Source organism: Rhizobium sp. HT1-10 (genome assembly GCF_049472505.1).
GTDB lineage: Bacteria > Pseudomonadota > Alphaproteobacteria > Rhizobiales > Rhizobiaceae > Rhizobium.
This window is the reverse complement of sequence record NZ_JBCEBQ010000014.1, coordinates 1-84,088: the sequence shown is the minus strand read 5'-3', so window position 1 is coordinate 84,088 and position 84,088 is coordinate 1. Positions and strand designations below refer to the sequence as shown.

Below are 84,088 nucleotides of genomic sequence, written 5' to 3'. Positions count from 1 at the left end.
CAAAATGCCGATGATCTGTTCGTCTGTAAAACGGTTGCGCTTCATCCTCTGGTCCTCTCAATGGGCCAGAGCTTACTTCAAAATGGATTAATTCGGCGGGGCAAGGTCACGGCGTTAAAATTTGGATTTTTGCTCAAGCTGTATTTCAGCCGCGCTTACGATAACGAAGTTCGGGAAAGAATGATTCGTCTGGTCGAAGATTATGGTGTGATCTTCTCTGACAAGATTACCCATTATATGCCCTATGACGGCAAGCGTTTGAAACCTACCAGTGACTTTGACTATATCAGATACTTCACGGACCGTATGAATAGCATTTCGCCCGACGAACTATCCGAAGGTTTCGATGCCGAACTCTATGGCTTTCCCGACGCCTTGGACAAGGATGAACCTACTCCATATCACATCGGTGTAGTGGCTCGACCCTCGATTTCGGAAAGGCGATTGGCGCATAAAAGCAATGCGCTTGGGCGCCTCGAAGCTTACATTCCGGCGGACTGGCCTCAGGGTGACTATACAAAGTTGGCAACTCTTGTGAATCGATGGGCGGAGATCGGGCAACCTATTCATGGTACATTCGGTTTTGGCCTAATCATGGAAGAGGGCGGGGGACGCGGACCGTTCCTTGATCTCGCCTTTCCATTCCTGAAGCGATTTCCCGGTTTGGACTATCCAGATCTAAGCCTTTGGAGAGTGAGGAGTGAACCGGCGACCCGACCAGTCATACGCTCGATCAATTGGTTGACGTTGATCGATGAAGAGCGTCTCCAACTGATTGGAGGGCTTGAGAAAATGCGTGAGGCACTTGGTTCGTCCTGCCCTGTGTACCCTTATAGGGGTGGCGTCATTATTCAGGCTGGACCGGAACCGAAAATCGGAGACGCCAACCGAGGAGAGTTCTCCGAGAACTACCAAAAGGTATCACAATTGCTGAAACCGATCCGCTTCGAAGATTTTGGCCGTCGCGGGATCTTCGAGGGTCTACCATTGCCTCTGGATGACAGAGATGAGACGTTGGCTTGGCTACGGCGTTTTGATTGAAGAAGGCCGCTGTCCTGAGATGGACCTCAAAAGTTGTTATTCTGCGGATTCGCAAAGATTTCGATGGAGATGATGGCTTGAACTGAAACGGCCCGGAAGATTTATGCCCGCATGGCATCCCGTTATGCAAGCGACCAGACTGACGGGAGTGGGAATTGATCACAGTTCATTTGCCTTTGCCGCGTCGGCGGCTCTGTTGCAAATTTTTGCAAGGTCTGCAGAAAGAGCTATCGCTGGACACAGTTATGCAGCGAGCGCCGCGAATTGTTGAAATGCGGATTGGCCACTGGTTGAGAATTGCCGCTTGCGGACACTCGCCCATGAGCTTTCGATGCGATGGGATGCTTATGGCTACGGGCGGTCGTTGGGTGACGCTTTTGTGTCGGAAGGACTAGCTGACAAATTTTCGGAGAGTGTCACCGGCGCGCTCGATGCACCATGGACACATGCCCTGGTCGACAGCGATTGGCGAAGTCTTCTCGATCAAGCCGAACGCGAAATACATCGCGAGGATTACGATCACGCGGCCCGGTTCTTCGGCACTGGCAACTTGCCACGATGGGCAGGCTACACCATCGGCTATCGCCTCGTCAGCCTTTACAGCCGGGCAAACCCGGAGTGGCCATGACTGGCATGATCGACGCCTCTCCGTCTGCGATTCTCACATTCTGGACCAGGCTCCGATGACTTTCAGCGAATGATTTTAGCCAGCACCCGATGGTCTATGATGCATGGTCTTGCCATACTCATCATCGATGGTCACCTTGGTGCTAATACAAAAGAGGTCTTGGATGCCGATCTTGAGACCACTTTCAAGAAAGTGTTTGAGCTCGAGCTTGCCGACAATTCGTGAGGGATGGAAATGACAACAGCCGCTTCGACCCCGATTTCGGGCGTGATGTTTCAAAGGCCCATTCCAATTTTGCGGATGTTCGACGTCGCAAAGGCGCGCGAGTTCTACTGTGATTTCTTGGGCTTCACGGTCACTATGGAGCATCGTTTCGAGCCGGGGCTCCCGCTTTACATGGCTGTGGAGCGAGGAGGGCTCGAGTTCCATCTGTCCGAGCATCATGGCGATGCAAGTCCAGGCTCCACCACTTTCGTATGGACGATCGGCATCGCCGCCTACCATGCCGAGTTGACATCGAAGAAATACCGCTACGGGCGCCCCGGCATTGATCACCTGCCTTGGGGCGAACAACTCGAAGTCCACGATCCTTTTGGAAATCGCATCCGCTTCTGCGAGAAGAGGGGATAGCCATGTCAATCTCGGACATAATCTATCGTCCGTTTGAAAATTTGATCCGCCCCTTAGATATTCCCTATAGGCCTCTTCCACCCACAGGGCCTGTCGCGGTTCTCTTGCATTTCATATCAATGTTTCGCGGCGTCCTGATGCTACTAGCATTTTCCGCGATGGCTATGGAAGCGATCAACTTGTCGATCGTTTGGGGGTTGTCGGTCATCGTCGATGGCGTAACCAGGCAGGGTGCTTCCGTCTTCCTGGCCGATGAGTGGCCGTTGCTCACCTTTTTGGGGCTCCTGATCTTCCCCGCAATGCCGATCGCCTCGTTCTTACTCAACACGCTTCAGTCGCATACACTTGGTATCGGCATGCCTGCGGCGATCCAATGGCAGGGCCACAAGGCGGTCGAGGGGCAGGATCTGGCTTTCTTCCACGAGCTATTTGCCGGACAGGTCGCCTCACGTCTGCAGCAGGTATCTTCCGCAGTTCAGCAGCAGATCATTGCTGCCTTCCAGACTGTTCCACGCTTCTTGCTGCAGATGGTCGGTTCCGTGGTCTTGCTCAGCGCTCTGTCTTGGCAACTTGCCCTGCCTGTTGTCATATGGATCGCGCTCAACGTGGCATACACCGTCAAAACAGTCCCCACTTTTGCAGAGCGCTCTCGCCGCACTGCAAAGCAGCGAAGCCTGGTTGCTGGCGCCCTGACCGATCTCTACACCAATATGCAGATGATCAAGCAGTTTGCGGCCGAAGACAGCGAGGCAGGCGCGATCCGTCGCACCATTCAGAAGTCCGTCCAAACGCAACAGAGCGAACAGCGCATTTACCGCACCTCCGAACTCGCTGTGGTTATTCTCAACACGCTATTGTGGCTAAGCATGCTGTCGATCGGATTTTCCGGGCTGGTCAAGGGCTTCCTCTCGGTCGGCCAGTTTGTCGGCGCGGTCTATATTCTTCAGCGACTCTCCACGCAGATCTTCGTCTTCTTGCAAATGGGCCAGCAGATCTTCCAGGCAGTTGGCACAATCAAGGACGCGATGCCGGTCATGACTACGCCACCCACAATCGTTGATCCGCTCAACGCTGCCGACCTGATAGTTCGTCGCGGCGAAATTCGGTTTCAAAACGTGGGTTTTACCTACAAGTCTGGAAAACCCGTGATCGACAGTCTTTCGCTGACTATCCAGGCTGGTGAAAAGATTGGCCTGGTTGGCCTTTCCGGCGCCGGCAAGACGACACTAGTAAGCCTTTTGCTGCGGTTTTATGACATCCAGAATGGCGCAATCCTGATCGACGGACAGGACATCAGCGAGGTCACCCAAGGAAGCCTTCGCCGCAACATCGGTGTGATAGCGCAGGATGTCGCGCTATTGCACCGCCGACCAGAGGCGACGCAGCAACAGATTGAACAAGTGGCTAAGACAGCGCGGGCTGACATGTTCATAGCCGATCTCACAGATGGCGAAGGGCGCAAGGGCTACGAGGCATTCGTCGGCGACCGCGGCATCAAACTTTCCGGCGGTCAACGGCAACGCGTGGCCATCGCCAGGGTATTGCTAAAGGACGCGCCCATCCTTGTGCTGGATGAGGCAACATCCGCCCTCTACAGTGAATCGGAGGCGGCCATCCAGGAAAAGCTCGAACTGCTGATGGCGGGAAAGACGGTCATTGCCATCGCACATAGGCTATCGACAATTGCGATGATGGACAGGATCGTCGTTCTCGACCATGGCCGTATCGTGGAGGAGGGCAGGCCCGAGGAGCTGATAATGAGCGATGGCTTGTTTGCCCGTCTGTGGAGGCGGCAGACAGGTGGCTTCATTCCAGAGGATGAATAGTTAACCCAGTCGATTGCAAAATCTCGCCGCAAAAAGACTGCATTGACGGCCATACCGCCATATGGCAACAGGAACCCCACCGCAAAATTGGGTCGGTGTCTTATGCGGCCTTTGCAATCTCTTGGCGAGCGCATTGTTGTTCTCAGACCCTCGAACGCAGGTAAGTCAACTCTTGCGGTTGCCCTTTCGAAGAAACTGGGGTTTCCGGCCATTCACCTTGACCAGCTTCATCACCTACCCGACACCGACTGGCAGCAGCGTCCGGAGGTGGAATTTGCCGCACTTCACGATACGGCAATTCTCGGAGAGACATGGATAATGGAAGGCAACTACTCGCGCATCATGCCGCAGCGTTTTGCGCGAGCGACAGGTGCGATCCTCGTAACCTCCAACCACTGGCTCCGGTTTGCTCGATATCTGAAGCGCACGTTGAGCAATCGCGCGGAGCGAGCCGGCCACCTTGAAGGTGCCAAGGACAGCATCAAATGGGAAATGATCCATTGGATTCTTGTGAAGACCAGAAATAGTGGCTTGAAATATTCCCGGGCAATTCAAGAGTCGGGCCTGCCGGCCGTTGAATGTCGCACAGCTGAGGAGTTGAACGAATTATATCGGGCTTGGGAGCTACTGCAAAAGTGATCCGTGCCCATTCTCCGGTGGTCGCGCCCTTGCGCCTGCGACACAGCTCCCGTGCTATTCAACTATCTGCATCGCATTAAGAGATTTCGCCAATCGCAGGTTTATATAGTCGCGCATCTGCGCCAATGCCGTTTCTCGCGAAAGACCTTCAGATTGAAGACCGCCACGAAGCCACAGGCCGTCAATCAACGTGGTGATCGTTAGGGCGACAGCATCACACTCGTCTCGCGGTAAGATGGCCGTAAGCGCCGACATCAGGTTGGAGCGCATTCGCGAGTGGATGACCTTTTGAATGCGTGCAAGTTGGGGCTCCCGCGGGACTTCCGCGCAGAGAGATAGCCACGCATGGCAGACGGACGGGCGGAAGAACCGCTCCTCGAAGTTCCCTTGGATGATCGCATCTAGCCGCTCGAACGGCGTTCTCGCGGCCTTCAGTCTCTCGCTGACCGCCTCGCTGAGCGAGGCGTTGGCCTCACGCATCGCATGCTCGAAGAGCTCCTGCTTGTTCTTAAAGTAGTGGAGGACAATCCCTTTTGAGGCGCCAGCGTGGGCGGCGACCTTCTCTAGGGTTGCGCCGGCCATTCCCTCCTGCTGGAGCACCTCGAACGCCGCTTTGCGGAGTTCCCTGCGTCGAACCGTGCTTATTGAAGTGAGCTTCATCGAATTTGCCTTGCTGCTATCCATGCACCATTGACAATTCCCACCTCAAAGATCAAATCTTGTCCCGCTGGTCAATAATATGACCACCAGGTCAAAAGGGGAATTCGAATGCAGAAAATGCTCAAAACCGGAATGCTCTCCCTTCTTCTCTGTGGCGCCGCGCTTCCGGCGTTGGCCGGCGACCCGGAAAGTTGCAAGCTCGTTCGTATGGCCGAGCCGGGCTGGAACGATCTGGCCTTCACTACGGGTGTGGGAGCAACCTTGCTGAATGCGCTCGGCTATCAGGCCCAGAGCTCGGTCTTGGGCATCGGTGTGATCTACACAAGCCTGAAGAACAAGCAGCTGGACGCGTTTCTCGGCTATTGGGACCCGGCGATGGTCAATTATTACAAGCCATTCCAGGCCGATGGTTCTGTCGAGAATGTCGTTACCAACCTCACCGGCGCCAAATACACTTTCGCGGTGCCGACCTATGTCTGGGATTCAGGTGTCAGGGATTTCGCGGACCTTCACAAGTTTGCCGACCGCTTCAACAAGAAGCTCTATGGCATCGAACCCGGATCGAACCAACTGATGCTGGATGCGATCGCCGACCCGTCGCTGGATCTGGCGGGCTGGAACGTTGTCGAGTCCAGCGAACAGGGCATGCTGTCGGAGGTCAAGCGGCATGTGACAAGGAAGGACTTCGTCGTCTTCCAGGCCTGGGCGCCCCACCCGATGAACACGGCCTTCGACATCAAATATCTGACGGGCGGCGACAAGTTCTATGGGCCGAATTTCGGCTCAGCGACGGTCTCGACACAGGTTCGCAAAGGCTACCTGGAAGAATGCCCGAACGTGGCAAAGCTACTCCACAATCTGACCTTCGATATCGACTTCGAGAACAAGGGGATGGGATATCTGATGAATGACAGCCTTTCGCCGGAGAAAGCGGCGCTGAAAGCAATTTCCTCGGAGCCCGATCGCATGAAGGGCTGGCTCGAAGGCGTGACGTCGCTTGACGGCAAGCCCGGCCTTGAAACAGTCAAGGCGAAGCTGGGCCTGTGACCGGATCGATTGATCATGGTGCCTGGGCTAGCCGTAAGTCGTACTTCCGGCTGCCCGATGGGCGGTCTCTCGCCTATGTTGATACCGGCGGCACAACGGCGGCACTCATCTTCATCCATGGCTATTCGGACTCAAGCCGCAGTTTCTCGCTCATGGAGCCGTTTTTGCGGAACTTTCGGCTAGTCATTCCGGATCTACCGGGGCACGGCGTATCAGATGCACGAGATCGATGGACGGTCGAAGGCCTGGCGAGCGATATTGCAGCGCTGATCGACTCGCTGGATAGCGTTCCCGTGGCGGTCATCGGACATTCCTTAGGCGCGATGATTGCGATAAAGCTTGCTTCGATGGATCGCCCGCCTATGAAAACACTGGTGACAATTGCCGGAACGGTACGCCCCGCGCTCTTAGCCGATGCGTCGCTCTGCGCTCGCATTCTCGATCTGTCAGACCCGATCGACCCGCGCGACCCCTTCTTCGAATACTGGCATGCCTGTCCACAGCCGGTGAACCAGGGTTTTCTGGATCATCTGCGCGGGGAGGCGGCAGCCATACCCGCCTCCGTCTGGCATGGGATTTTTTTCGAACTGTGCGATCTTGATTTGTCCTTTGAAGCAGCCAGGATCAATATCCCGAGCCTGGGCATATCAGGAGGGCAAGACGAACTTTTCGATGGGAAACATCGGACGGCATTAAATAATACGGTATCAGATTCTCAGTCGATCGTTATGGACGGCCATGGGCACAATCCGCATTGGGAAAATCCTGAGCTTGTTGCGGCGCATATTAGGCGCTTTCTAGCCGTGTAGTGAGTTTGTGGCGTGATCTCGTTGCGGGCAGATTGCCACAGGACCTTGATTAGATCATCCTTTCGCCCCCGGAAGCAGAAGGCGTCGCCGCCATGAGGATCGCGGCCAGGACCTTGCTGCACTTTCAGCGCCAGGCTGTTCGTGCCGCAACGAATGTCCGTAGCCCCGCCCGCGATCGAAGCCTTCACTCCAGCCAGAAACGCGATCATGCCGCATCCAGGACAGGTTACGGGCGCGCACGAATGGTGGGATGAAGTGAGGCAGGGATCGTCAGCCGTCGGCCATTCGGCAGGTCGATCTCGATCCCGTTGTCATCTTCCGGCCGGAGTGGCGAAGCCTTTTCGCCAGGTGCCGCCGGCGGCGAAATCGCAACCAGCGTGAAGCTTGATTGGCGCGGAAACGCTCAGAAGTCCGCCCCGGTATCGACGACGCCAGATCTTTAATGAGGACCGCGACAAACAATACCGCCGCGCCGTCGCCTGCCGAAAGACCGCAGGAACAAACGGGTCCAGCGCAATTGTTTCCTGGACCAAAAACGCAAACCTATTGATCCCGCGCGGAAGTCGATCGGTTCACGATGCAGGCAGGCCTTGAGGTCAGCGCCCAGTCAAGGTTGCGAAGTTCATGTTGCAGTTCGTCAATCCGTCGATCAAACAGACAAGGCGTGAGGCTTCGAATTGCCGCCGCTTGGGTGGGTCGTGGAGCGCACATTTGTCTGGCTGGGTCTGCGCTGACGACTGACCTCGGATTGAGAAAAATCAACCGTCTCCGCCGAAGACTGGATGCTTACTGCCCACATCCGCATTTTTACACCGAGGCTCGCAAGGCACCATGGTCATTGAGTTCCTTCGGAGACAGGTTCTATAATTTTGTCGTAAACTTAAATTAGATAAAGAGAATTTTAATACAACTAATAATAAACAACTCAAATAGGGATTATTCTTAGCAATTGTCAATTTCGTGTTGGCCCATGCTCCGGAGACTAAAATGCGTATTTCTCTTGGCCAACTCCTAACATCGCTCTTTGCACTAATTTTGACCGTTGTTGTCGCTCAAGGGGGGTATGCTGTTTTCTCTTTGGGCACAATCCGCGAAGGAACGACTCAAATCGTTGAAAAACGCGTTCCATCGTTCATCACAATGGGCCAACTTAACGCTGACGTCGGCGATGTTCGAGTTGCTCAGGCAGCTTATCTAGACGCCAAGGGCGATCAAAAACAAAAATTCGCCGAAGCCGTCGACAGAGCCAACCAGACGCTGGCAAAGAACCGCAAAATCTACGAGCCTCTTATGGTGGATCAAGGCGATCGCGATTTATACGCGGCCTTCGCGACCGATTGGCAGAAGGCCGAAAACCTATGGCAGAAGGTAAAATCTGCTGCCGACGGTCAGAAAAAGGAGGAAGCAATGAACCTTTTTCTTGGCGAAGCTTATGATCTTTACAGTAAATCTGGTGACGATATTCAAGCCGCGGTTGATGACTTGGCTAGCAATGTCAAAGATGAAGGAACGGGCGTCCTGACGTCGGTTGCCGATGCAACATCTATAACCCATATCGCTCTGGCTATAGCCGTTCTCATCGGCATTGGAGCTACGCTGACCAGCGGCATGCGGGTTGTGCGCCCGCTGAAGAAGATCACTGACAATATGCGGGCCCTTGCTGGCGGTGACACCGACGGCGAAGTGTCCTATAAACGTCGGGCTGACGAAATTGGCGCAATGGCTGCAGCACTGCAAGTGTTCAAGGATGGTATCTTGCAAAACCGCGCCTTGGAAGCTGAAGCGGAAACGGCCCGGCAAAGAGCTGGATCCGATCGACAGCAGCTTCAGCAAGAGGCCGAGGCCGTTGCCCAGAGGAAGTTGCAGGAAGCGACGGTCGGTATTGCAGGCGCCCTCAAGCGTTTAGCTGCTGGCGACTTGGCTTTTGAATTGACGGAGCCATTTGCCCCAGAGTTCGAGGCCCTGCGCAATGACTTGAACGCCGCAGTCGCACAATTGGGAAACACCATTGCAACAGTGGCGCATTCCGCAAGCACCATCAGCGATGGTTCCCGTGAGGTCAGCCAGAGCGCAGACGACCTTTCCAGGCGCACAGAACAACAAGCGGCATCACTGGAGGAAACGGCGGCCGCCCTTGATGAGATCACAGTAAATGTTACCAATTCTTCGCAGCGCGTTGAAGAAGCACGTAGCGTTGCCAACGAAGCCAACAGCAGCGCTGCTCTCTCCGGCCAGGTTGTGAGTGAAGCAATCAAGGCCATGCAACGCATCGAGCATTCCTCCAACCAGATCTCCAATATAATTAGCGTAATTGATGAAATCGCCTTCCAAACCAATCTTCTCGCTTTAAATGCCGGTGTGGAAGCCGCCCGTGCGGGGGACGCAGGCCGTGGTTTTGCAGTTGTCGCTACGGAAGTGCGTGAACTAGCCCAGCGGTCCGCCAAGGCAGCCCGCGAGATCAAGGATTTGATCAACAACTCCACGAAGGAAGTTGAGAATGGCGTGCGGCAGGTGCAGGAAACTGGCAATGTGCTCAAGGGCATCGAGCATCATGTGACCACCATCAACGGTCTGATGGATGCCATTGCGACATCATCGCGGGAACAGTCCGTTGGTTTGTCGGAGGTCAATATCGCCGTAAACCAGATGGATCAGGTGACACAGCAAAATGCTGCGATGGTGGAAGAAACCAGCGCTGCCAGCGCCAGCCTTGCATCTGAAAGCCAGCGTCTCCAACAACTGGTGTCAAGCTTTACCATTTCACGCCAGTACAGGAGATCCTTCGAAAGCCGCCATGCTGCTTGACCGATAACATCCACAAAGAAAGCCCCGCATGGATAGTGCGGCGCTTTCATGATGGGACTTCTGAAGGTTCTATCGCCAAAAGGATGACCGCCCTTCATGTCGCTCTCATCAGGACGCTATCGATACATTTTGCCCTGAGCAAAAACAGGCCGCGGAGCCTTGCTGGCTTGATCACGGGTTGGCCCCATTTCGCACGATGAAACTGTGTCACAAGGACATTTGACGTGTGCGATATGAAGGCCCGGCAAATGTGTCAGACGACCCAACAATCCATAAGCTCCAGTTGAGTGTAAAACCGGCGCCGATCTGATGAGCGGCGGGACATCTTGCACAAATTGAACCTGCAGAAACAGGTCGAGTCCGGCGTGTCTCCACGTGGGAAATATTCTTACCCACGCCTACGGTATCGCTGTTTTTGGGCTGAGACCAACGAGGGAGTGTCAGTCACAGAGTGCCTTTCCGAAGAATTCCACCAGTTTCGGCAGGCTTTCAGATGTCTCGTGATAGAAATCGATGTGTTTGCGCCCCTGTACGACGAAAAGCTCCTTTGGATCGCAGGCATTCTCGTAGGCCGTTTTGCTGAAGGGGATTGTATCGAACGCTTTCATCGGCTCCGTGCCGACAATCAAGAGCAGAGGCCGTGGTGCCAGCCATTTGATGAAGGCGAAGGAGTCATAATTCAGGAGGAGTTCAAAGCTGCGAGCAAGCTGCTTGTTGGTGCATCGTGGATGATAGCCCAAGGGCGTAGAATAATATTCGCCTGCTCCACCATAATCCAAAATGCTGATTGTCATTCCCTCAGCGCCATTTGCTTCTGCAATGCGAGCTTGGCCCATTGGAGCAAGCGACGCGTGAAGAGCCTCAGGGCTTATGTTGCCAGATTCATCCTTCAATGCTGCACGAGCCATCGCCCCGGTGCACATCAGGGCGACACCAGCAACAGCTTTGATACGTACATCTGTTTGGGCGGCAAAGATCCCGTATCCGCCGGAAGCGCAGATGCCCGTCAGCCCGATTCGCTGCGCATCTACACCTTCTCCAAGTGCGGAAAGGTAGGTGACGGCGCATTTGAAATCCTCGACGCGTTGGTAAGGATCTTCAATATCGCGGGGTTCTCCACCGCTCTCACCCTGATAAGCTGCATCGAAAGCAAGTGTCGTGAAACCGGCCTCGGCCAGAAGACGTGCATAAAGGCCTGACGCCTGTTCCTTGATACCGGTGCCTGGATGGCCAACAATGATTGCCGCCCCCTTGCGATCAGGGCTGCTCTTTGAAGGCAGATAGAGATCCCCGACAATATCGATACCCCGGCTTTTGAACGTTACTTTGCGCATTTCAGTCATTGTGGAACAAACCTTTCAACAGCGGTATTGCTAATGTCGGCACTTACGCAGTGGCCGTCTTGCCGACGGACATTCGTCAGGCGACGGCGCGCGTAGCCTGCTTGATAAATTCGTGACGCTCGCAGACCTGCGGGACAACTCGCCCTCAGGGTCCAACGGTAAGTCACTCTCCCGGTTCGGGTGACGTCGCCCCTCACTCTTCATCGAAGGGGCAGGTCGTCAGCAGCGATCAGCGCGTAACGCAGAAAGCCGCATCTATGGGTCAGGTTTCGTCAGAGAGACTACGTCCTGTTGTATGATTGCTAGGGCATCGTATTTCTCTCTGAGGATATCGAGGAGAGATTGTCTTCCGTTGCCATCCACCCAAGCGCTTGCTGCGACCCGGAATACGCCAACCGCTATCGCCGCGGCGACCGGTGCTAGCCGCGCCGCGTTGGGCGTCGGATCAGCTCGACTTAAGAGAGCAGCACAGAGACGCTCTTCCCAAAGTAAGTACTTCTCTGCACTTCTTGCCCTAAGGCTCGGAGTGGCCGCAATCAGCCGAGCGATCGCAAGTGCGGAAGGAAGTTGGTCGGCGTTGTTGGCTACGTGTTCCAGCAAAACAGAGCACAAACAGGCAAGCCCCGGCTCTGCAGGATCCCTCTGACGAACGGCCGCGGCGAGATCTTCTGATGCGACACTGCTCCAAGCAATGACGATATCGTCTTTTGAGGGGAAATGACGAAAGACCGTTCGCCTTGAAACTCCAGCTTTCTCGGCGATGTCGTCAACACTGGTTTCATCAAAGCCATTTTCCAGAAACAGCTCGATACCGGCCTTGATGACTGCTGCACGAACATCGTGTCTCTGGCGATCACGTAACGTCGAAGGGCTTTGAGGTTCAAACTCTGGAATCAATGTCATGAAGTCTTATTATGTGGCACTCAGTGTCATGTCAACACGCAGTGCCATTATTTGTGGCCATATCAGAAATTGCGCGTAGCCTTGGCGTGACCGCTCGACGAGCTGCCGCGAACTGCGCCGGAATTTCTGGCACGACCGAGAGTTTCCGGCAGCTGAGGGTTACTGGCATGTGACGGCTCACACTATGGCTACAACGCGTCCATTGAGAGCGACCATTTCCGTGTGAAGAAGAACATGCCGAAGATTGGCGGCTTCCAATCGTTCAATACCGCGCGGCGATTGCCGGTTTCGATGCGATGCTATGGCTGAGGAAAGGCTTCGGTTTTCCGGCGGATGGACAGTCAACGATCAGAATGATTTGGTTGCGCGCCTCTTCGGACTTACAAAGGTTAACAAACATGAAAATGGCGCCGTTCAAGGGATAACCGCAGCCTCTGTGGAAGTTTGCGATATGCCCGAGACGGGTCAACCAGCCGCTGGGCGAACATTTAGTCTCGGCATCATGAGGCGCCAAGATGGTGATAGGCACGCTTGTAATAGACCAGCGCCTTTTCGGCGGGGTTTTCGCGGATCGCCTTCACCGCGCAGAACAAGACGCGGTGCGTTCCGACATCCGTCATCTCGGTGAGCAGGCAGTCGAACGACACCATGGCATCCTCCAGCACTGGGGCGCCGGTTACGCCGTAGTGCCAGTCGGCGGCTGCAAAGCGTTCTTCCACTGGCGTCTTGCCGCCAAATAGCGTTGAGAGGCTTTCGTGGCCGGCGGCAAGGACATTGACGCAGAGGGCCTTGTTGCCCATCACAGCATCGAAAACCGAGGCTGTCCGATTGAGGCAGACGAGCAGGGTCGCAGGACTATCGGTAACGCTGCAGACGGCCGTTGCGGCAAAGCCTGCTTTTCCGCCCGGACCATCCGTCGTGATGATGGTAACGGCCGCGCCCATGTTCGCCATGGCGTTCCGAAACACCTGCTGGCTGACATCTGGAATGGCATCGATAAGGGCGTTGTTATTCATCGGGGAGGTCCTTCCTAATTTCATCCATGGGCGACGTCGGTCCCGGTCAGGCCGCTGTGCGCGCCAGGGGAGGGTTGGTGAATGCGGTCAGGCCGAGCGCCTGTTCCAGTTTTTGAGCCACGCTGGCAGCGAGATCCTCGCGCCAGGGGCGCGCAACGATCTGCAAAGCAACGGGCAGGCCGCCTGGGGACGTCGACACCGGCACGGTGACGACCGGTAGGCCGAGGTAGCTGAACGGCCGGGTGAAGGACGTCATCGCGCTCACCACGGCATTCATGGTAGGGCTCGCGCCGATGTCGACGTCGGCAGACAGGGGCGGGATAAACGGCATCGTCGGCGTCATTAGCACATCGACATCAGCAAAGGCCGTCTCCAGAAACTCCTTCAGCATCACCGAGCGCATCTGCAGCGCGCGCAGATAGATCGGTGCGGGGATCGCCAGGGACTGCGAAAGCCGCATGCTAATCTGCGGGCCGTAATCGTCCGGGCGCTCGCGCATCCAGTCGAAATGTACTGTTCCCGCCTCCGCCATGGCCACGGCATTTGCGAGTTCGGCGATGGCGGAAAGATCGGGCAGGGTAGCTAAAGAGATCCCGGCCACCTCTGGCGACAGAGCCGCGACGGCGGTCTCCATGCCGCGTGCGACATCGCTGTCCAATCCCTCGGCAAAGGGACCGCCGGCAATGCCGATCCGCAGTGACGAGATATCCGAGAGCAGCGGACCGGGTTCCTTCACATTCATGCAGGTCATGTCGTGCCCATCCGGGCCAGAGATCAGCTGCAACAGGAGGTAGGCGTCCGCGACGGAGCGCGCCAGCGGACCGACGCAGTCCTGCGAGAAGGACAGCGGCATCGCACCGTGGCGGCTCACCCGGCCCTGGGTCGGCTTGATCCCGACCGTACCGCAGCACGCCGCCGGCAGGCGGATGGAGCCGCCCGTATCTGAGCCGAGCGCCGCCAGCACGACGCCACCGCCAACGGCAGATCCAGACCCGGAGGAGGAGCCGCCGGTGATCCGCGCCGCCTCGATCGGGTTCATCGCTCTCCCGTGGTGAAAGTTGTGTCCCGTCGGCCCCATGGCAAATTCGCTCATGTTCAGCCGGCCGATGGCGAGTGCACCCGCTGCCTGCAGGCGTTCGATGACGGTGGAGGTCGATGCCGCAACATGATCCTTGCGGATCCTTGAGCCGCAACCGGTCACGAAGCCGGCGCGGTCATACATGTCCTTGTGCGCGAGGGGGACGCCATGCAGCGGCCCCACCGTCCGGCCGGAGGCAAGCGCCATGTCTGCGGCGCGCGCGGCCTGAAGCGCTGGCTCTTCTTCGATTTCGATAAAGGCGTTCAGCCGCGCATGGCTGGACTTCGCACGGGCAATCGCGGCTGTTGTCATCTCGACCGAGGTTATGCGGCCGGCGCGGATAGCGTCGCCCGCTTCTTTCAGCGATGTCGGATTGTCGAGGCTCATCGTTTGGCCTCTGCAAGCAGCAGCGCCTCGAAATGGGCCGGCTCGGTGTCGAACAGGAACCCCGATTTGCCGCCAAACGGTGGGGCAATCCTGGCCTTGTCGCGCATGGCCTCGCCGATCATGGCCACGAGTTCCGCCTCGTTTACCGGACGGTCCCAATAGGTCTCGGCAAGGGCGGCCATGATGTTCGTCATATCCATCAGCTGAAATCCTGCGGTTGGCGATTGCGGACGAGCTGGCTGAGCGACACGGCGATGACCAGGGCTCCCCCATAGAACAGGTTCTGCACATAGGCATCGGCGCCGAGCATCGTCAGGCCGGTGATGCCGGTCACCAGGAAGTAGACGCTGATTACGGCGCCGAAGGCATTGAAGCGGCCGGGCGAGATTGTTGTTGCGCCGAGAAAGGCCGCAGCGAACGCTGGAAGCAGAAGGTTAAGGCCGGATAGCGGATCTGCCGACCCGGTCATGCCGGCGTAGAGCATTCCGGCAAAAGCCGAGATCAGACCGGATAGAACGAAGGACGTCGCGCGCACTCTATCGACATTGATGCCGTTCAGCCGGGACACCTCGCGGCCGCGGCCGACGAACAGCAGCTTGCGGCCGGCAATGGTGAATTCCAGCGCGTACCAGAGCAGAACGGCCAGGATCAGCGCATAGAAGAAGGCCAGCGGAATGCCGAACAGCCGATTGATGATCACCCATTTGACCAGGTCCATGGATACGCCCGAGATCGTCTGCGAGTTGCTGACCCAGAGGATGAGCCCGTTGACGAAGGTGCCTACGCCCAGCGTCACGATCAGCGAATGGATGCGGAAATAGAGCACGAAGAAGGCGTTGACCGCGCCGATGACGATCCCGCTGAGGAGAGCGATCAGGATGACGGGCACGATCGGCCAGCCGAATTTCACGTTGAGCACGGCGATCAGCATGGTGCTCATGGTCAGGGTCGATGCCCCCGACAGGTCGAAATCGCCTGATGTCAGGGGAATGATGATGGCCAGCGTCAGCACCACGAGGACGGCCTGCGAACCGAACAGCGTGGAGAAGCTTCGCCAGCTCAGGAAGGAATCCGGCATCAGCGTCCCGAAGATCACGATCAGCAGCAGCCAGGCGCCTACCAGCGCGAAGCGCTCGGCCTCTGTCTTCAGCGTGAAGCGGCTTCTGGCCGGCATCATGGTCTTGGTTGTCGGCATATCCAGCGTCGTCATTCTGCGGCCTCCGCGTCATGGCTGTGGAAACAGGCTTCGGTGATGGCCTTGCGGCTGATCTCCCCGCCCTTGAGTTCGATCACCGGGCGGCCGCGGGAAAACACGATGATGCGGTCGCAGATCTGCTCGAGTTGCTCATTGTCGGTCGAGGCGCAGAGGATGGCGGTGCCCTCCGCCGCCGCCCGGTCCAGGGCCCGGAAAATCTGCTGGCGGGCACCGAAATCGACGCCTTGGGTCGGTTCGTCGAGCATCAGCAGCTTCGGCTTGGTCTGCAGCCACTTGGCCAGCAATACCTTTTGCTGGTTGCCGCCGGACAGCGAACCCAGCGGCAAATGCGGATTGGCGGGCCGGACGTCGTAGCTATGGACAAGCGCTGCCGCCGCGCGTGTCATCCGGGGACGATCGAGCCCATAGGGCTTCGTCAGGCCGTCCAGCATGGGAAGCGTGATATTGTCTGTCACCGACAAGGTTCCAATTCCGGCTGCGCCCAGGCGATCGCCGGGCAGGAAGGCGATGCCAAGCTTCTGGGCGGCAAGCGGCGTCATGCCGCCGACCCTGGCGGTATTTTCGCCCACCGTGATTTCGCCGGTACCCCGTCTTGCGCCGTAGAGGAAATAGGGAAGAGCCGCGAAGCCAGAGCCGATCAGGCCCGTCACGCCGAGCGTCTCTCCCTCCCGGATCTCGAAGTTGAAGGGGGCGCTGAGGCCATCCGACATACCGCGCACGCTGACGGCAGTCGGCACGCCGGTTTTGGCCATGCGCCTTTTCTCGAAGGCATCGATGCGGGAGCCGACGATGGTGTCGAGGATCGACTGGCGTTGCGATGTGCGTGTGTCGAGGATGTCGACAAGCTCGCCGTCGCGCAGCACCGCGACACGATCGGTGATATCGCGCACCTCGTCGATATCATGGGTGACGATGACGACGGAGGCGCCGGTCTTGACGATCGAGCGGATCAGCGCGAAGAGCCGCAGCACGTCTTCGGCCGGCAGAAACGGCGTGGGTTCGTCGAGAACGAGGATGCCTTCGCCGCCATAGCCGGCATCGGATGCGCGCAAGTCCTCGAAGGCGCGGATGATCGCAACGAAGGCCCGCTCGACCGGCGAAAGATTGGCAACCGTCTGGAACGGATCAATCGACAGGTCGAATTCGGCAAACAGCTTGGCAATCGCCGCTGCTTGCCTCTTCCAGTTGACGAACCACGGCGTCCTGTTGCCGAGCGCGGTCACCCGCATGTTCTCCAGCACCGTGAGAGACGGTATGAGGCCGAGGTGCTGGTGGACGAAAGCGACGCCCCGCTTCTTGATTTCCATGGGGTCGAGCGGCAGCGCCATCTTCTGCCCCCACAGGATGACCTCGCTGCCCTCTTCCGGCTGGTGAAAGCCCGCGAGCACCTTGATCATCGTCGATTTGCCGGAGCCGTTCTGGCCGAGGAGGCCGAACACCTCGCCGCGTCGGATCGACAGCGACACACCCTTGAGCGCGTAGTAGCTGCCGAAGCGCATGCGGATATTGTTCATGGTGAGCACGGCATTATCGACCACGATGCGGCTCCTCGGTCAGGCGCGGTTGACTTACTTCATCATCCAGAGTTTGCGGAACCCATCGAGATGGGCGTCGCCATAGCCGTCGTTGAAATTGGCAGGCGTACCGGCGGTCTGGATGTTGGTGTCGTCGAAGACCAGCAGCGGCACGTTGAGCTTGGCCACCTCAGGCTTGCCGCACAGCATGCGCATGATGTTGTCGATGGCCGCATAGCCGGCCCAGCCGAGGCTCTCGCCGACGTCCATCTGCACCTGGCCGCCACGCACCATGTCGAGAACGAAGGGCGTGCCGTTGAAGCTGGCAAGTTTGACGCTGCCTTCCGCACCGGTGATGCGGAGCGCCGGGATGACGAACTGCGACATGGAGTCGTAGATCGGCAGGATATAGTTGATCGAAGGATCGGCCAGCAGGGCCGATTGCGTGCCCGACTGGATCTTCGTCGCCCATTCGGAAACCGGCACGTCGAGATGCTTCATCTTGCAGTTCGGGCAAAGCGCCTTCAGCTCATCCTGGATCGATTTGACGAAAGGGATGGAGGGCAGGACGTCGGAGGAGCCGATGATCAGGACATTGGGCTTTCCCTCGGTCTGGACATACGCCCAGGCGGCCAGCAGCTTGCCGGCGCCTGTGAAGTCGATCTTGCCCGAATAGTCGACAGTGTCGATGGCTGGCTGCGTGACGTCGTAGAAATGGGTCGTGGATATCTTCAGTCCGGCGGCGCGCGCTTCGCCCAGTTGCGGCCCAAGGACTTGCGGGTTGAGGCCGCCGGCAAGGTCGACAACGTCGTATTTCTGGCTGATCGCCTGGGAGATGCCCTGCACCCACTGGTCGATCTTCAGCTGATTGTCCCAGGTCGTATAGGTAAATCCGACTTCCTTGGCCGCAGACGCCATGGCCTTCTGCAATTCGACATTGAACGGGATGGTCATCGAGATCGGGATCGACAGGACCTTCTTGCCGGCCATGCAGGCTTTGGCATCGAACGGCTCGCCCGGCGGCGCAAAGACCGGCATGGCGCGGTGCTCAGCGATAACAGCTTTTGCATCGGTCATCGGATCGGCCGTCGCGGCGGTGGAGAAGCCCGCAAGAGCGGAGACTGCGAACAATGTACGCACGAAAAGCAGGCGCATGATCAATTCCCCTGTGCGATCCCGGTTTGCCCGGTGTCTTGGGGCGTCGCTTCCGCGCGGCCCTCTGAACTTAATGTACGTACATACGCAAGAGGACGTCAACCGCATTTTGCCTATTTTTTTTCACTGCACATTAAAGCGGCGATTGCTGAAAACGCTGCTGCGAAACCGCTTGAATCCTGTTCAATCGTGCTCCCTCAGGCGATGCTGAGCGCCTGCAGCAAAGCTCCACTCCGGCACTTTAGGTGCAGTATGTCAGTACATATGAAATTGCTGCAGCTTAGCGGCCCGCGCGGTGGGCTCGCCAGGCGATGAGCATGCCACCGAAGCCAAACAGCGAAAAGGCCAGGAAGCTCGCACCGTAGTGCCCGGTCAGCGCATAGAGGCTGCCGAAGGAGGAGGGGCCGACGATGACGCCAATGAAGGTGTAGACGAGGACGCCACCGGTGATGGCGCCGACCTTGCCCTCGGGGGCGTTGTGGGCGACTTCGGCCAGCAGCACGCCGTTCCAGCCGATGGTAACGCCGCCCATGCAAATGAAGAGAGCCACCTGGGCAAGAGGAGGCAGATCCGGCAGCCAGAAGAGCAGCGCGTAGCCCAGGCCGCCCAAGAGGCCGAGCAGCGACAGCGTGATGAAGCCACCACCGATGCGGTCGGCAACAACACCCCAGAAAATGCGCCCGAAGGCGCCGGCGAACTGCATCGCAGCGGCAACGGAGCCTGCGGCCAGCAGCGACCAGCCGGCATCGTGTACGAGCGTGACAACGGCGAAGGCGGAAACCGACAGCTGCATGGCCGAGTAGGCAAAGCCGAGGCCGCTCAAGGTCAGCAGGCGCGGGTTGCGCCAGATCGTCGACTGTTCCTCGATCAGTCCGCCCAGCAGCGAGCGGCGTTTGCTGGCAATGATGGGTTCGGCTGCATGGGTCATCGCCAGCATTGCCATGGTGAGGAGCGGCGCGGCGACGCCGATCAACAACGCCATTTTCCAGCCAACGAAGCGCGACAGGAAGGGAAAGGCGAAGCTTGCCAGGATGCCGCCAAGCGGCACGCCAGACTGCTTAAGCGAGAAGACGATGTTGCGTTTGTTCTGCGGCGTAACCCGGCTCAGCATCTCGGAGGAGGCCGGATTGTTCAATCCATAGCCGATGCCGATGAAAAGCGATGCGACGACGATCAAAGGGATATTGGCGGTTGCGATGCCGGCAAAGCCGATGACGCAGCAGACCAGCGCAGCCTGTTCGATCCGGATCGGCCCGAAACGCTGGACCAGCGTGCCGGCGACGGCCGAGGAAAACATGCCGGAGGCATAGATCAAGCTGATCTGATAGCCGATCCAGTAGGCGCCAATGTCGAGATCGGCGGCGACCATGGGTGCGATGGCCGTCAGGGCAAGGACACTCGCTGTCGCCACGATCTGAATAAGCGTCGCCGCCGCAAGCGTTTGCATCAACGAGGAGGCGCGGCGCGTTTGCGAGTGCTCTCCGGCAATCAGGTCCGACATGCGTATCACTGTCCTGGGAAATTATGATCTAGGATATGTACGTACTAATAGATCCGCTTTGCCAGCACAAGCGGGGCAGGGTGGCTTAGTGGCGACGGCGGAAATCGATTGCCTTTCGCCGGGAAAGGAGATTTGAAGCTTTGATAACAGGGATGCGACAGCGGCTTGTGCTGGCGGGAGTGGGTGCTTGGATCAGAAACGCCATGATTGGAAGCCGGAGCTCGATACGGCGCCGCTCTATCTGCAGGTTGCCCATCACCTGGAGGCGCGGATCAAAAACGGCGATTATCCTGTAGGTTCTCTGCTGCCGACCGAAAACGAGATCGCCGCTGCCCTTGGCGTCAGTCGTCAGACCGTACGCCAGGCGATTGGGACGCTGCGCAACAAGGGGCGCCTTTCGGCGCGCAAGGGGGTCGGTACCCGTGTCGAGGCTGGCTTCGACCCCGAACGGAATCGGTTCATCGCCCACTCGCGTTCAGAGCTCTTCGAGATTGCCGCAGAGACGGAGTTCGTCATCGACACGAAGGAGGAAATCTCGGCGCAAGGGAAGCTTGCGAAGGAGCTGGGCTGCCGCCCCGGCCGGAAATTTTTCCACATGGCGGGCATCCGCTATCCCGGCAATCGCAGCCGCCCCTTTTCCTGGAACGAGGTCTATGTGGATTCGCGGCTGGCCGGCGCGGTCAAGGATATCACCGTCGCCCGGAGCGCCATCTTTCATTACATCGAGCAGTTTACGGGCGAGAAAATTCAGGAAATTCAGCAGGAAATCAAGCCCATCATGCTGGATGAGGTGATCGCCGGCAAGCTCGGCGTCACGGCGGGCGACCTCGCCCTGGTCGTCACGCGCCGTTACTATGGCTCCGGTCGGCGCCTTCTTGAATATGCTTTCCAGGTGCTCCCCGCCGAGCGCTTCACCTTCACGACGACCCTGCGCGCCGAGGGCTGACGCCATCCCCTTTGGTCGCTGCTCCCCGGCGGGCGCTATAGCGACACGTCGCATCCCGCTCTTGCAGGCGGTGCCGCTCCCCTGGGCGGTTGCCCAGCCATTCACCGCATGACGTTGTCAGCGATCGCACTCCCCTGCGCGCGAAATGCTCGTTTGCCCAATAAATAGGCACGCCTAAACTTAAGCCATTTTTGGCTGGACAGCCCCAAGAAAATTTGCATTAGTTCGTACATACTGCCTAGCGCGTCCATCCAGATAAAGGGGAACCACATGGATATCGGTGTTTTCATTCCGATCGGAAACAATGGCTGGCTGATCTCCACGAAATCGCCGCAGTACATGCCGAGCTTCGAACTCAACAAGCAGATCGTCCAGAAAGCCGAGCGCCACGGGCTGGAATTCGCGCTGTCGATGATCAAGCTCAAAGGCTTCGGCGGCAAGACGGAATTCTGGGACTACAATCTCGAAAGCTTCACGCTGATGGCGAGCCTGGCGGCGGTCACGGAGCGGATCAAGCTGTTCGCCTCGACAGCGGTGCTGACGCTGCCGCCGGCCATTGTCGCGCGTATGGCAACCACGATCGATAGCGTTGCGCCGGGTCGTTTCGGCGTCAACATCGTGTCCGGATGGCAGATGGCCGAATATGACCAGATGGGCATGTGGCCGGGCAACGACTACTTCGGCTATCGCTATGACTACTCGACAGAATATGTCCACGTCATGAAAGAGCTCTGGAGCAAGGGCGAATGCACCTTCGAAGGCAAGCACTTCACCATGAAGGACTGCATGATGAAGCCGATGCCGGCGAACAAGATCGAGATCGTCGCCGCCGGACAAAGCCCGCGCGGTATGGAGTTCGCTGCGGAATATGCCGACTACAACTTCGTCATGGGGTCGGGCATCAACACGCCGACAGCCTATGCGCCGAACAACGTCAAGCTGCTCGAGGCGGCCGCCAAGACCGGCCGCGATGTCGGCGCCTACGTGCTCTTCATGGTCATTGCCGAGGAAACCGACGAGTTGGCGCAGGCGAAGTGGGAGAGCTACCGTGCAGGCGCGGATGTCGATGCGCTGGCATGGATGGCCGATCAGGGCAGCAAGGATGCGACCGCCGACAGCAACTCGACCGCCAAGCACATCAACCTCCCCGAAGGTGCGGTCAACTTCAACATGGGAACCCTAGTCGGCTCCTATGCCAGTGTGGCCCGAATGCTGGAGGAGGCCGGCAGCGTTCCCGGCACCAAGGGCATCATGCTGACCTTCGACGACTTCCTGGTCGGTCTCGACAAGTTCGGGGAGCGCATCCAGCCGCTGATGGCGTCGCGTACACCGCGCCAGATGGCGGCCGAGTAAGGTGCATCGCATTCTACCTAGCGCCGGGGCGGGAACGCCTGTTCTCGGTGATCACGAAATCCTGGATCCACTGACGCTGGTGGACCCGGGTCTCGCAGATCGTCCCTATGCCACCATCGCCGCATCCGGCATATCGCTCTCGGGCTCGCCTATTCAGCCGGTGGTCGAGAACTTGCGCGTCCGGACTGCGAGCGTCGAAACTCTTCTTTCCGCCTATGCCGGCCGCAGCCTGTTGCCTTCAGAGGCTTTGGCCGTCTTCAGCAATGCCTCGCGGTCGACAAGTGCCGGTTGCAAGGCGGTCCTGCGCTTCGTGCCGGAGGCCGAACAGTCCGCGCGCGAAAGCGACGAGCGTTGGCGAAACGGAACGGCGCGACCGCTGGAGGGCATACCCTTCGGCATCAAGGACATCATAGATGTCGGGGGCACTGTTACCACATCCGGGTCTCATTTTACCGGCAATCGTATCGCGCCGGCCGATGCGGATGCCGTCGCCGCCCTGCGTGCCGCCGGCGCCATTCCCTTTGCCATGACGGCGACCACCGAGTTTGCCACGGGTTCGCCGCACAATCCGCGCTTCGGTACGGTATCCAATCCCTGGGATCGCAGCCGCTGGACGGGCGGATCGTCGACAGGCTCGGCTGCCGGGCTGGCCGCGCGGCTGATGCCGCTTGCGCTCGGCACGGACACGGGTGGATCAATCCGCGTCCCCTCCTGCTGGTGCGGCACGACGGGTCTGAAGCCCAGCCGGGACCGCGTTTCCAGACGTGGTGTCGCGCCCCTGTCCTGGACGCTCGATCACGTCGGTCCGATGGGCCGCTCGGCCAAGGATATTGCGCGCGTCCTGCCCTTCATGACCGCACAGGCGGAGCCCGGGCTCGCCTCGCAATGCACTGAGATTCTGGCGGACAGGCCATGCGAAGGCCTTCGGATCGGCGTGCCCGTCAACTGGTTCATGGATCTTGTCGATGATGCCGTTCTCGCCAACTGGGAGAATGCGCTTGAGATCATGGAGGGGCTCGGGTGCGTCCGCGTTCCGCTGGATGCCATCGATATCGCCCCTTGGCACGACGCCGGCTGGGTCATCCTCCAGAGCGAATTGGCGACACTGCATTCTTCACGGCTTGATAGGGCAGAGATGTTCGATGCGGGTCTGGTCCACAGGCTGAAGAACGGCCTAGCCTATTCCGCAGTCGATTACGGGCGAGCGCTGCAGATGCGCGCTGAAGCCCAAACCGGCTTCCTTGCCGCCATGGCCGATGTCGATCTGGTTGTGACGCCCGGCATTGGCGGCGAGGCGGGCCGGCTCGACGATCTCACCGTGGATGTGAATGGCGTCGCCCATACGTTCCAGTCGATGACTTCCCGAAATACCATGATCTTCGATCTTACCGGCCTGCCGGCGCTCATGCTGCCATCCGGCATCGGCCGGGCGGGTCTGCCAACCGGCATCCAGATTGTCGGACGCCCTCAGGCCGATGCGCTATGCCTGTCGCTGGGTGCCGCCTTCCAGCGAGCCACCGATTTTCATGAGCTGGTGCCACCGGGCTTGGCGCCATGAGCCTTGCAGCGTCCTCGCCTAACCAGCTGACTGCCTCTGAGATGCTGGCGATGCTGGCCGATGACCGGATAAGCGCCCGCGACCTGGTTGCCGCGTGCCTCGAGCGTATCGAGGCCCGGGACGGCGATGTGCGGGCATGGCTCGCCGTCAATCCGCAAGCGCTGGCGGAGGCTGAGCGCCTCGACGCCCTGCCGCGGCAGAGGCGAGGGCGGCTGCATGGCCTGCCGATCGCCGTCAAGGATGTGTTTGACACCCACGACATGCCGACGACCTATAACTCGCCGCTTTACGGTGGCTTCCAGCCTGCCGCAGATGCGGCGGCCGTCGACCTCCTGCGCGCTGAGGGTGCGATCGTTCTCGGCAAGACAGACACGACGGAATTTGCCGCCGCCGGTCAGGACGCCAGAACCGGAAACCCGCACGATCTCACCCGCACCTCCGGCGGCTCGTCGGCAGGCTCTGCGGCGGCCGTTGCCGATTTCCATGTGCCGTTGGCGCTCGCCACCCAGACTGGTGGTTCGACCATTCGCCCGGCTTCCTTTTGCGGCGTCTATGCCTTCAAGCCCAGCTTCGGCCGCGTCAGTCGCGAGGGCATGAAGCTCTACGCCGTCAGCTTCGACACGGTCGGCTGGTATGGCCGCTCGGTTGCAGATCTGGCATTGCTCGCATCCGTCTTCGGCCTCGATGAACCTCTTCTGTTGGCCGGCAGTCAGGACGCCCTCAAAATAGCAGTCACCACCGGGCCTTTTCACGACCGCCTTGAAGACGCGAGCCTGGAGGCGCTGGCAACAGCCGCCGGCCGCCTGCGCGAGGCCGGTCATCAGGTGCATTCGCTCGACCTGCCGGCCGACTTCGACGCGCTCGATCGCCATCATCGGGTCATTCTCCACCGCGAGGGCCAGGCGGCGTTCCGCAATCTGGCGCGTCGACATGGCACGCTATTGCATGACGATTTCCATCACCGCGTCGACAATCGGGACCGCACGACGCTCACAGACCTCAGAGAAGCCTATGACGGCATGGCGCTCGCCCGGATCGCCTTCGACGAGATCGCTACCAACTACGATGTCGTGATCGCGCCGAGCGCAGCCGGTGTTGCGCCCGTCGGCCGCAAGCCCGGCGATCCGGTGTTCAACGCGTCCTGGACGCTGCTCGGCGTGCCCTGCCTGAATGTTCCCATCGATCTTGAGGCCTCCGGCGATCAACCGCTACCCATCGGGGTGACCCTGATAGCCCCACGTTTTGCCGACAGCCATCTCTTGGCGCACGCCAGCCGCATTGCAGAAGTCCTCAATGCGAAAGCCCCGGGAATTAAAAACGTCCGTGAATGCCGAGGGAGCCGCCCGTGAGCCAAGCAGACCTGCATGCCAACTACGTGAAGGCCTATAATAACCGCATCGGTTTTGGCAGGAAGCCGGCACTGGTGCTGGTCGATTTCGTACAGGCTTACTTCGAGCCGGATAGCCCGCTCTTTGCCGGGGTCGAAGCAGCACTCGAAAGTGCCCTGCGGATCCGCGCCGCAGCGCGCGAAAAGAAGATCCCCGTCATCCTCACCGGCGTCGTTTTGCATCCAAGCGGTCTGGATGGCGGCCGCTTCTTCCAGAAGGCCAAGCCCTTGGCAAGTTTCACTGCCGGCAATCCGCTCGGTGCCTGGCCGAAGGGGCTTGAGCCCTTTGCCGACGAGTTCGTCGTGACGAAGCAATATCCGAGCGCCTTTTTCGGGACGTCGCTCGCCTCGATGCTGACAGCGACGGGGGTCGACAACGTCATCCTTACCGGCCTCACCACCAGCGGCTGCGTGCGCGCCTCCTGCGTCGACGCGATGTCGCACGGCTTCATCACCACGGTGGTGCGTGACGCCTGCGGCGATCGCCATCCGGCTCCCCATGAAGCCAACCTTTTCGATATGAACGCCAAATATGCCGATGTCGTCTCTGAGGCGGAGATTCTGGCGTTCATCGAAGGCCTTGGCTGACCCTACCTTCGCAACAGACATCCTTGGCCACCAAACGGCCGCTGACGTTTAGTCGCTCATCGTCTCGTCCTGGACCAGCCCAAGCAGTGAGAGTGGTCCCCATCGAGGTCTACCCACCCGACACATAGCAGTGTGCGCCCGAGACGCCTATTCGCAGACGGCGTGAGTCGCATCATATATATTCGCCTCTAGTTCCATAAATGGGCGTTACGCATTTTTTGATTGTTAGAATTTGGGTACATACGCAGGCTATGCGAACCGGCGTGTCATATCATGGCTTTGGAGGATATCCTTCTGCGCCCATGCAGGACACGGACGATTTCAATAGCACTGCCGCTGAGCCGATAAAGGGTTAGATACTCACCTGAGACGAGATGCCGAATGCCAGGCGCGATATCGTCGCGCGCAACTCCAGAGTAGGGGTGTCGGGCGAGATTGTCCCAGCGTGCTTCGATCGCGTCGAGAACACGGTCAGCTGCAGATATGTTGTCAGCGGCTATATAAGACCATATCTCGATCAGGTCCTCGTCCGCGCGATCGGTTCTGATAATTGAATGCACGGCTAGCGTTCATCTCGTGAAGATTCTAATCGTTCGCGCGCTGCAGCTTTTACCTCTGCTATTGTCGAGCGCGAACTTGGCCCACTTTCAATACCTTCCTGCACAAGCACTCGGAGATCTTCGACTGTATACCCAAGCAAATCCCGGCGCTCCTTCCATTCTCGGACGGCGTCACGGATAGCTTCACTCGTCGATGCATATTCTCCAGCATCGACTGCGCTCCGCACAAACCCCGCCATTTCGGATGTCAATGCAATGGTAATCTTCTCGACCGTCGCCATACTTCTTTATCCTCCGACTTACCCAAGAAACGGTATGCGATTAGCGTACCGCACGCAAGGGGTGACTGTTGTATTCGAGCCGAAGCCACCCCCCTGAACCGATTGATCTTCCATCCCGCCCCAGCCGGTCCAACCAGTGGCCGTAGGTTCACATCCCTTCAAGGCGGAGACGACCGGCAGTGCCCATGCAGATGCGCCGATTGCTTCCGTGTCTGCATGGGCGATGTGGATCAGCTATTCATCCGACCGGTTATGCAGCTTCCCAAACCTGATTAGGGATTTTCGCCGCGAGCGCCGCCTTATCCTGCGGCAGGAAGCGACCGTAGTGTTGCTGAACGACATCCGGTGGGTCCTGGATGGCATAACTGGCCTGCTCGTATGACCCGGTCTGCTTGAGGATATGCGTTGCCAGAATATCGCGAAGATTATGCGGTCCGTGCGGCAGCAACCCCTTGATGGCACCGCGGCCTGTATAGGGTTGTAACTCCCATAACGTTGGATAACGCTTCGCCAAGCCTCGCAGGAATGGCCAGACACTTTACCCGCGAGCTAGACTTTGTTCTCGGTGCTGAGAAACACCGGGGCGGTGGTTCGAACTGGTTCAAGGCGCAAAAAACACATTGTTGAAGCGATAAGCGGAAATAATTTCCGCTGTATCGGTGACGGGGGCCGACACCTGATCCAAAGCGCCGCCCTCAGAAGCCCTATTGTAACAACCAAAAGTCACCTACAGTTTGATTTGCTTCGGAATGAGCAAACGCGTGGTCAGCGCACACAACAGCACGGTGAACAATAGTATCAGGGCGACCAGAGCGTTGATATCGGGCGAAAAGCCAAGCCGCATCATCGCCCAAAGCCGGACTGGCAAGGTGCTTTGCGGCCCTGTCACGAGAATCGTAATCATGGTTTCGTCGAAGGACAAGGCAAAAGCCAGAACCCCGCCGCCGATCATCGCGGTCGACAGGTTGGGCAGCAAGACGCGCCAGAATGTTTGCCAGCCATTGGCCCCCAGATCATATGAGGCCTCTACAAGGGCCGGACTCATCGATTGCAAGCGCGTCAATATCGTCCGATAGACGATCGCAAGCACAAAGACGGTATGGCCGATGACGATCGTGATCAGTGAACGGTCAAAGTTGATCTCACGAAAGAAAATCAAAAGGGCGAGGCCACTGATCACGGGTGGCATCAGAAACGGCAGGAAGACGATGAACTGCAGCGCCCCGCGGCCGGCCCGGTGGCCATGGTAGTAGAGCGCCAGCAGGATGCCGCAGACGACCGAAAGAACGACGGTGCTAATGCCGACGATCAGTGTCGCCCGCAGCGCCGACAGCACGTCCTCATTGTCCATCAGGTCGACATAGGCCGACAGCGTCGGCATCGACCAGTCGACTTTGCCGTGATTGACGGTGAAGAAAGACGACAGGATGGGCACGAAAAGCGGACTGTAAAGCACAATGGCGACAACGGCTGTTATCGAAGCCAGAGTGAGCGTCGACAGGCGTATCGGGCCGTTCATTCGGGAAGCCCCCGCTGCCGGCCAAACCGTTCGCCGATCAGGATGGCGACGATCACCACCACCGCCAAGGCGACCGACAGGGCTGCACCGAACGGCCAATTGAATGCTGTGCCGAACTGACTGTAGAGAATGCGGCCGAAGGTGAAGCCATCAACGCCGCCGACCATCTGCGGCGTCAGGAAATCACCTATGGCGAGAATGAACACGAAGCTTGCCGCCGAGGCGATGCCGGGGACGCTCAGCGGCAGCGTCACGCGCAGGAAGGTCTGAAGCCCTGTGGCGCCGAGATCGGCCGAGGCGCTCATCAGCACTGGCGGGATGCGTTCCAGCGTCAGGAAGATCGGCAAGATTGCAAAAGGGATCAGCAGCATGGTCAGCGTCAGAAGGATGGCGTTCATGTTGAAGACGAAGAAGGACGATGGCTTGTCCAGCAGGCCGATGCCGACCAGCATGGTGTTCAGGAAACCGCTCTGGCCGAGAATGCTGCGGATCGCATAGATCTTGATGACGTAGCTCATCAGCAACGGCACCAGCATCATCATCAGCATGACGTAGCGCCAGCGTCCGCGCAGCGTCGTCAGGAAATAGGCGGTGGGATATCCGAGCAGGACGCAGATCAGGGCAACGGTCAGGCAGAGCAGGCAGGTGTTCCAGAACACCGACAGAAAAATTGGATCGGTAAAGAACCGCACATAGTTTGCAACCGTCAGAGTATATTTGATCTGCCCGTGGTCGACGCTGAAAAAGCTGTATCCGACAAAGATCGCCAGCGGCACGAGGATGAAGAACACCGGCAGCGCAAATGCCAGCAGTGGAACGAGGATGGAAAACCGTGCGCTTTTCCCGGTCATGACAGGACCATGTGCGATTCCCCCGGTGCGAATGCGAGATCGATCGTTTCGCCGTGGCGCAGATGGCTTCCTTCGAACCGGCTTGGCAGCCGCAGACGCAGCTTTTGTCCGCCGGCGTCGATATGCGCGACCGTCGATGATCCGCCAAAGGCTAGCTCCGTCACAACCCCGGAGAAGCGATTGGCACCGTCGCTCGCCTCGGCCAGACGAAGGGCTTCCGGCCGAAAGACGGCAAAGGCAGAAACTCCCGAGGCAGCGGCGCTCAAATCCGGCTGCCCTTGGGTAGAGCAAAGCAGGGTGCCAAGCGACGTTTCGATCGCCCGAAACGCACCGTCCGTCGCGCCCAGCGTCCCTGGCACGAGATTATTGTCTCCGAAGAAGCGGGCGACGAATTCGCAATTGGGCTTGTAATAAAGCTGATGCGGCGTTCCAAGTTGGCGGATGCGGCCGGCCTGCATTACGCAGATGCGGTCCGCCATGCCGATCGCCTCCTCCTGGTCATGGGTGACGAACAGGAAGGTAGTCTTGATCTCGCGCTGGATCGATTTCAGGAACTCCTGCATCTGGCGGCGCAATTCCAGATCGAGGGCTGCCAGCGGCTCGTCGAGCAGAATGAGACGCGGCTGGCAGATCAGCGCCCGCGCCAACGCCACCCGCTGACGCTGGCCGCCGGACAGCTGAACCGGGTAACGACCGGCGAATTTCCCGAGCTGAACCAGGTCGAGCGCTTCGCCGACCCGCCGCTTGATCTCGGCTTTCGGCCTATGCCGGATGGACAGGCCATAGCCAATATTGCCGGCAACGGTCATATGTGGGAAAAGTGCGTAATCCTGGAAAACGGTGTTGAACGGCCGCCGGTTGATCGGCATGCGGCTGATATCCTGCCCGTCCAGTTTTATCGTCCCTGACGTGACCGTTTCCAGTCCGCCGATCAGACGCAACACCGTCGTCTTGCCGGATCCGGAGGGACCGAGCACCGTCAAAAACTCGCCGTCGCGGATGGCAAGATCAATCTCGTGCAGGACCGGCACGGGTCCATAGGATTTGGAGACGGACTGCAGGTTAAGCAGATCCAGCGCTTGGGTCATGTTGTTCTCGGCATGTTGGGAAGGCGGTCCGGAGTTTCATCCAGACCGCCGCGTCAGAAGGGACAATGACAACTGGGATCAAGGCGTCGCCTTGACCTCGTTCCAGATATCCGAGCGCTTGAGCGGATCTTCGACATTGTCGAGCCAGATCAGTTTGTCGTTGCCGCCGGCACTGGCGGTTTCGGTTACCGTATTACCGAAGCCGGTGCGCTCCGAGAGCTGTGAGCTGACTTTCTTGGAGATCATGAAGTTGATCCACTTTTCGGCGGCCACCTTGTCATGCACGCCCTTCGAGACGACCCAGTTGTCAAGCCAGGCAAGCGCGCCTTCACTCGGATTGACGTAGGCGACGTGGGCACCGATGGCCTGCAGGGCTTTCAGCTGCTGCTGTCCGTAGTTCGCCCAGATGAGCGCCACGTCGTTGTCCTTGTAGATCTGCTGGGCTTCGTCGGCGGTCGTGTAGAAGCTTAGGACATTGTGCTTGAGGTCGACGAGCTTGGTCTTGACCGCCGCGATCTGATCGTCGCTGAGGTGGAAGGGGTCCTGGTAGCCGAGCGTCAGGGCTGTGAAGGAGACATTGTGCTCGCCGTTGTCATAGGCCAGCACCTTGCCCTTGTAGGCAGGGTCCCAGAGGATTGACATCGATGTCGGTGCCGGCTTCACCTTGTCGGTGTCGTAGATCAAGCCGATCGAATCGAAACAGAAGGGAATGCCGTAGACCTTGCCATCCTTGGTGACGCCGCGCACCGTCGTCAGATCCCGAAAGCGCGGCAGCACTTCCTTCTGGTTCGGCATGTCAGCCACATCGATCGGCGTCGCCAGGTCGGCGGCGATATAGCGCTGCAGCTGGGCGGTGTTGACGGCGTAGATGTCGAAATCTTTGCCTTCGCTGCCCTTGATCTTTGCCCAGGCTTCGTCGTCGCTGCCGATGAAGACGACGTCGACGCCGATCCCTGTTGTCGCCGTGAATTCTTTGACCCAGTCCTTGTCGGCATAGCCGTCCCAGGCGAGAATCCGAAGGTTTTCGGCAAAGGCCGTCGAGGCCATCAGCGACAGCACGAAGCCGGCGGTCGCCATTCCAATGATACGTGTCTTCAATCCCATATCCGTTCCCCTTATTGTTGGTATTACGAATGCGATCGATGCGCAAAAATGACTAGAGCTGCGTGACTGTCACCAAACCTTCGTCGGCTGACAACTCCACCCGGTTGCGCAGCGGCTTGCCGAAAATTTCCGCCTCGATTTCATACTCATCCCCCGGACCCGTCTGGACACCGAAGGCATAACTCATCACCGCGGCCCCGAAGAAATAGGCATGCAGGTCTCCCGGTCTGCGATGCATCGGATAGCGGAAATGATAGTGCTCGAGATTGGCGATCGAGTGCGACATGTGGGTCTCGCCCGACAGGAATTCCTCTTCCCAGATAACCGCGCCATCGCGCCGTATGCGCGAATGTCCCCGCACTTCGGCGGGCAGATCGCCGACCAGCAGCTCCGGCCCGATCGAGCAGGAGCGCAGCTTGGAATGCGCCAAATAGAGGTAGTTTTCGGCCTCGGTGATGTGGTCGGAATATTCATTTCCGAGCGCATAGCCTATCCGGTACGGACTGCCGTCGGGGCCGACAATGTAGAGGCCGACGATCTCGGCTTCTTCCGCACCGGCGCGGGCGAAGGCTGGCATCGGCAAGGCCGCCCCGGGCGCAACGACACAGGTGCCGACACCTTTGAAGAACCACTCCGGCTGAACACCCAGCTCACCCTCCGCAGGCTTGCCGCCCGTCAGGCCCATGCGAAAAATCTTCAGCGAATCCGATTCCTCAGCATCCTCGCCGTGGGTCAGGATGTGCATCTTGTCGCGCGCGTTGGCACTGCCCGTATGGGTCAGGCCCGTTCCTGTGATCAGGAAGCGGGCCGGCTCGTCATGATCAAGCGGAGACAGCACACGTCCTTCGCGCAGCAACTGTTCGTAATCGACGGTGCCTTCCGTCGCGTGGCTTTCGACAAGGGCCACAAGCTGGACGCCGGAAGCAATTGCCTCTTCCGCAAGCTCCCGCACCGAGGCGGTCTCTGCAAGCACCTGCAGATGGTTTCCATCGGCGGAGACGCGGCCGACCTTGCGGTCACCTTCCGCCGTTTTGAACTGGACGAGACGCATGAATGAACCTTTCTTGTCGATGGCAGGATGCATCACACCCAACCACCGTCGACGATAAATTGCTGGCTTGTGCACATGGCGCTGTCATCGGCTGCGAGGAACAGTGCCATGCGTGCGATATCGGATGGCTGTAAGCGGCTTGGCAGGCATTGGCGCTCTTCGATCTGGCGTTCGCCAGCCGGTGTCAACCAAAGACGCATTTGCCGCTCCGTCATCACCCAGCCGGGCACCATGCAGTTGACGCGGATGTGCTCGGGGCCGAATTCCCGGGCGAGCGCGCGGGTCATCCCGTAGATGGCCGCCTTTGCCGTGACATAAGCCGGACAATCTGGATCGCCGACCATCCAGGTGATCGACCCGAAATTGATGATCGAACCGCCGCCCTGGGCTTTCATGTAGGGCCGAGCCGCCTGGGCGGCGAAAAACTGTGGGCGCAGATTGACCGCCATGCGGTCGTCCCAATAGGCGACCGTCACGTCCTCGGTTTGGTGCCGGTCATCGCTGCCGGCATTGTTGCAAAGAATTTGAATGGGGCCATTCTGGTCGGCAGCGCTCGCGATCGCGGCCCGCAGGGCTTCGATGTCGCGCAGGTCGCATGAAAGATAAAGCGGTGGCTCGCATCCCTCCGTCGCAACCGACGATACCAACTGGCGCGACGCCTCCTCGGCAATGTCGACAAAGGCCACGCGACTGCCCTGCGCGGAAAAATGCCGGACTAGACTTTCTCCGATGCCGCTGCCGCCGCCGGTGATGAAAACACTTTTGCCCTTCAGGCTTGGGTACGTGGCAAAGTTATCGGAGCCGATCGTCATGCAAGATCACCTGAGCCGTTCTACAGCATCCATCAGCGGGCGCCGTCTTCCATTGTAAACTCACTAAAAGTTCGGCTATACAGAACTCGGTTCCGTTATGCAGATGATAGTTACAGGCGCGCGATTGTCAACCGACCTTTTTGCAATGGTGGAAACGCTGTTTGGTCAAACGTAGCCCGCGTGACTGCTCTTAGGCGCCAAGCAGTTTGCTGATCTTGTCTGCGTAGGCGCGTACGACATGGCCGAGAGCGTGCATGTCCTCGATTGTCCGGCCGCCCTTCATGCTGGTGACGCTTATCGCCGCCAAGCCGTCGCCGCTGCGATCTGTAACCGCCGCGGCGACGCAGATTACTCCAAGATTGTCTTCTTCGTCGTCGAATGCATATCCGCGAACAGCCACATCGACGAGGTTCCTGACGAGGTCTGCGGCGTCGGTGATCGTATGCTCCGTGCGACGCGGCATCCCAATTCTTTTCAGGATCTGCAGGACGCGGGCAGGCGGCAACAATGCCAGCAGGGCTTTGCCGACACCCGAACAATGCGGCAACTCGCGGGTTCCCAACGACCCAGCTAATCGAAACAGGCCCGGCGCATCGACACGGCTGATCGCGACCGCATAGCCTTCGTCAAGCACGGCAAGCCGGGATGTTAGCCCCGTATCCTGCGTCAGCTGCTGTAGCATGGGCAACGCCAACTGTGTAATGCCGGTGTTGGCGGCGGCGCGATCCCCCAGATGGACCAGCGCTAGTCCAAGCCGGTAGCGACGCGAGCCGCCGAGCCGCTCGTCAGCAACAAAGCCACGACTGAGAAGGGTCTGAAGCAGTGTGAAAGCCGTACTCTTTGAAACGTTGATACTCTCCGCCAATTCCGCCACGGTCATGCCATCGGAGTTCTGTTCGCCTAACGCTTGCAGGATATCCACGGCGCGGCTAACGCTTCGCAAAGCGTATTTTTCTTCGGATTTGGACACGTTTGGCTCTTCAGTCACGACTCTCTCTTGAGGCACTATAATCAGACAGAGAGTTTACTGCCGAACCGCGTTCGGCACAACAGAACTTAGCGACAACCCGGCGGTTTGCTATATTCGACTTGGAGTCAGTTGTTCGTATTCCATCAAGCGCGAAGGAGGTAGCACTCGTTCACCAAGGTCACGATCAAAGGCCTTTGTTGTTGGGTTTGCACGACAAGTTCTCAATGAAAGCTCGCATACCGCTTCTACGCATGCGGCCTTCATCAGCTCTTGCCCCGCCATGGAACCAGCTTCCGCTCCAGCCATCGCATGGCGAATTCAAAGATAATTGCGAATCCGCCGATGACGAAGATGCCCATCATGACGATGTCGGTGCGCAGGAAATTCGATGCGTTCAGCACCATCTGGCCGATACCGGTGGAGGCGGCCACCATTTCGGCGGCCACCAGCGTTGTCCAGCCGACACCCATGCCGATCCTGAGGCCGACAAGGATATCAGGAAGGGCTGCGGGAAAGACCACAAAGCGAAGAAGCTGCAAATGGCTGGCGCCGAGTGCCCGGGCTGCGTTGATCTGGTCCGAGGATGCCGAGAGAACGCCGGCGCGTGCCGCAAGTGCGACGGGCGCAAAGCAGGCGAGGAAGATCAGCAGGATCTTCGATGTCTCGCCGATGCCGAACCAGATGATGACCAGCGGCAGATAGGCAAGCGGCGGCAGCGGCCGGTAGAATTCGATGAACGGGTCCAATATTGCGCGGATTGCCGGGCTCAACCCCATGGCAAGGCCAATTGGAATGCCGATGAGCGCCGCCAGCAAAAAAGCCGAGATGACGCGGAAGAGGCTCATCGCCACATGCTCGGTCAGCGGCGCCCCATCAATCTTGCCTTCAATGGCATCGGCGAATGCCTGCCACACGGTTTCCAGCTTGGGTAGAAACAGCGGTTTGACCAGACCAAGGTGCGTAACGAGGGCCCAGACCACCAGCACTAACACCACAGTTATTGAGCTGATTAGACCTGTCTGCATGCCGGTCAGGGGACCGGTTTTCCCTGGCTGACTGGCAACGCCTCTCTTTCCAGCGGCGGCATCGGTGGCCGCCGCGTTGTTTGGCGTGGCTTTGCTCATGCTGCGACCCCTTCAGAGATCTTGTTACCCTGGTGGATGGTCGAGAGAACCTCCTCGCGAATTGCAATGAAGTCTGGAGAGGATTTCACCGCCCGCGCGTCGCCGCACTCCAGGAAACGGCGGCTGAAATCGAGCCGCATTTCCCTGGCAATACGGCCGGGCCTCGGTGTCATGATGATCAGCTTGGTGGCAAGAAAAATTGCCTCCTCAACGTCATGGGTGATGAAGAAAGCCATCTTGTTGGTCTTGGACCAGATCGAAAGGATCAGTTCCTGCACTTGCTCACGGGTGAACGCATCAAGAGCGCCGAGAGGCTCGTCCATAAGCAACATGCGCGGGTCTGCGGCAAGCGCTCTGGCGATGCCGACGCGCTGCTGCATGCCGCCGGAAAGCTCGTAGATTTTCTTGTCGGCAAAGCCGTCGAGGCTGACAAGGTCCAGCATGTGGCGGGCGCGCTGCAGCCGCTCGGCTTTCGGCATACCCTGCATGCGCAGGCCGAAGGCGACGTTATCCACGACGGACAGCCACGGCATCAGCGCATGGCGCTGAAAGACGACGCCACGATCCGCGCCCGGTTTGGTAACCGACTGGCCATCAATCACGATCGAGCCGTCGGTGATCGCTTGGAAGCCGGCGATGCAGGACAGAAGCGTCGTTTTTCCGCATCCGGAAGCGCCCAGTGCCACCACGAATTCGCCGGGCTCGATATCGAGATTGATCCGGGAAAGCGCGACGATGCCACTTTCGCCTTCGCCATAGTGGACGCTCACATTACGTATCTGCAGCATCTGTCTTTCTCCGCCGAATGTGGGTGCGGACCGGACGAACCGGCCCGCACCACGAGACTTTTGTTACTTGGCTGCCTTGACGTATTCGTCTGTGACGAAGGCGGCATAGTCAGGCGCCACTTCGCTGACGCGCCCCTGTTCCTTGAGGAACTCCGCAGTCGACTGCAGGGCCTTGGCGGCTCCGCCTCCGAGCCAGGCGGCGGATGCCTGTTCGGTCAGCGTCGGGAACTTGTAGGCCGCCATGCCGGCCGGAACGTCGGCAGCATTCGCCCCCGTCCACTTGGCAACGGCCTTGACTTCCGGCGAGTCTGGTGTCCAAGAAGCGCCGTTCTTTGCGTAATCGGCATCGGCTGCAGCCAGCAATGTGACGAACTTCGTCATGAACTCCTTGTTCGCACCGGCAAACTTGTCGGTGGCGATGATGCCGTCGAAGGTCGCTTTGCCTTTGGCTGCGAAATCTCCGGCGCTGGCGATGACCGTGCCGCTTTTCTTGGCAACATCAAGGACGGGCGCCCAGATGAACGTCGCATCGATATCACCACGCTCCCAGGCGGCAGCGATTTCCGGCGGACGCATGTTGAGCAGCTTGACATCCTTGCTGGACAGTCCGGCCTCGGAGAGCGCGTACATCAATTGGTAGTGGGAGGTCGACACGAAGGGAACGGCGACCGTCTTGCCCTTCAGGTCGGCGATTGTCTTGATGCCGCTGTCCTTGCGCACGACAAGCTGCTCGGCATTGGCGATGTCGTCGAGGATCCAGAAGAGCTTGATGGGCAGCCCCTGCGAGGCAGCGGCGGCGACAGGCGAGGAACCGGCTTCGCCGACATCGACATCGCCGGACGACATCGCGCGGATGACATCGCCGCCACCGCCGAACTTGAGCCATTTGATCTTGTAGCCGGTCTCCGACTCCAGCTTGCCGGATTCCATCAGCACGCGGATGGGGGTCATCATGTCCTGATAGGCGAAGGTTACGGTCTTGTCGGCCGCCGATGCACCGAACGACAGACCGAAGACGGCGCCGCAGGTCACGGCAAGGGACACAATTACTTTGTTCAGGCAAATCATCGGCGTTCGCTCCTTGAAGGGGACCATTAAGACACTCGCATTAAGCGTGAAGCAAGCGCCATGCCGAAAGAGCCAGTTGCTGTCAATTCTTCGGCCATCTGGCCCAATGGCGGCGGGCAAACCTCACTGGTTCCATCGATGCCCGGCTCTGGCTCTGTCTTGCTTCAGCTTTTCCCGTCTAGAACCTCGATAGCGCATATTTGCGTCACGGGGATATTGATGGAGACTTTGGCCATAGCTGCGGTGACGATCGGCGCGGGCGCATTTCGCGGCCTGACCGGTTTTGGCTATGCGATGGTCGCGGCGCTGGGTCTTTCCGCGGCATTCATGCTGCCGGCCGTCAGCGTTCCCTTCATCCTGTTCAACGACCTGATGCTGACGGGCTTCACATTGCTCGACCGTAAACATGGCGCAGTGGACTGGGCTGCTGCCCGCATCCTGCTCCTGTCGGGTCTCATCGGCGCAATTTGTGGAGGATGGGTCGCCTCCCATCTCGACCAGAATGCGGCGCGTATTCTGGTCGCGGGTTTTGTCATGCTGGCGGCCTGCGTCGCACTCATCCGGAACCCACCGCGATGGCTGGCGCGCCGGACGTTCGGCCTGGGTTTCGGCTTTGCCGTTGGGCTCTTGCTCTCGGCCTTCGCCGTCGGTGGGCCCTTGGCCGCGGCCTGGCTATTGGCAGGCGGCACGCAGCGTTCCCATGTCCGCGGCACGCTCGCCGTCTTCTTCGGCGCGATCGATTTCATAAGCCTGGTCAGCAGGGTCATCTTCGGCACCATCGATACCCGGCTGCCGGAATTGCTGATCTTCTACTGTCCGCTGACGGTGATCGGCTTCGGTGTCGGTTATCTGGTATCGCGGCGCGTCACGTCGTCCGCCTGGCACAGGATCTCTTCCGGCGGGCTGGTTCTCATTGCTGTCGTCGGCCTGTGTCAGGCGCTATTTGCCATCGCATTCGTTTGATGGCTCGAAAGGAAAACCAATGTCAAAAATCGCTCTCATCACCGGAGCAACTTCGGGATTCGGCACGGCGATCGCGCGACGGTTCGTTGCAGAAGGATGGAATGTCGTCATCACGGGCCGGCGGAAGGATCGTCTCGACGCGCTGGCTGACGAACTGGGCGGAAGCGAACGCGTCCTCTGCCTGTGCTTCGATATCCGCGACGAGACGGCCATGCGCATGGCGCTCGAGTCTCTTCCGCCGCAGTTCCGGCAGATTGATGCGCTGGTCAACAATGCCGGGCTTGCGCTCGGCACCGGTCCGGCCGATGCCTGCGATCTCGACGAATGGAAGACGATGATCGATACGAACGTCACCGGTCTTGTCACGATCACACGACTTATGCTTGAGACGCTGATCGCGCAGCGCGGACTGGTCGTCAACCTCGCATCGATCGCTGCAAGCTGGCCCTATCCGGGCGGCAATGTCTATGGCGCGACAAAATCCTTCGTCCGCCAGTTCTCTCTTGGCCTGCGCAGCGATCTATCCAGCCGCGGCGTTCGCGTGACATCCATCGAGCCCGGCCTTTCGGAAAGTGAGTTCACTCTCGTGCGTAACGGCGGCGACCAGGCGGCCTATGACAGGCTCTATAAGGGCTCCAACCCGCTTCAACCGGAAGATATCGCCGAAACGGTCTATTGGGTCGCGTCCCTTCCGCCGCACGTCAACATCAACAGTGTCGAGATCATGCCGGTAAGCCAGTCCTGGGCACCGTTCCAGGTGCATCGCGACTAGACGGCTTGGACTTTTGCCGACCAAGGCCCCCGCAATGCCGGCGCCTTGGTCTCTTGAAGACTAAGGTCAGCCGAAGACCTTGGTCAGCGCCCTATCGACCGCACCCGTGATGGCATCGATATCGGCTGCCGTGGCAATCAAGGCGGGGCTGAAGCAAAGCGTATTGTTCTTTCCCGGCACCGATCGGTTCGTCGCCCCGATGATGACGCCATCCGCCATGCAGGCCGCGATCACGGCCTGAACCTGCTTTTCCTCGACGGGCGTCTTGGCCTGCCGGTCGCTGACCAGCTCGGCGCCGCAGAACAGGCCCATGCCGCGGACATCGCCGATGACGGCATGGCGTTCCTGCAAAGCCCGCAGATTGGCCATCAGCCGTTCGCCCATGCGGATTGTGTTCTCCAGGAGATTTTCGTCCTCGATGATCCGCATGTTTTCGAGCGCTGCGGCCGGGCCGGCGACGCAGCCGCCGAAGGTCGAGATATCGCGGAAATAGGACATCGAATCGCTTGGATCGTCCTTGAACAGATTGAAGATCTTCTCATTGGTGACGGTGCAGGAAATGGCGGCATAGCCGGAGGCAAGCCCCTTGGCCATCGTCACGAAATCAGGCTCGACGCCGAAATTCTGGTATCCGAACCACTTGCCCGTGCGACCGACGCCGCACACCACTTCGTCGATATGCAGGAGGATATCGTAGCGCCGGCAGATGGCCTGTACCTTCTCCCAGTAGCCGGGCGGCGGCACGATAACCCCGCCGCCGGCGGTGATCGGCTCGAGGCACAGCGCGCCGATGGTTTCCGGTCCTTCCCGTAGGATGACCGCCTCGATAGCCTCGGCGGCACGTTCGCCGTAATTGGCGATCTCGCCATACTGGCTCCGATATTCCAGGCAGTGCGGCACTTCGACGAAGCCAGGTGGCAGCGGGCCATACTGTTCGCGACGCTCCTGCTGCCCGGCGGCGGCAAGCGTTCCGAGCGTCGTGCCATGGTAATCGCGATCGCGGTAGAGGATCTTGTACTTGCGCCCGCCGTGATGACGGTGCGAGATCTGGCGCACCATCTTGAAGACCTTCTCGTTGGCTTCCGATCCGGAATTCGAATAGTAGACGCGGCTCATGCCGGGCATTTTCTCGATGAGCTTCTGCGCAAAGAGCGCACCGGGGATGGAGCCGGCGGAATTGGCGAAATAGTTGAGCTTGACGAGCTGGTCGCGGACGGCATCGGCTATGCTGGTGCGACCGAAGCCAACATTGACGGTCCACACGCCGCCCGAAAGGCCATCCAAATATTCCCGGCCTGTCGCGTCCCAGACCCGCATGCCGCGGCCCTCGACGAAGATGCGCGGATCGACGGTTTCGAAAGACTTATGCTGTGTCAGGTGATGCCAGACATGGGCGCGATCGGCTTCAATCACATCCTGGATATCGTTGGGTTGGATAGCCGAGTTCATGGGTGCCTCCTTTGACCGGTATGCTTCCGCATAGCACGGGCGGCACGGCTTGTGGTCGGCGAACGGCGTCTGGTCCTATGGATTGTCCGTTCTGGACCCGCCGCGCTATAAGGCGGTCATTGCCGCAACGCGTGCGGACCCGGCGAAATGCCGCGCCGGCGCGGTCGGGCGACAGGCGAAGGCCTTGACAACGGGAGCAAGGCGCAGAAGGCCGGCCTCGATGCGGTGCGTGGCGATGGAGCCGAAGCCGAGGCGAAAATGGCGATGGCCCTCTGCCGGGTCGGCGAAGAATATCTCGCCGGCTTCGACAAGGACACCGGCCTCACGCGCTGCCTCGGCCATTCGCCGGCAATCGAAGCCGGGCGGGCCCTCGATCCAGAAGCTCGTGGCGCCTTCGCCGCGCAGCACCTTGCAGGAGGGGATGAGATCGGGGAGAAGACTGGCGATCAGCCGCGCTCTCTCCAGCATGACCGTGCCGGTGCGGCTCAGATGCTGACGGTAGTGCCCGAGTGCGATGAAATTTGCCAGCGCCCGCTGGTTGTTGGTCGGCGGGTGGCGTAGCATCAACCGGCGCAGGACGCGCAACTCGTCGATGACTGGTGGCGGCGCGACGATGTAGCCAACCCTCAATCCAGGTGCCAGGACTTTCGAGAAGCTACCGACATAGATGACGCGCCCTTGCGTATCGAGGCTTTTCAGCGAAGGTATGTCACCGTCGCTCTCAACCGAGAGGTCGGCCTCGTAGTCATCTTCGACGATCAGCACGTCGCTGCGCCGGGCTGTTTCCAACAGCAGACGACGACGGTCTACAGGCATGACCGCCGTTGTCGGGCATTGATGGCTGACAGTCAGGAAGGCGACATCACGGCTTTCAAAACGTTCATCGGGGACGACGCCATGCTTGTCGAGCGTGAGGCCGAGAATGTCCGACGTTGCGAGACGCATCATGTTGCGAACGTCGGGATAGCCAGGGTCCTCGACGCCGGCAGCCGTCTTCGGTCCGACGAGCAGCTGGACAAGCATCGACAGCGCCTGCTGCGATCCAATTGTGACGATGATCTCGCCTGAGCCTGCGAAAATACCCCGGCGCGGCAGGACCTGCGCTCGCAGCTGTTCCACCAGATCCGGATCGTCGTCATCGATCATGTCGCCAGCCCAGCCCTGAATCTCCTTCACGCTGGATGCGGCCCTTACGGCCTCGCGCCAGTTGTTGGTTGGAAACAGTGCGGGATCATATTGCCCGAAGAGGAAAGGATAGGGATAATCGAGCCAATCCCGCGGCTTGGAGATATGGGCCATTGCGGATGGCTTGATGGCAAAGCGCGACTGCCAGTCGCCAAGCGCATCTGTGTGCTCCTTTCCTGTGGCATGCCCCACGCCGCAGGCCGCCACGAAGATGCCGCTCCGCTCTTTGGCTACCAGAAACCCTTCGTCGATGAGCAATTGATAGGCAGCCGTGACTGTATTGCGTGCAATACCGAGGAGGCCGGCAAGCTGCCTGGTCGAGGGCAGGCGGGTGTTTCTGTTGAGCACGCCCGTCTCGATCGCATGCACGATCATCCTGCGAATCTGAAGGTTTAGAGCCTGTCCATCCTTGTCCAGGGCACCAAACAGCCGCCGCCATGTGACATCGGTCAGCGAGTTCGGGCTGGTGGGCTTGGAGGCTTTCATGCCGTCACAGATGCAACGATCGGGCCAGTTGGCTCCCGTCGTCTTTAGCCTCAAGCCGGCGGCGGCCACTCGGCGGCATTTCACGCCCACAAAAGAGACAATCGGACATCAGCCACGTCTCGATCCCTTGTGGCGAAGTAGGCTTCGGGTGATACAGGCGTCTTATGACGTTGATTAGGGAGACAAAAGCAATCCTATATTGGGCCTCAAGTTCCATGGATTAGCCTTACGCTTCAATCCGTTGGTCGCTGGTTCAGCTTCTACCAAGACCTTAGGGAGAACCGCCAAAAAGACTTACCGCACTGTCGTCGTGGGGCGTTGAAGTGTGCTCGCTGACGTTGAGTGTTGTGGACCGCTCCGGGTTTGCCGGAGGCCATTTCGTTTAAGTTATGCGGCCATGGCTGGTTCGTCCAGCATGGCGTAGTACCGCTCTTCGGCTTCGGCTGGCGGTATGTTTCCGATGGGCTCCAGGAGGCGTCGGTGGTTGAACCAATCGACCATTCCAAAGTGGCGAATTCGACCGCTTCGAAGTTTTTCCATGGCCCGCGCCACAACGCTGTTTATGGTGCCTACCTTTGGATTGACTCATTGGTCCCCTGTTCGCGTCAACAGGTAGCTACGACGGTCTTGGCCTGAACGTCTGTCACAGCTCTTTCAGCAGCCCAGGCCAGTTCTCGTTGTCGATTATGGAGCGCGCTCGCAGATGCTTCCATAGGCCGTATTTGCTGAAGTCGAAGTCCAGTGCGGAGATCTTGTTTTGCAGGACTGACCAAAGGGTCCATTTAATATCCGCCAAAGCCCTGTAAATCGTCACACGGTTCATCAGTTGCACATCGAACGAGCCGAAATAGTCTTCGATCATGGCAGCGTCCATGGAGCGATCGAAAAACATCTCCGTACTCCAGGCGCCTAGATCGTAGCAACGATCGTTGTTGGAGGAATATTCGTAGTCGATCAGGACCAGATGGTCATCCTGACTGAGGAGGAAATTTCCCGGCATGGGATCGTTAAAACACGGAACGAGATCAAGACCGGAAGCCTCCAGCGACTGGCGAGCCTGGCGATAGGCGGCAATCAGCCCGGTCGTTGCTGCCGGCATCGATGCAGAGACGGCAGCGATCTGCGCGAGATGCTCCTCGATCATGTCGAAGACCGTCTTGGTTTGAGACAGCGGTTTGGAGGCATGCAGCTTGCGATAGGCGTCGATCACGACACTTCGTACGTTTCCACGCAGAAAATCCCGGTTTGAAGCGGTGCGGTAGCCTTCAACGAACTCAACGATTTCGACGCCTTCGGGTGCTTCCAGTCGATGAACCCGCGGTCCAATCCCCGCAGCCTCGGCGTTCAGGCTGGCCTCGAGAGCCACCGCCCGATTGATAAACATTTCCGTTCCCCGGCCGGGAATCTTGACGAAAAAGCTCGTCGCTTCGCCCGTTATCCAAACGCGCCAGTTGGAATTGCTGATCCCGCCACCCACCGATGCGAACCGGCCGATGCGGCCTTGCCAGGCGGGAATCCGGCCAAGGACGCTCTCGATGGTCAGGGGTTCTTCACTGATCTGGCTGTGCTTACACATGGCGGACCAACTCCTGCTGGTTCATCCCAGCGGCGGCCATCTGGCAGCGTAGCCATCGCCATTGTCCGTATTTCAGAAACTCCAGATGCCGGCGTGGCGAGGATGCGTCCATGAACAGCCCCCAGAGAGCCCATTTCAAGTCATCGGCAAAGGCATAGGCGGCAATCCGGGCGCGCGATGACCTGCTGACCTGCCCTTCGACAGCCTCGAGCACTTGCAGCTGACGGGTTTCGTCCAGGGGGAAAAGCTCGTTCAGCACCACGGCGAGATCAAACAACGGATCAACGTTGCCTGCCTCGTCGAAATCGATCAGTTGCAGTGCCCCGTCCTGTCGCAACATCACATTGGAGGATACCCCGTCAGCGTGGCCGGGCACGTGGTCGATGCCGGAGGCGGCCACCGCCTGTTCCAATTGAGAGGCAAAAACGAGCATTTGTTCGGCCTCCTGCGGCCAGTGGGCAGCAATGGGCCGCGCCTTGACTGCCAGATCTCGAATGTCCGCGAAGACATTGCGATCGATGGGGAAGGGGGCAAGCGTGTGAAGGGCGCGTTTGGCGCATAGCAACCTGTCGAGGCTGTCTTCTGTGCTGAGTTGATGCAGTCGCGCGGGCATCCAGCCGTCACCAATATGATCCATGACGAAGCCGCGACCGCCGCTCAGCAACAGCCGGGGAGCCGGTGTGATGCCAAGGCTCGATGCCGCTTGCGTCATGGCGAAGACCGCATGGCCATCGGTACGCTGAGGAAGATCGTCATGCCAGACCTTGAGCACAAAGCGCTGCTCTTCATCGGCCGGGCGCAGCACGCGCGTCTCGGCATCGACGGCATGATGCAGAGGCGATGCAGTGGCCGCAAAGGGCGGAGAGGCAACCGAAGGTTTCCCGAGCCACGCGGCAACCTCGGAGTAATCAGCAGAACTGTCAGAACATGCGATCATCATGCAGGACCTCGTGTTTTATGGCCCATGGAACCCGGCGTTTCGCCACCGCAGAGGCGGAAGGCCGCTTCCAGCAAGACGCTGGTTCCGGCATCGATATCCATATCTCCGGTTGCCTCGGCTTCGTTATGGGCAATACCGCCGATGCTGGGGACGAAAACCAATGCGGTCTGGCAAAGCCCAATCAGGCTCAGGGCATCATGTCCCGCGACGGTATCAATGGACATGGTCTGCTTGCCAAGTGCCGCACTACAGCCAGCCAGAAAGTCGACCATGGTTTCCGGCATGGCGCGGGCCAGTCTTATCGACCGCGACGGGCGGTGCAGGACAACGCCTGTGCTCTTTGCCAATTCCTCCAATTGCAACTGGATGGTGGCTTCCGCCTCCATTAGAATGTCATCGTCTGGCGAGCGTATTTCGGCCGTGAACTCAACGCGATCCGGCACGACATTGGAGGAGTTGGGCGAGACGACAAGCCGCCCGACAGACGTGTGAATGACCGCTTTTGTATTATCAGCCAAGCGCCGGACAGCATCGATGGCGCGGGATGCGGCGAGCAAGGCGTCGCGTCTTTCTGCCATTGGCGTCGGGCCCGTATGGGCCTGCTCGCCTTCACAAACGAGATCCAGTTTGACAGCGCCCCAGTTGCGCGTCACAAGTCCGATCTGGTGACCGGCAGCCTCCAGCCGAGCACCTTGCTCCGCGTGGAGTTCAACGTAAAATTCGGGCATTGGGGGAGCTTTATCTTTGCCGCGATAGCCGATGGCGACAAGCGCGTCCTCCAGCGTCTCGCCAGCATCATCCCGACAGGCCAGCGCAAACGCTTCCGTATAGTGTCCAGCAAACACGCCGCTGCCCAACAGGCTGGGACGAAAGCGTGCGCCTTCCTCATTGGTCCAGTTGACGACACAAAAATTCCGTTGAAACCGATGGCCGGCATGCTTTGCTGCCAGCAGCAATCGCCCGATTTCAAGCGCTGCCATCACGCCCATTGTGCCGTCAATCCGACCGCCGCGCGGCTGGCTGTCGAGATGGGAGCCAATCATGATGGGCGGCGCAACAGAAAGCCGATCGTCCAGGAGCCGGAACAGGCCGAACTGATTGCCGACGGCGTCAACCGATATTTCGGCCCCCGCTCCTTGCAAAAGTTCGCCCAGCCGGTCGCGTGCTCTCCCATCGGCAAGCGAGGCGCACAGCCGCGAGACACCGCCTCCGGGTAAAGCACCAAATTGTGCAAACTCCCGAACCAGATCGGCAACGCGACCCGGGGATACGGTGAAACCCTCAGGGGTGCAGGATGTCCACTTCATGCAGGGCGAACTCCTGCTGAAAGTGCTGCGGTGGCGGCCTGTCGCACACCACAGTCAGGGGCTCTTCCAAACCGAAAGTCTTGAGATAGGCTTGCCGGTCGAATTTGCCGAAATCCGCCAGCATCACCCGCCGCCGGGCGCGGCCGCGCATCGCCTGCCGAAGGGTCGATTCGTGCTCTTCGTAATCCATCCAGCCCAGAGAAATATCGCAGCCGCCAATGCCCATGAACGCCATGTCGTAGAAGTAGCGACCGACATAGGCGATGGTCTCGTAACCCACCAAAGCGTTGTCCTTGGTGCGAAGCGCGCCCGGCGTGAGGTTGATCCTCGCAAGGCTCTGCCCCAGCAGAAGGGCAATATCGATCGAATTGGTGGTGACGGTGATGTTTTTGCCGACCAACCGCCGGGCAAAGGCCAATGTCGTCGTGCCCGTATCGAGAAAGATAGACATCCCCTCGCTCAGCAACGTTTCGGCCAGTTCGCCGACACGCGCCTTGCTGCGCATGTTGTGCTTGCCACGCTCGATCAGGGGTTGCTCCTGATCCAGCCGTGGTGGAACTGCTCCCCCATGCACCCGACGCAGCAAACTGCGCCGTTCCAACTCTGCCAGGTCGCGCCGGATCGTCTCTTCCGAAACGCTCAATGTCGTGGCAAGTTTTGCGACGGCAACCCTGCCTTCGCTCCGCAAGGAGTGCAGAATTTCCCCAAGACGATGCTCTCCCATTTCTGTTCCTTGCCTCCCATCCAAAAAGGCGAGTATCGCCTCCGGCTCCAGGAAACACTATAGATTGCAGCGAAATCATTAGTGGTTGTCCCCGACGGAAATCAGATCAGGTGTTTTGCGATGGCGGGTGGCTTGCTCGTAGTCGGCGGCGAGAGACAAGAGCCTTGCCTCGGACCACAGAGGCCCAACGAAGACCAGATTGAAGGGCGAGCCGCCCTCATCATAACCGGCCGGAATGGTCAGGGCAGGGAGACCTGCAATGTTGATCTCGCACACGACAGTCTCGTGGATGCTTTCCTCTCCCAGACGCGGGGGTAATGGATCACGCATTTGCGGGAAGACCAGGGCATCAAGCGCATGCTTGGCCATGACCGCATCGAAAATCGCCAGGTACTGCTCGCGGACCGTCAGAAAAGCCTCCATGGACGGCGGCGTTTCCGGATCCGCAAGGCAGTCCAGCAGATCTGGCATATTGCTCATGAAAGCCAGCACCCCATCCGGGGCAAATGGGTCTTCGGCGCTCACGGCTGCGGAAAAGTCCTCAAACGTCGCAAAGGGATTGCCAGAGCCGAGCCGTCGTAGATACAGCATCATGTCATAGGGAACGCATTCCATGCCGCGTGCATCGTAATGGTCAAGCTCTGGGACCGGTTTGCCAAGTTCAGCAAAGCCGCTGCCTGCAAAGGGATCCGGCACGCACGTCGCGCCAAGGCCTTCAATTTCACCTTGCGCGTCAGCATAGAGGGCTTTTATCTCTTCGGACAGTGGACGATTTCGCCAGCCCGGACCGTAAAGTCCCAGTCGAGCGCCTTTTAGAGCCTGAGGGACGATCGAGGCTGCATAGCCACCCGGCGCACGCTTGCCGATGCCGGCAACGGTCTTGGGGTCCTCGACGCAATAGCCCGCAATGGCATCGAGAACCAATGCAGCATCTCTGACGCACCGGGCGATCGGGCCAACCACGTCGCGTGTGCTTCCTGCCAGCGGCATCACGCCGGCGTTGGGCACCAGGGCAAAGGTCGGCTTAAGGCCGACAAGACCTTGCGCAGAGGCCGGGTTCTGGATGGAGCCGCCGGTTTCTTCTGCCAGGCCCAATATGGCCATGCTGGTGCCGACAGCGGTTGCCGTGCCGGCGCTGCTGCCGCCAGGCATCCGATCCGGCGCCGCGGAATTCAGTGTCGGGCCGGCCCAGCTGTCGTTGGCATGGCTGCCGGTAGCGCTGAGCACCGGCACATTGGTTTTGCCCAGAATGATGCACCCCGCGGCCCGCATCCTGGCAACCACCGGAGAATCCCGGTCTGGCATCAAATCCGTACCGCCGGTGCCACTGTACAGGAGGCGCCAGCCGCCGGTGGTGGGAAAGCCCGCCATATCCATGGTGTCCTTGACCACAATCGGAATCCCCGCCAGTGGCCCCATAACGTCGCCAGCAGCACGACGCCGGTCAATTTCGCGAGCGTCGTCCAACGCCTGGGAGTTCGGAAAGATGATGGCATTATAAGCCGGGTTATAGGTCTCGATGCGTTGCAGGAAGGCGCCGGTCAGCTCTTCTGCAGTAAATGCGCCACTGGCGAGGCCGGCTGCCGCCTGTTCAACGGTCATCTCAATCAGATCAATGGCGGTTGTGCTTACATGCTCATTCACGAGAGTTCTCCTCTTGGGCAATAGGGGTCAGGCGAGCTCGGCAAAAGCTTCCAAACGCTCAATGTCGTGCATGGCCTCCTGCGGCACCGCACGGGTGATTTCGCCGCGCTGCAGGATCAGCACCCGCTCGCTGACGGCTGCGATGAAACCGAGATTTTGCTCGACAAGCAGGATGGCAAGGCCACGGCTGAGCGCGGCGACCTTGAGCGTATCGGCAATTTCCTCGATGATCGAAGGCTGGATGCCCTCCGTCGGCTCATCCAGCAGGACGAGGCGGGGATCGCCGCACAGGCAACGCGCCAGGGCGAGCAACTGCTGCTCCCCGCCGGACAATGCGCCGCCGCGGCGATCGAGGTACGCTTTGAGCCGTGGAAACAGCTCCAGAATGTCGGCCAAAACATCGCTCTCGGGTCGCTTGGACAGGCGGCAGCCAACCCGCAAATTATCGAGTACTGTCAATGCTGAGAAAATCTCGCGGCCTTGTGGCACATAGCCGATACCGGCCCTGGCAATTGCCGTTGGGCTCGAGCCGGTGACGGACCTGCCGTCGAGTGACACATTTCCACCGGTGGTTGGCAGGTGGCCGGAAATAGTCCGCAGCAGTGTGGATTTCCCCATGCCGTTATGGCCGAGAATGCCAACCCTTTCGCCTGGAAAAACGCTGAGGCTCAAGCCTTGCAAGATCGGAATGCGCCCATAGCCGGAGCGAAGATCCTTGACGTCGAGCAGGGGGGACGTGTTGCTTGCGTTCATGCCGCCGTCCTCCCCAGATAAACGTCGCGTACCCGCTGATCGGACAAAACGGCATCGACATTGCCTTCCACCAGGACGGCGCCTTGCGCAAATACCGTGACTGTCTTGGCAATCATGCGGATAAAGGCCATGTCATGCTCGACGACGATGACGGCCTGTGTCTTGTTAATTTCCTTGATCAATTCTGCGGTGCGGCGGACTTCCTCGTTGTTCATGCCGGCGGCGGGTTCATCCAGCAAAATCAGGTCTGGTTCTTGCGATAGCACCGTCGCTATTTCGACCCATTGCCGTTGCCCGTGCGCCAGTTGGCCAACGAGCCGGCTGGCAATGCCTGTCAGGCGAACACGCTGCAGAACTTCCTCGACAATTCTGCGGGCGGTGGGGCCGGTGCGTTTGCGCTGGGCCGCAACCAGTACATTTTCAAACACAGTAAGACCATCGAACACGTTCGGGACTTGCGTTTTGATGCCGACGCCAAGGCGGGCGATCTCATGGGGCTCGGCGCGTGTCGTATCCGTCCCCCGAAAGGTCACGCGACCCTCGGTGGGGTGGAGTTGACCCGTGAGTATTTTGAAAAATGTGCTTTTTCCTGCCCCGTTCGGGCCAATCAGGCACCGCAATTCGGATTCGGCGAGGGTGAAATTGACGTCGCGAACCGCGGTCACGCCACCAAATCTCATGGTGATACTCTTCGCGTCAATCAGAGGAACAAGGGTCATGGCTTTACCTCCTGTGTTTCGTGACCCAACCGCTGCGGAGCCAGTTGTTTCGGCTTCAGTTTCGACACGAGAGCCGAGATCGACGGCAGGAGACCCTGCGGCACCAGAATAACGAAGACGACAAGGATGATGCCGATGCCGAGGCTGGGGTCGATGATGGACTGCGTGCCGGACAGATTGATCAGCGCCTGAATGATTACCGCGCCCGCAATGGCCCCGACCAACGTGCCGATGCCGCCGACCAGCACCGACACGATGGCTTGCGCCGACATGGACAATGCAAAGACGGAGGGGTTCACGAAACCGCCCCATGCCGCATAGATACAGCCTCCAAGCCCGGCTATGCCGCCGCTGATGGAAAAGGCAACCAGCTTGTAAAATCGCACATCGTAGCCAACCAGCATGGCGCGCGTCTCATTTTCGCGAATGGCCACGACGACGCGGCCGAACCATGTCGAAAGCAGGCCGCGCAGCAGGATGTAGATCAGCAACAGGGCGCCCATGGCCACATACCAGGTACCCTTTTCGTCCAGCCATTGATCCGGCTGGCCCGGTAGGTTGAAGGGGGCGAGGCCTGGCATGCCGTTGAAGCCGCCCAGTTGCGCGGATCCTATGCGATACTGGTCGCCGGACGTGCTGTTGGAGAGTTCGTAGAGGATGGTCGTGACGGTCAGCGTAATCACCCCGACATAGGCATCGCTGATCCTGCCGTAGAACATGAAATAGCCAAGCAGGGCTGCCACAGCCGCCGGAATGACCATCGATAGTGCAATGGCCCCCGTTGAATCGCCGAAATTGATGACGCCGACGGCGTAGGTATATCCACCGATGCCAAAAAAGGCGGCCTGACCGAATGACAGGATGCCGGCATAGCCCCAGAGGAAAGCCTGGCTGAGCGCCAGAATGGCGACGGCGACGAACAGAGTGGCCTGAAGCAGGCTGAAACTGTCGAGAAACATCGGCATGATCAGCAGCGCCGCGAGGCCGAGCGCTGTGACAACAAGAAAGCTGATGAGGCGTGGAGAAATGGGCAACGTCATAGGCTGCTCCTGAAAAATCGACCGGTAATGCCGTTTGGCAGATTGCGGATCAGCACAATGGCGGCGACCAATAGCGCCACTTCGCCGAGAACCGGCGTGGAGAGGAATGAAACGATTTCGTTGATCAGTCCAAAGAGGCCAGAAGCAAGGCCGGTCCCCATGATGACCGCCGGACCGCCGCCCAGCACAGTGATAAAGGCCCGCGCGACATAAGCCGCTCCCATGGAGGGCGAAACGCCGGAGATGGGAGAGAGAAGCCCGCCGGCAAAGCCGGCAAGGCCCGCTCCCAGCGCAAACGTGGACATGAAAACGGTCGGCGGATGAATGCCGAGTGATGCTGCCATGCGCGGGTTCTGCATGGTTGCCCGCAGGATCAGCCCAAAATCGGTTCGCCGCATCAGGAGATACAGGCCACCGAGGGCGATGACGCTGGCGGCGACAAGCACCAGGCTGTAACCGCTGGCCCCATAGCCACCAATGTTGAAACCTCCGACCGGGGTCGGCACGGAATGGATGACATTGCCGAAGATGCTGGTAATCAGACCCACGAGTCCAAGGCTGATGCCCCATGTCGCCAGCATGGTGTCGATCATTCGGCCATAGAGAAAGCGAATGACGCAGCGCTCCAGAATAAGCCCTATCAGGGCCACGACAATGGGCGGCAGGATGAGTAGCGCGATCCAGATGTTGACGCCATGCTCGACCGCCGTGGCGGCCGTATACGCACCCAGCATCATGAACTCGCCATGAGCCAGATTGATAATCCGCATCATGCCGTAAATCACCGCGAGCCCAATAGTAATCAGTACCAGCGTGGCGATGCCCGTAACGATATTGAAGGCGATTAGCCCCGAAATTTCCATGCGTCGGTCCTCAGGCAATTGAACGTGGTAACGCCCGGCGGACTGGGAGAAGCCCGCCGGGCAGTCCGTTAAAACTGAGGTGTGAACTGGGTCTTGGTGTTCGGATTGGCGACGAGATCGCAACGCCCACCCGTATCTGCCGGATATTGATCCGCGAACGTGGCAAGAATTTCCCACTTGCGGTTTTTCGGCTCCGCCAGATAGGTTGGTCTGATCGTGGCATGGGTTTTGGCATCCATTGTCACCTTGCCTCCAGGCGCATCGATGGAAATGCCGCTTTCCAGGGCGGAAATGACCTTTGCAGCCTCAACCGAACCTGCTTTTTCCACTGCCTTTGCCCAAAGCATGACACCATCGTAGGTAGCGGTTGCGAGCTCGGAAATGTCCTTCGCGTCCTCCCCGATGAATTTCTGAAGCCCGGAAACAAATCCCTTCGCAGCCGGGGTGTCGAGATCAGGGTAGAAGCCGTAGCATGTGACGATGCCGTCAGTGGTGGAGACATCCATTGCCTGCAATTCATCGCCGAGACCGAAAACAGTCGAGCCAACGGGGATCTTCGCCTTCATCCCGGTCGCGTCCCATTGACGATAAAAACCAAGGTGATTGGCGCCGACCAAAGCCGAGAGCACGAACTCCGGGGCTGCCTGCTGGATGCGACTGATGGTCGAGGAGAAGTTGGTCACGTCGAGAGGGAGAAAGTCAACGCCCGCAACCGTCCCGCCATTGGCCGTGACGAATTTCTTCATCCAGTCGGCAGTGATGTGGCCGTAATTGTAGTCGGCCGCGACAATGTAGGTCTTCTTGCCCCAGTTCTTAGTGGCGTAGTCCACGAGATGGTTGACTGTCTGTGCCGGGGTGGTGCCGGTGCAGAACACATTGTGGTCGCAGACACCGCCCTCATACTGGGTGTTATAGAAGTAGAGCGTCTTGGTGCGGTCGAAAATAGGACGGATAGCCTCGCGGGACGAGGAGGTGATGCCGCCTTGGATAACATCCACCTTGTCACGCATGGCAAGCTGCTGTGCATATTGCGTGTAGAGCTTGATGTCGCTTTGGGTGTCGAAGGCTTTCAGTTCGATTTTGCGACCAAGCAGTCCGCCCTTTTCGTTCAGCTGGCTGACGGCGTACTCGGTTGCCTTGATCATTCGACGACCCTCGAGGCCCAGCGGCCCGGTGGCGTCCAGGAGGCTACCCATCTTGATGGGTGCCTCCGCAGAAAAGCCTTGGCGCACAAATGCCGGAGCGGCCAACAGGCCCACACTCAGACCGCCAAGTTTCAAAGCCTTACGTCTCGTTATCAGAAAATCAGCCTTAGTCATTGCTTTCCCCGATCATTTGCGTGCCTGTATTGACTGAATCAGTCTTGCAATTTTAGGAAAGCACAGATCATGCCAAATAAAATTCGTCAATAAAATCAACAATATAAAAAATATTGTGATGATTGCTAATTTTGAATGCATAATTGCTAAGCGCAAAAACAACAAAATAGGCAACTTGGTCATTGCGAAATATTTCGCTGTTGGTGCTTCTTGTGCGTGCCGGAAAGAGGAGAGCATCACCAAGCGAGACAATGGGTTCGGAAGAGTTTGCGATCAACCGCATGACGGCCCGGCGTGCCCTGGCAGAGCTGGAGAAGGACGGGCTTCTTCGCATCCTTCATGGCAACGGCACCTTCGTTGCCGATGCGCCGATACCGTATGCCATTGGAACTAGGGTAAGGTTTCCTACGGTTTCGCCTCACTAGCCAAGCCACATCAAGCCAGTTAACGGACACGGCATTGCCAATCGCCTTCGGTCGTTTCCTACGCGGACTCTTGCCGTTGAAATATCAAAAGACTGATTTTCGACCCCCGGTTGGTTCAAAATCTGAGGGAGGGCAGGCATAAGAGCTTCGCAAATCCACGGATTGAAGGTTGGGGCATTTTCAGCAAAGAATTGGGAATATCTACTCTGAGGCTCAGATTATCGCCGGATTGTTATTATGCGCGGACGGTCTTAACGCAGTGAAATGCTGCGATATAGGCATAAGTTCCAGCCAGGACATGAGGAGTTCCGTCGTGGGTGATCAAAATATCGAGATTCAACTTAGTGCCTATCGGCAGTCAATTGATAATATTGATGCGGCGCTTGTGCACATGCTGGCCGAACGCTTCAGCACAACGAAAGCTGTGGGCGTGCTGAAGGCCCGTTATGACCTGCCACCTGCCGATCCTGCGCGCGAAGAATTCCAAATCGATCGTCTGCGGAAGCTTGCCAAATATGCCAATCTGGATCCCGATTTTGCAGAGAGATTTTTGAACTTCATCATCGAAGAAGTTATCCGCCACCACGAAAGGATTGCTGCAGATCTAAAAGGGGAAATTTTCACAGCATTAAAAAGACCGGCATAAGCCACTAAGTCTCGCAAAGAGGATCGGATCTAGCGGGCACCCAAATGGGCTCACTCAATCGTCCAACTCGTTACAAGATCTAGTCTAGAGAATTGAGGAAAGCGGATGCCATCTACCGACCGAACCATCCTTGAACCCCAACACTACAACGCGTTGTTCCGTCCGCTGGTCGACAGTTACCGGCGCCTTGTCGGCAAGCCGCTGGTGCCGGATGACGCCGATGCGCATTGGCTCTATCATCACGCCCCATTCGCTGTGGTCGCTCACAACACAGATCCCGACCCGATCTTCATCTACGCTAATATGTCAGCCCAACGCTGTTTTGAATATGATTGGGAAGAATTCACGTCTTTACCATCCCGCCTTTCCGCCGAACTTCCCAATCGTGCCGACAGACAACTGCTTTTGGAGAAAGTGACACGCGACGGGTATGCAACCGGGTACAGGGGTGCTCGCATCGCAAGGTCTGGCCGCCGGTTCTGGATCGAGGATGGTTGCGTGTGGCAGTTGACGGGGCAAGATGGTCAAAGCTACGGGCAAGCCGCAACATTTCGGCTCATTGATTAGGGATTCCACAGCCTATTCATGTTGAAAAAGCAGGAGTTTACTCTGCTATGACTGGCCCAATGTTGAGTATCTCGCTGTCAAATACTGGCTGCTTTGAATGCGATAGCGAAACTGCAGGTCATGAAAAACGAAGAAAATACCCAGTTCCCGGCAATGATTCCTGCAGCGGGTCCTCTACACAAGCTATGCGCCACCTATCATGCAGGGGGTTGGAGATAGGGTTCCCCTCTTGGCCGAAGCGAGGTGCGTGATAGGGCTGGACTGGCGACTGGGTCATCGAACAATTCTACGCCTTTCGGATCAAGTTTCTATCCGCTTTAGCGGTTTAACGGAGGAATCTACGATATGAGCCGAGCGCTGCTGCTGGATCTTGGAGGGTCCTCACTCAAGGCCGCAGTCTATGAACTCAGTGGCATACCCCTGGCGACCGCACGGATCTCCAACGCCTTTGTCGAGGATGAGCTCGACAAGGCGGAACAAGATCCGGAAGTCTGGTGGCAAGCGCTACAGTCCGCTGCCGACCGGTTGGACGAGCAAATGCCCGGCGGACTGGCCGGGGTCGAGTCAGTCGCCATTTGTGGCTTCACTCGCACTCAGGTCTTCCTGGATAGAAATGGCGAGCCGGTACGCCCGGCAATCGCCTTCCGAGACTCGCGAGCCCAAGGCACTGTTGAAGAAGTGCTATTACGCCCCAAAGTCAGAAACCATCCACTCGCTCGGCATCTAAATGCCTTCCATCCGCTGGCGCGCCTTCTATGGTTGAAGCATAACGAGCAGGCGGCCTGGCAAAATACTCAGACCGTAATCGAGCCCAAGGACTATCTCAATTTCAAGCTCACCGGCTCAATAGCCTCGGATCCTGTATCGCAGTACTGGCTTGTCAGCGCGATGGAGGGCGGCGTCGGCGCGCTTGCAGAACTTGCTGGCTTGGACAAAGCCGTGCTGCCTACGATCCGTAGGCCGCATGAGGTTGTCGGAACCGTTCTGGCGAACATGCCGGGATCGCTCAGCAAGATTGCGGGTGCAGCGGTATTTTGCGGGTCCAACGACACATGGACGGCGGCGGCCGGAATTGGCGCCCTCACGTCTTCAAGGGGATACTGCATTTCTGGCTCGTCGGAAGTGTTCGGCATCATGTCCGATAAGAAGGCCGAAGCGCCTGGTTTGGTCACGATCCCGTGGGGCGACGCCATCTGGCAACTCGGCGGCCCCGGACTGAACGGCGCGAACGTCCTGACCTGGATGGTCAATAGCCTTATCCCGGATGAGCGTCCGTTCGAAGAACGGTTGGCGATCCTGCTATCTCAGCAGACGGGCTTGCCGCTTCTTTTTCATCCCTACCTTCATGGCGAACGCACGCCGCTGTGGGACCGGGATATCCGTGCAAGCTTCATGGGACTTATGGCGGCGCACCAGCCAGGCGATCTGGTACGCGCTACCATGGAAGGCATCTGTTTCGTGAACCGCATGGTCCTCGAGCGAGCCGAGGTCGCTGCAGGGATGAAAGCGCAGGAGATTCGACTGGCCGGAGGTGGAGCCCGCAACGCTTACTGGAACCAGATCCGGGCGGACATCCTCAAAAGGCCCGTGGTGGTCTCCGACACCGAGGAGGTCGGACTGTTGGGCTGTCTTGCTGTCGCCCGGCTCGGGCTTTCACTGGCAAATGACATCGGGGCGGCGGCCGACGGGATATCAACATGCTTTCTGCGCTATGAGCCGCAACTGGCTGAAAGCTGCGTATACGACGACCTGTATGCTATTTTTAAGGACACAGTGGAAACCGTTGGGCACGTGTCCCATCGCCTGGCCGCCCTGTCGAGAAATGCGCGGCTGTAGGTAGGAACCCAAAGCAGAGAAAGGCATCGCAAACTTAGTAGATGTCAACGTCACTGGGCTCTATGGTGGGCTTCAGCAGCCGAGCGTTGCGATTCCTTCCGATAGCGCCGCCTCCGACGCAGATAACAGCAATCTGCGGCGTCTAGGCGCTCCTTCCGAGTGATGGCGTTGGCGTTAGTTTCATCGCGTCAGGCGTCCCAGCGCCGGAATAGCGCGCTGGCGTTCACCCCGCCGAAGCCGAAGCCATTGCTGATTGCGAATTCCATTGGGAGTGACCTTGCTGTGTTGGCGACGAAATCTATCCCACTGCTGGCTGGATCGGGAGAGTTAAGATTCAAGGTGGGCGGCGCGACCTGATCGCGCAGCGCGAGGATGGTGAAGATCGCTTCGAGGCCGCCGGCTGCACCGAGAAGGTGGCCCGTCGCGGACTTGGTGCCGCTGACCGCCATCCCTGAATTCGACCCGAACACGGACTTGATCGCTTCCATTTCACCACGATCCCCAAGCTGGGTTGATGTCGCATGGGCATTGAGATGCTGGATCCGGGAAGGGGCGATACCCGCTTGTCTGATCGCGATCTGCATTGCTCTGGCAGCCCCGGATCCATCTTCCGGACCAGACGTGACATGGTGGGCATCAGCCGTGGTGCCATAGCCGACCAGTTCCGCCAGTGGTTTCGCCCCACGCGCCAGGGCATGACTGAGGGCCTCGATTACCAGGATGCCCGCACCTTCCCCCATCACGAAGCCGTCACGCAGCATGTCGAAAGGTCGCGATGCGGCAGCCGGGGTCTCGGCAAAGCCGGTTGACAGCGCCCGCGCCGCCGCGAACGCCCCAAGGCTGACGATGTTCATGCAGGCTTCCGTTCCACCGCACACGGCAATATCGACTTCGTTCGCCCGGATCATGCGAGCCGCGTCACCGATCGCCTGGACGCCCGCCGCGCAGGCCGTCACCGGCGCCCCGAGCGGACCCTTCAGCCCGTGGCGGATGGACACCTGACCGGCCGCGAGGTTGACCAGGAAGGACGGAATTGTGAACGGCGACAGGCGGCGAGGGCCCTTCTCATCGACGATACGAACCGCCTCGGTGATCGCCGGAAAGCCGCCAATCCCCGATGCGATGATTGTCGCCGTGCGCTGCCGATCGTCCTCTGAGACGGGCCTCCAACCGGCTTGTGTCAGGGCTTCGTCTGCTGCCGCGAGTGCAAACATGATGAAGCGATCCACCTTCCGCTGATCCTTGGGCGGTAGGACACTGTCGGGATCGAATCCTGCTTCGGCATCCTCTTCCAGGGACGGCACAACGCCTCCGACTTTTGCGGGGAGATCGCCAACGACATCGTCGGAGAGACGGCGAAGGCCCGACTGACCTGCCAGAAGGCGGCTCCACGAGCTCTGGACATTGGCGCCGAGCGGGCTGACCGCTCCCATTCCTGTTACGACGATACGACGCATGATGACTCCAAGAAAACGACCTTTGGGGAACGCGGATGCTGAACTGATGGAAACCTTGTTGTTTCGCAGTTACTCGGCCAGTTCCGAAGTTGCTAAGCGCTTTGCTTCAGTCGCGGCTGCATCGAGCAGGCGGTCGGCAAGCGTCTTGTCGGTCACGATCCGCGACAGTGTGACCGCGCCAACCATGAGGGCCAGCATGACCTCGGCCTTTTGCGTCCTGGTCTCCCTGCTGTCCGAAGCGGACAACAGTTCCTCCAGGATCTGTAGGTGAGCCTTGATCCCGTCCTCAAACGGCCTACGAACATCTTCACTTTGGCGGGCGGCATCGGAGCCGAGCGCGACCAGAGGGCAGCCATCGCCCGTTTCGCCGCGATGGCCTGCCGAGAGATAGAGCTCGATCACGCCTTGAATCGGGTCAGCACTCGACGCAGCGACCGAGGACCATCGACGGGTGGCGCTTTCCATCGCTCGCCGCGACGCCAGCGCTGCGAGATCATCCTTGGATTCGAACTGTTTGTAGAAGCCGCCTTGGGTGAGGCCTGCTCCTTTCATCAAATCCTTGAGGCCGATTCCGTCGAAGCCATGCTCGCGAAAGAGTCTGCTTGCGACGTTGATGACTGTCTCGCGATTGGCTTCGGCCTGGGCGCGGCTCACTCTCATGACTGCCTCCTTTAGATTTCATTTGACATCTATATGCGCTTTAGAGTTAGGATGCAATCTATGAATTAGGATGCTCCCGTCAAGAAGGTTGGTGTCATGAAACGAAAACTCCTATTCGCGACGGCCGCGATCGTGTTATCCGGCGGCGTGGCTGCTGCCGTCTTCCTCCTCCCAGCAGCGCACGAGGCGGAAGCATCCGATCCCCGTACGCTCGCGCCCCTTGTCAAACTTGCCAGCGTACAGATTCCCAACGCGGTGGAGAGAGCCTTCACTGGCACTGTCGCAGCAAGAGTTCAAAGTGATCTTGGGTTTCGGGTTCCCGGAAAGATTGTGGAGCGGCTGGCGGGGGTCGGAGACCAGGTAAGGGTCGGACAGCCCCTGCTGCGCATCGACAGCAACGACCTTAACCTGTCCCTGACCGCTAAGCGGAATGCTGTGATTGCTGCCCAGGCAACCTTCGTGCAGGCGCAGGCAGACGAGAAACGCTTTGCGGTTCTCGTGAAATCCAACGCGGCGTCTACCCAGCAATACGAGCGTGCGAAGCTTTCTCTGGATACCGCGGCGGCGCAACTGGCCGCTGCCGAAGCAGACGCGACGGTTGCCGAGAACGAGGTGGCCTACACAGTTCTGCTGGCGGACGCCGATGGTACGATCGTCGAAACCCTTGCTGAACCGGGCCAAGTCGTATCGGCAGGTCAGCCTGTCGTCCGGCTGGCGAAGGCCGGGCCACGTGAGGCACTGATCTGGATGCCGGAGAATCTGAGACCCGCGATCGGCGCAAAGGCGCGCGCCACGATCTATGGCCGGACCGGGGCTGAGACTGCACTGCTCAGACAGATTTCAGATGCCGCAGAACAGCAAACGCGAACTTTTGAGACGCGTTGGGTGCTGCAGGGCTCCGCCGCCACCGCGCCATTGGGTGCAACGGTGACCATCAGTGTTGAAAGTGGCGCCCACGCCGCCTCCGTAGAGATTCCAATCGGAGCGATCCTCGACGACGGCTCCCAAACCGGGGTCTTTGTCTTCAATGATACCACCTCAACCGTTCAGTTTCGTGCCGTGAAGATCGAGAAGCTGGGCGAAGAGACAGCCATCGTGACCGACGTGAAGCCTGGGGAGCAGGTGATCGCTCTCGGCGCTCACCTGCTCCAGGACGGCGCGAGCGTGCGCACAGGGCAAAAAACTGCAGAGGCGGTGAACTGATGAGCTTCAATCTTTCAGCGCTCGCAGTGCGCGAGCGCGCCGTCACCCTGTTCTTCATCGTTCTACTAGCTGCAGCCGGAGCATACGCGTTCATCAAGCTGGGGCGAGCGGAGGATCCGTCCTTTACGATCAAGACCCTCACAGTCACCACGGTGTGGCCTGGAGCCACGGCCCGCGAGATGCAGGATCTCGTAGCCGAACCGCTCGAAAAGCGCATACAGGAACTGACCTGGTATGATCGTGTGGAGACCACCACGCGCCCAGGCTTCGCCTACATGACTGTGACACTGAAGGACAGCACCCCACCTTCCATTGTTGAAGACGAATTCTATCAGGCGCGCAAGAAGCTGGGGGATGAGGCCCGCAATCTGCCTCAGGGCGTCTTCGGTCCCTTCATCAATGACGAATACTCCGATGTCAGTTTTGCGCTCTATGCTCTCAAGGCACAGGGCATGCCGAAGCGTGAACTCGTACGTCAGGCGGAGACGATCCGCCAGGATTTGCTCCATGTGCAGGGCGTCAAGAAGATCAACATTCTTGGCGAACAGCCTGAGCAGATTTTCGTCGAGTTCTCTTACCCGAAGCTGGCAACGCTTGGCATTTCTCCGCAGGATGTCGCGTCCGCGCTACAGCGCCGCAACACCGTGACCCCGGCCGGCACGATCGACACCCGCGGCCCGCAGGTCTTCATGCGCTTCGATGGCGCCTATGACAGCGTTCAGGCGGTTGCGGATACGCCGATCGTTGCCAATGGCCGCAGCATCAAGCTGTCGGATTTCGCGGAGGTTCGCCACGGCTATCAGGATCCGGAAACCTTTGTCATCCGGCACAATGGCGAACCGGCCATCATGCTGGGCGTCGTCATGCAGCAGGGCTGGAACGGCCTCGATTTGGGCAAGGCCTTGGAAGAACGCTCTTCGCAGATCGCGGAGACGCTGCCACTCGGTATCACCCTTGCGAAAGTCAGCGATCAGGCCGTCAACATTCAGGAAGCCGTCGGCGAGTTCATGTTGAAGTTTGCGATGGCGCTCGGCGTGGTGCTGTTCGTCAGTCTTGTCAGCCTCGGCTGGCGTGTCGGGATTGTGGTGGCGCTCGCCGTGCCTCTCACGCTCGGTGTCGTGTTCATTATCATGCTCGATACCGGCCGGTTCTTTGACCGCATAACGCTTGGCGCACTTATTCTGGCACTGGGATTGCTGGTCGATGATGCCATCATTGCGATCGAGGTGATGGTCGTCAAAATGGAAGAGGGTATGGACCGGATCAAGGCGGCTGCCTATGCCTGGAGCCATACGGCGGCTCCCATGTTGTCTGGGACGCTCGTCACGATCATCGGCCTTATGCCGGTCGGTTTCGCGCGTTCAGCCGCTGGAGAATATGCAGGCAACATTTTCTGGATCGTCGGCTTTGCCCTGATCGTCTCCTGGCTCGTGGCGGTGATCTTCACTCCCTATCTGGGCGTCAAGATGCTGCCAAACATCAAGCCTGTAGAAGGCGGACACCACGCGATCTATAACACTCCTAACTATCGCAGGCTGCGTGGCATGATCGAATTCGTGATCCGTCACAAGTTCATGACCTGCGCCGTCGTCGTCGTAATGATGGGGGCGTCTGTCGTCGGCATGGGCGCAGTCAAGCAACAGTTCTTCCCGACGTCGGACCGGCCTGAAGTGCTTGTCGAAGTCCGTCTGCCGGAAGGAACGAGCATCAAGACGACAACTGCAACCGTCGCAAAGCTCGAAGATTGGCTTCAGAAGCAGCCGGAGACGAAGATCGTCACCAGCTATGTAGGGCAGGGTGCGCCACGCTTCTTCTTCGCAATGTCCCCCGAGTTCCCAGATCCGGCGTTTGCAAAACTCGTCGTGCTAACCCCAAATGCTGAAGCTCGCGAAGAGCTGAAGGAACGCCTGCGAGAAGCTGTCTCGGCTGGCTTGGCTCCCGAAGCCTTCGTTCGGGTCACACAGCTTGTATTCGGGCCCTTCACGCCGTTTCCTGTCGAGTTTCGGATCATGGGTCCGGACCCCGAAAAGCTCTACGAAATCTCCGAGGAAGCAATTTCTCTGATGCAGACAGTTCAGGACGTGCGGCACGCCAATCGTGACTGGGGCAATCGTACGCCTGTTCTTCGATTTGTTCCGGATCAGGAGCGTCTCAACTTGATCGGGCTGTCGCCTGCCGAAGCTGGTCAGCAGCTCCAGCTCCTATTGACGGGCGTCCCGATTACCCAGGTTCGTGAGGATATCCGGAACGTTGCGGTCGTCGCACGAAGCGGTGGTGACACGCGCCTAGACCCGGCCAAGTTGTCGAACTTTTCTCTGATTGGCAGAGAGGGACGAGCCGTGCCGCTTGACCAGATCGGCCATGCTGAAGTGCGGTTCGAAGAGCCGATCATGAAGCGTCGTGACCGGACATCGGTGATTACAGTCCGGTCCGATATCAACGAAGCCAGCCAACCTCCGGAAGTTTCCATGCAGGTCATGAAGGCGCTTCAGCCGCTCATCGCGTCACTGCCGGTGGGATACCGTATCGAGATGGGGGGCAATATCGAGGAGTCCTTGAAGGCGAATACCGCTCTCGTCCAGGTCTTTCCCTTGATGATCGCCGCGATGTTGATCGTGATCATTCTGCAGGTCCGAAGCTTGTCTACAATGACGATGGTGATGCTCACGGGTCCGCTTGGACTGGCCGGCGTCGTTCCTGTCCTGCTCATCTTCAACCAGCCATTCGGATTCAATGCCATTCTCGGCCTGATCGGATTGGCAGGGATCCTGATGCGCAACACGCTGATCCTGACAGAGCAGATCAAGGAAAACAAGGCGGCGGGGCTGGACGACTACCATGCGGTCATTGAGGCGACGGTGCAGCGAACCCGGCCCGTCATCCTGACGGCGCTTGCCGCCGTGCTCGCCTTCATCCCGCTGACGCACTCCGTCTTCTGGGGCTCCATGGCCTATACGCTGATTGGTGGCACGGCTGTCGGCACGGTCTTGATCCTACTGTTCCTGCCCGCGCTTTACGCGACTTGGTTCAGGATCAAGCCGCCCAAGCAGGAAGCTGACCATCAGAACGATGAGCAGCCCGCAAGACCCGCACTGGCGCTTGCTGCGGAGTGACATCATGAGACATCAGGAGCAGTTCGAGGCCAAGCTATTTGGATCATCCAACATGATATGGGACGCGCTTGCCTACAAGCGTTCTTGCATCGCGCGAACCCGTGGCGACGAAAGATCGCAACGGGTTGCCGCCGCAACGCTAAACGATATTGACGAGGGTCGAGAGGACCTTGTCGCAAATTTCAAGGTTACCTGTAGGTTGACCGTCAGCATGTGATCACTGCGCTATTGCCGCCGCCATTAAGGTGTGGCCAGTGAGCTCGCCAACAGTGCGGCGTGATCCACCTCGCCGATGATGCGCCCCTTCTCCATCGTCGCGGCCCGGTCGCACATATGGCCGATGACGCCGGGATCATGGCTGACCAGCACCATCGTCATGTCGTGCGATGCCTTGAGATCGTTGAGCAGATTGAGGATGCCGGCCTGGACGGAGACATCCAGCGCCGAGGTCGGCTCGTCGAGCAGCAGCAGTCGTGGCTTCAGCAGAAGGGCCCGGGCGATCGCCACTCGCTGGCGCTGGCCGCCGGAGAGCTGATGCGGATAGCGATCGGCGATCGCTGCCGAAAGACCGACCCGCTCCAACGCCAAAGCAACCTCCGCCTCGACGTCGGCGAGGCCGGCGATCGTGAGCGGCTCGCCGAGCACGCGGCGGATGCGGTGGCGGGGGTGCAGCGACGAATAGGGATCCTGGAATACCATCTGGATGTCGCGCCGCAAGGGACCGGTGATCTTCCGGTGGAGCTGCAGGTTTTGGCCAAAGACGGAGATCGATCCGCCCCATCCCAAGTTCAGGCCGGCGATGCTGCGCAGCACTGTGGTCTTGCCGCAGCCGGACGGTCCGATGAGGCCAAAGGTCTCGCCTTTGGCAATTGACAGATTGACGTCATCGACGGCCTTAAACGGAGCGGTTGCACCCTGAAAAGTGACCGAAAGATGCTCTACTACGATCCCAGTCACGTCGCGTCCTCGTCATCGATCACCGGCAGGCGTGTTCCGTAAGTGGTTGCGGACGGTCGTGCCGCCCAGAGGCCTCTGGTATAGGGCGACTTCGCTTCGGCGAGGCTGGCGGCCGGGAGACGGTCGACGATCTCGCCCTGGCGCATGACAATGACGCGATCGGCATAGCGCGCTACCTGCTGGAGGTCGTGGCTGATCAGCATCATGGCCATGCCGAACTCTTCGACCAGAGAACGTAGCAGCAGCAAAATCTGCTCCTGCAAATCATGGTCGAGCGCCGAGGTCGGTTCGTCGGCGATGATCAGTTTCGGGCGATTGATCAGCATCGCGGCGATCATCACCCGCTGGCCCATGCCGCCGGACAGGGCGGCCGGATAGCTGTCGTAGACGCGCTTCGGATCGGCAAGCCCAACCTTGTCAATCATCTCCAGCGCCCTGTCGCGACGCTCGCCAACGGACAGCTTGGTGTGCAAGAGCAATGTTTCCTCAATCTGACGGCCGATACGATGGGCCGGATTGAGCGAGAATTTCGGGTCTTGCAGGATCAGGCCAATGCTATCGCCGCGCAGACGATTCCACTGCGCAGGTCGCAATGTCTGCAGATCCACCCCGTCGAACCTCATCGTCTCAGCGCGCACCTTGGCGTGCGGTGGCAGCAGCCCCATGATGGCGCGACCGGTCATCGATTTCCCCGAGCCGGATTCGCCGACGACGGCGACGATCTCGCGGCCAACGCTGAACGAGATAGATTTGACCACATCGATCGGACCGCGGTCGGACGGGAAGGCAATCGTCAGGTTCTTGACGTCGAGCAAGGGTTCAGCCATGACGCGGATCCAGGATGTCGCGCAGCCCATCGGCGACGAGGTTGAAGCCCAGCGAGATGATCAGGATGGCAAAGCCGGGAGCGGCGGCTATCCACCATTGGTCGAAAATCACCTGCGTGCCCTCGGCGACCATCGAGCCCCATTCGGCCGTCGGCGGACGGACGCCCAGGCCGAGAAAGCCGAGACCGGCCGCGGCGAGGATGATGCCGGACAGGTCGAGCGCCAGGCGGATGATGGCAGATGGCATCACCAGCGGCAGAACATGGCCGATCAGCAGACGCGGTCCACGAATGCCGACCATCTCGGCGGCGGCTAGATAATCACTGCGGCGCAACGCCACCGTCTCGACGCGCGCCTGTCGTGCATAGGCCGGCCAGCTGGTGAGCGCCAGCGCCAGGGCACCGTTGAGGAGCCCGGGGCCCATGATGGCGACGAAGGCGAAGGCCAGCAGCAGCCGCGGAAAGGACATGACGATGTCGGTGATCCGCATCAGGATAGGCTCAGCGATGCCGCCGAAATAACCGGCGAGCACGCCGATGACAATACCGGTGGGTGCCATCAGCAGCACGACGAACAGCACCAGCAACAGGGTCGGGCGGGCGCCATAGAGCAAGCGTGACAGCAGGTCTCGGCCGAAGGCATCGGTGCCGATCCAATGCGCGGCACTCGGCACGGCGAGCCGGTTGGCCGTCTCTTGCAGGTTCGGATCGTAGGGTGCGATTAGCGGTGCGAAGAGTGCCGCGAACAGCATCACCAAGAGGATCGTCGTGCCGATGGCGGCCGAAGGCGATCGCAGCACGCGCCGCAGCAGGGAGCTGGAGAGAACCACGGGTTCGACCATAAGGCTCATCGGGCGCGGTCCCTTTGGACAAAACCGACGGCAAGGTCGGTCAGGGCGTTGAGCAGCACGAAGGTGCTACCCACGACCAACGTCGCGCCGAGAATGGCCGGGGTGTCACCGGCAAACATGGCTGTCGTCAGGTATCGGCCGATGCCGGGCCAAGCAAACACGGTTTCTGTCAGCACAGCGCCTTCGAGCAGGCTGGCATAGGCCAGCGCCACGATGGTCAGCAGAGTGCCAAAAATGTTCGGGAGGATGTGGACGAAGACGATGCGGGTCAGGCTGGCGCCCTTGGCCCGCGCCGTCAGCACATATTCCTGGCCGAGCTCGGTCAGCACCGCGCCACGCGTCAGTCGGGAAATGCCGGCCAGCGCATAGAGTGCCAGCACGGTGGCGGGGAGGGCGAGATGGGCGAGTACGTCGGCCACTGCACCCGGCTTACCGGACAGCCAGGCGTCGACGATCGCAAATCCGGTGACGGGTTTGACTGTATATTGGAAGACGATCCCTAGCCGTCCGGGACCCGGCGCCCAATGCAGGCGGGCATAAAACAGCAGTAGCATCAGCAGGCCGAGCCAGAAGATCGGCACGGAATAGCCGAACAGCGAAACGATCCGGGCGATGGCATCGACCCAGCTTCCCGGCCGCATGGCGGCAAGGATACCAAGCGCCAGGCCAATGATGGCGCCGGCGATGATGGCGGTCGTTGCCAGTTCAATCGTTGCCGGGAAGGTGCGTGCGATGTCGCTCGCGACCGGTTGCCCGGTCGAGATGGACTGGCCGAGATTGCCGGAAAAAGCGGCCTGCAGATAGCGCAAAAACTGTATGGGAAGCGGGCGGTCGAGACCGAGCGCCAGGCGTGCTGCGTCGTAACTTGACTGGCTGGCGTGATCGCCGACCATCTGTAGGGCGGGATCGGCCGGGGCCAGCCGTGTCATCAGAAAGGTGACGAGCGCCAGGCCAAGCAACGTCAGCGCAAAGGACCACAGCCAGCGCAACAGGCGCCCCAGCATGACAAACCCCCGCCAGCGTTTCGGCTGACGAGAGTTTTGGTTATTCAAAGATACCGCGAGCGTCGCAGGCTGCACTTATTTTTCCACTTGGTCGTAATAGACCTGATCGGCATTCAGGCCCTGCACATAGTTCTTGACCTTGTCGCTTAACACGACCTGATCGCTGCCTTGAAGCAGGAAAACGAAGGGCGACGACTTCTGCAGCTTCTTTTGCAGGTCCTGGTAAAGCCCGATGCGCTTGGCGGCATCCTGCTCCTTGACGGCGGCCAGTGTTTCGTTGGTCAGATCCGGAATGACCCAGCCGGCCTGCCTGGCAACCGTGTTGGCGGAATTGTCCTTGTTGATGGCAAAGGCACTGGCATTCGAATGCGGGTCGAAGTAGTCCGGAATCCAATAGCGCAGGGTGATCTGGTACTGGCCGGAACGGCCCTTGGCGTAGATTTCGCTGGCAACGCCCGGCTGGATGTCGAGCTCGATGCCAGCCTTGCCGAAGCTCGATTGAAGCGACTGGGCGATCGACAGGAAGGGCTGGTCGTTGAAGACCGGGAACTCGATCTTGAACGGCGTCTTGATGCCGCCGTCGGCCAAGATCTTCTTGGCCTTGTCGACGTCGAGCTTGAATGGCGTGTCCGTCAGCGCGCCGGGAAAGCCGACCGGCAGAAAAGCCTGGTGGATCTGACTCTGGCCGCGCAGCAGATCCTTGGCGATGCCATTGTAGTCAACGAGATAGCGTGCGGCTTCCCAGAAGGCAGGGTTGCCGAGCGTCGCATTGGCCTTGGTGTTGATCAGCAGGTAATCGGTGCGGGCCGACGGCACGGCGAGAACCTTGACACCGGCCTTCGACTTCAGTGCCTCGATCTGGTCAGCGGACAGGCCGCGGGCGATATCAGCATCGCCCTGCTCGACCAGCAGACGGCGCGCAGACACGTCAGGCACGTTGCGGATGATGACGCTGTCGAGCTTTGGCTTGTCCGATGATGTCGGATTGGACTGCAGAACCAGCGCCTCATGCGGCGCGTAGCTGGCGATCGTGAAAGAACCGCTGCCGGCGGAATTGGTCTTTAGCCAGGCATTGCCGAAATCGCCCTCCTTGGTCTGGGGCGAGACGGAGGCTTCGTCGACGATCGAGGCAATCGGCGCTGTCAGCAGTGACAGTGCAAAGGCCGGCCCCACATCGGCCGTCCAAGTGAGCTTCACCATTTCAGCATCGACCTTCTCGATCGCCTTGTCGACGTTGTCGGCTTTCCATCCGAGTTCGTTGAGGATAAAGGCCGGCGCCTTGTTGAGCTTGACGGCGCGCGACAGCGAGAAAATCACGTCTTCGGGGCGAACCGGATTGCCGGAGGCGAACTTGGCGGCCGGGTCAAGCTTGAAGGTCAGGCTCTTGCCGTCGGCGCCGGGCTTCCAGGAGAGCGCCAGAGCCGGGTCGATCTTGGTGCCGTCCTTGCGGTCGGACTGGATCAGTCGCTGATAGACATTGTTGAACGCCTGGACGGTGGTCAGCTCAAACCCTTCAGCCGGATCAAAGCTTACGGCATCGTCGATCGACTGGGCAACGACGAGGACGTTGGCTGGCGTTTCAGCCTTGGCGAGGCCGGCGGAAAAGGCGAGCGCGACGCCAAGGGCCGTGCCGAGCAGCCGCGACCGTGTGAGAAGGATGGTCATGATGTCTCCGAAATAAGAGGTGCGTCGATATCGTTAAAAAGATCAAAAATCCCTTGAGATGCTTTAAGCCTAAACTGCAGAAACGCGATGCGGAAGGCGTTCGGTCCGTGACGTCTGCCTCCGCAGTGAAAGATCTTCGCTATTTTGGCGGTTTCTCTGCAAAAAATATCTCCCACCTTCGGTGAAGGCACCCGCGCTCGGAAAAATAACCCTTTTTTTCGAACATCTCCCCACAAACTGCAAAGCGGAGCGTCGAGATGATGTGGGCGATGGACACCAACAGTTCCTGCATCTGCTCGCGCGTCAGGCTGTCCAGCGCACCAAACGGTTCGTCCATCAGCAGGATGTCGGGCTCGGTCGCCAGCGCCCGGGCAATCCCGACGCGTTGGCGCATGCCGCCGGAAACCGCACCATCCTTCTCAAAGTCATCGCGATTAAGGATGATCTCCAAGCTTATGACCTGGCTCGAGAAACTCAAAGTCCATTCGAAATTCGGTTTCAGCCGACTCTCACTTCAATTTCATTTGTGACGGCGCATCGAGGCTGACCCTCCGCCTCTAAGGAGACCTATTCCAGGAGCTCATAGCGAGTACAATAAAAATCAAAGTCCCGGTTCCAACCTGTTGCCAATAGAAATTCAAGCCGCTGAGCAGCAGACCGTTGGCGACAGCAGATAGCAATAACGCACCGAGCACAGTGCCGACGATATTCGGGCGGCGGAGGGGACTGAATGTCGCGCCGATGAAGGTGGCGCCGATGGCGTTGAGCAAGAAGGCATTTCCCGAGGAGGGGATGTAAACGTTGACGGTCGCTGTCAGGATCAGGCCGGCCGCCGCCGATACCACCCCGACGACGACGAAGACAATAGCGATATGGCTACGGATGGATAGGCCGGAATATCGGACAACGCTTGCCTGGATGCCGGATGCCGTAATGACGCGTCCAAAGCGGCTGCGTGAAAGCACAACGGCCGCCAGGACGATAATGCCGACTGCGACGATAAGAGGTGTCGGCACGCCAAATATGGTGCCGTGGCCGAGGAAGCGGAAGGAGGAGGGCACGCCGTTCGGCGGCAGATAGACAGGGTTACCGCCATTTGTCAGCATCTGCTGGATGCTGCGACCGATGAACAGAGTTCCGAGCGTCGCCAGAAACGGCGAAATGCCGATGCCGGAAATCAACACTGCATTGAATGCCCCGACCAGACCTCCGGCGACAAGCCCGGCCAGCGCTGCGATCGCTACGGGCTCCCCGGCAAGCACCATCGAGACAAAGGCAAAGCACGCCATATCGACAGCGGTGCCGATCGAGAGATCGATGCCCCCTGAGGACACGGCAAATGTCATTGCTACGGAAACAATGGCCAGCAGTGTGAAATTGTTAACAAGGAGGCTCTGCAGATTAGCCAGCGTCAGAAATGTCGGCGCAACAGCGGTGAAGGTTGCGAATACAGCAAAGAGCGCCAGGACCAGGCCAAAGCGACCGACATTGCGGGCAAGGCCGTGCGCCAGGCCGGCATCGATCGTGGATAATGACGGTGAGTGGGCCATAGGTTCAGTTCTCCTGCCGGCGCAACAGCGTCGTGGCGGATACCACAACGAGTATGAGCACGCCTTGCACGCCACTCACGAGCATGCTTGAAATATTGAGCAATTGAAAACCGTTGACAAGAAATCCGACCAGCAGTGCCGACAGCAGTGTTCCCGGAATGGTCGGCACCAGCCTGCGGGAAAAGACCGATCCGAGTAGTGCGGTGACAACGACCGGGAGCAGCATCTCGCCAGCACCCGTCGTGCTGCCACTGAGATAGGAGACGGACAATATGCCGCCAATACCGCCGCAGATACCGCTGGCCACGAAAGCCCCCGCCACAAGCCGCTTTATTGGCAGCCCCGCAGCGCGTGCCGCCTCCGGAAACTCGCCGACGGCATAGAGCCGCAATCCGAGCGGCGTGTATTGCACGATCACCGTCACGAGCAACGTAAAGGCGAGAAGAACATAGGCTAGGACTGGAATGCCGAGCGTGTCATTGGCCGAGAGAAGCGAGAGAAAGGGCGTTGTCGCCGGCACGACGGTGTTTTCCGTCAGCACGAGTTCCAGTCCTCCGACGATATTCATAACCGCGAGCGTCGCCAGCAACGGCACGATGCCGGCAAAGACAACGGCGGCGGCATTGACTGCGCCGATCACAGCGCCGGTTGCGATCGCTGCCGGAACGGCCGCTGCATCACCAAAGCCAAGCTGCACCAGGCTGGCGTAGACTGCAGCGCTAAGGCCCATATTCGCGGCTAGCGACAAATCTATGCCACCCGTTACCACATTCGAGCCGCCAACGACGAGTACGATGGTCAGCCCGATTGCAAGAACTCCCGCGATCGCCGACTGGCCGAGGACATTTCCGATATTGCCGATGCTGAGGAAGTAGGGTGCCGTTAGCGAAAAGATCAAGAGAATCCCGGCGAAGGCAATCAGTGACCCAAAGCGCAAGGAGGCGATAGCAAGATCCCGGCCCAGCCTGCGGCGCACCGCTTCGGCCGGTCTGAAGTCATTGAGAGTCGATTGCATCTCAGCCGACATGGCGCAAGTCCTCCAGCGATCCGGTGGTTTGTGTCAGCACCTCATCCGGGGTGGTCTCGCTCGAAACAAATTCACGCAAGACCCGGCCACGGAAGAACACCAGGATGCGATCTGTGATCCCGATCAGCTCTGGCAAATCGGAGGAGAGAACAATGACTCCGGCACCCCGCGCGGCGAGTTCGCCGATCAGGTTGTAAATTTCGACTTTCGAGCCGATGTCGACTCCGACGGTCGGTTCATCGAGCAGGTAGATCTTGGAGTGCCGGCTCAGCCATTTGGCAATTGCGACTTTCTGCTGGTTTCCGCCTGACAGCGTCCGAACCAGGGCGTTGCGCCCGGACGTCTTGATCTCCAACCTTCGCATCAGCTCCTCCGTCTCGCTTGCCTCTTTCGCGCGATCGAGGAATCCGAGTTTGGTGAACCGGCGCAGCGACGCCAAGCTGATGTTCTCGCCGACGCTGAGATCCAGCGCCACACCATTGATGCGCCTATCCTCAGGCACGAGTGCGATCCCACGACCGGCGGCGCCTGAAGGGTTGGCCAGTCGTGCTGTCTTGCCGCCCACCTCGATCCGTCCGCTTGCAGCTGTTTCGAGGCCGAACAGCGTTCGGATCAGCTCCTTGGCACCCGAGCCAAGGAGGCCCGTCAGTCCCAGCACCTCACCACGTCGCAGGATCAGCGACACATCGGCATATTTGCCAGGCGACGTGATCTTGTCCAGCCTCAGAAGCTCTTCGCCCAGCGCCACAGCGCGTTTCGGGAACATCTCACCGATATTGCGTTCGATCATCAGGCGAGCGATGGCATTGGCCGAGGTCGCCGCCATCGGCAGCGAGGCAACGGTGCGCCCGTTGCGCAATACCGTGACATCGTCGCAGAGGGATTCGATCTCATTAAGGTAATGCGAAATGTAGATGATCGTCACGTTTTCAGCGCTGAGGCGACGGATCAAGCGGAAGAGGATGTCGGCTTCGCGGCGAACAAGAGCGGCTGTCGGCTCGTCGAAGACCAGGACCTTCGGCTGGTTGAGCAGCGCCCTTGTGATCTGGACGATTTGCTTTTCGGCCGTGGACAACTCGCTAATCAATGCATTCTTCGACAGCTGGACGCCAAAGTAGTCGCCAAGTATGGCACTAGCTCGACGCTGCATTGCATTTCGGTCAAGAAACGGCGTTCCTTTGATGCGCGGCTCGCGACCGAGGAAAAGTGCTTCGCCGACGGTGAAGGTCGGGACCAGCAGGCGGTCCTGGTGGATGAAATGAATACCGAGCTCTTCGGCAAGATGGGGCGTGAGCCTGTCGAACTGGCGGCCATCGATGGCGATCGTGCCACGATCAGGATGGTGCAATCCGGCAAGCAGCTTGATCAGCGTCGACTTGCCGGCGCCGTTCTGTCCGACAAGACCATGCACCGAGCCGCGGCGAACGACGAGCGAGGCGTCTGACAATGCCTGCGCTCCGCCAAAATGCTTGTCGATGCCTTGGAAGCTTATGATGTCGCCGTTGCCTGGCGCGGAAATGGGAGCAGCCGTCACGGACGCCTCGTTCAGCTCGTCTGATCGGAGATGATCCGCAGCATCTGCTGCGGATCAAAAATGCTTGTCTCAGCCGATGCCAAGTTTTTTGGTAACTTCGTTGATGTTGACCTTGTTGGCGAGCAACGCTGGTACGTAGGTTTCACGCGGAAGGGTGCCACCTGCGAGCAATTTTGCGACGTTGCGGATCGCCGTGCGGCCGATCTCGGCCGGCTGCTGTGCTACGTCGGCGCCGGCTGGCGAATTGGCGTCGGCCACCAGCTGCAACACTTCCGGGCTGCCGTCGACGCCGTAAGTCCTGATTTCTGTGCGACCGGCGGCGACAAGTGCCTGGGTGGCGCCGAGCTGAGGGATATCCCACGCCGACCAGATCGCCTTGATCGAGCCCTTTTCAGGGAATTTGTTGAGCAAGGCTGTAATCTGGGTGAAGGCATCCTGGACAGTATTCGGGATCACATCGCGCAGTTCAGGCTGCAGGATCTTCACCTTGGGGAAATATTTGACGACATTGACGAGTTGGTCGTAGCGGATAGCGCAGGGCGTGACGCCGTAAAAGCCGTTGAAGGCGACGATATTCCCCTCGCCACCAATGTCGGAAACGAGTTGCAGCGCCAGGTCCTTGCCAATTCCCCAGTTGTCCGAGGTGGTGTTGTTCAGCGAATTGGTGGAACCGACATCGATGGTCAGCACCGGAATTCCGGCATCGCGTGCCTTCTTCAGCCAGGGATCGATGACGCTGAGAGTCCCGAGGATCTGCACGATCGCATCAGGCTTCTGGGCGATCAGCGTCTGCAGCTGCGACACCAGCTTTCCGTCATTACGACCGGCATCGACGGCAATAGGCTCGCCTCCCAGACGCTTCACTTCCGCGATTTGCGCGTTGTAAGCCTGCAGGTCGAAGAAGTGGTCGGTGCCCGTGGCACTGATGGCGATGCGCTTGCCCTTCAGCGACAGTTCGCCATCTGCCGCCGCCGCAGGCCCTCGCCCGACAAGCGTCGCGCCCACCGCCGCAACACCGGCGATGGCAGAGATTTTTAAGAGGTCCCGTCGGCCAAGGCCACCCTTTGAATGCTCATAGTCCATGTTCAACTCCCCAAATAATAATGTCTATAGAATAGGTCTTCTATTGCGCGGGACGAGGAACAGAATTTCAAATTTGGGTGGAACTGGGCAAAGTCCGCAATGCTTCAGTCCTGAACCATAGTTCTCGCGCAAGTGACCGACGGTTAGCCGTGGCCTCTCAAGCGCTGCTGGTCTCTCCAAAGATCGCGATAACCGGCGCCTGGATGGGGAGCGGTGAGGCGTGGCCCATGGCCGATCAGCTTTTCGCGCAATGTGCCCGCCTTGTAGTCCGTCTTGTAGACACCACGCTTCTGCAGTTCCGGTACCAAGAGATCGACCGCGTCCTCAAAACTTTCCGGCGTGACCGCATAGGCGAGGTTGAAGCCATCGACATCGGTGTCCTCGACCCATTCCTGTAGCAGGTCGGCAACCGTCTGCGGCGAGCCGACGAAGACGGGGCCGAAACCACCGATGCCGACCCAGTCGGCCATTTCGCGCACTGTCCACACCTTGTCGGGATCGATGGTGGTAAAAGTTTCGACCGCCGACTGCACGGCGTTGGTGTAGCGATGGCGCAACGGTTCGTCGGGGCTAAACTGGCTGAAATCGATGCCGGTCCAGCCGGAGATCAGCGTCAGCGCGCCTTCGTAGGAGACGTATTTGCGATACTCGTCGAACTTCTTTTTGGCTTCGGCATCGGTTTCGCCGAGGATGACAGTCTGGAGGTTGAAGGCCAAGATCTCCCGTGGATTGCGACCGACGCGCTCAGCCGCCTCGCGGACGTTGGCGACGTAGCGCTTCAGCACCGGTTTCGACGGGGCTGCGACGAAAATGCACTCGGCGTGGGCCCCGGCAAAATCCTTGCCGCGGCTGGAGGCGCCGGCCTGGTACAGAACCGGCGTGCGCTGCGGCGACGGCTCGCTCAGATGGATGCCAGGGACGGTGAAGTGTTTGCCGGAATGATCGATCGGATGGACTTTTTCCGGATGGGTGAAAATGCCGGTGGCGCGGTCGCGCACCACGGCGCCATCCTCCCAGCTGCCTTCCCAGAGCTTGTAGCACACCTCCAGATATTCCTCGGCCAGGTCATACCGATCGTCATGCTTCGATTGGGCCTGTTGGCCAATATTGAGAGCCCCGCTGTTGAGATAGGAGGTCACGATGTTCCAACCCACGCGACCCTTGGTCAGATGGTCGAGGGTCGAGATGCGCCGCGCAAAGGTGTAGGGATGCTCGAAGGACAGCGACGCCGTCAGGCCGAAGCCGAGATTTTCGGTGGCATGGGCCATGGTCGGGATGAGCTGCAGCGGATCATTGACCGGCACCTGGGCCGAATGCCGCAACGCCGCATCGACATTGCCATTCAGCACATCATACACGCCGAGCACGTCGGCAATGAACAATCCGTCGAATTTCCCCCGCTCCAGCGTCTTTGCCAGATGGACCCAGTAATCCAGGTCCTTGTACTTCCAGGACTGGTCGCGCGGATGGGTCCACAGGCCGGGCGACTGGTGGCCCACGCAGTTCATGTCAAATGCATTCAGCCTGATTTCGCGGCTCATCTTGGTCTTCCTTTCGTCGTATAGGCGTTGCAGCCGCCGGCAGCCTCAGGTGTTGCTGCGGTTGAGGCCATAGGTGAGGGCAAGGGCTCCGACGAGAACGGCTCCCTTGACGAAATCCTGGGTGTAATAGGGCGCGTTCAGCATGGTCAGGCCATTGAGCAGCACGCCAACGAAGACCGCGCCAGCGATGGTGCCGAGCACGTTCGGTCGACGCAGGCCAAGCACTGCATATCCGATCAGCGCGGCGGCGACGGCATCCATCAGCAACGAGCCACCTGACGACACATCGCCACGCCCGACCCGGGCGGCAATGACGATACCGCCGAGCGAAGCCAGCGTGCCGGATATCACATAGGCAAGCGTCTTCAACCGCACCGTCGAAGCGCCCGCCAACCGCGTCGCCACTTCGTTGCCACCCGTGGCAAACAAAAGCCGACCGACGCGCGTCCGCTCGGTGAGCACGAAAAGCAGCAAGGCCACCAGCGCCATCAGGATGACCGAAACCGGCACCGTGGCAAACAGGCTGTACCGGCCGATCAGCAGGAACAACGGATCGTAGGCGCCAGATGCCTTCGTGCCGTCCGGCAAAATCAGCCCTGCTGAAATCGAGCGGCCGGCGGTCGGAATCAATTGCAATCCGGACAACAGAAACATCATCGCCAAAGTCGCCAGAAGATCCGGCACCTTCAGCCGGACGATCAGAAGCGCGTTCACGAGGCCCACCACGGCACCGAAAGCCAGAACCAGCAGCACGGTCTCAAAACCATTCAATCGCCAGACAATCATCGCATAGCTTGCGGCCATGACGCTCGATGCCGCTACCGCGCCAATGGACAGATCGAAGCCGCCGACGGCCAGCGTTACGGTGACGCCGGCGCCGAGAATGGCAACGACGGAGACCGCTTGCAGAATGCTCATGAGATTGCTGAGATTGATGAAGGCCGGCTGGGCGGTGGTGAAAATCATTATGAGTGCAGCCAAGAGAATGAACACGGCGCCGGAACGTACGAAGCCCAGCACCCCGGCTAACCATGTCACTTGGCCATCGCCGCTCAGTGCGGTTACCGGCTTCTCGGGACCGACATCCTGTCTTCCAGGGGCACGGCTTTGATCGGAGGCGTACGGCGCATCTTCCTCGCCAAAAATATCGCTGTCGGTGGCAGTCATGCTGGAAGTCCTTCTGGGGCGAATGCCAGTCGGTCTGGCGTCGCGGCGACAAGACCGTGCCGGTCCATGACGAAAATTCGGTCAGCGACTTCGATCGCTTCCTCGGGATCGGAAGTGGCGATCAGCGTTGCCCGGTCGGAGCGGCTGCGGATGGCCTGAATGATATCCTGGCGGGCACCGACATCGACGCCCTGGAACGGCTCGTCGAGCAACAGCAGCCGGCTCGGCTCTGCTTCCCAGCGAGCTAGCACCACCTTCTGCTGGTTGCCGCCCGACAGCGTCCATATGGAGGCCAATGGACCAGACGCCTTGATGTGCAACCGGTCGATTGCCTTGTCAGCCTCACGCTTCTCACGATCGCCGAAGAGAAAGCCGTGGCGATACCATCTGGCCAGATGCGGCAGGCTTATGGTGGCGGCGATCGAATTGCCCGGCCATGAGGGTGGCATCAACGACGAGCGTTGCCGATCCTCCGCAGCCATGGCAACGCCGGCGACGATCGCATCGGCTGCGGTCTTTGGCGCGTATCGCCAGCCGTCGAGAACCATCTCGCCCTGCGCAAGCGGCTGGGTGCCGAATATCGACGACAGCAAACTGCTCTTGCCGGCACCGAGCACGCCTGTGATCGCCACCACCTCGCCTGCATGCAGGGACAGATCGAAAGCCGGACTGTCCGGCAGCAGTCGGGCATCCCGCAACGTGAACACAGCCTCGCCACGCGCTGTTCGCTCGCCGGGACGCGCCGATTCCAGCGAGCGGCCGATCATCGTCTCGATTGCGCGGTCGAAGTCGATGGGTCGCGCAAAGGCGCCGACGACCACACCGCCGCGCATCACCAGCGCCCGGTCGGCAATGGCTGCCAGATCAGCGGTGCGATGCGAGATATAGAGAATGGCAAGGCCTGTCCGACGCAGACGCAGCAAAATTTCGAACAGCCGGTCGCTTTCGCTCGCCGACAGACTGGCCGTCGGCTCATCAAGGATCAGCAGATCGGCCCGATTGCCGAGCGCTCTAGCGATGCCCACGAGCTGTCGGTCGGCGGCTGAGAGATCGCCAAAATCGCGATCGAGCGGCAGATCGAAGCCGGCGATCGCGAGCATCGCCTGCGCCTGCTTGCGAATGCCCGCACGCGACACGAAGAACGGCAGGCTGCGGTTGGCGAAACGATTGAGCAACAGCGCATCCGCCACTGTCTGACCGGCCGCAGCAACCAGATCTGTCGACTGGTGCACGGTAACAATTCCCGCCCGGGCCGCTTCGGCCGGGCTACGCGGCGCAAAACTATGGCCCTTCATCTGAACCGTGCCGCTATCAGCCGCCAGCACGCCGGACAGTATTTTGACCAGCGTCGACTTGCCGGCACCATTGGCTCCCATCAAGGCAACGATTTCGCCGCGTTGGATCGTCAGAGAAACGCCATTCAAGGCCTTCGTCTGGGCGAAGCTGCGACGGAGCTGATCGACACGAAGAAGCGGCACGGCAGACCTTTCGTTATTTCTGCCATTTTGCCAGCTGTTCCGAAGACGAGACAGGCAAAGCCTACCTGTGCAATGGCCGCCGGAGAAACAAACAATCTCCGCTGGCGGAAAACAACGCACGAAACAATCTACAAATCTTATGGGGAATTATGTCTACTCAATGTGCGTCGCCAGGGCAGTGACCCGGTCAATCGGCAGACGCGCCAGATGGCCATAAAAAAGGAACGCGACCATGAGATATGACCTGCGGCTGGCCGCCAGTGCCGCCATCCTTCCGCTTCTCTTCAGCCAGGCTACGCTTGCCGATGGCATTGCCGGCGCGCCTGCTCCCTTCGACAAAGGCGGCGTCAAGCTGGCACTGATCAGCTACATTTCTGCCGGTGATTTCTTCCAGGCCTATCAAGCCGGCGCAGTTGCCCAGGCCAAGGCGCTCGGCATCGATCTGCGCGTTTTCCCCGGTCGCCAGGATGCCTCTGAGGAACGCGAGCAGATCTCGCAAGCGATCAATCTCGGCGTTCAGGGGATCGTCATCGATCACGGGCTGCCTGAATCGATCAGTGACGTCGCGGAGCAGGCGCTCGACAAGGGTATCAAGGTGGTCGCCTTCGACGTCAACCTTAACAACCCGAATATCCCCCAGGTCGAGCAGAGCGATCACGCACTTGCGAGCCAGGCTCTCGAGCAGGTGGTCAAGGACAACGGTACAAGTTTCAACGCCGCCTATGTCTATGTTGCCGGCTTTGCCCCCCTCGACCGCCGCAATGAGGTCTGGGAGAAGTTCAAGACCGACAATGCCGGCGTCGTCGAAAAAGCCCATTTCGGCAATGTCAGCGATACCACGGCAACCAGTACCGCCGACCAAGCCAAGGCAGCGCTGGCGGCAAATCCAGACATCAAAGTCGTCTTTGCCCCCTATGACGAGTTTGCCCGCGGCGTCAAGCTTGCAGCCGGGGACCTCAACATCAAGGACAAGATCAAGATCTATTCGGCTGATGTCTCGACCGCGGATATCCAGGAGATCACCGAGGAGGGCAGTCCCTGGGTTGCCACTGTCGCCACCAATCCTGCTGTGGTTGGGGCGGTATCGATCCGCACTGCAGCACTGCAGATCGCCGGCCAGCCAGTGCCGCACCAGATAACCGTCGAGCCAACGCTTTTGACCCAAGCGGCGCTGCGCTCGGCCGGCGTCAAGACCATAGAGGATCTTGCGGCCAAGCTACCAGCCTTCAACCACAGCGATGCGGTTAGCGCCAGCTGGATCCCACAGAAACTGTACTGATGACAGGCTGGCGCGGCGAGGGGCAATGGCCACCAGCCGTGGCACGCTTTTGATGAAATCGGAGTTTTGAGATGAGCAAATCGAATGTCGTCCTCGCTGCCAGCCACGGTATTGGCCGCGACGCGCTATTTTCCAAGGCAACGGAGATCTCTGCCGATTTTGCCCGTCGCGGCGCCGAGCTTGATCGCAACGGTCTGGCGCCCGTGCGGGAAATCATACAGTTGAAGAACACGGGCCTTCTCAATGCGTTGCATCCGCCTGACATCGGTGGCGGCGGCCTCGACTGGGTCGATGCGCTCAAACTGGTAAGGATCATTGCGCGCGGCGAAAGCTCACTCGGACAACTGCTCGGTTATCACTATGTGAATAGCCAGTCGATCTACTGGTCTTTCACTGACCAGGCCCGCGCAGCCTCGCTGGGAGCAGAGACGGTGTCGCGCAATCTCTACTGGGGCGCCGCCGTCAATCCTCGCGATCCAGGGCTGAGTTTGACCCGGCGCGGCAACGTCTATGTGCTCAACGGCAGAAAGTCCTTTTCGACCGCGGCCCGGGTCTCCGACTATATCAATGCCAATGCGCTGCTGGATGGAAAAAACGTCAATTTCGCCGTGCCCACCGATCGGCCTGGCTATATTGCCAATGATGATTGGGACAATTTCGGACAGCGATTGTCGGACAGCGGCAGCGTCGATTTCAAAGATTTCCCGGTTTATGAGACGGATTTCGCGGCTCCTCCAGCGAACATCGACACGCCCCCGCCGCCACTCGCAACCTTCAACACGCCGCTCATCCAGCTCGTCTTCGTGAATTTCTATCTCGGCACGGCCGAGGGCGCGCTTGCTGCCGCCCTCGACTATGTCCGTTCGACGACGCGCCCTTGGATCAGCTCGGGCGTCGGCCGGGCTGCCGACGACCCCTATATCCTCGAACGCGTCGGCGAATGGACGGCGTCGCTAAAAGCGTCGGTGGCGCTGGCCGATCAGGCGGCAGCCATCGTCCAGGCTGGTCTCTCACGCGGTCAAGACGTAACACCACGAGAACGCGGCGAGGCGGCGGCCGAAGCCTATGCCGCCAAGGTCCATGCCACGCATGTGTCGCTGGACATCACTGCGCGTGTCTTCGAAATTATCGGTGCCCGCGCCACCGCTGCTAAATACGGTTTCGACCGCTACTGGCGCAATGTCCGAACCCACACGCTTCATGACCCTGTGTTTTACAAAGCCAAAGAAGTCGGCGAATACGCGCTGAACGATAGAATTCCAGAGGTCAGTTTATATAGCTAGCATTCTGAAAGTCGGAAAACACTCGCCTTATCAGATTGTTCTCATCTGCAGAACGGCGAGTGCGCCCCCCGTTAACCCGCCACAGCAATAAGCGCTTGGATCGGTAACCCGTCCAACGAGGGCCAATCAGTTTTCTGCTTCGTGCCGTCTGCGTAGCAGCGTTTGAAACTCTTTTGAAAGAGGAAGGAGTGCTGACCGCTCAATCACTCAGGTCGTCGCCACCGTCGCGGTGTCAAAGCGCGCCGCTCTTCGGTGGCTTTATGCCGTTGAGGTGGTAGTTGCCGACGACGTGGTACTTCCAGCGAACGGGATCGTGGAGTGTATGTGTCCTGGCGTTGCGCCAGTGCCGGTCGAGATTAAGGCCTATACGGGTCGCGCCGGTGCCAGCGAGTTCGAACAGAGTGCTCGACGCCTCCAGCGCGATCTCCGTCGTCAGGACTTTGGACGCTGCTACGGCCAATGTTGCGTCAATTACATTAGCTTCGGTGGGTTCGATCTGCGCCAGATCGATCTGATGACCCGCCCGTTCAACCATTGCTGCCGCCGCCTCGATCCGAATGGCAATCTTGCCAATCTTCGCAATCGTCAGCGGATCGTCGCTGGCACGCTCAACACCACTGTCGGTCCAGGGTCGAGACTGGGTATTGACAAAACCGACCGTCGCCTTGAAAGCGGCGCGGGCGATGCCAAGGTCGACCCCGGCATGAATGATCTGGCCCACAGAGCCGATCGTTGTCGGCCTTTCGAAACCCTTATGGTGCGAGACGACTGCATCGGCTTGTACGTAGACGTTGTTCAGAAGGGTTGTCCCGCTGCCAGTCGTCCGCTGGCCAAAACCATCCCAGTCATCGATGATTTCGATTCCGTCACTGCCCTTTGCGACGAACGACATGGTCAATCGATCTGCTTCGTCGAGCGCGAAAATGACCACCCAGTCGGCAAACAACACTCCAGTCGAATAAAATTTGCGCCCATTGATGCGGTAACCCAATCCATCGCGGCTAATGCGCGTGTGGTAGTGGCCAACAGTTTTGGTTCCCTTTTCCGACAGCGCGTTACCAAATCGATCGCCTGCTAGCGCCCGGCCAAAAAAGAAGCGCTTCTGTTCGTGACTTCCATCGATCCGTAGAGCCTCGAGGATGTAGAAATGGTTCTGCGGAATTTGACCAATCGAAGCATCTGCCTCTGCCAAAATTGCAGTGATCTCTGCGAGGACGGCGTTCGAAACATCTAGGCCTCCAAATTCCGCAGGTACGGTAATGGCCAGCAATCCGGACTGCGCCAAGGCATCCATTTCGCCAAAGGGCATCGACCGGTCGGCGTCACGGTTTATCGCTGTTTCAGCGAAATCTGCGGCGAGCCGCCTGGCCACCGAGATCGCCTCTTCGTCACTACGAATGACTGATGCAGGTCGTCCAATTTCATCTGGGTGCGAAGGGTTATGCATTTTATCGTCCGCCACTGTTATGCGTGTCACGCTATGGCGTGTGTGGCGACGTTAAAAGTTATGAGCGTCTATTTTGACAGGCGAAGATGGAATTCCATACCATTTACTTGGATCACACCTGACCCATGAAGCCTGCAGCACCAATGAGACCGGATTTTGAAGATAGCGTCGCGATGGCTATACGTGTTGAAACCTCTTCTACTCTAGCTGCACCCCGAAACCATCTGTACGGTCTGTTCTCGTCCGGAGGATTGCAACCGACCTCTAAACTCCGCATCGCCGTCAGGACCGCTTGAACTTGCCTTACCAGCCATAGCTGACGGTCGCACCACTACCGTCATCCCCGTCCTGAATGACGTCACTTCTCGTATTTCGGCCAAACTGGAAAATGCCATAGGCATTGCGGTTTCCAGTCTGCCGCAAGCTTGCGGAGTGACCGTTACCCCGCTGCTGAATGAAGCCGATATTGTCACTGCCAGCCTGGGCGATACCCGCCGCGTTACCGTTGCCAAATTGCCTGATATCGGCACTTTTCAAATTACGATAGAGCGAGTAGACGCGCATCCCTGTCGAGAACAGGTCGGCATCGCCAGAATTCTGGGGCGCGAGGTTGAGCGAGATTTGTCCACCGGCATAGGCTGGGAAAGACAATGCCGCTTGCCCCATGCTCCCAACAAGAAGACTGACGGCGAGGATCTTGAATTTGCTGCAGGTCATCCTGATCTCCATTTTCCGGCTATCTGAGCCGATGATCAAGCTTCGCACCTTGCAGCTGAACCCAGTTGGAATCGGCCGTTCAACTGCCGTTCAGTCATTTTGCTCTACCCAAGAAGAAAGGCGCCGGAAGCCGACGCCTTTCCATGATATTTCCGAGTTTTTTGGCCGGTCAGTCGCGACCAATCTGCTTCGTGCACCGGACGCTTTTCTCTCCGCTCACGATATCCAGCATGACCGTGTATGCGCTTCCTCCAGCGTCGAGGGTCACGGAGGAGAGCAGTTGAGGACGCCCCTCGCGCGCATCGAAGTCACCGTTCTGATTGATCGTGGAGCGTCCGCTTTTTCCTGAATTTTCGACCTGCAAGGAATAGGTGCCGCCGAGATGTCCGTCGGCATGTGCAAAGGCCTCCATTCTTATCATACTTCCCACCGGCGTCGCCTTGATCTCGCAAAGCAGCACTTCGCCGGACGGACTTGCAGTTGACATTGTCGCAAAAGTGCCGAGGGGAAGCAGCAGGGCGGAAATTGCCAGCACGCTGCGTGGATGTTTAACGCTGTTTAGCATCGATCGGCTCCCTTAATTATCTGCTGCCGCCTGTAAACCAGTTTTACCTCATCGCCCGTGATCGCTCATGGGCAGGCCTGGACAAAGGCTGCGACATTGCCGTTGCCGCCCTGGCTGACATTGGCGCTGCAACCACGACCGACCTGAACGCCCGCCGCGATGTTGCCATTGCCGTCCTGGGTGAGGATGGTTGTGTGGTTCGAACCAAACTGGCCAATGCCGGCCACGTTGCGGTCGCCAGTCTGGTAGGTGGCGCCATAGTTATCATTGCCTTCCTGGCCGACTGCCGAAAGGCTATTACGACCATATTGGTGGCCGACAATCCGGTTGTGGCTGCCGTTTTGATAGGTTCTGATACGGTGTCCATATCCTTCCTGAGCGCCACCGGCAGAGTTAGACCACCCGTACTGTTCGATCCGCACATCATTGGCCATGGCTGGCGCGGTGATACCAACGAGAGCGGCGAGGGCGATTGCAACGAAAGACGTACGGATCATGACAGTGTCTCCTGAGGCGGATATGACCGCGATTGAACGTCTTTCTTTTAGGCGTTTGGTATGGAACGCATGCTGAAGATGCTATTCAGTCGGCGTTCATTTGCGCAAAGCCGTGCCGCAAGGGAACTTATGACGACATGCGCCGCTTTCGGCATGGAAACGTCCCGGCAACGCCGCTGCTGTGCGATGGCGTGCCTGAGGCGCTTCCCAGGCACGAGCAGAGGATCTCTACGTCCGCTCTGATCCAGCGCGCTGGTGGAGCGATGTATCTTTAACCAAAGCAAAGGCAAGCACCATAAATCACCTTTACATATCAATCGTCTGATATTGTTATAAAAACGTGCGTTCACCAATGGGGTCTGCGGTTCAGATCGCCTTTAAGGCGATGACATCTTTTCAGCAACGGAAAAGAAAAACTATTTAAGGATTTCCTGTCGAGCCCCGATGCCAATGCCCGACGCGTTCAATATGCTTCGGGTAAGGTCTAGGGCGCTTTAAACGCCGACGTGCTTTATGATGATCTACTTTGAAGCAAGATCCGGCCTGATCGATGCGGTCGCGGCTACAGCAGTATCTGTGGCCTATCTTGCCTGGATAATCACTGCACAAATGTCCAGTGCCGTGGAGGCTGTCTCGTACTACATGGTTTTTGGGGCCATCTTCATGATGAGCGTGAACCTGTTTTTCAGCTTTCGGTTTCCCCTTGCGCTCACGGCCTCGACAG

At 59.1% G+C, this 84,088-nt stretch carries 76 protein-coding genes and 6 pseudogenes; 26 read left to right on the top strand and 56 right to left on the bottom strand.

Features of this window, described 5'->3' with window-relative positions:
• From VH564_RS23775 to VH564_RS23755, 5 genes are all read left to right on the top strand, one after another.
• A partial coding sequence (locus tag VH564_RS23775) for a type VI immunity family protein (protein ID WP_423342320.1) occupies window positions 1–1,041 on the top strand: 1,041 nt, incomplete at its 5' end.
• A gap of 331 nt (window positions 1,042–1,372) precedes the next feature.
• Window positions 1,373–1,669, top strand: coding sequence for a DUF2268 domain-containing putative Zn-dependent protease (locus VH564_RS23770; protein WP_423342324.1), 297 nt, complete (start codon window positions 1,373–1,375; stop codon window positions 1,667–1,669).
• A 234-nt stretch (window positions 1,670–1,903) separates the two neighbouring features.
• A complete protein-coding gene (locus VH564_RS23765) occupies window positions 1,904–2,299 on the top strand; it encodes a glyoxalase superfamily protein (protein WP_423342319.1) in 396 nt (131 codons plus the stop codon).
• Between the two features lie 2 nt (window positions 2,300–2,301).
• Window positions 2,302–4,125, top strand: coding sequence for an ABC transporter ATP-binding protein (locus VH564_RS23760; protein ID WP_423342318.1), 1,824 nt, complete (start codon window positions 2,302–2,304; stop codon window positions 4,123–4,125).
• Window positions 4,126–4,227: 102 nt separating this feature from the next.
• Window positions 4,228–4,764 carry an AAA family ATPase gene (locus tag VH564_RS23755; protein WP_423342317.1) on the top strand — a complete coding sequence of 179 codons (537 nt, stop codon included), beginning with the start codon at window positions 4,228–4,230 and terminating at the stop codon, window positions 4,762–4,764.
• A gap of 54 nt (window positions 4,765–4,818) precedes the next feature.
• On the opposite strand, the gene betI is transcribed toward VH564_RS23755, so the two are convergent.
• Window positions 4,819–5,424 (bottom strand): choline-binding transcriptional repressor BetI, encoded by a 606-nt coding sequence (gene betI, locus VH564_RS23750; RefSeq protein ID WP_423342323.1) that lies wholly within the window; start codon window positions 5,422–5,424, stop codon window positions 4,819–4,821.
• A gap of 108 nt (window positions 5,425–5,532) precedes the next feature.
• Here betI and choX point away from each other — a divergent pair, with 108 nt between their 5' ends.
• Together choX and VH564_RS23740 are read left to right on the top strand one after the other, a co-directional pair.
• Window positions 5,533–6,471: a choline ABC transporter substrate-binding protein gene (gene choX / locus VH564_RS23745; RefSeq protein WP_423342316.1), complete on the top strand. Its 939-nt coding sequence runs from the start codon at window positions 5,533–5,535 to the stop codon at window positions 6,469–6,471.
• The gene (locus VH564_RS23740) at window positions 6,468–7,280 is read left to right on the top strand and encodes an alpha/beta fold hydrolase (protein ID WP_423342315.1); all 813 of its coding nucleotides are present in this window, start codon (window positions 6,468–6,470) and stop codon (window positions 7,278–7,280) included. The genes choX and VH564_RS23740 overlap by 4 nt, the downstream gene beginning before the upstream one ends.
• Here the strand turns inward: VH564_RS23740 and tnpB are convergent.
• A complete protein-coding gene (gene tnpB, locus VH564_RS23735) occupies window positions 7,187–7,489 on the bottom strand; it encodes an IS66 family insertion sequence element accessory protein TnpB (RefSeq protein WP_423342314.1) in 303 nt (100 codons plus the stop codon). The two genes, VH564_RS23740 and tnpB, sit on opposite strands and share 94 nt — an antisense overlap.
• A 778-nt stretch (window positions 7,490–8,267) precedes the next feature.
• On the opposite strand from tnpB, the gene VH564_RS23730 reads away from it, so the two are divergent.
• Window positions 8,268–10,085 carry a HAMP domain-containing methyl-accepting chemotaxis protein gene (locus VH564_RS23730; RefSeq protein WP_423342313.1) on the top strand — a complete coding sequence of 606 codons (1,818 nt, stop codon included), beginning with the start codon at window positions 8,268–8,270 and terminating at the stop codon, window positions 10,083–10,085.
• A 440-nt stretch (window positions 10,086–10,525) separates the two neighbouring features.
• Here VH564_RS23730 and VH564_RS23725 read toward each other — a convergent pair whose 3' ends face one another.
• Window positions 10,526–11,428, bottom strand: a complete 903-nt coding sequence (locus VH564_RS23725; protein ID WP_423342312.1) for an alpha/beta hydrolase — start codon at window positions 11,426–11,428, stop codon at window positions 10,526–10,528.
• Window positions 11,429–11,683: 255 nt separating this feature from the next.
• Window positions 11,684–12,331, bottom strand: coding sequence for a TetR family transcriptional regulator (locus VH564_RS23720; protein WP_423342311.1), 648 nt, complete (start codon window positions 12,329–12,331; stop codon window positions 11,684–11,686).
• Window positions 12,332–12,416: 85 nt separating this feature from the next.
• On the opposite strand from VH564_RS23720, the pseudogene VH564_RS23715 reads away from it, so the two are divergent.
• Window positions 12,417–12,530 (top strand): annotated as a pseudogene (locus tag VH564_RS23715) (IS30 family transposase); the annotation flags it as partial.
• Window positions 12,488–12,728: pseudogene (locus VH564_RS23710) on the top strand (DDE-type integrase/transposase/recombinase); the annotation flags it as partial. The pseudogenes VH564_RS23715 and VH564_RS23710, both read left to right, overlap by 43 nt.
• 103 nt (window positions 12,729–12,831) lie before the next feature.
• On the opposite strand, the gene VH564_RS23705 reads toward VH564_RS23710, so the two are convergent.
• The 7 genes from VH564_RS23705 to VH564_RS23675 all read right to left on the bottom strand — a co-directional run bounded on the left by VH564_RS23705 (window position 12,832) and on the right by VH564_RS23675 (window position 20,198).
• Window positions 12,832–13,347: a flavin reductase gene (locus VH564_RS23705; RefSeq protein WP_423342310.1), complete on the bottom strand. Its 516-nt coding sequence runs from the start codon at window positions 13,345–13,347 to the stop codon at window positions 12,832–12,834.
• A gap of 46 nt (window positions 13,348–13,393) precedes the next feature.
• Window positions 13,394–14,812 (bottom strand): amidase, encoded by a 1,419-nt coding sequence (locus VH564_RS23700; protein WP_423342309.1) that lies wholly within the window; start codon window positions 14,810–14,812, stop codon window positions 13,394–13,396.
• A complete protein-coding gene (locus tag VH564_RS23695) occupies window positions 14,809–15,012 on the bottom strand; it encodes a hypothetical protein (RefSeq protein WP_423342308.1) in 204 nt (67 codons plus the stop codon). The genes VH564_RS23700 and VH564_RS23695 overlap by 4 nt, the downstream gene beginning before the upstream one ends.
• A complete protein-coding gene (locus VH564_RS23690; RefSeq protein WP_423342307.1) occupies window positions 15,012–16,022 on the bottom strand; it encodes an ABC transporter permease in 1,011 nt (336 codons plus the stop codon). Before VH564_RS23690 ends, VH564_RS23695 begins: the two co-directional genes overlap by 1 nt.
• The gene (locus tag VH564_RS23685; protein WP_423342306.1) at window positions 16,019–17,566 is read right to left on the bottom strand and encodes a sugar ABC transporter ATP-binding protein; all 1,548 of its coding nucleotides are present in this window, start codon (window positions 17,564–17,566) and stop codon (window positions 16,019–16,021) included. The genes VH564_RS23690 and VH564_RS23685 overlap by 4 nt, the downstream gene beginning before the upstream one ends.
• 30 nt (window positions 17,567–17,596) lie before the next feature.
• Entirely contained in the window at window positions 17,597–18,697 is a 1,101-nt protein-coding gene (locus VH564_RS23680) for a sugar ABC transporter substrate-binding protein (RefSeq protein WP_423342305.1), read from the bottom strand.
• Window positions 18,698–18,977: 280 nt separating this feature from the next.
• Complete coding sequence (locus tag VH564_RS23675) at window positions 18,978–20,198, bottom strand: MFS transporter (protein WP_423342304.1); 1,221 nt, start codon at window positions 20,196–20,198, stop codon at window positions 18,978–18,980.
• Between the two features lie 187 nt (window positions 20,199–20,385).
• Here VH564_RS23675 and VH564_RS23670 point away from each other — a divergent pair, with 187 nt between their 5' ends.
• From VH564_RS23670 to VH564_RS23650, 5 genes are all read left to right on the top strand, one after another.
• Complete coding sequence (locus tag VH564_RS23670) at window positions 20,386–21,144, top strand: GntR family transcriptional regulator (RefSeq protein WP_423342303.1); 759 nt, start codon at window positions 20,386–20,388, stop codon at window positions 21,142–21,144.
• Window positions 21,145–21,414: 270 nt separating this feature from the next.
• On the top strand, window positions 21,415–22,497 hold the full coding sequence (gene rutA, locus VH564_RS23665) for a pyrimidine utilization protein A (RefSeq protein ID WP_423342302.1): 1,083 nt from the start codon (window positions 21,415–21,417) through the stop codon (window positions 22,495–22,497).
• A 1-nt stretch (window position 22,498) separates the two neighbouring features.
• Entirely contained in the window at window positions 22,499–24,055 is a 1,557-nt protein-coding gene (locus tag VH564_RS23660; RefSeq protein WP_423342301.1) for an amidase, read from the top strand.
• On the top strand, window positions 24,052–25,404 hold the full coding sequence (locus VH564_RS23655) for an amidase (protein WP_423342300.1): 1,353 nt from the start codon (window positions 24,052–24,054) through the stop codon (window positions 25,402–25,404). Before VH564_RS23660 ends, VH564_RS23655 begins: the two co-directional genes overlap by 4 nt.
• Complete coding sequence (locus tag VH564_RS23650; RefSeq protein ID WP_423342299.1) at window positions 25,401–26,030, top strand: isochorismatase family protein; 630 nt, start codon at window positions 25,401–25,403, stop codon at window positions 26,028–26,030. Before VH564_RS23655 ends, VH564_RS23650 begins: the two co-directional genes overlap by 4 nt.
• A gap of 266 nt (window positions 26,031–26,296) precedes the next feature.
• On the opposite strand, the gene VH564_RS23645 is transcribed toward VH564_RS23650, so the two are convergent.
• The 13 genes and pseudogenes from VH564_RS23645 to tauA all read right to left on the bottom strand — a co-directional run bounded on the left by VH564_RS23645 (window position 26,297) and on the right by tauA (window position 37,246).
• Window positions 26,297–26,590, bottom strand: coding sequence for a type II toxin-antitoxin system RelE/ParE family toxin (locus VH564_RS23645; RefSeq protein ID WP_423342298.1), 294 nt, complete (start codon window positions 26,588–26,590; stop codon window positions 26,297–26,299).
• A 2-nt stretch (window positions 26,591–26,592) separates the two neighbouring features.
• A complete protein-coding gene (locus VH564_RS23640; RefSeq protein WP_423342297.1) occupies window positions 26,593–26,871 on the bottom strand; it encodes a type II toxin-antitoxin system ParD family antitoxin in 279 nt (92 codons plus the stop codon).
• 250 nt (window positions 26,872–27,121) lie between these two features.
• Window positions 27,122–27,390 (bottom strand): annotated as a pseudogene (locus tag VH564_RS23635) (hypothetical protein); the annotation flags it as partial.
• Between the two features lie 208 nt (window positions 27,391–27,598).
• Window positions 27,599–28,390, bottom strand: a complete 792-nt coding sequence (locus VH564_RS23630) for an ABC transporter permease (RefSeq protein WP_423342296.1) — start codon at window positions 28,388–28,390, stop codon at window positions 27,599–27,601.
• Entirely contained in the window at window positions 28,387–29,241 is an 855-nt protein-coding gene (locus VH564_RS23625; protein WP_423342295.1) for an ABC transporter permease, read from the bottom strand. Before VH564_RS23625 ends, VH564_RS23630 begins: the two co-directional genes overlap by 4 nt.
• Complete coding sequence (locus tag VH564_RS23620) at window positions 29,238–30,329, bottom strand: ABC transporter ATP-binding protein (protein ID WP_423342294.1); 1,092 nt, start codon at window positions 30,327–30,329, stop codon at window positions 29,238–29,240. Before VH564_RS23620 ends, VH564_RS23625 begins: the two co-directional genes overlap by 4 nt.
• A 78-nt stretch (window positions 30,330–30,407) precedes the next feature.
• Window positions 30,408–31,433, bottom strand: a complete 1,026-nt coding sequence (locus tag VH564_RS23615; protein ID WP_423342293.1) for an ABC transporter substrate-binding protein — start codon at window positions 31,431–31,433, stop codon at window positions 30,408–30,410.
• 52 nt (window positions 31,434–31,485) lie between these two features.
• Window positions 31,486–32,484, bottom strand: coding sequence for an AraD1 family protein (gene araD1, locus VH564_RS23610; protein ID WP_423342292.1), 999 nt, complete (start codon window positions 32,482–32,484; stop codon window positions 31,486–31,488).
• Window positions 32,485–32,516: 32 nt separating this feature from the next.
• Window positions 32,517–33,296: an SDR family NAD(P)-dependent oxidoreductase gene (locus VH564_RS23605; RefSeq protein ID WP_423342291.1), complete on the bottom strand. Its 780-nt coding sequence runs from the start codon at window positions 33,294–33,296 to the stop codon at window positions 32,517–32,519.
• A 190-nt stretch (window positions 33,297–33,486) separates the two neighbouring features.
• Window positions 33,487–34,284 (bottom strand): IclR family transcriptional regulator, encoded by a 798-nt coding sequence (locus VH564_RS23600; RefSeq protein WP_423342290.1) that lies wholly within the window; start codon window positions 34,282–34,284, stop codon window positions 33,487–33,489.
• A gap of 245 nt (window positions 34,285–34,529) precedes the next feature.
• Window positions 34,530–35,390, bottom strand: a complete 861-nt coding sequence (locus VH564_RS23595; protein WP_423342289.1) for an ABC transporter permease subunit — start codon at window positions 35,388–35,390, stop codon at window positions 34,530–34,532.
• Window positions 35,387–36,178, bottom strand: a complete 792-nt coding sequence (locus VH564_RS23590) for a taurine ABC transporter ATP-binding protein (protein ID WP_423342288.1) — start codon at window positions 36,176–36,178, stop codon at window positions 35,387–35,389. The genes VH564_RS23595 and VH564_RS23590 overlap by 4 nt, the downstream gene beginning before the upstream one ends.
• Before the next feature lie 63 nt (window positions 36,179–36,241).
• On the bottom strand, window positions 36,242–37,246 hold the full coding sequence (tauA, locus tag VH564_RS23585; protein ID WP_423342287.1) for a taurine ABC transporter substrate-binding protein: 1,005 nt from the start codon (window positions 37,244–37,246) through the stop codon (window positions 36,242–36,244).
• 219 nt (window positions 37,247–37,465) lie between these two features.
• On the opposite strand from tauA, the gene VH564_RS23580 reads away from it, so the two are divergent.
• Both VH564_RS23580 and VH564_RS23575 read left to right on the top strand, forming a co-directional pair.
• Window positions 37,466–38,209 carry a sulfite exporter TauE/SafE family protein gene (locus VH564_RS23580; RefSeq protein WP_423342286.1) on the top strand — a complete coding sequence of 248 codons (744 nt, stop codon included), beginning with the start codon at window positions 37,466–37,468 and terminating at the stop codon, window positions 38,207–38,209.
• A gap of 19 nt (window positions 38,210–38,228) precedes the next feature.
• Window positions 38,229–38,981, top strand: a complete 753-nt coding sequence (locus tag VH564_RS23575) for an SDR family oxidoreductase (RefSeq protein WP_423342285.1) — start codon at window positions 38,229–38,231, stop codon at window positions 38,979–38,981.
• 66 nt (window positions 38,982–39,047) lie between these two features.
• Here the strand turns inward: VH564_RS23575 and VH564_RS23570 are convergent, their stop codons facing one another.
• The 13 genes and pseudogenes from VH564_RS23570 to VH564_RS23510 form a co-directional block, all read right to left on the bottom strand.
• Complete coding sequence (locus tag VH564_RS23570; protein ID WP_423342284.1) at window positions 39,048–40,430, bottom strand: aspartate aminotransferase family protein; 1,383 nt, start codon at window positions 40,428–40,430, stop codon at window positions 39,048–39,050.
• 105 nt (window positions 40,431–40,535) lie between these two features.
• Window positions 40,536–42,101: a PLP-dependent aminotransferase family protein gene (locus tag VH564_RS23565; protein WP_423342283.1), complete on the bottom strand. Its 1,566-nt coding sequence runs from the start codon at window positions 42,099–42,101 to the stop codon at window positions 40,536–40,538.
• A 387-nt stretch (window positions 42,102–42,488) separates the two neighbouring features.
• Window positions 42,489–42,649 (bottom strand): annotated as a pseudogene (locus VH564_RS23560) (IS3 family transposase); the annotation flags it as partial.
• A 95-nt stretch (window positions 42,650–42,744) separates the two neighbouring features.
• Window positions 42,745–43,677, bottom strand: coding sequence for a phosphotransferase (locus tag VH564_RS23555; RefSeq protein ID WP_423342282.1), 933 nt, complete (start codon window positions 43,675–43,677; stop codon window positions 42,745–42,747).
• Window positions 43,670–44,617: a phosphotransferase gene (locus VH564_RS23550; protein WP_423342281.1), complete on the bottom strand. Its 948-nt coding sequence runs from the start codon at window positions 44,615–44,617 to the stop codon at window positions 43,670–43,672. The genes VH564_RS23555 and VH564_RS23550 overlap by 8 nt, the downstream gene beginning before the upstream one ends.
• Window positions 44,614–45,924 carry a M20 family metallo-hydrolase gene (locus VH564_RS23545; protein WP_423342280.1) on the bottom strand — a complete coding sequence of 437 codons (1,311 nt, stop codon included), beginning with the start codon at window positions 45,922–45,924 and terminating at the stop codon, window positions 44,614–44,616. Before VH564_RS23545 ends, VH564_RS23550 begins: the two co-directional genes overlap by 4 nt.
• Window positions 45,899–46,648, bottom strand: a complete 750-nt coding sequence (locus VH564_RS23540; protein WP_423342279.1) for a DeoR/GlpR family DNA-binding transcription regulator — start codon at window positions 46,646–46,648, stop codon at window positions 45,899–45,901. Before VH564_RS23540 ends, VH564_RS23545 begins: the two co-directional genes overlap by 26 nt.
• A gap of 78 nt (window positions 46,649–46,726) precedes the next feature.
• Entirely contained in the window at window positions 46,727–48,250 is a 1,524-nt protein-coding gene (locus VH564_RS23535; RefSeq protein ID WP_423342322.1) for an amidase, read from the bottom strand.
• A 69-nt stretch (window positions 48,251–48,319) separates the two neighbouring features.
• Complete coding sequence (locus VH564_RS23530) at window positions 48,320–49,045, bottom strand: ABC transporter ATP-binding protein (RefSeq protein ID WP_423342278.1); 726 nt, start codon at window positions 49,043–49,045, stop codon at window positions 48,320–48,322.
• The gene (locus VH564_RS23525) at window positions 49,042–49,764 is read right to left on the bottom strand and encodes an ATP-binding cassette domain-containing protein (protein WP_423342277.1); all 723 of its coding nucleotides are present in this window, start codon (window positions 49,762–49,764) and stop codon (window positions 49,042–49,044) included. Before VH564_RS23525 ends, VH564_RS23530 begins: the two co-directional genes overlap by 4 nt.
• Window positions 49,761–50,804, bottom strand: coding sequence for an ABC transporter permease subunit (locus tag VH564_RS23520; RefSeq protein WP_423342276.1), 1,044 nt, complete (start codon window positions 50,802–50,804; stop codon window positions 49,761–49,763). Before VH564_RS23520 ends, VH564_RS23525 begins: the two co-directional genes overlap by 4 nt.
• Window positions 50,801–51,667 (bottom strand): ABC transporter permease subunit, encoded by an 867-nt coding sequence (locus tag VH564_RS23515; RefSeq protein ID WP_423342321.1) that lies wholly within the window; start codon window positions 51,665–51,667, stop codon window positions 50,801–50,803. The genes VH564_RS23520 and VH564_RS23515 overlap by 4 nt, the downstream gene beginning before the upstream one ends.
• 68 nt (window positions 51,668–51,735) lie before the next feature.
• Window positions 51,736–52,986, bottom strand: a complete 1,251-nt coding sequence (locus VH564_RS23510) for an ABC transporter substrate-binding protein (RefSeq protein WP_423342275.1) — start codon at window positions 52,984–52,986, stop codon at window positions 51,736–51,738.
• Between the two features lie 251 nt (window positions 52,987–53,237).
• On the opposite strand from VH564_RS23510, the gene VH564_RS23505 reads away from it, so the two are divergent.
• From VH564_RS23505 to VH564_RS23490, 4 genes are all read left to right on the top strand, one after another.
• Window positions 53,238–53,411, top strand: a complete 174-nt coding sequence (locus VH564_RS23505; protein WP_423342274.1) for a GntR family transcriptional regulator — start codon at window positions 53,238–53,240, stop codon at window positions 53,409–53,411.
• A 313-nt stretch (window positions 53,412–53,724) separates the two neighbouring features.
• Entirely contained in the window at window positions 53,725–54,057 is a 333-nt protein-coding gene (locus VH564_RS23500; RefSeq protein WP_423342273.1) for a chorismate mutase, read from the top strand.
• Window positions 54,058–54,162: 105 nt separating this feature from the next.
• The gene (locus VH564_RS23495) at window positions 54,163–54,624 is read left to right on the top strand and encodes an MEKHLA domain-containing protein (RefSeq protein ID WP_423342272.1); all 462 of its coding nucleotides are present in this window, start codon (window positions 54,163–54,165) and stop codon (window positions 54,622–54,624) included.
• A gap of 345 nt (window positions 54,625–54,969) precedes the next feature.
• Window positions 54,970–56,460 carry a xylulokinase gene (locus VH564_RS23490; RefSeq protein ID WP_423342271.1) on the top strand — a complete coding sequence of 497 codons (1,491 nt, stop codon included), beginning with the start codon at window positions 54,970–54,972 and terminating at the stop codon, window positions 56,458–56,460.
• Window positions 56,461–56,648: 188 nt separating this feature from the next.
• Here VH564_RS23490 and fabF read toward each other — a convergent pair whose 3' ends face one another.
• Window positions 56,649–57,917, bottom strand: coding sequence for a beta-ketoacyl-ACP synthase II (fabF, locus tag VH564_RS23485; protein ID WP_423342270.1), 1,269 nt, complete (start codon window positions 57,915–57,917; stop codon window positions 56,649–56,651).
• A gap of 69 nt (window positions 57,918–57,986) precedes the next feature.
• The gene (locus tag VH564_RS23480) at window positions 57,987–58,577 is read right to left on the bottom strand and encodes a TetR family transcriptional regulator (RefSeq protein ID WP_423342269.1); all 591 of its coding nucleotides are present in this window, start codon (window positions 58,575–58,577) and stop codon (window positions 57,987–57,989) included.
• Between the two features lie 96 nt (window positions 58,578–58,673).
• On the opposite strand from VH564_RS23480, the gene VH564_RS23475 reads away from it, so the two are divergent.
• Both VH564_RS23475 and VH564_RS23470 read left to right on the top strand, forming a co-directional pair.
• Window positions 58,674–59,780, top strand: coding sequence for an efflux RND transporter periplasmic adaptor subunit (locus tag VH564_RS23475; RefSeq protein ID WP_423342268.1), 1,107 nt, complete (start codon window positions 58,674–58,676; stop codon window positions 59,778–59,780).
• On the top strand, window positions 59,780–62,893 hold the full coding sequence (locus tag VH564_RS23470; protein WP_423342267.1) for an efflux RND transporter permease subunit: 3,114 nt from the start codon (window positions 59,780–59,782) through the stop codon (window positions 62,891–62,893). Before VH564_RS23475 ends, VH564_RS23470 begins: the two co-directional genes overlap by 1 nt.
• A 240-nt stretch (window positions 62,894–63,133) precedes the next feature.
• On the opposite strand, the gene VH564_RS23465 is transcribed toward VH564_RS23470, so the two are convergent.
• From VH564_RS23465 to VH564_RS23405, 13 genes and pseudogenes are all read right to left on the bottom strand, one after another.
• Window positions 63,134–63,850, bottom strand: coding sequence for an ABC transporter ATP-binding protein (locus VH564_RS23465; protein WP_423342266.1), 717 nt, complete (start codon window positions 63,848–63,850; stop codon window positions 63,134–63,136).
• The gene (locus VH564_RS23460; RefSeq protein ID WP_423342265.1) at window positions 63,847–64,677 is read right to left on the bottom strand and encodes an ATP-binding cassette domain-containing protein; all 831 of its coding nucleotides are present in this window, start codon (window positions 64,675–64,677) and stop codon (window positions 63,847–63,849) included. The genes VH564_RS23465 and VH564_RS23460 overlap by 4 nt, the downstream gene beginning before the upstream one ends.
• A complete protein-coding gene (locus VH564_RS23455) occupies window positions 64,670–65,527 on the bottom strand; it encodes an ABC transporter permease (protein ID WP_423342264.1) in 858 nt (285 codons plus the stop codon). The genes VH564_RS23460 and VH564_RS23455 overlap by 8 nt, the downstream gene beginning before the upstream one ends.
• Window positions 65,524–66,531 (bottom strand): ABC transporter permease, encoded by a 1,008-nt coding sequence (locus VH564_RS23450; protein WP_423342263.1) that lies wholly within the window; start codon window positions 66,529–66,531, stop codon window positions 65,524–65,526. Before VH564_RS23450 ends, VH564_RS23455 begins: the two co-directional genes overlap by 4 nt.
• A 75-nt stretch (window positions 66,532–66,606) precedes the next feature.
• Window positions 66,607–68,196, bottom strand: coding sequence for an ABC transporter substrate-binding protein (locus VH564_RS23445; protein WP_423342262.1), 1,590 nt, complete (start codon window positions 68,194–68,196; stop codon window positions 66,607–66,609).
• A 268-nt stretch (window positions 68,197–68,464) separates the two neighbouring features.
• A pseudogene (locus VH564_RS23440) lies at window positions 68,465–68,617 on the bottom strand (ATP-binding cassette domain-containing protein); the annotation flags it as partial.
• A gap of 136 nt (window positions 68,618–68,753) precedes the next feature.
• Entirely contained in the window at window positions 68,754–69,746 is a 993-nt protein-coding gene (locus VH564_RS23435; protein ID WP_423342261.1) for an ABC transporter permease, read from the bottom strand.
• Window positions 69,747–69,750: 4 nt separating this feature from the next.
• Window positions 69,751–70,773, bottom strand: a complete 1,023-nt coding sequence (locus tag VH564_RS23430) for an ABC transporter permease (protein ID WP_423342260.1) — start codon at window positions 70,771–70,773, stop codon at window positions 69,751–69,753.
• Entirely contained in the window at window positions 70,763–72,307 is a 1,545-nt protein-coding gene (locus VH564_RS23425; RefSeq protein WP_423342259.1) for a sugar ABC transporter ATP-binding protein, read from the bottom strand. The genes VH564_RS23430 and VH564_RS23425 overlap by 11 nt, the downstream gene beginning before the upstream one ends.
• A gap of 69 nt (window positions 72,308–72,376) precedes the next feature.
• Window positions 72,377–73,390, bottom strand: a complete 1,014-nt coding sequence (locus VH564_RS23420) for a sugar ABC transporter substrate-binding protein (protein ID WP_423342258.1) — start codon at window positions 73,388–73,390, stop codon at window positions 72,377–72,379.
• Between the two features lie 143 nt (window positions 73,391–73,533).
• Window positions 73,534–74,931 (bottom strand): LLM class flavin-dependent oxidoreductase, encoded by a 1,398-nt coding sequence (locus tag VH564_RS23415; protein ID WP_423342257.1) that lies wholly within the window; start codon window positions 74,929–74,931, stop codon window positions 73,534–73,536.
• Between the two features lie 45 nt (window positions 74,932–74,976).
• Entirely contained in the window at window positions 74,977–76,098 is a 1,122-nt protein-coding gene (locus tag VH564_RS23410; protein WP_423342256.1) for an ABC transporter permease, read from the bottom strand.
• The gene (locus VH564_RS23405; RefSeq protein ID WP_423342255.1) at window positions 76,095–77,576 is read right to left on the bottom strand and encodes a sugar ABC transporter ATP-binding protein; all 1,482 of its coding nucleotides are present in this window, start codon (window positions 77,574–77,576) and stop codon (window positions 76,095–76,097) included. Before VH564_RS23405 ends, VH564_RS23410 begins: the two co-directional genes overlap by 4 nt.
• A 232-nt stretch (window positions 77,577–77,808) precedes the next feature.
• Here VH564_RS23405 and VH564_RS23400 point away from each other — a divergent pair, with 232 nt between their 5' ends.
• Window positions 77,809–78,855: a substrate-binding domain-containing protein gene (locus VH564_RS23400; protein ID WP_423342254.1), complete on the top strand. Its 1,047-nt coding sequence runs from the start codon at window positions 77,809–77,811 to the stop codon at window positions 78,853–78,855.
• Window positions 78,856–78,926: 71 nt separating this feature from the next.
• Entirely contained in the window at window positions 78,927–80,138 is a 1,212-nt protein-coding gene (locus tag VH564_RS23395) for an acyl-CoA dehydrogenase family protein (protein WP_423342253.1), read from the top strand.
• A gap of 232 nt (window positions 80,139–80,370) precedes the next feature.
• Here VH564_RS23395 and VH564_RS23390 read toward each other — a convergent pair whose 3' ends face one another.
• The 4 genes from VH564_RS23390 to VH564_RS23375 all read right to left on the bottom strand — a co-directional run bounded on the left by VH564_RS23390 (window position 80,371) and on the right by VH564_RS23375 (window position 83,364).
• Window positions 80,371–81,585: an SfnB family sulfur acquisition oxidoreductase gene (locus tag VH564_RS23390; protein WP_423342252.1), complete on the bottom strand. Its 1,215-nt coding sequence runs from the start codon at window positions 81,583–81,585 to the stop codon at window positions 80,371–80,373.
• A 303-nt stretch (window positions 81,586–81,888) separates the two neighbouring features.
• Window positions 81,889–82,302 (bottom strand): curlin, encoded by a 414-nt coding sequence (locus VH564_RS23385; RefSeq protein WP_423342251.1) that lies wholly within the window; start codon window positions 82,300–82,302, stop codon window positions 81,889–81,891.
• 169 nt (window positions 82,303–82,471) lie between these two features.
• Complete coding sequence (gene csgH, locus VH564_RS23380) at window positions 82,472–82,867, bottom strand: curli-like amyloid fiber formation chaperone CsgH (RefSeq protein ID WP_423342250.1); 396 nt, start codon at window positions 82,865–82,867, stop codon at window positions 82,472–82,474.
• A 65-nt stretch (window positions 82,868–82,932) separates the two neighbouring features.
• Window positions 82,933–83,364, bottom strand: coding sequence for a curlin (locus VH564_RS23375; protein WP_423342249.1), 432 nt, complete (start codon window positions 83,362–83,364; stop codon window positions 82,933–82,935).
• A 516-nt stretch (window positions 83,365–83,880) separates the two neighbouring features.
• On the opposite strand from VH564_RS23375, the pseudogene VH564_RS23370 reads away from it, so the two are divergent.
• Window positions 83,881–84,088, top strand: a pseudogene (locus VH564_RS23370) (GGDEF-domain containing protein); the annotation flags it as partial.

Excerpts from the sequence above, each read along its gene's own strand:
- VH564_RS23770 (WP_423342324.1), top strand. The coding sequence starts at position 1,373 with ATGCGATGGGATGCTTATGGCTACGGGCGGTCGTTGGGTGACGCTTTT.
- VH564_RS23765 (WP_423342319.1), top strand. The coding sequence starts at position 1,904 with ATGACAACAGCCGCTTCGACCCCGATTTCGGGCGTGATGTTTCAAAGG.
- VH564_RS23760 (WP_423342318.1), top strand. The coding sequence starts at position 2,302 with ATGTCAATCTCGGACATAATCTATCGTCCGTTTGAAAATTTGATCCGC.
- VH564_RS23755 (WP_423342317.1), top strand. The coding sequence starts at position 4,228 with ATGCGGCCTTTGCAATCTCTTGGCGAGCGCATTGTTGTTCTCAGACCC.
- betI (WP_423342323.1), bottom strand. The coding sequence starts at position 5,424 with ATGAAGCTCACTTCAATAAGCACGGTTCGACGCAGGGAACTCCGCAAA.
- choX (WP_423342316.1), top strand. The coding sequence starts at position 5,533 with ATGCAGAAAATGCTCAAAACCGGAATGCTCTCCCTTCTTCTCTGTGGC.
- tnpB (WP_423342314.1), bottom strand. The coding sequence starts at position 7,489 with ATGATCGCGTTTCTGGCTGGAGTGAAGGCTTCGATCGCGGGCGGGGCT.
- VH564_RS23730 (WP_423342313.1), top strand. The coding sequence starts at position 8,268 with ATGCGTATTTCTCTTGGCCAACTCCTAACATCGCTCTTTGCACTAATT.
- VH564_RS23725 (WP_423342312.1), bottom strand. The coding sequence starts at position 11,428 with ATGACTGAAATGCGCAAAGTAACGTTCAAAAGCCGGGGTATCGATATT.
- VH564_RS23720 (WP_423342311.1), bottom strand. The coding sequence starts at position 12,331 with ATGACATTGATTCCAGAGTTTGAACCTCAAAGCCCTTCGACGTTACGT.
- VH564_RS23705 (WP_423342310.1), bottom strand. The coding sequence starts at position 13,347 with ATGAATAACAACGCCCTTATCGATGCCATTCCAGATGTCAGCCAGCAG.
- VH564_RS23700 (WP_423342309.1), bottom strand. The coding sequence starts at position 14,812 with ATGAGCCTCGACAATCCGACATCGCTGAAAGAAGCGGGCGACGCTATC.
- VH564_RS23695 (WP_423342308.1), bottom strand. The coding sequence starts at position 15,012 with ATGGATATGACGAACATCATGGCCGCCCTTGCCGAGACCTATTGGGAC.
- VH564_RS23690 (WP_423342307.1), bottom strand. The coding sequence starts at position 16,022 with ATGACGACGCTGGATATGCCGACAACCAAGACCATGATGCCGGCCAGA.
- VH564_RS23680 (WP_423342305.1), bottom strand. The coding sequence starts at position 18,697 with ATGCGCCTGCTTTTCGTGCGTACATTGTTCGCAGTCTCCGCTCTTGCG.
- VH564_RS23675 (WP_423342304.1), bottom strand. The coding sequence starts at position 20,198 with ATGTCGGACCTGATTGCCGGAGAGCACTCGCAAACGCGCCGCGCCTCC.
- rutA (WP_423342302.1), top strand. The coding sequence starts at position 21,415 with ATGGATATCGGTGTTTTCATTCCGATCGGAAACAATGGCTGGCTGATC.
- VH564_RS23655 (WP_423342300.1), top strand. The coding sequence starts at position 24,052 with ATGAGCCTTGCAGCGTCCTCGCCTAACCAGCTGACTGCCTCTGAGATG.
- VH564_RS23640 (WP_423342297.1), bottom strand. The coding sequence starts at position 26,871 with ATGGCGACGGTCGAGAAGATTACCATTGCATTGACATCCGAAATGGCG.
- VH564_RS23630 (WP_423342296.1), bottom strand. The coding sequence starts at position 28,390 with ATGAACGGCCCGATACGCCTGTCGACGCTCACTCTGGCTTCGATAACA.
- VH564_RS23625 (WP_423342295.1), bottom strand. The coding sequence starts at position 29,241 with ATGACCGGGAAAAGCGCACGGTTTTCCATCCTCGTTCCACTGCTGGCA.
- VH564_RS23620 (WP_423342294.1), bottom strand. The coding sequence starts at position 30,329 with ATGACCCAAGCGCTGGATCTGCTTAACCTGCAGTCCGTCTCCAAATCC.
- VH564_RS23615 (WP_423342293.1), bottom strand. The coding sequence starts at position 31,433 with ATGGGATTGAAGACACGTATCATTGGAATGGCGACCGCCGGCTTCGTG.
- araD1 (WP_423342292.1), bottom strand. The coding sequence starts at position 32,484 with ATGCGTCTCGTCCAGTTCAAAACGGCGGAAGGTGACCGCAAGGTCGGC.
- VH564_RS23605 (WP_423342291.1), bottom strand. The coding sequence starts at position 33,296 with ATGACGATCGGCTCCGATAACTTTGCCACGTACCCAAGCCTGAAGGGC.
- VH564_RS23595 (WP_423342289.1), bottom strand. The coding sequence starts at position 35,390 with ATGAGCAAAGCCACGCCAAACAACGCGGCGGCCACCGATGCCGCCGCT.
- VH564_RS23590 (WP_423342288.1), bottom strand. The coding sequence starts at position 36,178 with ATGCTGCAGATACGTAATGTGAGCGTCCACTATGGCGAAGGCGAAAGT.
- tauA (WP_423342287.1), bottom strand. The coding sequence starts at position 37,246 with ATGATTTGCCTGAACAAAGTAATTGTGTCCCTTGCCGTGACCTGCGGC.
- VH564_RS23580 (WP_423342286.1), top strand. The coding sequence starts at position 37,466 with ATGGAGACTTTGGCCATAGCTGCGGTGACGATCGGCGCGGGCGCATTT.
- VH564_RS23575 (WP_423342285.1), top strand. The coding sequence starts at position 38,229 with ATGTCAAAAATCGCTCTCATCACCGGAGCAACTTCGGGATTCGGCACG.
- VH564_RS23570 (WP_423342284.1), bottom strand. The coding sequence starts at position 40,430 with ATGAACTCGGCTATCCAACCCAACGATATCCAGGATGTGATTGAAGCC.
- VH564_RS23565 (WP_423342283.1), bottom strand. The coding sequence starts at position 42,101 with ATGAAAGCCTCCAAGCCCACCAGCCCGAACTCGCTGACCGATGTCACA.
- VH564_RS23555 (WP_423342282.1), bottom strand. The coding sequence starts at position 43,677 with ATGTGTAAGCACAGCCAGATCAGTGAAGAACCCCTGACCATCGAGAGC.
- VH564_RS23550 (WP_423342281.1), bottom strand. The coding sequence starts at position 44,617 with ATGATGATCGCATGTTCTGACAGTTCTGCTGATTACTCCGAGGTTGCC.
- VH564_RS23545 (WP_423342280.1), bottom strand. The coding sequence starts at position 45,924 with ATGAAGTGGACATCCTGCACCCCTGAGGGTTTCACCGTATCCCCGGGT.
- VH564_RS23540 (WP_423342279.1), bottom strand. The coding sequence starts at position 46,648 with ATGGGAGAGCATCGTCTTGGGGAAATTCTGCACTCCTTGCGGAGCGAA.
- VH564_RS23535 (WP_423342322.1), bottom strand. The coding sequence starts at position 48,250 with ATGACCGTTGAACAGGCGGCAGCCGGCCTCGCCAGTGGCGCATTTACT.
- VH564_RS23530 (WP_423342278.1), bottom strand. The coding sequence starts at position 49,045 with ATGAACGCAAGCAACACGTCCCCCCTGCTCGACGTCAAGGATCTTCGC.
- VH564_RS23525 (WP_423342277.1), bottom strand. The coding sequence starts at position 49,764 with ATGACCCTTGTTCCTCTGATTGACGCGAAGAGTATCACCATGAGATTT.
- VH564_RS23520 (WP_423342276.1), bottom strand. The coding sequence starts at position 50,804 with ATGACGTTGCCCATTTCTCCACGCCTCATCAGCTTTCTTGTTGTCACA.
- VH564_RS23515 (WP_423342321.1), bottom strand. The coding sequence starts at position 51,667 with ATGGAAATTTCGGGGCTAATCGCCTTCAATATCGTTACGGGCATCGCC.
- VH564_RS23510 (WP_423342275.1), bottom strand. The coding sequence starts at position 52,986 with ATGACTAAGGCTGATTTTCTGATAACGAGACGTAAGGCTTTGAAACTT.
- VH564_RS23505 (WP_423342274.1), top strand. The coding sequence starts at position 53,238 with ATGGGTTCGGAAGAGTTTGCGATCAACCGCATGACGGCCCGGCGTGCC.
- VH564_RS23495 (WP_423342272.1), top strand. The coding sequence starts at position 54,163 with ATGCCATCTACCGACCGAACCATCCTTGAACCCCAACACTACAACGCG.
- VH564_RS23490 (WP_423342271.1), top strand. The coding sequence starts at position 54,970 with ATGAGCCGAGCGCTGCTGCTGGATCTTGGAGGGTCCTCACTCAAGGCC.
- fabF (WP_423342270.1), bottom strand. The coding sequence starts at position 57,917 with ATGCGTCGTATCGTCGTAACAGGAATGGGAGCGGTCAGCCCGCTCGGC.
- VH564_RS23480 (WP_423342269.1), bottom strand. The coding sequence starts at position 58,577 with ATGAGAGTGAGCCGCGCCCAGGCCGAAGCCAATCGCGAGACAGTCATC.
- VH564_RS23475 (WP_423342268.1), top strand. The coding sequence starts at position 58,674 with ATGAAACGAAAACTCCTATTCGCGACGGCCGCGATCGTGTTATCCGGC.
- VH564_RS23470 (WP_423342267.1), top strand. The coding sequence starts at position 59,780 with ATGAGCTTCAATCTTTCAGCGCTCGCAGTGCGCGAGCGCGCCGTCACC.
- VH564_RS23460 (WP_423342265.1), bottom strand. The coding sequence starts at position 64,677 with ATGGCTGAACCCTTGCTCGACGTCAAGAACCTGACGATTGCCTTCCCG.
- VH564_RS23455 (WP_423342264.1), bottom strand. The coding sequence starts at position 65,527 with ATGAGCCTTATGGTCGAACCCGTGGTTCTCTCCAGCTCCCTGCTGCGG.
- VH564_RS23450 (WP_423342263.1), bottom strand. The coding sequence starts at position 66,531 with ATGCTGGGGCGCCTGTTGCGCTGGCTGTGGTCCTTTGCGCTGACGTTG.
- VH564_RS23445 (WP_423342262.1), bottom strand. The coding sequence starts at position 68,196 with ATGACCATCCTTCTCACACGGTCGCGGCTGCTCGGCACGGCCCTTGGC.
- VH564_RS23435 (WP_423342261.1), bottom strand. The coding sequence starts at position 69,746 with ATGGCCCACTCACCGTCATTATCCACGATCGATGCCGGCCTGGCGCAC.
- VH564_RS23430 (WP_423342260.1), bottom strand. The coding sequence starts at position 70,773 with ATGTCGGCTGAGATGCAATCGACTCTCAATGACTTCAGACCGGCCGAA.
- VH564_RS23420 (WP_423342258.1), bottom strand. The coding sequence starts at position 73,390 with ATGGACTATGAGCATTCAAAGGGTGGCCTTGGCCGACGGGACCTCTTA.
- VH564_RS23415 (WP_423342257.1), bottom strand. The coding sequence starts at position 74,931 with ATGAGCCGCGAAATCAGGCTGAATGCATTTGACATGAACTGCGTGGGC.
- VH564_RS23410 (WP_423342256.1), bottom strand. The coding sequence starts at position 76,098 with ATGACTGCCACCGACAGCGATATTTTTGGCGAGGAAGATGCGCCGTAC.
- VH564_RS23400 (WP_423342254.1), top strand. The coding sequence starts at position 77,809 with ATGAGATATGACCTGCGGCTGGCCGCCAGTGCCGCCATCCTTCCGCTT.
- VH564_RS23395 (WP_423342253.1), top strand. The coding sequence starts at position 78,927 with ATGAGCAAATCGAATGTCGTCCTCGCTGCCAGCCACGGTATTGGCCGC.
- VH564_RS23390 (WP_423342252.1), bottom strand. The coding sequence starts at position 81,585 with ATGCATAACCCTTCGCACCCAGATGAAATTGGACGACCTGCATCAGTC.
- VH564_RS23385 (WP_423342251.1), bottom strand. The coding sequence starts at position 82,302 with ATGACCTGCAGCAAATTCAAGATCCTCGCCGTCAGTCTTCTTGTTGGG.
- csgH (WP_423342250.1), bottom strand. The coding sequence starts at position 82,867 with ATGCTAAACAGCGTTAAACATCCACGCAGCGTGCTGGCAATTTCCGCC.
- VH564_RS23375 (WP_423342249.1), bottom strand. The coding sequence starts at position 83,364 with ATGATCCGTACGTCTTTCGTTGCAATCGCCCTCGCCGCTCTCGTTGGT.